Here is a 113,358-nt window from a genome sequence, read left to right as displayed (position 1 = left end):
TCCGCCATGCTGGCGAGGCCATGCATGGAGTAATTGTTCCCCGGGCCACCGAAAAAAGGCAGGCCGCCCGTCAGTGTGAGGGGGCGTTCATCGGTAAACGGATCGATGTTAAGGGCTTGCGTCGATGAAAAGACTGCGCACGGAAAGCATGAGTACAAATCAAAATAGCTCATGCCGCCGGACGTCTTGCCGGCCTGGTTCAGGGCCTGGCTGATCGCCTGCTGCATCGCCCAGGATCCATCGAGTTGCGGGCGCTCGGAAATGAGGTCGTCCGACGCTTCGCCGCCGCCATGCAGGTAGACGCGCTTGTCCCTGGAGACACCGAGCGCGTCGGCCTTTTCTTCCGACATGATCAGGATAGCGGCACCCTGGTTCACCGCATCCTGAGCGATATGCCACTTCAGGAATGGATCGGAAAACTCATAATTCTCCGGTGACGGCGTTTTCAGGAACTCGACTGAGTGCTCGACCGGGAATTGCGCATAGGGATTGTTGGCGGCTACTTCAGTGAATGGCTGGAACAGTTTCGCCATGGCCTCGCGCTGGCCCGAGCGCGTCCGGCCCTCCCGTGCAGCGATGGCGTTTTCGAACAAGGCGTAGAAAAAGGCGGGGGCGACGAGGCCGTGCTTGATCTCGTTGCGGCTGATCATCTGGCCGCCAAGCCCGCGATCCTCATAGTCCAGATCGCTGCTGTCGGCCCAGTCGATCTCGACATTGTTCCGGCGCGCGCCTTTCGAGGCCCTGTTGGCTTCAGAGCCGGCGACAAGCGCGACGTCAAACTCTCCGTCATGGATACGGTTTGCCATCTCGTTGGCAAGTGCCTGCGGGCTTTGTCCGCCGACATCGGAATAGATAAGTTTGCCTGGTGTCGCGCCGAGGTCGCGCGCCAGCGTGCCGGGCAAGTTGGTATTATGGCCGTGCGGGTGCGGAGCGCCTTTCACCGAATCCTCGAAGATACGGACAAAGGTCAGCGCATCGATTTCGGTCGCAGGGATACCCGCGTCCTTGAGTGCGGCTTCCGAGGCATCATGAGCGAGGCTTAGCGGGGAGGGCGCCCCTTCGGCGCCTTTCTTTCCGTCCCACTGGCTCATCGATTGTCCTACGCCGACGAGGACCGGCATCGCGCCTTTGGCCATGTTCATTCTCCCATGTTCATCAGCGCGCACTGTTAGGGCGTGGGCGCAGGCTTTCAATCCATGACGCTACGCGAATTGACGCGGGAACCGGCAGCTCTCGAATGCGGTTTGAGCAGCATGGCTTTTTCTCTCGCCCGCACCAATCTCGATCCGGCTGATGCCGGGCTCATCTATGTCTGCTCGTCAGAGCCTGGCTGGACGCGCAAGCCGCACGGGCGTGGGTTCACCTATCTGGACGAGAAAGGAGAGGTCTTGCGCGGGGCGAGACGTGAGCGTGCCGAAGCACTTGTCCTGCCCCCGGCGTGGGACGATGTCTGGATTTGCTGTGTGCCTGAAGGGCATCTTCAGGCTACCGGCGTTGATGAAGCCGGGCGGACCCAGTATCGCTACCATCCTGACTGGCGGGCCCATTGTGAGCAGGTGAAGTTCGCAGACATGCTGGCCTTCGGCGAGGCCTTGCCGCGTATCCGCAGGCGTGTGCGCGAGGTGCTGGAGCATCCGGAAGACCACGTCGATCTTGCCACTGCGGCCATTGTCCGGCTGCTCGACAAGGGCGCGATCCGTATCGGCTCGGAGCGCCATGCCCGCAACGGGGCGTTCGGGGCCGCAACGCTCTACAAACGCCATGTCCGTCAGACCGACGAGGACACTATCCGCCTGCGCTTCAAGGGGAAGGGCGGCAAACCACAGGAGGTCTCGATCTGCGACGAGACGCTCGCAAGTGCCGTCAGCGATCTGCAGTGCCTGCCGGGCCAGTCGCTCTTTCACACGCCTGACGGCCATGTTGGTTCGAGAGGCGTAAACCGCTTCCTTCGCGAGGCAGGCGACGGCGCGTTCACGGCGAAGGATTTCCGGACATGGGCCGGCTCCGTGGCTGCTGTGCAGGCGCTGCGTAAAGGCGCCGACAGCATCAAGGACATCTCCGAAGCGGCCGCCACCCGCCTCGGCAATACGCCAACAATCGCCCGCAATTCCTACATCCACCCGAAGCTCGTCGAGATGGCGCGTGAAGGCGAAGTGCCTGACCGCGAAGCCGGACCGACCCGTCTGAAGAAGGATGAGCGGCGCCTGTTTGCCGTGCTTGAGAATTGAAGCCAGTCGGGTTTTCAGTCAATCGGCTCGTTCAATTTAAGGTAATGGTAGCTTGGTGCGCTTAGGCTCTCCCAGCCGTCGCCGGAGAAAGCCATGCCGTCTTCCCGTCTTGCTGTAATCCTCGGTCTCGTCATTGCCGGTTGCGCAACGGCAACCATGTTGGGACAGCGGCCTGTCATGGCGCCTGAGCCCGAAACACTGGACATGCGCCTTCCGGATATAGGCGTGACACCCGCCAACCAGGCGGACGGGATGCGGCTTCGGAATATCGAAAGCGAAGATGCCCGGCCTCGTGAGCGGGCGGGCCTCCCTGATTGTGGCCTGCCCAGCCGCCCTATGAGCATCTTTCCGGAGCTCGGCGGAGATTCGGTGACATTCGGACAAGCCGGGAGCTTCTATGTCTACGACGTTGGCGACCAGACGGGAGGGCCGGATCTGGATGTCCATGACAAGCTTATCCTGCCGGGCCTCCCGACCGAACCGGAGATCATGGTGGGCGAAAACTCTGTCGCCTTCTGTTATGTCGAACGGGGCATCAGCATCGTTGTCTTCCGGCAGATGTGTGCCGGCCCGGACTGGAACAACAGTTTCGAGTCGATCACATTCGACGGCGGGGCGACCTTTGTTGATCCGGCTGTCCTTGCGCAACTTGCGCCCGGGGAACCCTATTTGTCGGCGGAGCGGCTGGAGCAGCTCGGGATCGACTGGCTGAGTGACGAGGCGAGGTCCGGCTGGCAGGTCATGCCCATGCCCGCTCTTCTCCGGCCGTCAGCGGCGGCCATCACACAATGTGAAACTGACACGATCCCGCTGCCGGACAACTGGAAGTCTGGTTCGCACGGATAAAAGAGGCGTCGGAAGGCAAGACCTACCAGGGTGACGCAGCGCTGATCGTCATTGTATCGCGCCGGTAATCGAACGGCCCCTCGCCGGCCCAGTCGCGTCCATTTGGATAGCGAACTTCGACGCCTTCCAGCTCCACAGGATCAAACAGGCGCATGTTCACACCTGTCAGGTCGGCACCTTCATTCTGCATCTTGAACGCGTTGGTCAGCTCGAAATGCGTCGTTGCCGAACAGGTCGGGCAGGCATGAACGGCAACGCCGGCATCCGGCTTGTCGGTCCGTACGAAGGACACGGTCTGGCCGGTCGCCGAGACGGATGCGGATGGGAAGTAGCCCCAGGCGCTGCCCGTCTTGCGGCACAGGCTGCAATTGCAGTCATGGATGAAGTCAGGCCGGTCATTGATCGTGACGCTGACCGCGCCGCAAAGACAATTGGCTGTCATGTAGATGTCTCCCGCTAGCCGTCAGGCCTTCTTCACGAACTCGGTTTTGAGGCCCATCTGGCCGACACCGTCAACCTTGCAGTCGATGTCGTGATCGCCCTCGACCAGCCGGATGTTCCTGACCTTGGTGCCGACCTTCACGACCGAGGAAGAGCCCTTGATCTTCAGATCCTTGATCACGGTGACTGTGTCGCCATCCTGGAGTTCATTGCCGTTTGCATCCCGCCAGACCTTCCGGTCCGGATCAAGCGACGCGTCGGGCGACCACTCGTGCCCGCATTCCGGACAGATCAGAAGCGCGCCGTCTTCATAGGTGAAAGCGCTGGCGCATGCCGGGCATGGCGGAAGCTCGCTCAATTGACGATCTTCGCGGCTGTTTTCTCGTAAATCTCGTCACGCGTCACATCCGGCGCGATTTCCTTGATTTCAAGCCCGCCCTCAACAACGTCGAAGACGCCGAGATCAGTGATGATCCGGTTGACGACGCCCTTGCCGGTAAGCGGCAGGGTGCACTCCTTGATCAGCTTGGGATCGCCGGATTTCGACGTGTGATCGGTAATCACAACGATCTTCTTCACACCGGCGACGAGGTCCATCGCCCCGCCCATGCCTTTCACGAGCTTGCCGGGGATCATCCAGTTGGCAAGATCGCCATTCTCGGCGACTTCCATCGCGCCGAGGATCGCCATGTTGATCTTGCCGCCACGGATCATCGCGAAGCTCATGGAGCTGTCGAAGAAAGCGGTATGCGGCAGTTCGGTAATGGTCTGCTTGCCGGCATTGATGAGGTCGGGGTCTTCTTCGCCCTCATAGGGGAAGGGGCCCATGCCCAGCATGCCGTTCTCCGACTGCAGCGTCACCGATACGCCGTCAGGGATATAGTTCGCGACCAGCGTCGGAATGCCGATGCCGAGATTGACATACATGCCATCCTCAAGCTCCTGTGCGGCGCGCTTTGCCATGTCGTCACGTGTCCAGGGCATCAGGCAGTCTCCTTCTTCCGGGTCGTGCGCTGCTCGATGCGCTTCTCGAACTCGCCCTGCACCAGCCGGTGCACGAAGACGCCGGGCAGGTGGATATGGTTGGGGTCGAGTTCGCCCGGCTCGACGATTTCCTCGACTTCCATGATGCAGACCTTGCCGCACATCGCCGCCGGTTCATTGAAGTTGCGGGCGGTCTTGCGGAAGACGGCATTGCCGGTTGTATCGGCCTTCCACGCCTTCACGATGGCGAGATCCGCGAAGATGCCCTCTTCGAGGATGTAGTGCTCCCCGTTGAAGACCTTCACTTCCTTGCCTTCGCCGATCTGGGTGCCATAGCCGGTCTTGGTGTAGAAGCCGGCGATCCCGGCACCGCCTGCGCGCATGCGCTCGGCCAGCGTGCCTTGCGGATTGAATTCGAGCTCCAGCTCACCGCCAAGATACTGGCGCATGAACTCCTTGTTCTCGCCAACATAGGACGAGCCCATCTTCTTCACCTGCCGGCTTTCCAGCAGCACGCCGAGGCCGAAGCCATCGACGCCGGCATTGTTTGAGTAGACGGTCAGGTCCTTGGTGCCCGCCTCGCGGATGGCAGCAATGGAAAGCTCCGGGATACCGCAGAGGCCAAAGCCGCCAGCGGCGATCGTCATGCCGTCGAATAGCACGCCATCGAGCGCGTCCGCGGCGGTTTTGTAGATCTTGCTCATGGCAGCGATCCTTACGCACGGTCAGTTGCGGATGCAACCCTCAACGCTTGTTGAAATCAGGATTCTTCGCCCTGCAGGAACTCGACGTCGATAAGCAGGTCGACCGTGTCTGAAACCGCGCCGATATAGCGGCTGATACCGAAGTCCGACCGTTTGATCGAGGTGCTCGCGGAAAAGCCGGTGACATAGGCGCCGCGTAGGGCGTCGCGCGCGCCCCCATTAAAAGTGACGTCCAGCGTGACGGGGCGGGTCTCGCCATGCAGGGTGAGATCGCCCGTAACTTTGCCGGTCGTCTCTCCCGTCACAGTCACGTTCGTGGAGCGGAAGACCGCTTGTGGCCAGGTATCCGCATCGAACCATTGCGATCCCATCAGTGTGGCGGCGAAGTCCTCGTCTGGCAGGCTGAGGCTTGTCATATCGATGATCGCTTCGAGGCGGGCGCTTTCCGGATTGTCGGCATCGAAATCAAGGCTTGCATCGAAACTGTCGAAACGGCCGACAAAATCGGAGAAGCCCATATGCCCGATCCGGAAAACAAGAGCAGCATGGGCCTGGTCGAGCTCATAGGCGCCGGCGCGAAGGGTTTCGGGCGTGGCCTTCACATCCGGGGTAAACAGGCTGGCGCATCCCGCCAGGCTAAAGGCCAGACCGGCAAATGCGGCTTTCATGGTGTGACTTGTCATGGGACGTTTCCTCGCTGTCGAGAGGCACCCTAGCCGACTGCCCGGCGAATTCACGAGAAAAAGAAAAAGGGCGGCGCCCGGAAGCGCCGCCCTCGATCTGATCGGATGGGATCAGGGGGGAGGGGTCTAGAAGCCCATTCCGCCCATGCCGCCCATTCCACCCATGCCGCCCATGTCGGGCATGCCGCCGCCTTCGCCTTCCTTCTTCGGGGCTTCGGCGATACCGGCTTCGGTGGTGATGAGCAGGCCAGCCACAGAGGCAGCGTTCTGCAGGGCAGAGCGCACGACCTTGGCCGGGTCGATGATACCCATCTTGTACATGTCGCCATACTCTTCGGTCTGGGCGTTGAAGCCGTAGCCGCGATCCTTTTCCTTGAGGATGTTGGCGACGACAACGGAGCCTTCCAGGCCAGCGTTCTGCGAGATCTGGCGAACCGGAGCTTCGAGCGCACGGCGGACAATGTCGATACCGGCTTGCTCGTCGGCATTCTCGCCCTTCACGTCGATGTTCTGGGCGGCCCGCAGCAGGGCAACGCCACCACCCGGAATGACGCCTTCTTCAACAGCGGCGCGGGTCGCGTTGAGCGCGTCGTCGACGCGGTCCTTGCGTTCCTTCACCTCGAACTCGGTAGCGCCGCCGACCTTGATCACGGCCACACCGCCAGCGAGCTTGGCAAGGCGCTCCTGGAGCTTTTCCTTGTCATAGTCGGAGCTGGTGTCCTCGATCTGCTTCTTGATCTGCGACACGCGGGCTTCGATGTCGTCCTTGGAGCCGGCACCGTCGACGATGGTCGTGTTGTCCTTGTCGATCTCGACTTTCTTGGCCGTGCCAAGCATGTCGATGGAGACGTTCTCCAGCTTGATGCCGATGTCTTCGGAGATGACCTGGCCGCCGGTCAGGACAGCGATGTCCTGCAGCATGGCCTTACGGCGGTCACCGAAGCCAGGCGCCTTGACGGCTGCGACCTTGAGGCCACCGCGCAGCTTGTTGACGACCAGGGTCGCCAGCGCTTCGCCATCGACGTCTTCGGCGATGATCAGAAGCGGGCGCTGCGATTGCACGACCTGCTCGAGGATCGGCAGCATCGGCTGCAGCGAGGAGAGCTTCTTCTCGTGCAGGAGGATGAACGGGTCTTCGAGTTCCGCATTCATCTTGTCCGGATTGGTCACGAAGTACGGGCTCAGATAGCCGCGGTCGAACTGCATGCCTTCGACGACGTCGAGTTCGGTCTCGAGCGACTTGGCTTCCTCGACGGTGATCACGCCTTCATTGCCGACCTTGTCCATGGCGCGGGCGATCATGTCGCCGATTTCCTTGTCGCCATTGGCGGAGATCGTGCCGATCTGGGTGATCTCGCTGTTCTCTTTCACCTTGCGCGAATGATGCGCGAGGTCGGAGACGACTTCGAGGGCAGCCTTGTCGATGCCGCGCTTGAGATCCATCGGGTTCATGCCGGCGGCAACGCGCTTCATGCCTTCGCGGACGATTGAGTGAGCGAGCACCGTGGCGGTCGTCGTGCCGTCACCGGCCACGTCGTTGGCCTTGGAGGCGACTTCGCGCAGCATTTGTGCGCCCATATTCTCGAACTTGTCTTCGAGCTCGATCTCTTTCGCGACGGTGACGCCGTCCTTCGTGGAGCGCGGCGCGCCGAAGGATTTCTCGATCACGACATTGCGGCCTTTCGGGCCGAGCGTGACTTTCACCGCATTGGCGAGGGTGTCGATACCCTTCATCATGCGCTCACGCGCGTCGGTGCTGAATTTGATGTGCTTGGCAGCCATACGTGTATTCCTTTTGAGATTACGTTCTGGTCTTCAGAGTCAGGGAAAGGGAGCGCGCCTTACTCGACGATGCCGAGAATGTCGCTTTCCTTCATGATGAGCAGGTCCTGGCCGTCGACCTTGACCTCGGTGCCGGACCACTTGCCGAAGAGGACGCGGTCACCGGCCTTCACTTCCAGCGGGATGACTTCGTTGTCATCACCGATGGCGCCCTTGCCGACAGCGACGACTTCGCCTTCCTGCGGCTTTTCCTTGGCGGTGTCCGGAATGATGATCCCGCCGGCCGTTTTTTCTTCTTCCTCGACGCGCTTCACGAGAACGCGGTCATGCAATGGACGGAATTTCATGAGCTTTCCTACCTTTGGATGTTACCTGTATCAGGCAATGAAAATCTGGATTAGCACTCGTTGATAGAGACTGCTAACGCCGTTCAGGTAGGGGCGGGGACTGGAAGCGTCAACAGCGCTTCAGCTAATTTTTTAAGACGCTGAAGAGCCAGGTAAACATGCGCCCGGATGGCGTGCTAGCAGCCTTTGCGGAGTGCTGCTAGTCCCCGGAAATATAACAATTAATTGACAGGCGCTGCGGCTGTGTCACAGTTTCGTTTCCCGATCAACTGCCGGGAAGGAGACCTGCATGCAGCATGACGATTTCAGGGATCAGCTTTCCGGGGGCCGGCTTCTGACGGCTGAAATCATTTATTACAGGCCAGACTTCCCAAAACTCCTGCAGAGTTTCGTCTGGCAGACCATCGACAGGGCGCCGAAATTTCCCAGGCTGGCGGAGTTTCTTGATCACTGGCGCCGGGAGATCGAGGCGGTCATCCACTCGATCAACATTTCGCATGCCGACATGCTCCGTCCGGCGCAGGTGCGCTGGGTGGATGAGGAAATGAAGATCCAGAAACTCAATTAGCGAGGGAGTGGCCAGCCCGGCGTGCGGACCGGGCCGGCCACGGATGTCCTAGCCCTTGAGCGACAGCCTTATGAAGGCGCCTCGTCCGGCGCCGGGCAGGCGGGCACCCAGCGCCACATCGCCAAACCCGTTGCGGTTATAGCCGGCGAGATGGTCGCGATAGACATGGTCGAGCAGGTTCTCGATCCCGGCCGACACCTGGACGCCATCCTTAACCTGCCAGTCGCCATACAGGTTAAACACGACATAGCCGGGCGTCGGGATCTCCTCATTCGCGGCAGAGACCTTGTCCTGCTCAGCAGCGGCCCGTGTCTCGAAGGTCGCCGACCAGGTATCGGCTTCACAGGTCAGGTCGACAGTGAGGCTGGCCGGCGCGATCCGGTAGAGATTGTCGTCGATATCGCGGCGCTCTCCCCGGACATAGCTCAGGACCCCATCGAGGCGCAGTGGTCCCTCGAAGTCATAGCCGCCATCCAGGTCAAAGCCGTAGAGCCGCGCATCGACATTGGCCCAGCGCAGTGGCGTCGGATCGCCATTCATGCTGGCGATCATCTCAACCGGCGTGTCGGCAACGCCAGGAGTCGAATCATAAGGCACGCCCTGGATGTAGTCGTCGATCTGGCGGGCATAGACGGTTGGCCGCGCATAGAAACGGGGCGTGGCATAGTCGAACCCGGCTTCGGCGATGAGGGCTGTTTCCGGGTCTGTCCCTAGGTCGCCGACATAGATGTTACCGTCGGCAAGGCCCCCGCTGGCACTGATCGGCAGCCAGCCAAAGCGCTGGATGTATCCCGGCATGGCCTGCTTGCGGGCGAGCGTGGCCCGCCATGACAGGCCGTTGCGTTCCGGCGTCCAGATCCGCGCGATCGCATCGACGGTCGTATCCTCCTTGCTGCGCTCGCTGGCATTGAACCCTGCGGCCAGTATCTGCGCAGGTGGCGGCAGCATGGCAGCCAGCGACGCGTCGCCGGCATCGTAGTCGTGCCAGTCGGCGCGCAGGCCCAGCTCGCTCTCGACCGGGCCGAGCCCGCCAGTCCATTGCGCGAATGCGCCGGTCCGGTCCATCGTCACATCCGGGAAGGGCGTCACGAAGAAGGCCGCCATGTTCGGGTTTGTGATGATCGCATCATGCTCGGTGCGGGCCGTGTCGGCGCCGACTTCCAGCTCGCCATTCAGCCAGTCGAAAGTGGCACTGAGATCTGCGCCGCGCGTCGTCGCTTCGGTGAAGGTGGCCCGGGTCAGCATCGGGGCGGGCGAGGGCCGGAGGCTGAAATTGTCCATCAGGTGCGCCACGTCGGTATAGTTGACCGATGCGTTCACCGTGCCGCCATCCAGCGCCGCCTTGTAGGAGAGCCGGGCGAAATCGGTGTCGACATACTGGATGTCCATCGGGAAGGGCGGGTTGCCTGACGGGCCCGCCTCATGCCGGCGAAGGTCAAGCCCGATTTCGCCAATACCGAGCCGCGCCCCGGCCGACACGCCATAGACGGACCGCTGGAAGGACGAGCCGCCAATCTTGCCATCGCCATAGTCGGTGTCACTTGCATCCTCATAGGCGCCGAGCAGGTTGAAGCGCCACTGGTCGGTCGAGGCACCGGCCATCCCACCGGTCGAGAGGCTGTCATTCACCGACCGTGCACTGGTCGTGAGGTCATAGCCGAAGTCGAGGTCTGCGCTGTCGGCAAAGTCCTGGCGCTTGTAGACCGCGTCCGCGCCGCCCGCCAGGCCCGGCCCTTCCGAGACGGGGCTGACACCCCGGTCGATGATCACCGCACTGATGAGCGGGGCGGGGGCGTAATGGAATACCGGGTCCATCAGGTTCGGACCGCCTGAGGCAAAACGCTGGCCGTCGACGCGCAGGTTCAGGCGTTCGCCCGAGAGCCCGCGGTAGGACATCTGGCCGGACAGTTCCCCATTGGAAAGCCGGGCGCCACCAGGCGTGCGCGCGGCAAGCCGGGTGATATCGGCCCCATCAAGCGGGCTGGCATCCGGAGCGATTCCGGTCTGCGTCGGGGTGTCGTATCTGGAGCCGGTGACGATGATGACGTCCTGTAGGGCAGGCGCCGATTCCTGGGCGGACGTGGCCTGAGCGGCTACGCCAAGCGCCAGCAGGCTTGCGCCTACGACGAGTTTGTAGGTCATGATATATCCCTGAAGGCCTGCACGGCGTGCAGGCTGTCTGTTCGTTGAATTGGAAAGCTGGAAACGATCAGACGGGGACGGGAGGACTTCGCGGCGGCATGGGCGGACGTGCCGAGTGGCGGACGGCCGGCCGGACATAGGGTTTTCCGCCAAGCATGGGCTGGCGCACGGCAACCATCTCCGGCAAGGCGGGTGCTGTCACCGCATCCACCAATGAGGACAGGGCGAAGGGGCACATGGCGCCCTCTGAGCCATGTTCCGGATTGTCGTCGGATGGGCCATCCATCATGCCGCTCGGGGCAGCTTCCCCGGATGGCATCGACGCACCGTGGCTGTGATGCTCATGCATCTGGTGACCGGCATTGGCGCCGGATACATGGGCCGTTGCTGGGCTGTGGTCATTCTCGTGCAGGCCGCCGCAGATGCGCAGGACGATCGCGCCGGTGTCCGGTGACCGGTCGATCATGTAGCCGTCAGGTACAAGCCCGCGCAGCGTGATCAATGCCACGAAGGCAAAGGTCAGCAGCTGGATTGCATGAAGACGAGCCGTGCAATTCATACTGGCTCTCTAGTATCTTGCATCGCCTCCATCCACTGGCCCCGGCAGCGCGAATTGCCACACATGCCGACGGCTTGCGGGCGCGGTGTCAGTCTATCGTAAAGGCCCGATAACGCGTAACACTTTCGCATGCAGGCCGCCCGCGCGGCGAAAAAGAAAACTGGAGGAAGATACCGTGGCCATTATTTCCCTGTCGCGCATTGTGGCGCATTGGGCCGCGATCCAGCCGGACCGCGTCGCAGTGGACCATGAGGGTGAGCAGCGCACCTGGCAGCAGCTCGAAACGCGGACAAACCGGCTGGCGCGGGCCTATGCCGAGCTGGGTGTGAAGGAGAATGACTTCGTCACGATTGCGCTGGCGAATGGCGTGGAGTTCTTCGAGGCCTGTTTTGCGACGTGGAAACTGGGCGCAACACCTCAGCCGGTCTCCGCGCGGCTGCCGAAATTCGAACGTGACCAGATCATCGAGCTGGGCAAGCCGGCCCTCGTCGTCGGCGTGTCAGACGGCGAATATGCGCCCATACCATCCATTCCGACCGGGTTCACGCCAGAGCCCAGCCTGTCCGACGCGCTGCTTCCGGAAAAGACCGCAACATCCTTCAAGGCCATGACATCCGGCGGCTCGACGGGACGGCCGAAACTGATTGTCTCGAGAATTCCCGCCGAATGGGACCCGGAGGTGCCGTTTCTCGAAATCCGCAATCAGGGGGCGATGCTCGTACCGGGGCCGCTCTATCACAATGGTCCGTTTCTCTGGGCCATGATCGCCTTGTTCAAGGGGGCGACGGTGGCGGTTACCACGCGCTTTGATGCGGAGCAGACGCTGGAACGCATCGAGACGCTGAAGATTGATACCGCGTACATGGTGCCGACCATGATGCGCCGGATCTGGGCCTTGCCCGAAGAGGTCCGCAATGCCCGTGATTTGTCCAGCCTGAAGGCGCTCTGGCACCTGGCAGCCCCCTGTCCGCCCTGGCTCAAGGAGGCGTTCATCGACTGGCTCGGCGCGGAAGTCATCTGGGAGCTTTATGGTGGTACAGAAGGGCAAGGGTCCACGACGATCCAGGGCACGGAATGGCTGACGCATCGAGGCTCTGTCGGCCGTCCGGTCGAAACCTGTGAGATGAAGATTGTCGGCGAGGATGGGGAGACAGTCCCGCCGGGCGAGGTGGGTGAAGTCTTCATGCGCCCGCTCGCGGGGCAGGGGACGAGCTACTATTATCTCGGAGCCGACATCCGCGAAATCGAGGGCGGCTGGGAAAGCCTTGGCGATATGGGCTGGATGGACGCGGAGGGCTATCTCTACCTGACGGACCGTCGCTCCGACATGATCGTTGTCGGCGGTGCCAACATCTATCCTGCCGAGGTCGAGGCCGCGATCGACTCCTTCCCGGGTGTCAGAAGCTCAGCCGTGATTGGCCTGCCAGACGAAGATATGGGCGCGACGCTGCATGCCATCGTCGATGTGCCCGAGGGTGCGCTGAATGAAGGTGCGCTGATGGCCCATCTCAACGAAAAGCTGGTTCGCTACAAGCTTCCCCGTACTATAGAGGTGGTCACGGAGCCCCTGCGCGATGATGCCGGCAAGTCCCGCCGCAAGGCTTTGCGAGAGGCGCGCCTGCCGGCGGGGGTCAGCTGACCTTCAGCGCGGGCCGTGAATGGCTTCGACGGTGCGGATGGCCTTCCACGCCAGGACCTTAACCAGCAGCTTGCCCTCGGCGTTCTTCCATTCGGCCTCGACATAACCAGTCGATTTCGAGCGGTTGATGACCCGCGCCTCAATCGAGATGTCGCCCTGCGAAACAGGCCGGAAGAGCTTGATCTGCAGGTCTTGCGTCGTAAACGCCTCCCCCTCCTTGAGTGCGGAGAACATGCAGATCGAAACGATGTGGTCCGACAACGCGCCGACCCAGCCGCCAAAGGTGCGGTTTGGCTGAATGTCGTGGCTGCCATCATTCGGCCAGACATAACGCACATGGCCGGGCTCAATATGCTTCAGCCAGTGCTCCGGCATGATGCCCAGCTTGGCGAGGCCCTTCGGCTTACCGGCGAAATCGCCGCTCATGATGCCTGACAGGAAGCCATGGAATTGCTGCGGGAACTGGTCGAGATCGACGGAAAGGCTCATGCGAGGCGGGCTCCATTGGGGACCGGGCTGTCGGGCGAGAAAAGGACGATGGCGCCATCGGTATCGGGAAAGCCAAGCGTCAGCACTTCAGACATGAACTTGCCGATCTGGCGGGGCGGGAAGTTCACGACGGCTGCCACCTGCCGCCCGACCAATTGTTCGGGGGTATAGTGATCGGTGATCTGCGCCGAGCTCTTCTTGTGGCCGACGCCTTCACCAAAATCGATGACCAGCCGAATGGATGGCTTGCGTGCTCCCTCAAGAGGGGCGGCTTCGAGCACCGTGCCGATACGGATATCGATCTGTCTGAACGTGTCGAAATCCGTCTCGGCTTCCGGCGGGTTTCCGGGAAGATCGGTCTTGTGCATGGCGGATCAGACGATGACGCTACCGCCGTCGACGACGATCATCTGGCCGGCCATGTACTTGCCGGCATCAGAGGCGAGAAAGATCGCGGCGCCGGCAATGTCTTCCGGGTCACCGATGCGGCGCATGGGCGTGCCTTTCTCGATGCGCTGGGCATTCTCCGGATTTTCCCAGAGGGCGCGGGCGAAGTCGGTCTTGATCAGACCCGGGGCGACGCAGTTGACGCGGATATTATGGGGCCCGAGCTCGATGGCGTAGTTCCGGGCGAGCTGGAAGTCGGCGGCTTTGGAGATATTGTAGGCACCGATGACGGGAGACCCTTTCAGGCCGCCAATGGAGGAAATGATGACGATGGCGCCGTCCTTGCGCTCCTTCATTTCCGGCGCGACCATCTGGATCAGCCAGTGGTTGGAGATGATATTGTTCTGCAGGATCTTCTCGAACTGTTCGTCGCCGATCTCTTCCATGGGGCCGTAATACGGGTTGGATGCGGCGTTGCAGACCAGCACGTCGATCTTGCCGAATGCCTTGCGGGTCTCTTCGATCAGTGTCTGCAGGTCGTCCTTGGAAGAAATATTGGCCGGCACCGAGATTGCCGTGCCGTCACCATGCTTCTTGTTGAGCTCTTCGGCGACGTCCTGGCAAGGCCCCGGCTTGCGCGAGGAGATGACGACTTTTGCGCCCTGTTCGGCCATCTGCTCGGCGATCGATTTGCCGATGCCGCGAGACGAGCCGGTGATGACAGCAACCTTGCCGCTCATGTCGAAAAGACTGGCCATGGTTTCCTCCATTTATTTCACATGTGCAGTATCGGCGCGCACCATATTCAATCCGCGCGCCTTGCCAATCCCTGTATTGGCCTATCGCGACCTCAGGCGCCCTTGAGCGCCGCCACTGCAAACAGCGCCCATCCCGCCAGCAGGGCAATTCCGCCAAGTGGTGTGATCGCCCCGAACCAGCGCGGGGCGCCGAGGGCCATGGCGTAGAGCGTCCCGGAGAAGATCACGGCGCCGGCGACCATCACCCAGCCACCGGTCGAGAAAAGCCCTGTCCGCGCGGAGACACCGGCTGCGAAGACGGCGACAGCATGGACAAGCAGGTAGAGCGTGGCGGTTTCCCACCAACCACGCGTCTCCGGCGTGAAGCGCGAGGCCATGCCATGCGCGCCAAACGCACCAAGCGCGACGCCGAGGAAACCGAGAAAAGAACCAGCAAGTGGAAGCGACATGAACCCTGCCTTTCTCCCCTTCTCCTAGCTCAGCCCGGTCTCCCCGCCAATCAGGCTGGGACGTCAGGCCGCATCGGCGGAGCGTTTGGTTACAGGCTGGCCTTGCTCGTCCTCATAGACGAAGACGTCGCTGTCGAGATTGATCTCGGGCAGGGCGTCCTTCTCGTGCCAGTAGTCCTGGGTATGCTGCCATTCCGACCGCGCGATCCGCTTCGGCATTTCATGCTCGCCGCGGGTCAGGTAGCCGGGATTGAAGTCCTCCGGATCCATCCAGCTCACCCGTGGCTCGCCGCGTTGGCCGGCCGGCAGTTCTGGCCGGATTTCGGCTGCGCCGAGGTCATCCATGTGCTGGAGCAGGCGGACCATGAAATCGCCCAGCAGGTCGACCCGCAGGGTCCAGCTGGCCCGGAAGTAGCCAAAGACGAACGTCATGTTCGGGACGCCCTCGACCATCATGCCGCGCCAGGTCAGCCTCTCGTTCCAGTCGACGGCTTCGCCATCGATCTCGAAGGGAATGTTGCCGAGGAATTTGAGATTGAAGCCGGTGGCCGTGATAATGACATCGGCCTCGAGCACGTCGCCGGACTTCAGCTTGATGCCTTCCGGCACGAAGCGATCAATATGATCGGTAACGACGCTTGCCTTGCCAGCAGCGATTCCCTGGAAGATGTCGCCGTCCGGCACGAAGGCGATGCGCTGGCTCCAAGGCCGGTAGGTCGGCGTGAAGTGGGACATGTCGAAGTCCTCACCGAGGAAGGCTTGCACGCCTTCCAGCAGCTCGGCTTTCACCGCTTCGGGTTCTTCCTTGGCCCGGGCGGTGAACTCATGCTGATCCACGAGCACCTTCTTGCGGATGATGGTGTGGATCCAGTCTTCGTCGATCTCGAGCCGGCGCAGCTCGTCGGCGAGCTCGTTTACATTGCGGCCCGGCACGAAATAGGTCGGCGAGCGCTGCAGCAGCGTGATGTGGTCGCACTGGTCGGCGATATTGGGGACAAGTGTCGCAGCCGTCGCGCCGGAGCCGATGCAGACGACTTTCTTGCCGGTCAGGTCAATATCGTCCGGCCAGTTTTGCGGATGGACGATCTCCCCCTTGAAGGAATCCATGCCTTCCCAGTCCGGGGTGTAGCCCTTGTCGAGGTCGTAATAGCCCTGGCACATCCAGAGGAAGTGCGTGCGCACGGTCTGCTCGCCGTCCGGCGTCTCATACGTGACGGTGTAGAGCTTGTCCGCCGAGGACCATGCCGCTTTGGTGATCTTGTGATTGTAGTGGATGAGGGGGGTGAGACCATTTTCCTCGATGAACTCACCCATATAGGTCAGGATCTCTTCGGCGGTCGCGATCGGCGGGCCGGTCCATGGCTTGTCGCGATACCCGAAGGTGTAAAGGTCACTGTCGGAGCGAATGCCTGGATAGGTATGGACTTTCCATGTGCCCCCAAACCCGTCGAGCGCTTCGAAGACGGCGATCTTCTTGTCCGGGCAGCGATCATTGAGGTGATAAGCTGCGCCAACACCGGATATTCCAGCGCCGACGATCAGGACGTCGAGAACGTCTGTGTTCGCCTGAGTAGTCATGGGTGTTCCTCCAGTCGACCTTGTCTTTTGAGGCAGACCCTAACGCAGGAATGCGGCGCGGATATAGGTAATCGACCGGATGCCGCGACGTTAATCCTTTGCCGGTATGGAATAGGTCACGATCGCATGGCTCGCGACTTTCTCGGATCCCTCGGCACGAATCTCCACCTCGGCGACGGCGAGCGTGCGGCCGAGTTTCATGAGCCGGGCCTCGGCGATCACGGCTTCGCCAATGCAGGGGCGCAGGAAGTTCATGTTGAGGTTGCTGGTCACCGTCATCGGCGTGATTCCGAGACGGGTGAAGATCGCCATATAGGTCACGCTGTCAGCCATGGACATCTGGGTCGGCCCGGAGATGTAGCCACCCGGACGCAAGTGCTCATTGCCGGCCTTGAGGCGCATGATGGCGTGGCCATCTTCCATCAGAATGACCTCTGACCGGTTTTGCGCGCCTTTGAATGCCTCGCCCAAAAAGGCGTTCGCTTCCTCCACTGAGACCTTTGATGTCATTGGCGTTTTCCTTTTCCCTCGCGTCAGTGATTGATCCGGCGATCTGCTTTGGCCACTGTAGAAGCCGGTTCGGACCCGCCAAGAGGTCACGCAAAGGGAGGTACTCCGCACATGCTCACCTGGGGTGACGAATACCCGATCCACCAGACGCCGGAACCCGTCTGGGTGGCCGGGTCGGATCGCAATTTTTACGACCGCTATTTCTACAACGGCTACTCGAAGGACGGTTCTGTCTTCTTCGGAGCGGCCTTTGGCGTCTATCCGCATCTCAACATCATGGATGGCGCTTTCTCTGTCCTGAAGGATGGGGTCCAGAAGTCGGTCCACCTGTCGCGTATCATGAATTTCGAACGCATGGACACCCGTGTAGGCCCGATGAGCATCGAGGTCTTGCAACCGCTCCACTCCGTGCGAATCAAGCTCGAGGATGCTGAGGGGATATCGGCGGATCTCACCTTCGAGGGCCGTCACTTCCCGGTCGAGGAACCGCGCTTCACACGCCGCAACGGGTCACGCATGATGATGGACGTGACCCGGATGACCCAGAATGGACGCTGGTCCGGCACGATTACAGTGGATGGCGAAACCATCGAGGTCGCCAGCGACAATTTCTGGGGCACCCGCGATCGGAGCTGGGGCTTGCGCCCGCTCGGCGCACAGGACCCGCAGCCCGTCGTTCCCGAGAAGCCCTTCCAGTTCTACTGGGTCTGGACACCCATGAATTTCGAGAACGCCGCGGTCTATTTCCATGTGAATGAGGACCAGCAGGGCGACCGCTGGAACACGCGCTCTGTCATGGGCATGGAAGGCGCAGATGCCGATGGGCTGATGCATCTCGCCAACCCGGTGTTCAAGCCGGAGTTCGAGGCCGGCACACGACGCGTGCGCTCCGCTGTGCTGACAGCGACCGATCCGCATGGCCGCGAGCACAAGATCACCTACGAACCGATCGGCACCTTCCAGATGAAAGGTATCGGTTACAGCCACCCGGAGTGGGGCCACGCGGCCTGGAAGGGCGAATACGCCATCGGGCGAGAAGACTTCAAACCGCTCGTCATGCCCTGGAACCAGCCGGATAACCTGCACATTCAGGCGATCGCCAAGGTCCGCCATGAGGGCCCCGATGGACAGGGCTCGGAAGGCATCGGGGCGCTGGAACAGCTCTTCATCGGCCCGCATGACGAGAGCGGCTGGAAGGATCTGCTGGATGCCTGACAAGGTCATCGATACGCCAGCTCTTGCCGAAAAGTTTGCCGCTTACGCCGAGGCGCATATGCCGGGCGTCAGCAATCTCCGCGTGATCGCCATGAACCGCATTCACGGTGGCGCAAGCCGGGAAACATTCTCGGTCGATATTGCCTATGAAGATGCAACCGGGCCGAAGACCAAGGGGCTCATCCTGCGCCGGGATCCGCCAGACAGCCTGATCGATACCGAACGCCGGATCGAATTTGCGGCTATCCGGAGCGCCTATGGCAAGGCTGGCATTCCGGCGCCCGAGGCGCTGTTTCTGGAGATCGATGAAGGGCCGCTCGGTGCGCCGTTCTTTGTGATGGGCCGGATTGAAGGCGGCACGCCGCTCAACCCGTTCCGGATCGAAGATGTCGAGCCGCACCGGGCTGATGTGGGGCGCGAATTCTTTCGCTATCTCGGCGCGATTGCCTCGCTGGATATCGAGGGTACGGCGATCTCCGAAGAGATCGACACGCCGTCACCGGACCAATGCTGGAAGCGTGAGCTCGACTACTGGGCTGGCGAGATCCGTTCCAATACGCGGGAGCCTCAGCCTGTCGCTGAAGCGGCGATCCGCTACCTGTCAGCGAATCCGCCGCCGCCCGCCCAGAAACTCTCGCTGGTCCATGGGGATTTTCGGACTGGCAACTTCCTGCATGACGGGGAGGGCCATATCAATGCCATTCTCGATTGGGAAATGGCGCATATTGGCGACCCATACGAGGATCTGGCCTGGGCGACCGACCTGCTATGGTGTGGCAACGACCAGGAACGCGCAGCCGGGTTTATCCCCTGGCCTGAAGCCATCGGCATCTGGCAGGAAGCCTCCGGCTGCAAATTCGATCCGGCGGCCTTCGAATGGTGGAGCCTGTTTGCTCACCTCAAGGGCCTGGGCATCTGGACATCATCGGCGCGCGCCTATGCAGACGCCAAGAACGACGATCCGATCCTCGCCTGGTCCGGCTGGTTCACCCATGCTGCGCACGAACTCATGCTGGCGAGCCGTCTCGCCCCGAAACATGGAGTCGATCTATGAGCGATGTCGGTATGATCCTGCAGCGCGTCGGGGCCACCCTGGTCAACGATGTCGCGCCGAAGCTCGAAGGAGACTATGCGGGCGGCAAGGCAGGGATGGGCGGCATGCTGGCCGTCATGGCCGGTGAGATGTGGGACAAGGAGGCTGACCTTCTGGTCGGAGAGATCACGCGGCTTAAAGCACTGCTGTCAGCCGCGGGCATCGGAGAGGCCGAACCACGGATCGAGTCCTTCAAGATTTCCGATCTGAAGACAATGCGCAACGAGCTCGCTAGCCAGCTGATTGAGTTGCAGGCGTCCCTCGAAGCTAAGGGTGACGAAGCGTCGATGGCGCTCAACAGGCAGATCTGGGGGCACCTCGTTGCAACGAGCGCTGCGCGCATGCCAAGCCCGCCAGAGTTTTCCGGGCCTGACGAGGACTAGGACCTAGCCCCAGAGCGCCGGACTGGGCGGGTGCACGAGACCGCCCTCATAGTGCAACCCGTTCTCCACGTCTTCCGCGAGCCAGAGCGGCCCGTCGAGATCGATGGCGTCAGCCAGCATCCCGAGCAGGACGGCGGGGGCCATGCTGATCGAGCCGGCGACCATGCAGCCGACCATGACACCGAGACCGGCCGCCCTCGCTTCCCGCGTGGCGGCAAGGGCCTCGGTCAGCCCGCCGGTCTTGTCGAGCTTGATGTTTACCGCGTCATACATTCGCGCGAGGTCCTGGATGTCGTCGCTTGTGTGCATGCTCTCATCCGCGCACACGGCGACCTCAGGCGGCCGTTTGAGAAGATAGTTGTCCTTGCCGGCAGGGAATGGCTGCTCGATGAGGACTACGCCAAGCGATGCGGCCTGCTTGGCGATGTCAGGGAACAGTCCGGCATCAAGGCCCTCGTTCGCATCGAGAATTAGCCGGGCATCAGGCCGGGCATCATGGACGGCGCGGACCCGGTCGAGGTCTTCCTTGCCACCGAGTTTCAGCTTCAGCAGCGCGCCTTGGGCATCGCGCGCGTCTGTAGCCATCTCGTCGGGCGAAGCCAGGACAATTGTGACAGCGGTCGGCAGCGGCGTGGGCTCCGGCAGGCCTGCCAGTTGCCAGACCGGCTTGCCGGCCTGCTTGGCTTCGAGATCCCAGAAAGCGCAATCGAGCGCGCAGCGGGCCGCGCCTGCGGGCAGGGCATCCTGAAGTGCGCTGCGGTCCAGACCGTTCTCGATGTCGGCACGCAAGGTTTCGATCTGGCTGGTTACAGACTCGATGGATTCACCATACCGGGGATAAGGCACGCATTCGCCCCGGCCGCGTTTTCCGTCTTTTTCCAGGGTAACGCGCAGGGTATCGGCACTGCTCTTCGATCCCCGTGAAATGGCGAAACTCTTGCGCAAGGGGGAGGACACGTATTCGACAAGAAGTGCTGTCATATGAAACCGGCGTGAGGAAAAAGCTTTTAATTTCACAGGCTGCCCTGCGGCATCCTTAAGTCTCGACTGTTAGGGTAAACAGGAAGTCAGCCACAAGCGAATTATGTCCGCTCCGCCTCGCTATACCCTCGACGTGACCAATGGTCAGGCCGTCCTCGATCTTGAGGGCGACTGGACCGTGCACACGCTCGGCAAGCTCCAGCCTGAGCTCTCGCGTCTGGATGTGCCGGACGAATCGAAGCTCGCCGTCGATCTTGCCGATGTCGGGCGCTTCGATACGGCGGCCGCACTTCTGCTCGACCGGATCGCCTGTACCAACGGGCAGGACGAGATCGAAGTCCTGGCTGGTACGGAGGGCATGCGCCATCTGATCGAACAGGCGCGAAGCCTTCGGCCCAAGCCCGAAGAAGAGATCGGGCCTGACGACACACACGGGTTTGTCGACCTGCTCGAGCGGACGGGCAGGACGGCCACAAGCTTCATCAACGAAGTCATCGACACGCTGGCCTTCTTCGGGGAGACGATTGTCTCCATGCTGGGCGCGCTCATCAGGCCCGCCCGTATGCGCTGGTCAGCGCTCGTCTCTGTCATGGAAGACAGCGGCATCGATGCAGTCCCGATTGTCGGCTTTCTTTCCTTCTTCGTCGGCATGGTTGTCGCCTTCATCGGCGCCACCACGCTGGCAGAATTTGGCGCCACGATCTTTACCGTCGAGCTGGTGGGCATTTCTGTCCTGCGCGAATTCGGGGTCATCCTGACGGCGATCATTCTCGCCGGACGCACGAATTCAGCTTTCACCGCGCAGATTGGCGCCATGCAAATGCGCCAGGAGGTCGATGCCATGGTGACGCTTGGCCTCGATCCGCTGGAGGTGCTGGTGGTGCCCCGCGCTCTGGCGATGTTGATCATGACGCCAATTCTGACCCTCGTCTCCATGCTGTTCGGGATTGGCGGCGGGGCTTTCGTCAGCTGGGTTGCGCTCGACATCAATCCCACAGTCTTTTTCAATCGGCTGCAGGATCTCGTTCCGCTTCAGCATTTCTGGGTTGGCATGTCCAAGGCGCCGGTCTTCGGCATGGTTGTGGCGCTGATCGGGTGCCGCCAGGGGCTTCTCGTTGGCGGCAGTGTTCAGTCTCTCGGCCACTCGACGACGAAGTCTGTCGTGCAGGCGCTGTTTTCGATCATCGTGATCGATGCCCTTTTTGCGGTCTTCTATATGGAGCTCGACATATGACGGGCCAGATCGCCATCCGCGTGCGGGATCTCAAGACCGCTTTCGGCCATCACGTCGTCCACGAGCACCTCGACGTCGACGTCTATGATGGCGAGATTCTGGGTGTGATCGGTCCGTCGGGGAGTGGCAAGTCTGTCCTGCTTCGGGCGATCGTCGGTCTGAAGAAACCTGCCCACGGCACAGTTGAAGTGTATGGCGATGACGTCTCGGGTCTCGAAGGTGATGCGCTGCGCAGCGTTCAGGACCGCTGGGGCATCATGTTCCAGGACGGCGCGCTGTTCTCGAACCTGACCGTTCGTGAGAACGTCATGGTGCCCATGCGTGAGCACACAAATCTGCCGGTACCGTTCATGCGCCAGCTTGCCGATCAGAAGATCAGGATGTCCGGCCTGGAAACGAAGGATGGCGACAAGTTCCCTTCGGACCTCTCCGGCGGGATGCGCAAGCGCGCCGCGCTGGCCCGTGCCCTGGCGCTTGATCCGCCCATCCTTTTCCTCGATGAGCCCACGGCGGGGCTCGACCCGATTACGGCCGGCGCTTTCGACAAGCTGGTGCGGGAGTTGCAGCGCGCCCTCTCGCTTACCGTATTTCTGGTGACCCATGACCTCGATACGCTGGCGGCGACCTGCGACCGGATCGTGGTACTCGGCGAGGGACATGTGATTGCCAGCGGGACCATGCAGGAATTGCAGCGTATGGATCACCCGTGGGTGCAGGAGTATTTCTGTGGTCCGCGCGGACGTGCAGCAACAGCTGGAGTGAAGTGATGGAAACACGTGCCAACTACGCCATGACCGGCGCTTTCGTGATCCTTGCGGCCCTGTCGGGCCTCGGCTTCGTGCTGTGGCTCGGCCAGTCCCAGTTCAATCAGGAATATGACGTTTACGACATCGTCTTCGAAGGCCCGATCAGCCTCGAGGAGGGCGCCTCCGTGCGTTATATCGGGATCAAGGTGGGTGAAGTCGAACGCATTGGCATCGACCGCGATGACGCCTCCAAGGTGCGCACGCGTATCCGTGTGGATTCAGAAACGCCGGTCAAAACGGATTCCACCGCCAGCATCGAGTTGGCCGGCATCACCGGCGTAACCTTTGTGCAGATCAATGCGGGGTCTCCGGACGCCAGACGCCTGACCGCCGAAGACGGCCAGGACGTGCCCGTCATCGAATCGATCTCAAGCCCCGTCTCCGAGCTGCTCTCCAGCGGTACAGAAGTCATGGGCCGCGCCACCGTCGCCCTGGAGCGGTTCGACGATTTGATGAGCGAAGAGAATGTCGACTCCGTCACAAACACGCTGCGGAATATCGAACGGCTGTCGGAAACATTGGCGGGCAACGAAGCTCTGGCGACCGACCTCACAGCGACCCTGACGGCAGTGCAGGACGCCGCGAACCAGGTTGATACCGCTGCACGCGTCGTTTCTGAGCTGGGTGGGGATGCTGGTGGCGAAGTCACACGTATTGGCGCAGAGATATCCTCCCTGATTGCCGAACTGGATGAGATGACCGCGTCGGCGCAGAAAAGCATCGATGCGAGCGAAAAAGCGATTACCTCTGCGGCCGATGTTATCGAGGGCCCCGCGACGGACGCCTTGTCCGATTTCCGGTTGATCGCACAGGATCTCAGGGTCCTTATCCGGCGTCTCGACCGGGTGACCCGCGAACTCGAACAGAACCCGCAGGGGCTGCTGCGCAGCGATCCTGTTCCTTATGAAGGAGGCCGAAATTGAGGCGTACACCTTTCAGCACGATACCGGTCATGCTCGCAGGCGCGGTCACGCTTTCGGCCTGTGTGTCGGTTCTTCCCGAACAGCCGAAGCCGGAGGCGGTGTACCGCTTTGCCGAACCGGACGCGCAGTTCGACCTTACCGGAACGCTCGTTATTCACGAGCCGGAGGCTCCGCGGCTCCTGGCCGGGCGTCAGATTGCCGTGGCGGCAAGTGATGACGGCTTGAAGATCATTCCGGGTGTCGCGTGGGCGGACCGTTCGACGCGGCTTTTCCAGGTCACCATGATCGATACGTTCAGCGAGAGCGGGGGCGGTTACGCCGTCGATGATGTTGCCGGGTTCAGCGGTGATTACGAGCTTTTCTGGCGAGTTTCCGAATTCAGCCTCAAGGGTGGGAGTGGTCACTGCACGCTACGCCTGACGCTCATGGATGGCGGTTCGCGTGACCCTGTTGCGCAGGAAACCGTCATGGCAAGCGTCCCGGCCTCTGGCACAGGTGCTCGCGCACGGGCGAAAGCCCTTTCGGAAGCCGGACGTGACTGTGTGGCAGACGGCGCGCGCCATCTGGCCAATACGATCAGGGAAAAAGAGGCTCGTGAATCCGGGGCGGAAGACTAGGCGACGTAGCGGTCGCTGCCTTGGTCGTCGGTGCTGACCGGCAGGTAGAAGCTGACCATCGTGCCCTTGCCAGGCTCGGAAGCGATGGTGAGCTTGCCGCCATGCATCTCTGCGAATGACTTCGTGAGGGCAAGACCAAGCCCTGTGCCGTCAAAGTTGCGTTCACGCGTCTCCTGGACCTGCTCGAAAGGCTTGGCGAGCCTTGGCAGATGTTCTTTCGGAATACCGATACCGGTGTCGCGAACAGCGACGCGGATGAAGTCGTCACGGCGCTGCACAGCGATCGTGATGCGGCCCCCGGCGTCAGTAAACTTGATGGCGTTCGACAGGAGATTGAGCACCATCTGACGGACGGCACGGTGATCAGCATCGATGTGCGGCAGGGACTCGTCTGCCTGCAGGCGGACTTCGACACCCTTGTCCTCGGCCTTGCGCCGGATCATACGCACTGCGGCATCGACCGGATCGACCAGGTCGATAGGCTTGGGATAGATCGTCATCTTGCCGGCCTCGATCTTCGCGATGTCGAGGATGTCATTGATCATGTCGAGCAGGTGTTCGCCCGATGTCAGGATATCGCGGACATAGTCCTTGTAGCGCTCGTCGCCGAGAGGGCCGTACATTTCGTTGACGAGAATTTCCGAGAAGCCGTTGATCGCGTTCAGGGGGGTGCGCAGCTCGTGGCTCATATTGGCGAGAAAGGCAGATTTTGAATCTGCCGAGCGTTCGGCCTTGGCCTTCTCCTCATTGTATTTCCGGGCCAGTTCCGACTTGTGCCCTTCGGAACGCTCGAGCTCCTGAACCAGCGCTTTAAGTTTCTTCTGGTGGCGCTGAAGCCGCTCTTCATTCAGCTGGTCATTCGTCACGTCGATGCCGAAGCTGATCAGGGTTCCGGTGTTCGTCGAGCGCTCGACCAGTTTGACCCATTCGCCGCTGCGCAGCCCCAGCAGCGTTGTTCCCGGGTCTTCGGGGCTTGTGCGTTCATGGATGACGTTACCGCTGCGCGCGAGCATCACCGTTTCATGGCTGACGCCGGCGCGCACGACGGAGCTGACATCGAACATGGTCTCGAACGTCTTGTTCCAGAAGACCAGGCGTTTCTTGCTGTCCCAGAGCGCGAACGGGCACGGGAACGTCTCGATGGCGCTGCGTAACCGGGCCTCCGATGATTTCTGTCTCTCGCGATAGCGGATCGTATCGGTAACATCGAAGACGACACCGCTTATAATGGCTGTACCACTGTCGGGATCATAGATCTGGCTCCCGCGAAGCTCCAGCCATGTTTCTCCGGCAGAGGCTGCGGATGGCACGGCAATACTGAAGGCCTGGCTCGGCCTTGCCTCGTCGATTGCATCTTTCAGCTTCTGACGATGAGACGCGTGAAAGCACTCGATGAACCCGGCGTCGCTCAAGTTGCCGCTTGCCTGGCGCCCAAGAAGCCGTGCGGTTTCCTCATTGATCCAGGCCTTGCCGCTTCCGGAGCGTACGTCCCAGAAGCCGACGCAGGCATTCGCCGCGGCGAGCTCCAGTTTGGCATTCTGCCCAAGCGGCTTGCTCTTCTGGATCACGGAAGACGGACGCTCGCGGCGTGACTGCTTGTAGAGGCCGATCACGGCCAGGGCAGGGGCTGCAACCAGCAACAGGTTGAGCAGCAGTGACAGCATTGCATCAAGTGTCAAGAGCGGACTCGAACGCGACAGGCAGAGCGAGAAAGCGGCCCCATGGATGTCGACACAGGCCGTGGCCGAGCGATTGGTTAGGCCCTCAAGGCGAAACCCGGTGCCGCGGGCCCGAATCTCGCGGGAAGGCGGCACGACAGAGGCATCGCCAATGGACAGGCTCGCATCGCCGTAGAGGATGAGGCGCGCCTTTTCGCCGGGCTCGGTCAGCCAGTCGCGGGCCGGGACCCGCGCCACCACTGTATTGCCGACGGTCGGAACATAGCCGAGCACAAGATCGCCATTATCGAGCAGCCCAAGCCTCTCCCCTTGTGAAGAGAGTTTCGCGGCCAGCTCGGCGGCGTCGGTATCCAGGGGATCTTCCGAGGAGAGCGCAGTATTCAAGCTATTCAGTGACGAAACACCAATGAAATCAGTGCTTATGGAGGACAGACGTGAGCCCGAGCGAAGTTCACTTTCAAGCCGGTCTGTGGCCCGGTCAGCCCTTCGGTTGAAGCGTTCACCGAGCAGGAGGGCATCGCGCTGAAGCAGCTTCAGGTCTTCGGCATTGCGGGCCTGATAGCTGTTCCAGATCATCAGGCCCAGCGCAGCCGTCAGGACCATGAGCGTCAGCACAAGAATAGCCTTCAGCGTGCCAGCTTGCTTCAGGCTTTGTGCCTTGTCTTCAGGCTTGCCTTTTGATTGGCCAAATCCTGCCAATGCTTCAGTCCTTGACGCAGTTTGCAAACACTACCGGGAATGCCCGCGAAATGCTTGCGCCTACGTTAATGAACGCGAGTCGGCAGTTAATCCAAAGCCCTTGCGACGATATCCATAGCATTTTGCGAGAGTCTGGCAGCGCGCAGATCCGTCAGGACTGTCTCTGCACTTGCGCGAGCCTTCGGTTCGAGCTTCTTCCATTGCTCGAAACTTGTCAGCAGCCGTGCGGCAAGTGCGGGATTGAGCTTGTCGATGCGTGCCACGATGTCACCGATCACGCGGTGACCGTCGCCGTCGGGCGCGTGGAAGGCCGCCAGGTTTGTCATGGCAAAGGCTGCCGCGACAGACCGCACGCGGTTCGGGTTGCTGAGATCGAAATCCGGATGCTGCGAAAGCCGGCGGGCATCGTCGGCCGTGCCCTGGCCGGCCTGCACGGCGAACCACTTGTCGATGACCAGCGGATTGTCTTTCCAGGTCTCGTAGAAGGTGGAAATCGCTTCATCGCGCGGCTTGCCCGGGATGGAGATGAGCGCCCGCAGGCAGGCGAGGCTCTCTGTCATGTTCGAAGCACCATCGAAAAGGGCCTTCAGACTGGAAGCGGCTTCCGGCGTTCCTTTCGCACCGGTCAGGCCGATCATTGCGGTTCGCATGGCACGTGTGCCTGCCTGATCCGGTGTCGGAGCGAAGGGCTCCGGCGACGGCTTGGCGAGGATCCGCTCGGCGTCGGACGCCATTTCTTCGGCCAACGCCTTGCGCAGCCGCTTGCGCGCGGCATCGAGGCCAGCGGGATCCGCAGGATCCCTTTCCTGGAAAAGTTCACCGATGTCCGGCAGGACCGTAAGCAGCGCTGCGAAAGCCGGATCCTGCTCATTCTGCCGGACCGCGTCAGCCAGAGCCGTTACCAGCGCTTCGTCAGGCGGCGATTGCGGCTCGTCCAGCAGTCTGAATATCTCGGCCTTGGCGAGTGACTGGAAGCTGTCCCAGATATTGAACGGATCGGTTTCGGCTGCCGCCAGCTCAAGCAGGGCTGCCTGATCGAGATCGCGCTTCAGACGGATCGGCGCGCTGAACTCGCGATTGATCGACAGAAGCGGGCGGGGCGATCCGTCGGGCACTTTTACCGTGACGGTCTTCTCGGCCTCTTCCAGCGCAATCACCGTTTCGCCATTCTCCCAGCCTTCAGCGGCGACATGCCCGCCCTTACCATCGAGCAGGGCGGTCCGAAGCGGGATCGGCACAGGCTTTTTTGTGTCCTGTTCCGGTGTCGCCGGAGTCGTCTGGCTCAGTTTGAGCGTCAGCGTGGCGTTGGTTTCATCCCACGCTTCCTCAACGGTTACTTCAGGCGTGCCGGCCTGGGCGTACCAGAGGCGGAACTGGCTCAGATCCTTGCCGGAAGCCTTCTCAAAGCAGGAGTAGAAGTCCTCGATAGTCGAAGCTGTTCCGTCAAACTCGTCGAAATAGATCTGCATGCCCTTGTTGAAGGCATCGTCGCCGATCAGCACCGTCAGCGCGCGGATCAGTTCGGCGCCCTTCACATACACGGTGGCCGTATAGAGGTTGTCGATCGAGCCATAGGCCTGCGGGCGCACCGGATGCGCGAGTGGGCCTGCATCTTCTGCGAACTGGCGGGCACGCAACGTCATCACATCCTTGATACGCTGGACCGGGCGGGAGCGCAGGTCTGACGAAAATTCCTGATCGCGGAAGACCGTCAGGCCTTCCTTGAGACAGAGCTGGAACCAGTCGCGGCAGGTGATCCGGTTGCCGGTCCAGTTATGGAAGTATTCGTGGCCGACAATGCTCTCGATGGCCTCGAAATCGGCATCGGTCGCGCTGTCCGGGCTGGCGAGCACATAGGCGGAGTTGAAGATGTTGAGGCCCTTGTTCTCCATGGCGCCGAAATTGAAGTCTCGCACGGCGACAATGTTGAAGACGCCGAGATCATAGGCGCGGCCAAAGCGCTCTTCGTCCCACTTCATCGATGCCTTCAGACTTTCCATCGCCCACTCGGCCCGCTTCGCCTGACCCTTGTCGACATAGACGCCGAGATCGACATGATCGCCGTTCATGGTGGTGAAGGTGTCGCGCCAGACATCGTAGTCACCGGCGCAGAGCGCGAAGAGATAGGATGGTTTGGGATGCGGGTCGTCCCATTCGGCAAAGTGGCGCCCGTCGGACAGGTCACCCGTCTTGCTGGGCGTGCCATTTGACAGAAGGATCGGATACTTCGCCTTGTCGGCATCCATACGGACATGGAAGCGGCTCATGACATCAGGACGGTCCGGCCAGTAGGTGATGCGGCGAAAGCCCGTCGCCTCGCATTGCGAACAAAACCGTCCGGCCGAGATATAGAGGCCGGACAGGGCGGTATTGGCTTTCGGATTGATCGTGACGTCGGTTTCGAGCTCGAACGTGTCCGGGACGCTCGCGATGGTGAGGGTTTCCTCATCCACCTTGTAGTCGCCGTCGCCCAGAGGCTGACCGTCGATGGATATGCCATTCAGTGTCAGGCCAACGCCGTCGAGAACCAACGCGCCCGGAGCGAGGCGTTTCACCATCATCTTCGTGCGCACGCGTGTGGCTTCGGGCTCAAGCGAGAAGTCTAGCTCTGCCTGCTCAATCGCGAAGGGGTAGGGCGTGTAGTTCTCGAGCTTGACCGAAACCGGGGTGTCCGTGCGCATCATTGTCCTCGTTCTAAATCAATTCGTGTGAATTCGGATTCAGAGATAGGACCTGGAAGGCACACTCACAATCGCAGGAAGCGGCCAGTTAGCAGCTATTCAGCGGCCTGACGGGGGGAATCGGTAATCTCGTAGACGTGACGTAGCACAAGCTGACATTCCTTGAGCGTCTTCTTCATGCCCGCGGGGAGTGAATCCGGATCCTGCGACACCAGCTCAGCCAGCTGCCGGCAGATTTTTAGCATCCGCGGCGAGTTCACGATCAGCCGCGCCTGATACTCGATCTTGTGCGGATCACGGTCATATTCCGAGCCCGGCACGCGCCAGCCGCCCCAGTCATTCTCGTCGGTCATGACGACAGGAAAAGTACCCGGATAGGGGTGCGCGGCTGTTTCGTCCGCTTCCTGCCAGCGGTTCTTGGCGCGCTGGATGCGCCAGTGCTCAAGGTCGAGGTCCTGATCGGCGCTATTACGGTCGCGTCCGTGCATGACGTCTTCGGACACGAGTTCTCCGGCCGTGAACTCACGGCCCAGGCCGACGTCGTAGGTCACCCGAAGCGGTTCCTCGACATCCTTCACCCAGTGAGGGTTCACTTTTTCGACAAGCGCCCAGGTGCCAACCGGTTTTACGAATACGCGCTGAGACTTGTGAAAGAGAGCTTTAGCCATGCCGAACCTCCGAACTTTCCGTCTTCTGTCACATCGAGTTTGAAGCTCGGTGAAGCGGGTCTGGAAAATTTGATCTATCGGCAGATTTACCTTCCCCTGCGAGACGGCTTTCCGTGTCCCGGCAGTGCGCTATTGTTGATGAAAGACACGATTGTAAAGGGAGACGGGGTCGTATGAATTTCGACTTTTCGGAAGACCAGAAATTTCTCGCGAACGAAGCGCGTAAATTCCTGAGCGCGCAGTGCACAACGGCGCATGTACGTGAGGTCCTCGATGACGCGCAGAAGTCTCATCATGAGGGTGTGTGGAAACAGGTCGTCGAGATGGGCTGGCTGGGCGCGGCCATACCGGAAGAATATGGCGGGCTTGGCCTTGGCATGCTTGAACTTTGCGTGATTGCAGAGGAGATGGGCCGCGCGCTGGCGCCGGTCCCGTTTGCCTCAAGCGTCTACTTTTTTGCCGAGGCCCTGAAGATTGCAGGGTCCGAAGACCAGAAAACCGAGTTGCTGCCGAAGGTCGCCTCTGGCGAGATCATCGGTTGCTATGCCGCCAGCGAAGGACCGGGCAATCCCGATCCGGCCAAGCTGTCGGTGACCTTTGATGGGTCAAAGGTTTCGGGCACGAAGATCCCGGTGACTGATGGAGACGTCGCAACTCATGCCATCGTGCTGGCCAAGGAAGGGTCCGGCGCAAGCCTCGTGCTCGTTGACCTGAACGGTGCAGGCGTCACCCGCACACCGGTCCAGACGCTCGAGCCAACCCGTAGCCATGCCGAGATCAAGTTTGACGGTGCGCCCGGTACGCGTATCGGCGCCGCGGGCGAGGCCGGTGATCTGAATGATGAAATCCTGAATCGCGCGGCTGTCCTGCTTGCCTTCGAGCAGCTGGGCGGCGCTGACCGCTGCCTCGAAATGGCAACGGAATATGCCAAGGAACGCTACGCCTTTGGCCGGCCGATTGGCGGCAATCAGGCGATCAAGCACAAGCTCGCCGAGATGTATGTGAAGAACCAGGTGGCCCGTTCCAACTGCTATTATGGCGCCTGGGCACTGTCGACGGATGCCTCCGAGCTTCCGGAAGCGGCGGCGGCCTCGCGCCTCGCGGCGTCCGAGGCCTACTGGTTTGCCTCGAAGGAAAACATCCAGGCCCATGGTGGCATGGGCTTCACCTGGGAGGTGGATTGCCACCTTTTCTACCGCCGGGCCAAGCTGCTCGCGGTTCAGGCTGGCGCGCCCAAGGTCTGGAAAGAGAAACTCGTCAGCGCACTTGAGCGCAAGAACGCAGCGTAAGGAGGTCACGAGATGGACTTCAACGATACCCCCGAAGAAGCAGAATTCCGCGCTGAAGCGCGCGCCTTTCTTGAAAAGCACCTGAAACCCAAGGATGGGAGTTCGCCACGCCGCGGTTCGGGCGAGGATTTTCTGAAGCGCGCCAAGGAATGGCAGAAGACCAAAGCCGAAGGCGGCTTTGCCCAGATCACATGGCCCAAGGAGTGGGGCGGACGCGGCGGCACGTCGATGCAGCAGGTCGTCTGGAACCAGGAAGAGGGCAAGTTCGACGCGCCTGTCGGTCCGTTCGCTATCGGTCTCGGCATGTGTGTGCCAACCGTCATCGCCTTCGGCTCCGACGAGCACAAGAAACGCTATGTCGAAAAGGCCCTGCGCGGCGAGGAAATCTGGTGCCAGCTTTTCTCCGAACCGGCTGCCGGGTCCGACGTTGCCGGTGTGAAGACACGCGCCATCAAGGATGGCGACGAGTGGGTCATCAATGGCCAGAAGGTCTGGACCACGGGCGCGCACTATTCCGACTATGGCATCCTGCTGACGCGGACTGATCCGAAAGCGCCGAAGCACAAGGGCCTCACCATGTTCATCGTGGACATGAAGCAGAAGGGCGTCGAAGCAAAACCGATCCACCAGGCCTCGGGCGGACGTGAATTCAACGAGGTCTACTTCACAGATGTCCGTATTCCGGACTCCGACCGTCTTGGTGATGTCGGCGCAGGCTGGAAAGTGGCCCTCGTCACGCTGATGAACGAGCGTCTGGCGGTTGGCGGCTCACCGGGGCCGGACTGGAAAGAGATCATGGACTATGCCCGCGGCACGGGCACGCTGACCGATCAGGCCTTCCGTGAGAAACTTGCTGACTGGTATGTTGCCGCACAAGGCTACAGCCTGACCAAGTTCCGTACGCAGACCGCGCTTTCACGCGGTGAAACGCCCGGTCCGGAGAACTCCATCGGCAAGATCATCACGGCCAACCAGCTGCAGGATATCTGCAACTCGGCGATCGAGATGCAGGACCATTACGGGATCATGAATGATACCGAAACGATGCCGGCCAATGCGCTCTTCCAGCAAAGCTTCATGTGGGCACCCGGCCTGCGGATTGCTGGGGGAACCGACGAGATTCTGAAGAACATCATTGCCGAACGCGTCCTTGGCCTGCCTCAGGATGTGCGCGTCGACAAGGATGTGCCTTTCGAGTCACTGAAACAGGGCTGAGCCACGTCTTCTTGTGCTGACCGGCCGGGAACGCTTAGTCTCGGCCGGAACGCACACGAGAAGGAGTGCTCCCTCATGAAATTTACAATTGCATCGCTTGGCGCGTGCGCCCTGCTTGCCGGTGCCATGCCGGCTACCGCGCAGGAGCCTGCTGAGCCAGCTCCGCAAGCGCCGGCTGCTTCATCCGAACAGGTCCCGTCCGCGATGGCGCAGGCGCTGGACGGTTTTCACGTCGCCATCCTTGAGGATTCGGACGGCGGTATGGCGTCTGTGCAAAACGATCAGGGGGAAAACGCGCTCGTCGTATTCCTCGAACCGGCGGCCGCAGAGGCCGCTCAACAGAATCCGGCCGTTGCCGACATGAGCGTCGCCCCAGTGCCGCTCATGCTGCTTCTTTCGGCATGGAACGGTCCGATTGCCTTTGAAGGCAGTCCGCAGGCGATTGAGCAGGCCAACGATTTGATGCCGGATATGCAAGGCAGTTTCGGCGCGCCCACCTTTTTCGTTCTGACGGATGGCAATGAGACCCAGATCGATAATGGGCAAGGCCCCATCACGCCAGTTCTGTTGAGCTATGCCGACGCCGACGAGATGGCGTCCAAGCTTCAGGAACAGGGTGTCGAGGAAAGCAGCATTTCCATCATGCCGATCGAATTCGGTAGCGTCCTTCAGGAACTCAATACCATGCCGCAGGACTTCGGCTACCGGGTTTTTACCCATCCCGGAACGGTCGAGTTGATCCAGGCGCAACAGCCCGGAGACACGGCCCAATGACATCTGATTTCCGTCACGTGGAGACAAATGGCGTGACGTTACGGGTCGCCGTAAAAGGCGAGGGGCCGCTTGTCCTGTTCGTCCACGGTTTTCCGGAGAGCTGGTATTCCTGGCGTCACCAGCTGGAGGCTGTCGCAGCAGCCGGCTTCACGGCAGCGGCCCTGGATGTGCGCGGCTATGGCGGCTCGGATCGACCCCAGGCGGTCGAAGCTTACGACATGGAGACGATCACAAGGGACATTGCCGGTGTCGCGGAAGCGCTTCAGCCGGACGCGCCCGCCATTGTGGTCGGACATGACTGGGGTGCACCGCTCGCCTGGAACTCGGCTCTGCTGTTTCCTGACCGCTTCAAGGCCGTCGCGGGGCTATCGGTTCCCTACATCCCACCGGGCGACAAGCCCGCCATCCAGGTCTTCCGCGAGTTCTTCACTGCGCGGGGGCTGTTCTTCTACCAGGTCTATTTCCAGGATCAGGGGCCCCCTGAAGCCGAGCTGGAGGCGGATCCGGCCGCCACCATTCGCAAGTTCTACTATGCCATATCCGGCGATGCGCCTGACGGGACATGGCCGGTGGACAAGAAGCATGGTGACACCTTGCTGCATCGCCTGCCGGAGCCGGACATGCCGCTGCCCTGGCTCAGTGAGGAAGATGTCGCCTATTACGCCTCGCAATTCGAGCATTCGGGCTTTCGCGGCCCGCTTAACCGCTATCGCAATCACGAGCGCGACCATGCTTTCCTGACACAGCTGGACGATCACAAGATCTATCAGCCGAGCCTCTTCATTGGCGGCACGCGGGATCTCGTGCTGAAGATGTTTCCCGGCGATCCGGTCGAGATGATGAAGCCCAATCTGCCAGGGCTGCGCGCGGCGCACCTGCTGGAAGGATGCGGCCACTGGACACAGCAGGAGCGCGCCGACGAGGTCAACGCGCTCCTTATAGACTGGCTCGCGACGCTCTAGCTCAGCCCTCGTCGAACATGGCCATGGCTGCGGCCGTCATGGCTTTTACGCCTGTGTCGAGCGTTGGCTCGGCATCCGGCGCAAAGAAGGGCGAGTGGAGCGACGGAAGCGAAACCTCGCCATTCTGTGACTTTTCATAGGTCTCCGGATCGATGGCGCCGAGCCAGAAGATCAGGCCGGGGACATCTTCCTGGGTGCGCCCGAACTGGGAAAAATCCTCGCCCCCCATGACCGCTGTGACTTCCTTCACATTGCTCTCACCGATCGCATCGCTGATGGCCGCCATCGCTTCGGCGGTCAGCTCCGGGTCATTGTAGGTCGAGGGCGTATAATCTGAATCCACGGAGATTTCCGGCTCGGGTGCCCCGAACGCTTCGGCCTGGGCCTTTGCAATCCGCTTGATGCCGTCCAGCAGCAGCTGCCGGGTGGCATCGTCATAGGAGCGCACGGTCAGCAACAATTCAGCGGAATCGGAAATGATGTTGTGCTTTGCGCCTGCCGTGAACTTGCCGACCGTCACAACAGCAGGCGTCTGCGGATCGACATTCCGGGCAACCAGCGTCTGTAGCGCCATCACGATGGCGGAACCGACAACCACCGGGTCCTTCGTTGTATGCGGATAGGCGCCATGGCCGCCGACGCCTTTCACGTGGATATCGACGCTGTCGACATTGGCGAGCGCATACCCTGAAGAGTAGGCAATCGTGCCGGCTGGTGCTGAGGCTGAGACGTGCAGGGCAAGATTGTAGTCCGGCAGCGGAAAGTCCTCATAGAGGCCATCCTCGATCATCGCCTTTGCGCCGAGGCCGAGCTCCTCAGCCGGCTGGGCGATCATGACCAGTGTGCCTGACCAGTCATCCTTGTTTGCGATCAGCTCGCGGGCCGTGCCGATCCAGCTGGTCATGTGGATGTCGTGGCCGCAGGCATGCATGACGGGGCTCTCGACACCCGTCCAGGTCACGCTCGTGACTTCGGAGGCATAATCCAGCCCGGTCTGTTCCGGCACCGGCAGGGCATCCATGTCAGCCCGGATCAGGACGGTCGGACCTTCGCCATTCTCATAGACACCCACGACACCATATCCGCCGACGCCTTCACGAACCGTCCCTTCGTCGCGTTGTGATTTTTCGCGCACCCAGGTGTCACCGATGCCGGTGGTGACGCTGAAGCCGAGGCTTTCGAGTTCAGCCGCCATAATCTCGGAAGACGTCGATTCCTTGAAGGAGAGTTCAGGGTTGCTGTGGAGCCAGTGGTAAACGTCCATCAGGCCGGTCTCCGGCGTCGGCTTGGATTGCTGGGCCATGGCGGCAGGAGAGGCGGCGAGCGCAAGGGCAGCGAGGGGCGCTGCGAGACGGCGGAGTTTCATTCTGACGTCCTTTCAAACAGTTAGGTTCGCACCACCCTATCAGATGGAGCCGCGACCGCTAGCCGTTTGCCGAACTCCCCTGAAAGGCTTTTGTCTTCGCGCCTGCGTCGGTTAGACTGGGAATTCGTCAAAGCGAGGGGCCATTATGAGCGATACGACACCGCCGGATTCGCCACCGCCACCACCCCCGTCGTCACCTCCGGAGAGCCCGCCAAAAGGACCGACCACGGCTGTCAGCCACTCGCCCGCAAAGGAGCCGAAGCCACGCAAGGGTGAGTTGCTTAATCGCAATGAACTCTCGCCGATGAAGGTCTTCACGCACTCGCCCATCCTCTACTGGTGGCCGATCTGGCTGCTCGGTTTCATCTCCTACCTGTTGCAGGTGACGGATATTGCCGGGCCGGGGACGCCGGAACGCATGCTGGGCCTGATCTTCGTTTTTACGCTGGCCTTCGTGATCTTTTCGACGACTGTACGCCTGCGTGGCGCGAATTCGGTGATCTTCGGCCTGATCCTGATCATCGGATTTATCCTGCTGACCTTCGCCAATCTCTCGGGCCCGATTGCCAGTTTTCTCGGTCAGCTCGACATTCGCATGAGCAACATGTTCTACCTCGCCACGGGGTCGATCGTGTTCATCATGTGGGCGTTGATGATTTTCGGCTTCGACAAGGTCCGCTACTGGGAGGTTGTCCCCGGGCAGCTGCATGAGCGGGTTTTCTGGGGCAGCGGAGACCGGGCCGAGAGCGGCGCGAATGCCCGCTGCCGCTACCGGTCAGACGATTTCCTTCGCCACCGCATTCTCGGGCTCGTCGTTACCGGTGACATCGAGGTGACCCTCGGCGATGGAGAAGTCTGGCATATGCACAATGTCATCTTCGCCAAGAGCAAGACGCGGAAGATCAATGCGCTGATTGTTACCCGGCCGGTGGACTGACGCTCGGGTGCAGTGCGGGGCGATAGCCGCCGCGCAGGGCCTCCAGCGACATTGCGGGTGTCAGGACAGCCACTGGCCCTTCCGGCAGCGCGCGGCAGGAGCCGTAGCCCTCGAATGACCAGCGATGTGCTGCTGCACCAAGCTTGAGCCAGGCTGTCTCGCCCTCGGAAAACATCGCACCATCCGGAAGGTCTGCGGCATCGCCAGTTGGTGGGGTGCGGCGCTCTTTGAGGCGTGCCTGCACTTCGCCCGCAATACCATCGTTGAGTTGGCCAACCAGCGGTGGCTCCGTGAAGACATCCCGCGCCATCAGCGCTTCGCGGAAGGCCTGTGCGTCAGCGCGCCGGCACTCGTAGCAGGGACGGTGTCCAGCCGCCAAAGCGGTGGCTTCGTCCAGAAAGAAAAGCTCCGTATAGAGGCCCGGCGCCATCAGCTCGCGCTTGCGGCCTTTGAATTCCAGGCGGCATGTTATCCATTGCCGGTTCGCCCAGTGTGTGGGCTTGAGCGTTCTGTCATCCCGATGAAAGCAGCCGCCCCGATTTCCCATGAACATGCCTCGGGCAGTGACCGCGTGGATATGTCCGAAAGGATCGACGCGGTTCTGCAGCGGCATGGCGACGATCCGTCAGCTCTCCCCGCCGAACCGTTCGGTCCATTCGGCGACCTGATCATCCTCGATCTTGCGGAATAGGACATCCGGCGGCGCGATGGCGTGTCCGTGAGGCAGCGCGTCGAGAAGGCCCGGAATGTCACTCAGGGCCGCAGGCGTCATGGTCCGGCGATCGGCCGGGACGCCAAGGGCATCGAGAACCATGCCGGCGGCTTCAGGAATGATGGGCTGTGCAATAATGCCAAACAGCGCCGCAAGGTTCAGCCCGGTGCGCACGCCAATTGCCGCCGCATCGACATCGCTTTTGTATTTCACCCAGGGCTCGGCCTTGGTGAGGTATTCATTGCCGGCAGCCCAGATGGCGCGCGTCTCCGCGGCGGCCTTGCGGAAGTCCATGTTCTCATAGTGCTGGACAAGCTGCGGCAGGCGTGTCTCCAGCTCCGAAACCATCCAGGCTTCTGCTTCGCCCGGTTCGCCAGTTGCCGGCACCTGACCGTCGAACTTCGACGCGCAGTATTTGGTGATCCGGTTCACGAAATTACCGAGCACATTGGCGAGATCTGAATTGACCGATGCCTGGAAGCCTTCCCACGTAAAGGCGGCATCCGAGCCTTCGGGCGCATTGGCAATCAGGTACCAGCGCCAATAATCGGCCGGCAGCAGGTCCAGCGCCTGATCCATGAAGACGCCGCGCTTGTTGGAGGTGGAGAACTTGCCGCCATACCAGGTGACCCAGTTGAAGGCTTTCAGCTGGTCAACAAGCTTCCACGGCTCATTTGAGCCCATGATCGTCACGGGAAAGCCGACCGTGTGGAAGGCGACATTATCCTTGCCCATGAACTGGACATACTGAACGTAATCGGCGCCCTCATCGGTGCGCCACCAGCTGCGCCAGCTGTCCGGCTCGCCCTTGGCTTTTGCCCATTCCTGCGTTGCCGCGATGTATTCGATCGGCGCGTCGAACCAGACATAGAAGACCTTGTCTTCAAAGCCTTCCCGGATCGAGCCGTCCGGATTGGTCACAGGGATGCCCCAGGAGAGGTCGCGTGTGATCGCGCGGTCGCGCAGGCCTTCATCAAGCCATTTCAGTGCGATGGAGCGCGCCAGTTGCGGCCAGTCGGTGGATGCCTCAACCCAGTCGCGGATCGTATCCTGCATCTTCGATTGTTGCAGGAAGAGATGACGGGTTTCGCGGATCTCGACATTCTTCGACCCTGAAACAGCCGAATAGGGGTCAATCAGGTCAACCGGGTCGAGCAGGCGCCCGCAATTGTCACACTGGTCGCCGCGCGCCTTTTCGAAATCACAGTGCGGGCAGGTGCCTTCGACATAGCGGTCTGGCAGGAAGCGGCCATCATCGATGGAGTAGACCTGCTCCATCACACGCTCTTCGATCAGGCCATTGGCCTCCAGGACGTTCGCGAAATGCTGTGTCAGCCGCGCATTCTCTTCGCCTGAGGAGCGGCCGAAATGATCGTAGGACAACTCGAAGCCGTCGCCGGCCTTTTTCTGGATCTCATGCTGTTCGTCGCAATACTGGCGCACGGACATGTCGGCGGCCTGCGCAGCCAGCTCGGCCGGCGTGCCGTGCTCATCCGTTGCACAGATATAGAGAACATCGTGTCCGCGAAGCCGCTGGAAGCGCGCATAGACGTCTGCCGGCAGCATCGAGCCGGCGAGATTGCCGAGATGCTTGACCCCGTTGATATAGGGCAGGGCAGAGGTGACGAGGATGCGGCGTTGGCCTGTGTCGGTCATGATTTCTTCCGTGCTTCAGCAAAAGCGGGCATACTGGCTCGCGCCGGGCTGGGCGCCACTCATAGCGCGGCATAACAAAAATGAAATGGGGTAAGGGAGGATGATGACATGCCGAGACTGGGCAATGTGAATTTACTGGGTGTGCTGCTCGCCGCCATCGCGATCTATTTTGTTGGCTTCCTGTGGTACGGGCTACTGTTTTCGGAAGCCTACATGAATGGCATCGGCGTCTTTTTCAACGACTCCGGCGACACGGCGCGCTGGCTTGAAGCGGATGGAATCAAGAGCCGCACCGGAATGGGTGAGGAGGGGGCCTGGATGATTGGCGGGTTTCTCATCCCGCTGGTGCTCGCCTTCGGGCTTGGCTGGTACATGAAAAAACTGCAGATCGCCTCGGTGGGCGCAGCAGCCGGATTCGGGCTTCTGCTGTCGCTCCTGATCGGTGTGCCACTCATGGCCTATGGGCTCGTTTATTCGCCCTGGCATGACTGGCCGGCCTTCTTCGTGGATGCCTCACACACCATGGTGAGCTTCGTTGCCGGTGCGGTTGTGCTCTCCTTCTTCAAATGACACGAAAACCCCGGCGCGGAGGGGCCGCGCCGGGGGTCGTTTCTTTGAATTCTCTGCTGCCGGTCTAGCCGACCTGTGCAGGTGTCGTCTCAAGCGTCAGGCCGACATTGCGGGCCATGATGGCTTCTTTTTCCGAGGCCGAGATATTGGTCTTGAGGTTCGTTTGCGCTGAGCGGATGCCATGAGCAGCGAGCGCCTTCATCACCTCGGCGCGGCGCGCATCGGCCAGCGTCAGCTTGTCGGCATCCGTATCGGCATCATTGGCCGTGGCCGTGCCATCAATGGACGTTACCGAGCAGCCGCTCAGCTGTTCACGGGTCTCCCGGATGGCATCGCGGGCAAAGGGGGTGAGGTCGGCTGTGCCGGGCTCGAAGTAGATCGTAAGGTTGACCTCTTCGCAGGCCTGGGTGGCCGGTGCATAGTACGGGGTCGTCGGCGGCGTGCGTGCGTCGTCGGCGAAAGCCGGAAGCGAGAATGCAGTGATCGCGGCGCAGGCAGTGATGATGGACTTGCTCATTGTATTGCTCCTTCTTGCGATACTGAAGGAACAACGCCGCGAGGGCGAAAAGGTGCCACGAACCGGTTCAAATGTGGCGGTGTGGTGATCTTACAAAGGAATCTTGCCCTGTCCGCCCTCGCGGCTTAAAGGGGCATCGTCGCCGGTATAGCTCAGCTGGTAGAGCACCTGATTTGTAATCAGGGGGTCGGGGGTTCAAGTCCCTCTGCCGGCACCATTTTCATGCGTGAAAACAAGGCATTAGAAATGCAAGCACTTAATCAGGTGTTCCGCGCCTCGATTCGCCTAGAGTCCTGAAAAGCCCCAATAAAAACAAGGTGCGACATATCCGAACAGTTGTCCCCAGAGAGACAAAAGAGAGACAACGGATTCGGGATCATGTGCTATTATGACTCAGAGATCGCAGATCTCTCCGCGCTGCTAATGGCGCACCATTTCTCTATGTCATTCCAATACATTCAACCAACCGAAGAGCAAAAAGAACTCATGCAAGAGTTCCGCGATAAGTTTGAGGTCTTGGCTGCAGAGTTGCACTCCAAAGTTCCATCATGCCGAGGACTTTCCCTGGCTCTGACGAAGCTTGAGGAGTCAGCATTCTGGTTAAACAAGGGTATTACAAAAAACGACTGATATCGTTTATCAATTCTCCGTCGCACACTTTCTAAGGAAACGAATTGCCCCTCGAACTCGCCATCGCCCAATTCATTGCCTACGTCACGCTGACGTTAACGGGCATAACCGTAGCGGTCGTATCGCTGCGGTTTTCTTATCGCCAGAACTTTGGGTGGAAGCCACTTGTTTTTGTCCCTGGCCACGGGATGAGGGGAGGGGGCGATACTCCTGAGCTTTATCACATCGTTTTGCCGGTCGAGTTCTGGAACAGGCGAACTTACCCCCTCGTGCTTCGATCGATCATGGTGGAGTTCTCCGACATGAAGTTCGAAACAAGTAAGGTTAGTCATTCACCTGATCGGCTCTGGTATATTCATACCCATGGCAAAGCCTCGTATAGAGGTGGCGACACCGTCGCTGGCAAAGAGCACCTTCAACTTGAATTGGACGCTCCATTCGCAAAACGATCACTGGACGATTTCGCAACAGAGATCAGCGTCAAAGCAATTTTCTACGATCCGCGCACTAACAAAACTGACACCGTTAAGACGTCATACTCAATGGATTTCCGATCATAGCCACCCATACTTTCTCGCCCAAAAAGAGAGACAAAAGAGAGACAAAAGAGAGACAAAAGTTCTCTAACCCACTGAAAATAAACGACTACCACAATGTTTGTAATCAGGGGGTCGGGGGTTCAAGTCCCTCTGCCGGCACCATTACCACTCCTGCTAGCACGCATGCTGGGGGTGTAGAGAGTGCGCCGTGCGCATCGCAATTCGTCCCATTGTCCAACGATTGAGCATTTTTAAGCGTTGCGCTCCGGTGTCATCATGCCTTTCCTCCAGGCAACAATAAATGAACCCGCAACCCGCCTTGAGACGCATCTTCAAGTTTGGTCTGTCCGCCATAGAGTGACACCATCTCATTGACGATCGCGAGCCCCAGTCCTGAACCTGATCGGGCTTCGTCCCAGCGCGCGCCCGGTTGAAGCACGACCTGGTGGGCCTCGATCGGCAGCCCCGGTCCGTCATCTTCCACTCGCAGGCTGATCATCTCGCCGTCTTCATCGAAGCGCGCGGAGACATGCACCGAACGACGGGCGTAGCGGTAAGCGTTTTCGACGAGATTACCGAGGATTTCACTGAAGTCCTGCGGATCGCAAGCGACATAAAGGTTCTCTGGGACGTCAAGCGTCAGCCTCACGGGGCTATTGGCATTTATACGACGCATTGCGGCAGCCAATGCCTGGACCGCTTCGGCGAGCGGCGTGCGCACGCCTGGCATTCTCGCAACTGCCGCGGCCCGCGCCCGCGCGATGTGGTGATCTATATGACGCTGCATGCGCCGCGTCTCTTCCAGGATTGTGCCGGAGGCTGTCTGGCAGGTTGGTGTTTCGGCGAGTTGGCCGGCCTCATCCGCGATCACGCTAAGCGACCCACGCAGCCCGTGGGCCAGATTTCCTGCCTGGACACGGGCCTGTTTGAGATTCTCCCGTCCGGTTTCCAGCAGGGCGTTGAGCTCATCGACAAGGGGGCGCACCTCACGCGGGAAATCGCCTTCAACCGACATTGTCTCCCCCGCGCGCAGCTGCCGCAGCGATTTTGCCAGACGGCCGAAGGGGGCAAGGCCAAGAGAGACAAGCCCGGCCGCCGCAGCCAGGAGCAGTATTCCCAGACCTGCGAGTGCCAGCATGAGGATCCGGTTGAAACTGCTCACCATCGCGTCGAGTTCGCGTTTGTCCGTCCCGACGATGAAGCGCAGGACTTCGCCATCGCCGGCACGCTCAAGCCGTTCGGCGACGAAGGCGGTCCCGGTTGGCCCCTCGACCCTGTGGCGATGAGGCAGGACGCCAACCTCCGGCCGGTCCTCCGGCATGATCAGGGCGGAATTGCCCAGCGATGGGCTGCGCAGGGCAACATCCTCGCCGCGCTGGATCTGCCAGTAATAGCCGGACCGGGGAACATCATAGCGTGGATCGCTGAACGGGCTGACCAGGCTGACGTCGCGATCCTCCCAGCTGGCCAGGCCCTGGAGCTCTTCAACGTGCACGTCCAGCTCGTGATAGAATTGTGTTTCCGCATGATAGCGAAATATCGAGGAGAGCAGGAAATAGGCGGCGACCATGCCTGCCGCGACCCAGATCAGGGCGGCCAGGATGAGACGTATCCGGAGCGAAGAAGAAGACTTCATGGCGTCATCCGAACCTGTATCCCAGCCCGCGGACCGTCTTGATCCGGTCTGCCCCGATCTTCCGGCGCAGGCGGCTGATATAGACCTCGATTGTGTTCGATCCACGCATGTCGTCCAGACTGTAGAGATGTTCGGTCAGTTCGCTCTGGGAAACGACGTGGCGCGGGCGGTGCATCAGATAACGCAGCATTCTGAACTCCAGTGCGGTCAGCTCGACCAGCGCTCCATCAAGATGCACTTCGCCGGTGCTCGGATTGAGGGTCAGCCCGTTATGCGACAGCAGGGCAGTCGCGGCACCTGCGCCCCGGCGCAGCAGCGCGTTCAGCCGGGCTGTGAGTTCCGGAAGGTGGAATGGCTTTGTCAGGTAATCGTCCGCCCCGAGGTTCAGTCCTTCGACCTTTTCGGCCCATGTCCCGCGGGCTGTCAGGATGAGAATGGGTGTGGAGAGCCCGCCGGTGCGCCATTTCGACAGCACGCTCAAGCCGTCTTCGCCGGGCAGGCCGAGATCCAGAATAATCGCATCATAGCTGGCATCGAGGCCCATTTCATAGCCATCGGGGCCGTCGCTGGCGTGTTCGACGACAAAACCTGCTTGTTGCAATCCGCGGGTCAGGCGGGCTGCAAGGTTTTCATCGTCCTCGACAAGCAGGAGCTTGATGGCCTCATCCTTTCTCTAAAGCATCGCCGGAGCCTTTACCGGACAAGGCTGAAATTCAGCTGAACGCATAGCCTGGCGCTGTATTTCACCGAATTCAGCTTCATTTCAGCTTCCATTCAATATCGGATCAGGTCGGCCTGCTAGGCGCACCGGTACACATTCGTGACTGGAAAGCCCGCCATGCCTTCACTCTTTCGCCGAACCCTGTTCATGGCCGCCCTGGCGGCGGCCGGGGCGAATGGTCCCTCCCTCGCCCAGACTGTCGCGCTTGACCCGATCCAGGTCGAGCGTCTCGGGATCCAGCTTGGGAAGGTCGAACCAGCCGAGACCGTGTCAGTGGCAAGCCTGGCTGCGACGGTAGTCCGCGCCCGGTCGGATACGTTTACCCTTACCACGCCATTTGCAGGGACGGTAACGAAACTGGGCGTGGCGCCGGGGCAGCACATCAAGGCAGGCGATCTCGTCGCAGTCATAGAAAGCCAGGACTTCAGCGAGACACGGGCGCGCCTCAGTGAAGCCCGCGCGCAAGCCCGGGCGGCTGAGCAGTCGCTGGTCCGGCAGCAGCAGCTGGTGGAAGCCGGCGTTGGCGCGCGTACAGACCTGGAAGCTGCCGAGGCGCGCGCAGCCAGTGCACAGGCCACCGTCCGCGATCTCGCCGCGCGCATGCCGGATAACATCCAGACCAGCTCGTCCGGCACCACGCAGATCAATGTGCGTACCTTTGCGGATGGCCGTGTCGACAGCGTACAGGCGGGTGTCGGCGAGACGGTGAACGCCTTGAGCCCGCTGGCCTTTCTTTCGGCAGAAGGCCGGCTCTGGGCCGAGATCCAGGTTCCGGCCCGGCTTCTGGGGAGCATCTCCGTGGGCGATACGGTTCGTTATGAATCGGGTGGGACCGGCGCAATCGTTGTGAACCCCGAAACAATCGATCCGATGACACGGTCAGCCTCGGCCTATGCGGAAATTCCGGCGGATTTCAATGCCTATCAAGGCGCCCTGATCCGGGTGCAGCTGGAGAAAACGTATGAGGAAGCCGGGGTGATGTCCGTGCCCTCGGCGGCCGTCGTGGCCATCGAAGACAAGACATATGTCTTCCGTGAGGATGAGGGCGGTTTCGATGCCGTCGAGGTCGAGGTTGCCAACCGTACTTCTGATGTCGCGCTCGTCTCGGGCGCACTCCGCGCCGGCGACCGTGTAGCCATTCGCGGTCTTAGTGAACTCAAGATGCTTGCCATCGAGGAGATCGGCTGATGTTGCGCGCGATTGTCCAGGGAGCGCTCACCCAGCGCCTGTTCGTACTTGCCACAACCCTCCTGCTGGTGCTGGCCGGGGCGCTGGCCTTCATGCGCCTGCCGATTGATGCCTTTCCCGACATCTCGACCACCCAGGTCAAGATTGTCATGAAGGCGCCGGGCATGACCCCGGAAGAGGTCGAGCAGCGGGTCATCCGTCCGCTTGAGATGGAGCTTCTCGGTATCCCGCGCCAGACTGTGCTGCGCTCGACAGCGAAGTACGCGATTGCCGACATCACGATCGATTTCGAGGACAGCGCGGACATCTACTGGGCCCGGCAGCAAGTGTCCGAGCGCCTGGGCTCGGTCATGGGTGATCTGCCCTCGACCGTGTCCGGCGGCCTGGCGCCGATTTCGACCCCGCTGTCGGACGTGTTCATGTTCACCATTGAAAGCGACAGCCTCTCGCTTGAGGAAAAACGGTCCTTGCTCGACTGGACCATACGACCGGCGCTGAGAACCTTGCCTGGCGTGGCGGATGTTAATGCGCTGGGCGGACGGGTGCGCACCTTCGAAGTGCGCCCTGATCCGGATCTTCTGGCGCAGCTCGGTCTTTCCTCGGGGGATCTGGCCGAAGCTATCCAGCTTGGTAACCGCAATGACGGGGCCGGCCGGGTGGATGTCGGGGATGAAGCCCTGATCGTGCGCTCGGTCGGGGCCATCGAAACGCTGGATGATCTTGAGCAACTCGCGATCGACAGCCGCGAGGGCCGTCTGGTGCGGATCGGCGATGTCGCTGATGTCCGCATCGGCAGTCTGACGCGCTATGGCGCGGTGACGATGGATGGCGAGGGGGAAGCGGTTCAGGGCATCGTCCTGTCGCTGCGCGGCGCGGACGCGAATGCGATCGTCCGGGATGTGCGTGCGACGCTGGATACATTGCAGCCCTCCTTTCCGGAAGGCGTGACCATCAAGCCCTTCTATGACCGCTCTGCACTGATTGATCGGGCCATCACGACTGTACGCAAGGCGCTCACAGAAGCCATTGTGCTCGTCCTCGTGCTGCTTCTGCTCTTTCTCGGGAATCTGCGCGCCGCCCTTGTCGTGGCGATTACATTGCCACTGGCAGCGCTCATGACCTTCCTGGCGATGCAGGGCTTTGGGCTGTCGGCCAACCTGATGAGTCTTGGCGGGCTGGCCATTGCCATCGGCCTGATTGTCGATGCGGCCGTTGTGGTCGTGGAGAACACCGTGGAGCATCTTGCAAGACGCACTGACCAGGGAACATCGGCGCCACGAATTCACACCGTGTTCCGGGCGACGGCTGAAGTGGCCGCGCCGGTTTTCTCCGGCGTGCTCATCATCTGTCTCGTCTTCCTGCCCTTGCTGTCGCTGGAGGGTCTTGAGGGCAAGCTGTTCCGGCCCGTGGCGGCGACGATCATCTTCGCGCTTGCCGCGTCGCTGATCCTGTCGCTGACCGTGATCCCGGTACTGGCCTCCTATCTGCTACCGGAGAAGCATGGGCGCGACCCGCTCCTGATGCGGCTGATTTCGCCGGTCTATGCGCGACTCCTGCGCTGGAGCCTCGCTTTCCCGCTGCCGGTCTATCTCATCGCTGGCGGTGGCATCGTTGCCGCTGTCCTGGCCTATCAGGGTGTCGGGAAGACCTTCATGCCGACCATGGATGAGGGCTCCGTCATCATGCAGACCGCCAAGCTGCCCTCGGTCAATCTCGGCCGAAGCGTTGAAGGCGATCTGCTGGTCCAGAAGGCACTGCTGGAAGACGTCCCCGAGATCGAGAGTGTCATCGGACGCGTCGGGTCTGATGAGCTGGGCCTCGACCCCATGGGGCTGAACGAAGCCGACATGTTCCTCGTGCTCAAGCCGAAAGAGGAGTGGCGTGAGCCGGACAAGGCCTGGCTGATCGGGGAAATGCGCAAGACCATGCAGACGGTGCCCGGCATGGCCCCGGCCTTTACCCAGCCGATCGAGATGCGGACATCGGAAATGCTGACGGGTGCACGGGGCGATCTGGCCATCAAGATTTTCGGCCCGGACCTCGATACGCTGGCCGACCTCGCAGGGCAGATTGAAACCTCGATTGCTGGCGTCGACGGCGCTGCCGAGGTCATGACCCTGTCGAATGACACGATCGACTTCATGCAATTGCGTCTCGACCGGATGCGCGCCGGTGCGGCGGGGCTTCCGCTTTCCGAGGCCGAAGACAGCCTGCGTGCCATGCTGGAGGGTATCGGTGCCGGTGTGGTCATTGAACCGGGACGGCGCACGCCCATCCTGATCCGCGGCCAGGAAGAGCTGCGCCAGTCGCCTGAGCAACTGTCCGACATGCCGATTGCCACACCGGACGGCGGCAGTGTGCGGGTCTCTGATCTTGCCCATATCGCGGTTGAGCCCGGCCCGGTGAAGATCGACCGGGAGAATGCCTCGCGCTTTGCTCTCGTACAGGCCTTCGTGGAGGGGCGTGACCTTGTCGGCTTTGTTGGGGATGCCCAGGCGGCCGTGGCCAGTGAGGTGGATCTTCCGCTCGGCTACCGGCTTGAATGGGGCGGGGAGTTCGAGAATCAGCGCCGCGCCGCCGCTCGTCTTGCCCTTGTTGTGCCGATGGCGCTGGGTCTGATCTTCATCGTGCTGTTCGCGACCTTGCGGTCCGTGCGCCAGGCGGCCCTGATCTTCGCCAACGTCCCCTTTGCGCTTGTCGGTGGCATGCTCGCCCTCTGGATGTCGGGGGAATATCTCTCCGTGCCAGCCTCGGTTGGTTTCATCGCCCTACTTGGTATTGCCGTGCTGAACGGGCTCGTCCTTGTCAGCTATTTCAACCAGCTCATCGCGAGCGGGCTTTCACTGCACGCAGCGGTCGAGACAGGTGCCCAGCGGCGTCTGCGCCCGGTGCTGATGACAGCCACCACGGCCGCTCTCGGCCTTGTGCCGCTGATGTTTGCCGAAGGCCCCGGCTCGGAAATCCAGAAGCCGCTCGCCATCGTCGTGATTGGCGGCCTCGTGTCGTCGACCCTGCTTACCCTGCTTCTCCTGCCTGTCCTGTTCCGCCGCTTCGGCGTGGGCAAGGGCGAGGCACGCCAGACGGAAAGGTCACTTGAATGGACACCGATCTCTGCCGCCTGACGCTGGTCTACCCGCCAGCCTCTGAGGATGCGATCACCGAGGCCCTGCTTGGCATGGAGCCAGCTCTGCCGGGCTTCACGACCTGGGCCGGTGCCGGGCATGGCTTCGGCTATGACGAGGCTAGCCATGTCGAGAAAGTGCGGGGCAATGTCAGCCGCCGCGTGCTGACGACGATTGCCCGGCGTGAACGCATCGACGCCGCCCTGGAGGCGGTGCGGACAAACGCTCCCATCCCGAAACTCATGTACTGGATCGAACCCGTGATCGCCGGAGGCCGCCTGCTGTGAAACCCCTTTTACTTGCCACCAGTCTCCTGATGTCTGCTCCTGTGGCCGTTGCCCAGGCCTTCCTGCCGCCAGCGCCCAGCGTGCAGGCGTCGATCGACGCTCACCCCACCCGCCAAGCCGCCCATGAGCAGCTTTCCGCAGCTCAAAGCGAAGCCCGCCGACAAGCGGCTGGCGAATATGAGTGGCGGCTGGAGGGAGGCTATTCCAGCCGTGATATTAGCCATGAGGGCCGGTTCGACGAGTTTGAAATAGGCGCTTCGCGTCCAATCCGAAGACCCGGCAAGGCGCTCCTCGATAAGGCTCTTGGCAAGGCCACTATCAATAGTGCTGCAAGCCAGTCCGTTCTTACGAGGCGTGCCCTGAAGCTCGAACTTGCCAATCTCTGGATGGACTGGCTGGCAGCTGAAGAATTGGCGCGGATCAGTGACGAGCAGGTCAAGACGTATGAGAGCGCCCTTGCAGCGGTAGGACGCCAGCAGGAGAGTGGACAGTCTGCTGAAGTGGATGTCGAACTGGCTGCGAGCGCACTGGCCGAAGCCGAAGGCGTTGCCCGCCGTCGGCAAGGGGAGGCCGATATTGCAGATGCCCGGCTCCAGTCCCGTTTCCCGGATCTCATAAAACCGGAAGGTTTGCTCACTGTAAGTGCGCCGGTTTCTGTCTCCACGAGTGGAAACTGGCAGGAGAGAATCGTCGCGGCCAGTCCGGACCTCGCGGTGGCGGAGGCGGAGATCCGCCGTCTTGAGGCGCGCTCGCGCCGGGCCAGAGCAAACCTTCGGCCCGATCCGGAAGTCGGCGTCCGGGCCTTTTCGGAGCGCGGCGGCGATGAATTGGGTATGGGCGTCTTCGTCGCCATTCCGCTTGGCGGGCCAGCGCGAAGCGCCGCTTCTGACCGAGACCTTTCCCTTGCACGAGCCATGAGGCTCGAGACCGCTGCCCTTCGCCGCCAGGTCGAAGCTGACGCCAGCCAGGCAGTCATCATGGCGGCAAGCGAATACGAGGCCTGGAGAGCCGCCGATAAGGCGCGGGCCAACAGCCAGACAGCCATCGAGCGCGTCAGGCGCGGCTTTGATCTTGGTGCCTATGACTTGCCGACACGTCTCATTGCCGAGCAGCGGCATGGACGGGTCGTCATGGCAGAGGCCGAAGCCCGGCTCCAGGCCCGCCGGGCAGATATCAATATGCGTATCAAGGCTGAAGACCTTTGGCCGGATTAAGCTTCAGCATCTTCCCAGCGAAACTTTAGTGCTGTCGACTGATGTCTCCTTCCGGGATGGATGGACTGTGGAAGACGACGTTGATGGCTTCAAACCGCCAGCTTGGGGGAGCGCACGGGTGCTTGTGCGCAGCGAGTGTAAGAAAAGCGTCATCACGCATGGGTATGACGCGCCTCGGTTCCGGACTGTATCGAGGTGTATGATGAAGCGCGTGTCGATCCTGCTCGCCCTGGGCGTGCTGGCTGCCTGTGGTGCCAGTCAGTCAGAAACGGAGCTGCCGCAGACGCCGAGCAGCATCTTCCCCGATGCCGAAGTGCCGGACGCGTTCAATCGCGCCTATAGCCTGACCGAATCGATGGATGGCAATGTTCGCGTCTTTGCGCGCGAGCATCGCGATGTCACGAAACTCTATGAAATGCGCAAGCAGTCCGATGGCAGCTGGTCGGAACCCGCAGAGCTCGATTTTCCGACGCGTAACAAGTTGACCACGCCGTCCTTCAGCTTTGCTGATGGCATGCTCTATTACGCATCTGACATCGACATTCTCGACCGCGGCCAGCGGGATGCCAATCTCTGGCGTGTTGCGCTGGACGGTGAAGGGTGGGGGACGCCGGAACATCTGCCCGCATCGATCAATGACGGTGCTGAGCAGCTCAATCCTGCCATGGACCGCGAGGGCCGCCTCTATTTCACCTCCAATGGCTATGACAGCGTTGGTGGTCATGACATTTTCGAGGCCCGGTTCGATGAGGCCAGCGGAGACTGGACGGTCTCGAAGATGCCGGATGGCTTCAACGATGCAAAAGCCGATGCCCATGTAGCGGTTACGCCCGATGGCGAGCGGCTTTTCTTCTATTCCCACCGTCAGCCGAAACTCGGTGTCGTCGATATCTGGACGGCCGAGCGCGATGAAACCGGCACCTGGGGCATCCCCTATAATCTGGGTGAACCAGTCAACACGGCGGGAATCGACTTTGGAGCAGGATTGTCTGCCGACGGATCAGTTCTTTTCTTCTCCCGCGATGGCGTGCTGATGGAGATAGCCCTGACCGCGGCGCTTGCTGGAAGTGACGTAACTGGCAGTCAGAAGTAGGCACAAGCTTCCGGCCTGACCCCTGTTCTTGAAACCTGAAGCCGGCCGTCCGCTTCCTCCCACAGTGTGGCTTTCGTGCCGCATGGCAGGAGCGCCTTGATTCCCCTGTGGATTAATTGGCTGCGCTTCGATGACACCGTCTATATCCGCATGCGGAGAAAACCCGGCTAGCTCTGTAACTCTCCTTCGCTTCAGCATCACGCCGTCTTCAATAGTTAATTTTATACGGGATTTATGCTTGGAGTGTCACGTAACTGTCAGAAAAGCGTATAAAAAATGCAATGATGTGAAGGTTTTGTGATGTCGCATTAGTTTCAATGAGCTGTGCCATAGGGCCCTGCGAGTTCGGGGAAGGCTGCGTCTTCTCCGCTCGAGTGATGGATCGAAAACCCTGAGGGGGCTCTCATGAACACGGCCAAAAGCCTGCGTCTCATTTTCCTTGCCAGTGCAGCTGCCCTGGCAATCGTTGGTTGTTCGGATACGGACATTTCTTCTCCCGGGGCGCCAACCCCCCCGACGTCTCCGCCGCCGCCACCGCCACCGCCGCCGCCGCCGGCCGCCTCAACGATTGACCTCATCCCGACTGCAGGTTGTCCGGCGGGTACGAGCGAAGCGACCTTCGATGCCATTGCGTCTGAAGGGTTCTCCAGCATCGATGTCTGCGCGATTGGCGATGCCGGCGCGTCGACCACGACGATCACAACCGATGTCGATATTCCGGCGAACACGACTGTCGCGATCCGCGGCGCTGTGTTCATCGGCGAAGATGGCGGCACGTCCGCGACACTGAGCATCGGTGAAGGTGCGGTCCTTTACGGCGCGGCTGCTGGCGGCACCGGCGACGGCTCTGACGACTATATCGTGATCAGCCGCGGGTCGCAGATCGATGTGAACGGCACGGCAACCAGCCCGGTCCGCATGACGGCGCGCGCTGCGATCAACGACGAGAACACCAACTCCTCCATCATCGAGGCCGGCACCAATGCTCAATGGGGCGGCCTGATCATCAACGGCTTTGCCCCGATCAATGCCTGTATCGACGCGACTGCGACCGGCGGGTCGGCTGGCTGTGAGAAGCAGGGGGAAGGCGCGTCCGGTCTCTTCGGCGGCGATCAGGCCGGCGACACTTCCGGTGAAATCTCTTACCTCACCGTCGAGTATGCCGGTGCACGCCTGACCAATGACGATGAGCTGAACGGCATTGCCTTCCAGGGTGTCGGCTCCGCGACCACCGTCGACCACGTTCAGGTGCACAACAATCTTGATGATGGGATCGAGTGGTTCGGCGGCACGGTTGATGCCAGCTATGTTGTCATCACCGGCGCCGGTGATGACTCGCTCGACTGGACCGATGGCTGGCAGGGCAACCTGCAATATGCTGTCGTCAATTCGACCGTCCCGACCTCCGGTGACCCGCGCGGCATCGAGGCCGATAACCGTGACGGCGACAATGACAAGACCCCGATCTCCTCGCCGAACGTGTCCAACTTCACGCTGATCGGCACCAGCGGTAACCAGCAGGGTGTCCTCCTGCGCCGCGGCACGTGGGGCACGGTCGTGAACGGCATCGTCTCCGGCGGCTATACGCCGGGTCTCGATATCGACAACGACTTTACCTACGCCAACCTTGCCGATGGCACGCTGACGGTCGCGTCGATGTTCATCGATGCTGCCCAGACACTGGCCAATGACCAGGATGACATCGACAATGATCTCGCCACCTATGCGGCGAACAACGACATTGTCGGCGGTAACAACTCCCTGACCGATCGTTATTTCCCCGGCCAGGAAGAGCTTGGTGTTCCGGTCTTTGACGTGACGGGTGTCGGCAATCTTGCGCCGACGACCTATATCGGTGCCTTCAGCGATACCGAAACCGAAGGCGCCAACTGGGCGACCTTTGCCCTGTCCGGCACGCTCTTCCCGCCGGTCGGCTGCCCGACGGGCACGACCGAGAGCGGCACGCTTGACGGCAAGACGCTCTGTCTCGTCCCGGGCGGCGAGCTTCAGTCGGACCTGACGCTCTCGAATGGCGACGAGCTGATCTACGAACTGGATGGTACCGTCGTTGTCGGCTCCGACCTGGGCCCCGATCCGGCTGCTCCGCTGGCGGGTGGCGCATCGGCGACGCTAACCATCGAACCCGGCGTGACTGTGGTTGCTGAAGGCAATGATGACTACCTTATCGTCGCCCGCGGATCGCAGCTCGTGACCAACGGCACCGCGACTGCACCTGTCGTCTTCACCGCCAAGGGCGTTGTCGACGGATCTGTGCCAGTGACCGAAAGCCTGAAGGGTGTCTGGGGCGGTATCGTGATCAACGGCCGCGCCCCGATCAACGCCTGTATCGACGCCACGGCGGCCGGCGGCACGACCGCTTGTGAAAAGCAGGGCGAAGGGTCCTCCGGTCTCTTCGGCGGCGCAACGCCGACCGATGACAGTGGCCGTCTGCGCTACACCCGCGTTCAGTATGCCGGTGTACGCCTCACCAATGACGACGAGCTGAACGGCATCGCCTTCCAGGGTGTCGGTTCCGGTACGGATGTCGACTTCGTCCAGGTTACCAATAACCTTGACGACGGCGTCGAGTGGTTCGGCGGCAACGTCTCGGTCAGCAACCTGATTGTCACCGGCGTCGGCGACGACAGCATCGACTGGACGGATGGCTGGCAGGGCTCCCTGCAATACGCCATCGCCTATCCGGGTGTTGCCGGTACTGACGGCGGCATGTCGGGCGACCCGCGCGGCATCGAGGCCGACAACCGTGACGGCGACAACGACAAGACGCCGTTCTCGGCACCGGACCTGTCCAACATCACCCTGATCAACTCGGGCGATGCGGCAACCCAGCAGGGTGTCCTGCTCCGCCGCGGTACACAGGGCACACTGGCCAACAGCATCATCGTCGACTGGTCGGTCGGCCTGGATGTCGATAACGACCAGACCTACACCAACTTCGACAATGGCGATCTCGTCATCCAGTCGCTGTTCCTCGACAATACCGAGAACTTCGCCACCGACGGCGACAACCCGAACGACGCTTCGCTCGGTGTCCCGGCGTTCGACGCGGCGGATAACATCGTCACAGGCACGAACTCCCTCTCCGGCTTCAGCTTCGTTAACGGCGCCACCGGCGTGGTGCCCGGCACGACGGAAGCCAATGTTCCGGTGTTCGATGTTGCGGGAATTGGCGACCTCCTTGCCACGACCTTTGTAGGCGCGGTCGAAGGGGCGAATGATGACTGGTTCCTCGGCTGGACGGTTGAGCTCGATGGTACCGAGACCACGACCAACTAACGACCGCTGACAATCCGGGGCAGGGCGGTCCGAAACGGTCGCTCTGCCCCATCGTATTCAGACATCTCACAGAGGAGGCAACTCCTCTCCTCCGAGGGAATAACCATGTTGAAACCTGCCACTTATTTTCGCCTGGCGCTGCTGACAGGGGCTTCGCTGGCCTGCATATCCGCTGTCTCTGCCCAGGAAGCTGAAGACCCGTCTGATGAGCTTCGCCAGCAGAGCGTTGTGGTCCGCGGACAGTTCATCCCGGACGAAAAGCGCTCCACGTCAGAAGTTTCCAGCCTCATCGACGCCAAGGATTTCCAGGTCTCCGGGGACGCCGACGCAGCCGCAGCCCTCTCACGCGTGGCAGGGATTTCGACGGCCGAAGACCGTTTCGTCTATGTGCGAGGCCTGAACGAACGCTATTCCAGTGCGACGCTCAACGGCTCGCCGCTGCCGAGCCCGGAACCGCTCCGCCGTGTCGCGCCACTCGACCTCTTCCCGACCTCGGTCCTGCGCAGCATTCTCGTGCAGAAGACCTATTCGCCGGACCTTCCGGGTGAATTTGCGGGCGGGCTTGTCGACATTCGCACGAAGACGGTTCCTGATGAGGCTTTCTTTGAAGTGTCGGCCACTGTTTCCGGCGACACGCAGACAACCTTCCAGGACGGTCTGCTTTATGATGGCGGCGACCTCGACTTCCTCGGTGTGTCAGACAATGTGCGCACACCGCCGACGCTCGGCCCGGACGGGCCCGATGCGAATTTCGCAAGGGAGCTGACGAACAACTCCTCCCTGCTGATTACCCAGGAAGGCACCGTCCCGGCCGATATCAGCCTGAGCGCAACCGGGGGTCAGCTCTTTGATCTGAGCCCGGATATCTCGATGGGGGTTCTGGCTGCGGTTGCCTATTCGAATGAATGGAGCACGAGGGAAGGCAAGCGCGGGTTTGGCGACAGCTCCGGTGATGGCCTGCAACAGCGCTTCGAGAACGACCTTTATGCCACCGAGAATTCCGTCGGTGTGAATGGCTTCGCAACAGTCGGTTTCGATCTCTATGACAATCACGAGATTCGCGGGACGGCGCTGATTACCCGGTCGACTTCGAAGGAAGCCCGCACCGAGCAGGGTATCGATTTCGATGACAACTTCGAACGTCAGGACAATATCGAGTGGTTCGAACGCCAGCTCTGGACAACCCAGCTTTCCGGGGAGCACTTCTTCCCATCGCTGATGGACCTGAAGGTCGACTGGCGGGCGTCCTATTCCGAAGCCCAGCGCAATGCGCCATACCAGTTCTCGATCCTCTACCAGGATTCAGGGCAGGGCCTTCAGACGCTCGCCAACTCTGAAGACACGACCTTCACCTTCAGCACGATTGACGATGACTCCACAGACCTCGGCATCGATCTCGAACTGCCAATCATGCGGGGCGCCGATTGCTATCTGTTCTGTGAAACGGACCTGAAAGCGGGTTACGCCTATCTCGAAAGCGACCGGCTTGCGACGTCGCGTATCTTCGCGATCGAGGGCCTGCCGCTCTCCAGCACGCGGATCGACTATCTGTTCTCGTCGCTGTTTGCCAATGGCGATCTCGATTCCAGTTCGATCGGCGGCGACCAGTTCCCGGAACAATATGTGGCAACGCTGGAAGTCGATGCCGCCTATGCCGGACTGGATACGCAGATCACACCGTATCTGCGTGGGGCGATCGGTGTTCGCTACGAGCGCGCCATCGAGGCGATCGATACGCGTGTCATCGGTGGCGATCCGTCCCAGAACTTCGTCGAGTCCTGCATCGACCGCGAACCGGACGGCAGTTGTGACTATGAGTATGACCTACTTCCGGCCGCAACCGTCACCTGGAACCCGTTCGATGATCTGCAGGTGCGGGCAGGCTATTCCGAAACCCTGACGCGTCCGCAGTTCCGCGAACTGGCGCCGACGGAATTCCTCAACACCGAAACGGATGTGGTCTTCCAGGGGAACCCGTTCCTGATCAACGCTTCGATCGAGAACTATGATATCCGGGCCGAATACTATTTCGGCCGCGAGCAGTTCGTGACCTTTGGTGTCTTCTACAAGGACATGGAACGCCCGATTGAGGAGATCAACAACCGGTCAGGCGATGAGCCGGTGACGACCTTCATCAACGTTCCGAGCGCAGAACTCTACGGCGTCGAGATGGAGTATGAGCAGGCCCTGCCGATGTTCGATACGTTCGGTCTCGACTTCTTCCGCGACCGGGACCTGACCGTGAAGGCGAACTATACCTGGTCGGACTCGGAAGTCTCGGCAGGCCGCAACCCGGCAGATCTGGGTCTGACGACACCGGAATTCTGTGCGCAGTTTTCGGAAGAGTGCGTCATCACCAATCAGAACCCGCTTAACCCCGAGCCTTTCCCGCTCCCGGGGGCTGGCCTGATCGAGGACGGACGCCGCCTGCAGGGGCAGTCTGAGCATCTGTTCAACCTGCAGCTCATCTACACCGATGAGATGTCGGGTACGGAAGCCAACATCCTCGTCAACTATGCGAGCGAGCGGATCCGGTCTGGTGAAGCGCTGGCCCTGAACATCCCGGCGATCATCGAAGAACCACCCCTGACGGTGGACTTCGTGCTCAATCAGGGGTTCGATTTCCGCGGAGGAGATTATGAGTTCAGCTTCAAGGTCAAGAACCTGCTTGGAGATGACTATGAAGCCTATCAGGAACGTGGCGGAGACCGGATTGATGTCGACGTGTACGATATCGGCACCTCGATCTCTCTCGGCCTGAAGCGCCGGTTCTAGAGCAGGGCCTGCGTCAGGCGTTCGCGCAATTGCCTGATCTGGCCTAATATGTACGGTTGAGGGCGGGCTCCCCGCCCTCAACCATTCTATCCCCAGAGGGGAAACGGGTAGACTTTAATGAGGGTGATGGACCCCAGACTTGTCGAAACGGCACGCATCGGCACGCAATTCGTGTTGCTGATCGCGGTCGCATATCTCGTCGCGCGCATCTGCTGGCTGCTTGTTGCCCCCGGCGATGCTGTGTCGACGCTGACCCCGCGGCCGCTGCCAACGCCGGTCGGGCAGAGGTCTGTCAGTGATGTGCGGGCGGATATCAGCCTGCTCCTGAAAGAGAACCCGTTCGAAGTGGGGGAGGGGGCTTCAGAAGCCGTTCCCGATGCTCCGGAGACCGATCTCAATCTCAAGCTCGTTGCCCTTTTCATGTCGACTGGCGACAGTGGCACGTCGTCGGCGACCATCATCACCCCCGACAACACGGCCACCCGCTATGAGCCAGGCGAGGAAATCCTGCCTGGGGTCATGCTCGACCGCGTGCTCTCAGACCGGGCAATCATCACCCGGGATGGCCGGGAAGAGACGATCATGCGCAGCGGCCGCGACGCGGGGCTGTCTGTCATCGGCGATCCAGCGACCGCGCGGAATGAAGCTGGCCGCGTGACCAGCGAAAGCCCGTCCCTGTTTGAACCGGGTCTGTCGGCGCGGACATTGCTTGCCGGCATCGATGCTGAGCCGCGGATGAGAAACGACGTGGTCTCCAGCCTGGTTTTGCGGCCAAAGGGAGATGGCAGTCTCATGCGTGCAGCTGGCCTTGAACCTGGAGACCAGCTTTTGAACGTAAACGGCGTGAGCGTATCAGAAACAGACCTGTCGGCCTTGTCCACAGAACTCGAGGCTGGCGGGGTGGCGACACTTGATCTCCAGCGGTCAGGCGAGACCCGCACCATCGAAATCCGCTTCGAGGAGGAGCGAGAGTAATGAAGCATTTTATGACCGCTCTGGCTGTCCTGGCGTTTGCTGCGCCGGCAACGCATGCGGAAATGCAGTCACCGCAATCGGCACGCCATGTGTTGAGCCTCGACGACGTCGAGATCACAGCGCTGATTGACGATGTCTCGATCATCACCGGTTATACCTTCATCCTGCATCCGGATGTGGCGCGCACGCGCGTGACGGTTCTGTCGCAGGCCCCGATGACGACTGACGAGGTCTTTCAGGTTTTCCTGTCGACGCTGCGGGTGCATGGCTTTGCGGCGATCCCTGCAGGGAAGGGTGTTTACCGCATCGTGCCAGAGCAGCTCGCGGTCGGTGAAGCCGGCGTTGCGAATACCGGTCCGAACACGTTCATCACCCAGGTCTTCAGGCTCGAAACGTTCGGGGCGGTCGAAGCGGCCCAGATGGTGAAGCCACTGGTCGATGCGCAGGGGCAGGTTGTCGCCAATTCGCGGTCCAATTCCGTGGTCGTCGTCGACTATGCGTCCAACATGCCGCGTATCCGCAACATCATCGCGGAACTTGATGAGGACGACAGCTCGGATGTGCGGTCGCTTGCGCTCAAGAGCGTCCCGTCGCGGGAAATGGCGCAGCTGCTGACCGACCTGCTGGGCACGCGTGACGGCAATCCCGTTCCGAATTTCGAAGTGTCCTCCTCGCCGACGAGCAATTCCATTGTCGTGCGCGGCGATAATGCGCTGGTGACCCGCGCCCTCAAGGTTGCCTCCGACCTCGATGCGGAAGAGCCGACACGCGACAATCTTCGCGTCATGCAGCTCAACAACGCCAAGGCAGAGGAAATCCTTCCGGTGCTTGAAAAGCTCGCCGCCACGATGGCCGAGCAGACCGGACCGGCCGAGACGACCGCACCGCGCGCGACGATCGCCCACCACGCGGAATCAAACTCCCTGATCATCAGCGCCCAGCCTGATACGCTGCTTGCCATGCAGCGCGTGGTCGATGCGCTGGACCAGCGCCGTGCGCAAGTGCTTGTCGAGGCGATCATTGTCGAGATGTCGGATGACACCGCGCGCGAACTCGGGGTCCAGTTCCTGCTCGCCGGGCAAGGCGATTCCACAACGCCGCTCGTCGGCACGAATTTTTCGCGGTCCGCGCCGAACCTCCTGGCGCTTGCTGGCGCCCTCATCAATGAAGATATCTTCGGTGACGGCGAGAGTGATGGCAGCAATCCCTTCCAGCAGGCGGCCATCAGCTCCCTGCTCGGGGTCAATGGCACACTGCTGGGAATCGGCGGCCAGAGCGGCGATACGCTGTTCGGTGCGGTCATCAACGCAGTTGAGGAAGACACCAATTCCCGCGTCCTGTCGAAACCGTTCAACATGACCCTCGACAATGGCACCTCTTCCCTCCTCGTCGGCCAGAATGTCCCGCTGACATCGGGTGAGGTTCTGGGATCGGACAATTCCAACCCTTTCCGAACCGTTCAGCGTGAAGAGGTCGGTGTGAAGCTCGAAGTCACACCGCGCATCTCCTCGGACGACACGATCCGCCTCGACATCTTCCAGGAAGTTTCCAGCGTGTTCGGCCAGGTTGGTAATGTTTCACCGGACCTGATCCTGAACACCCGGAACATCTCGACCAGCGTGCTTGCCGACGATGGCGAAATCATCGTGCTGGGCGGCCTGATTGAGCAGACGGAATCCAAGCAGAGTTCCAAAGTGCCGTTCCTGGGCGACATTCCGGTGGCCGGGAACCTGTTCAAGTCGGAAGGCCGGGGCGGCACGCGCACCAATCTGATGGTTTTCATCAAGCCGACCATCGTGCGCGACCGCGAGGATGCAGCGCGCGTGACGGCCCGTAGCTACAACTATATCCGCGCGCAGGAATTGTTGCGCGAAGACGAGGTGAACGTATCCTTGGACGAGTTCCTGGGGCAGGTGTTGAGCGAACCGCCTGTGCCGCAGGACCAGTAGGGCTTGCAGCCATGACTGCAGCGATGGTGGCATGAATGAGTGAGGCAGAGACAGGACGGACGCTGACCTATGCCTTTGCACGCGACAAGGGCCTGGTCGTGCTGTCGAGGGATGGCGAGACCGTCGAGCTCGGCGTCCGCGCGGGCGCCGACCCTGTCGCCATTCTCGAGGCGCGCCGCGCCATCGGTCGCCCGCTGAGCTTCCAGCCGCTCGATCCAGCCCGGTTTGAGCGGGAATTGTCCGAACACTATGCCCGCGCCGCGATTGATGGCGGTGAAACGGAAGCGGCCATGGATGGCGAGGGCGATCTCATGTCGCTCATTGATGACATCCCGCAGACCGCAGACCTGCTAGACGGTGATGATGATGCGCCGGTCGTTCGCCTGATCAATGGCCTCATCTATGAAGCTGTGAAGCGGCGCGCGTCGGATATTCATATTGAGCCGCATGAAGATACGCTGTCGGTACGCTACCGGATCGACGGCGTGCTGCAGGAAGTGCTGACGCCGTCTCGCCGTCTCGCCGCTCCGCTGACCAGCCGGGTGAAGGTGATGGCGCGGCTCGATATCGCGGAAAAACGCATCCCGCAGGACGGCCGGATTTCACTTTCCATTGGTGGACGATCCATTGATGTCCGCGTCTCCACGCTGCCATCGCGCTATGGCGAACGGGTCACCATGCGCCTGCTCGACACGCGCAATGCGCTGCTCGGGCTCGACGAACTTGGCATGGACGAAGAAACGCTCAGACGTTTCCGGTCGGTGCTCGCCCAGCCGAACGGGATCACGCTGGTGACTGGCCCCACCGGTTCGGGCAAGACCACGACGCTGTATTCGGCACTGTCTGTGCTCAACAATGGCCAGCGAAACGTCATGACGCTGGAAGACCCGATCGAATATGGCCTGGAAGGCATCAGCCAGACGCAGATGCACCACAAGGTCGGGCTGACCTTCGCCGCCACGCTGCGTGCGATTCTGCGACACGACCCGGACGTGGTTATGGTCGGCGAGATCCGCGACCTCGAAACCGCCAAGGTGGCCTTCGAGTTCTCATCGACCGGCCGCCCGGCACTCTCCACCGTGCATACCAATAGTGCCGCCGGGGCGATCCAGCGCCTGCGCGATATGGGGATCGAGCCCTATGTGCTCGCGGCGACCATGCGCGCTGTGCTCGCCCAGCGGCTCGTGCGAAAGCTCTGCGACCATTGCAAGGTGCCACACGAGGCAACGGCCGACGAGAAGGCGATGTTCGGCGTGCCGCTTGAAGAACACCATGAATTCTACCGCCCGCAAGGCTGCATGGCCTGCGCCCAGACCGGCTATGAGGGCCGCCTCGGCGTCTATGAGCTTCTGGTCGTCGACCAGGAGGTGCGCCAACTCATTCGTGAGGATGTGTCCGAGGACGACCTCGAAGCCCGCGCCTTCGCTGGACACGATACGCTGTTCCGCAATGCACGCCGCTATGTGGTCGCCGGCCAGACCAGCGTCGAGGAAGTCCTGCGAGTCTGCCGCAAGGATGAGAGCTAGCAATGGCCGTCTACGACTATCAGGCGCTGGCTGCTGACGGGAAACGCACCTCCGGTGTGATCACCGCCGATTCCCCGCGTGCGGCCCGCAAGGAACTGCGCCTGCGCCAGCTTTCTCCGCTTGATGTCAGCGAGAGCCGCAAGGGCCGGTCGGCAAGTGCGGTCAGCGGCCATGACCAGAAGCTGCCGGGGGGCGATCTCGTCGTGGCGACGCGCCAGCTGGCGCTACTCGTGAAAGCCGGCACGCCGGTTGAGGAAGCGATCGGATCGGTCGCCGCCGAAGCCGAGAAGCCCTCGACGCGCAAGGTCTTCATGGGCGTGCGCTCGTCGATCACCGACGGCTATTCGGTCTCTGAAGCGTTGAACAGCGCCCCGAAAGCCTTCCCGGCTTTTTATCGGGCGGTGGTTTCTGCTGGCCAGTCCTCCGGCCGTCTCGATGAAGTTCTGGAACGGCTCGCCACCCACCTCGAGAAATCGAGGAAGATGAAGAACAAGATTCTCTCCGCCCTGATCTATCCGATCGTGCTGAGTGTGATTGCGCTTCTCGTCGTGACGCTGCTGATGATCTTCGTCGTGCCGGCGATTGTCGAACAGTTCGATACGCTCGGCCAGGACCTGCCTTGGCTCACCGACGCGGTCATCGCTGTATCAACCTTCATCCGGCAATGGGGGGTGGTCCTCTTGATCGCGATCTTTGCCGCGGGGTGGGCGTTGCGCCGGCTGTTCCAGACCCCGGCCGCACGAGAAGCGCGTGACCGGTTCATCCTGTCATTGCCAGTCATCGGAAAGCTCTCGCGCGGCGTTGCAGCCGCGGCCTTCGCCCGCACTTTCGCGACGCTCTCGGCCAGTGGGGCCCCCGTGCCCGAATGCCTTGGCGCGGCCAGAAATTCCATGTCGAATGCCGTCTTCCGCAAGGCCGTGACGACTGTCCGCCGCAAGGTGGAGGAAGGGTCGACGCTTGCCCGTGCCATGCGCGCCGAAGCGGTTTTCCCGCCCATGCTGATGCACATGGTCGCCAGCGGTGAGCGCGGCGGAGACCTCGCCGGCATGATGGAGCGCGCCGCCAACTATCTTGAAGACGAATTCGACAATGCGGCGACCGTCGCGCTCGGCCTGCTGGAGCCGATCATGATCGTTGTCCTCGCCGGTATCGTGGCGCTGATTGTCCTGTCCATCATGCTGCCCATCCTGCAGATCAACACACTTGCCATCGGTTAGGAGGAAACCCCGATGAAGACACGCAAACCTGTCCCGACACGCTCAAAGGAAGCCGGGTTCACCCTGACGGAGATCATGGTGGTGATTTTCATTATCGGCCTTCTGTCGACCGTCGTGCTTTTCAACGTGCTCGGCGCACGTACCGATGCGCAGCTGAAGACCGCGCGCACCAACGTCTCCGCACTTACCAATGCGCTCGAGCAGTACAGCCTCGACATGTATGATTATCCGACCACGGAGCAGGGGCTCGATGCGCTGGTCACAAAGCCGGCTCGTGGAAATACGGCGGGCTCTTACCGGAAAGGCGGATATATCAACAAGGTGCCGCTCGACCCTTGGGGCCGTCCCTTCGTCTATCGCCGCCCGGCCGAGCGTTCCGACAAGGCGTATGATCTCTACTCGCTCGGGGCCGATGGGGAGCCCGGCGGCGAAGAAGAGAATGCCGATATCGGGAACTGGAACTAGGAACGGCATGACGCGGCACGCCTCTCTTTCAAGACAGGCCGGCATGACGCTGGTCGAGGTGATGATTGTCGTCTTCATCGTCGGTCTGGTTGCAGGCGTCGCCGTGATGACCATCCCGGAGCGGGAAAGCCCGCGCGAGAAGGCCGTGCGCGAACTGGGTCAGGCGGTCCGGGATATTCAGGACCAGGCCATCCTGACGGGCGACACCCTCGCACTCCGGGCGACTGATGGGGCGGTGACGCTGCTACGCTGGGACGGATATGAGTGGCAGGCCACCCGGCGTAACGTGCTCGAACTGCCGGATGGCGTTTCGGTGCAGCTGGTTCGTCCTGACGAGAGCCGTGCGCCAGAAGATCATGGAGGCCGCATGCTGGTCTTCGACCCGCTTGGCGTGACCGAACCGGCCAATCTGATCGTCTCCTATGGCGCCTTCCAGAAGACCCTGTTGATCAATCCCGGTGGTGAGGTGAGCCTTGGCCGGACGGGCTAGCCATACACGACACCGCGCCCAGGGCTTCAGCCTTGTGGAGACCGTCGCCGCGCTGGGTATCCTGGCGCTGGCTGCCGTGCCGCTGATGCAGCTCTCGTCTGATGCGCTGCAGAATACCGCCCGGCTGGAGTCACGATTGCTGGCCAGGACAACAGCTGAGAACGTCCTGTCGCGCGCGATGGCGGACAGCGACCCTGTGCAGGTAGGCCAGACGTCGGGCAGTGAAGCCCAGATGGGCCGGGCCTATGACTGGACGCTTACCGTCTTTCCGACCGAGCGCGACAGCCTGTTCCGGCTGGAAGTCCGTGTGAGCCAATCCGGACGCCAGCAGGAGCTCGCCCGGCTAACGACCCTGAAAGGCCAGACCTCATGAGCCGGGCGTGTGCCAACACTTGCCCGCAGAAGGGCTTCACGCTGGCCGAGATGCTGGTTGCGCTTTTCATCCTGTCCATTCTGGCGGTTGCCGGTGGAAACCTCCTGCTGCGGGGGACGGCCTCCGGCGAGCAGTTGAGGGAGCGGGAGGCGGTGATCCGCCAGCTCGACATCGCGCAGGCCTTCATCCGCAGTGATTTCGAGGCCGCCGTTACGCGCGGTGTGGAGCCGCCGGAAGGTTATGATGGCGCGATGACGCTGGTCGGGGGCGAAACCAACCGGACCGATGCGCTTTTCCAGCTTGTGCGCTCTGGCTGGATGAACCCTGGCGGCATGGCACCGCGCAGCGACCTCCAACCGGTTCGCTATGACCTGACACCCGAAGGTGAGCTTGTGCGCACGGCCTGGTTGCGTCCCGATGCAACGGTCTCGACGCCAACCGCGAAGCGGATATTGCTGACCGGCATAGCCGATATCGAGATGACCTTCTGGAAAGGCAATGAAACCTCGACCTATTGGGAAGGCACGCCGACGCCGCCAGACAATGTCCTGCCCGAATTGGTGGAAATGCAGATCCGTTTCGAGGACGACCGTGTCCTGGTGCTTGCATCCCAAACGGGGAGTGGCTCATGAGTGTCCCCACTTCCTGCCGCAACCAGGAGGGTGTTGCGCTCGTCACGGTGCTGATGATTGTCGCGGCCATGTCGGCTGTCGCGATCATGCTCTCCTCGGCAGTTCTCGCGAGCACCAACCGCGCCAAGGCGCTTGATGCGAGTGCGCAGGCCGACTGGTTCGCCAAAGGGGCAGGGGCATTTGCCCAGGTGACCGTCGACCAGCTTGTCTCGGAATCCGGCGCGAAGCTGTTTGCCGGCATGCCGATGCTGGCACAGCCTATGGCGTTCGAAATTGAGGGGGGTGTCCTCTCCCTCACTGGCCGTGAGGCGAGCAATTGCTTCAACATCAATTCACTCCGCCAGTCACCGTCCCCGGGGCGTGAGGACACCGGAGAGGAGCCGGCAGCGCGCAAGGACTTCATAGCATTGCTTGAAGCTGCAGACATCGACGGCGTCGACGCTGACGTTGCCACAGCGACGCTGGTGGACTGGATGGATGCTGACCTCTCCCCGGAACTGGGTGGAGCAGAAGACAGCTATTATAGCAGCCTGACGCCCCCTTACCGGACATCGGGCCAGCCGATCGAAAATCTGAGCGAGCTTTACGCCATACGGTATTTCGACCCGAGTCTCGTTGAGCAGCTGAGGCCCATTGTCTGCGCCTACCCGGACGAAGATCAGCAGGCCTTCAACATCAATACGCTGGGTGAGGCACAGGCGCCGCTTCTGTCGCTGGCGATGTCGGGCGCGCTGACGAGCGAAGCGGCCCGTGACGTGATCTTCCAGCGTCCACAAGGTGGGTGGGAGAGTGTCGAGGATATGATGGCCACTCCGGCCTTGGCGCAGATATCTCCAGAGCTGCGGCGCACCGACATGTTGTCGGTGACCTCCAGCCATATTGGTGTCAGAACCATCATCGAGTATCGCGGCCTGCGCAGGATCTACGATCAGCTCCTGGTCGTGGACGAGACCGGCGCGGTCAAACCTGTGCGGCGGGAACGGAAAGGATAAGGCTTGGCGGATCTGTTCATCCTCATCCCGGTTCGGGAAGACGACGGCGCGCTGTTCGCCTGGCGCTCCGGCGGGGACTGGGTCGTGGACACAGCGCCCCCGGCAGGCCGGTCCGGACGGGGCGATGATGCTGTCGCCTTTGTCCCCGGAACGGCGGCGACGGTTCACCATGCAGAGATCGCGGCGCGCAAGCCTGTTGAGGCCAGGCGCATCGCCCTGTTCGCGCTGGAGGATGACCTTGCTGAACCGGTCGAGCATCTGCATGCCGCCCTCGGTCCGGCCGGGGAGGCGGCTCAGCGTCAGGTCCAGGTCGTGTCCATGGAGGCCATGCGGCGCTGGGTTGAGCTGCTGACTGAATGGGGGCTGCCAGACGCAGACATCGTTGCCAGTCATGCCTGCCTGCCGGAGGGGCGCGTTGCGGTGGAAGGTGTGGGCGAGTGCCTGTTCCGGCGCGACCAGTCTGTCTTCGCGCTGGATGCAACGGCCCCGGACGATCTGATCCGCTCTCTCGCGCCCGAAGCGCCGGATTTTGTGCAAGGCCATCGACTGGCAAACCTGCTTGATAAAGAAGCTTCGGCAGAGGCGCCGGGCGGAGCGGCGGACTGGCTCGTCCAGCTCGCTGGCTGGTACAGGGACAAGCCAGCCGCAACCCTTGTATCGCTTCGTCAGGGTGACTTCAGCATTCGCCGCCCGATCCAGCTTGAGGGACTGTCACGCTGGCGGCCGGTTGGTGCCCTGGCGGCGTCCCTCGCGGTTCTTTGGCTGGGGTCTGTATGGCTGGAGACGCGCGCGCTGGACAATCAGGCCACTGAACTCCGTATGCAAACAAACGAGCTTGTCGCGGCTGTCGCGCCGGAGGCCAATGGCCGCTTGCCTGAGGCGATGGAGAGCCTGCGCCGGGAACAGAAGCTTGCCGCCTCTTCGCTGCGTCCGACGCTGGTGTCTGCCGCGCTTTACGATGCCATCGCGCCCGTCCCGAATGCGCAGGTCCGGTCCTTGCGCTATGATGCCGGTTCCGGCCGGCTGACGGCGATGGTCGTGTTCGACAGTTATGGTGACGCCGATGAGATTGGCGGACGACTGGAAGAAAAGGGGCTCGCTGTCCGGCTGGGTGAAGCCCGCCAGACCGGTAACCGCGTCATGGGCGAATTCGCGATCGAGGCAGGCTCATGAGCGGCTGGTGGCAATCCCTTTCCCTGCGCGAGAAAGCGCTGATCGCCTGCGCCGGCACGCTCGTTGGTGTCGTCATCCTCTGGTACGGCCTTATTGCGCCGTCGCTGGCTGCGCGCGCCGATGCCCGTATTGATCGCCAGCAGGCTGCCGACGACCTTGCGCAGCTTGAACGCCTCGTCGCAGCAGACCGGGCACGCTCGCCGGTTGCAACAGGCGTTGCCGTCTCGACCGGCGCAGCCCTCAATCCGGATGCCTTCAAGGCGGAAGTGACGCGCACCGCGCAGACCGCCGGCCTTGCAATCGCACGCCTGCAGGGTGGCCAGAGCGGGAGCTTCTCGCTTGTCTTCGAGCAGGCTGACCCGCGCCAGCTCTTCTACTGGCTGAATGAGGTCGAGAACCGCCTTGGCGGGCAGGTGGAGCGGATGAGCATCGACCAGGCTGGCGGCGGGCGCGTGCGCGCTACAGTCGAGATTTCGGGAGGGGCCGGCTGATGCGGTTCCTGATCATTCTGGTCGCCATCGTTGCGCTTGCCTGGTTCGCTGCCGCACAGATCCCGCTCGGCTATGCGCTGCGCAAGGTGCCGCTGAATGACATGGGCGTCCAATGGACACAGTCGGAGGGCACAGTCTGGGATGGCCGGATCATGGGTGTCTATCTCAACGGCCAGCCGGTCGGTGATGTCGATGTTGCGTTGAAGCCCATGTCGCTTGTCATGTTCAAGCCGTCTCTGGATGTGCAATGGGGCGGAGCAGGTGGCCGCGGGGCGGGTACGGTTACCCTGCTTGGGGGCGATGCTGTGCGGGCCAGCGATGTGCGTTTGCAGCAGAATGTCTCTGCCCTTGAGAGCCTCTCCACGGACCTGCGCTCGGTTGGCGGAACGTTCCGCCTGTCAGGCGGCGATGTACGAATCGATGGAGATGCCTGCACGCAGGCCAGCGGGGCTCTCCAGACCGATACACTCTCGATTGCGGCCCAGCAGTTCGGCCGCGAATTCTCTGACCTCACCGGTGCGCTTGGCTGCGAGAACGGCGCTTTCGATCTCACCATGACAGGGCAGGGGCCGGCCGGTGACACCATTGCCATTGATGCGAACGCCACGCTGCAGGGCGAGGCGACCATCAACGTCGTCATCGACACCCAGGACCGCGACATCCAGATGTTTCTGGCCAATGCCGGGTTCTCGCGCGAGGATGGCACCTGGACGTACCGTCGCGATGCAACAACGGGAGGCGCAGGCACGCCATGAGCCGACAAGCGATTCTCTTTCTCGCAGCAGGCCTTGTTCTCGCAGCGTGTTCCTCGCGGCCTGACCCGGCACCTGTCGAGCGCGCGCCGGTTAATCCCGAAGCGCTTGTGCCTGCGGTCAACGTGGTTCCCGAATCGGGTCTCGGGCCGCAGCAGCTGGCGAAGAATGAGTGTGGTCTGTTCCTCTGGAGCAAGACCGACCCGACCCAGCTCATCTTTTTCGAGCGCGCCCAGACGGGCCGCGCGACCGTGCAGATCGGGTCGAAGGCCGTTGAGGTCACCCAGACGATAAACCGCGGCGAGATTTTCGGTGAGTTCATGACCGAGCAGGGATTCGCCGCGCCGGATGGCGAGCAGATCCTGCTGACCATCGTCCCGGGGGAGCCGTTGCAGGCTGGTCAGCGCGTCGAGGCCGGAAAGCTCGAAATCTCAACGCCCGAAGGCTGGCGCACGCTCATTCCCGTGCTCGGCGTGCGTGCCTGCCAGCCCTGAAGCGGGCCCAGCTTACCTGTCGGCTTTCTGGGGGAAGTTCGCTGGCTCCGCGAGTAGGACTCGAACCTACGACCGGGCGATTAACAGTCGCCTGCTCTACCAACTGAGCTATCGCGGATCACCTGCGAGAGGGCTCCAATAGCAAACGAAGCGCCGGTGTCAAACGCCCGTTTGCAGGCAGCTGACAAAAAAACGGCGGGAGATGACTCTCCCGCCGAGGCGTTGGGTGATGGTGGGTGTCTCCAAAGAAGACAGTCTCATTTATCGGGGGGATTGGTTAACAGCAGGTAAACCAGTTTCGAGAACTTCTCGTACATCTCGCAACACTCCCGTCATGGCGGCATATCGCGTCTGCAGCAGGGAAAGGAAAGGTTTGCTCTGGAGGCCCCGCCCGGAATCGAACCGGGGTACACGGATTTGCAATCCGCTGCGTCACCACTCCGCCACAGGGCCCTCTCGGTGAGCGAGGCGGCTAGATAGCAGTCGCCCACTGCACTTGCAATCGCCTAAAGCGGCGTTTCTCACATCTGGTCACATTGCCAGCGGCGGTATGCTAGGATAATGGCGGTCAGACTAATCGAGACGAGCCGGAAAAGGGCAGGCTGAGATGGATTTCGCGAAGATGCGCCGGATCATGGTGGACTCACAGATCCGCCCGAATGATGTGACCGATCCGGAGATCGTGTCCGCTTTCCTGAACACGCCGCGCGAGGCGTTCGTGCCGAAGCCGGACCAGTCGATTGCCTATGCCGAATATGAGATCGAGACCAGCGATGGCCGCGCCCTGTGGACGCCGCGTGACCTCGGCAAGATGATCAAGGCGCTTGAGCCTGAGCCGTCCGACATTGCCCTCGTCATCGGGGCTGGCGCCGGCTATGAAACCGCATTGCTGGGGCGCATCGTCGAGACGGTGATTGCGCTCGAGGATGATGAAGCCCTGGTCGATGAAATGACCCGGCGTTTTGCCTCGCTCGGTGTTGACCGGGCCGTGGCCGTGCATGGCGATCTCAAGGAAGGCCTGCCGGATCAGGCGCCCTTCGACATCATCCTGGTGCCCGGCATGATCGAGCAGGCGCCGGAAACCTGGTTCAACCAGCTCGCCGAAGGCGGCCGCCTTGGCCTTGCCGTGCCCGTGGGCCGGGATCTCGGCCGTGGCCGCGTCTATACCCATTCCGGCGACATCACCTCCTACCGGGATGCCTTCGACGCCTGTCCGCCGAAGCTGCCGGGCTTCGACAAGAAGCCATCCTTCGTTTTCTGACCACGTCACCACGCCAGATCAATTGAACGTCTGTCGAAAAGTGAACGCTGTTCACTGCCTGTCTTCTTATGCTATGGAATGCGTGAAGGGAGAAGGGGATCGACATGAAGACACGCGATGCTTTGCGGGCGGTTCTGGTTTCGGGCCTTGTTGCTATTGGCGGCACAGCAGAGGCCGAAACGCTACAGGATGCGCTGACAGCGGCCTGGCTCAACAATCCCGGTCTCGAGCAGGAGCGTAGCGCCGCCGAAATTGCCGAAGAGCGAATCACGCAGGCAAAGGCGCGCCGGAAGCCGACCGTCGATCTCTTCTCCGGCTACGTCTACCAGTCGATTGATTCGAACCGGCCCTTTGCTTTCAATACCGGGGACTTCCCGGTCGCCTCCGCACAACTTGAGGCGCGGTTGCCTGTCTATTCGGGCGGGCGCCTCAGCGCTGGAATCCGTCAGGCGAAGGCGGGCGCGCTTGCCGCCGATGCCCAGCTCGACAGCGCCGGCCAGACGCTGCTGCTGGATACGGTTACCGCCTATGTCGATATCCTCCGCGCCCGGCAGGTCATTGATATCCGCCAGAGCAGCATCGACTTGCTCTCCGGCCAGCTCACCCAGTCGCAGGATCGCTTCGATGTCGGCGACATCACGCGCACCGATGTCGCGCTGTCGGAAGCCCGGCTGGAAGGCGGGCGAGCGCAACTCGCCGCCGCCGAGGCGCAGCTTGAGGGCAGCCTTGCCTTTTACGGTTTCCTGACCGGGCTCGAGGCCGGCACGCTTGCACCCGTGCCGCCAGCTCCGCCGCTGCCCGAAAGTTTCGAAGCCGCACTGGCTGTCGCGCTCAATGCCAATCCGGACCTTCGGGCTGCAAAGCATGCGGAACGGGCTGCCAGTGAAGGTGTCGACGTGGCACGTGGGGCGTTGCGGCCCGAAGTCTCGATCATCGGTCAGGCCGGCGTCGAGGAGTATCACACCGAAGGCTTTACCGACACGGCGGTCGTCGCAGGCGCCCAGGCGCGCATTCCCCTTTATGCCGGGGGAGGGAATACATCCGCCCTGCGCGAAGCGAGGCTGTCCCGAAATCAGGCATTCCTGCAGATAAGCCAGTTGCAGCGCGCGATCCGGACAAATGTCGCTCAGGCCTGGTATGCCCATCTGGCAGCCGACCGGGCTGTGGCAGCGTCTGAACGCCAGGTCGAGGCGGCCGAGATCGCCTATGAGGGCGCGCAGGAGGAGCTGAGCGTTGGCGTACGCACGACCCTTAACGTTCTCGACCAGGAGCAGCAGCTTCTGGAGGCTCGGCTTTCGCTGGCAACAGCCAAGCGCGACCGTTATGTCGCAGCCCATCAGTTGCTTGCCGCGATGGGGCAGTTGACGCCATCCACGCTAGGTCTTTCACTGCGCTGACAGGCTTTGGCGTGCACAGTTGCGGCGAATCCGTCATAACACGTCATTAACCGACGCGATGTAGCCCCATCGGGGAGACTGTTTTACCTTCGGGAGCTGGGAATGGCCGAAAAAGCGCAATCAGAACCGACGATGGAGGAAATCCTTGCCTCCATTCGGAAAATCATATCGGACGAGGGCGACAGCCCGCGTGCCGCGGCACCCAAAAAGGAGGAGCCGGCGGTATCGGTGAATGTTTCCGACGATGACGATTTTGAGGATCTCTCGCTGGATGATGTGATCGAGCAGACCGGCGGCAGTGCCGAGGCGCTTGGCCAGGACAGCGATGACAATATCGATCCCATTGGCATAAACGAGAGCAGTGATGAGCTGCTGACCGATGTCGATGAGTCGATGTTCGAGGATCTCGCCATGGAAGAGGCGACCCAGACCTCCGAGGTCGAGGGCACAGCGGATGAGGAGCTCGAGGACTTCGACCTGGATGTCGTCAATCTCGAGAATGAAGAGCCCGTCCTTGCGACGGAGAGCCACGAAAAGTCTTTCGACGATCCCGTTGAAGACTGGGACTCCGCTATGAATGAGCCCGAACCGGAACTGACGGCGCCCGCTCCCGAGCCGGAGCCTGTCGAACGCCCAGTCTTTGAGGATACGTCCATGCTGCGTGGCAAGATGGAATCGACTGCAAAACATGAGGCTGAAGGCCTCACCGACGAGCGCATTGCAGGCGCTGCCGCCAGCGCGCTTGGCAAGCTCATGGTCAAGCAGTCGGCTGATGAGGGCAATCCGAATACGCTCGACGGCCTGATGAAGGAACTGCTCCGCCCGATGATCAAGGAATGGCTCGACGCCAACCTTCCGGCCATCGTGGAACGGAAGGTCGAAGAGGAAGTACAGCGCATTGCCCGCATGGCGCGCTAGACCCTCGTTCCTACATTGATATAGAGACGAGGCGCGCCCTGACCGGCGCGCCTTTTGTTTGTGATTTTGATGGACTGACCCTGAAATGCTCGACCAACGCTTCGACCCCCAAGGCGCAGAACAGCGCATCTACCAGCGCTGGGAGGAGGAAGGGTGCTTCCGCCCCTCCGGTGATACGAGTGCCGAGGCCTATTCCATCGTCATTCCGCCGCCAAACGTCACCGGCGTCCTGCATATGGGCCATGCCCTGAACAATACGCTGCAGGACATCCTCGTCCGCTTTGAGCGCATGCGCGGCAAGAATGTCCGCTGGCAGCCGGGCACGGACCATGCCGGCATCGCCACGCAGATGGTGGTCGAACGCCAGCTCGCCCAGGATGGTGGGAATGAGAGCCGTGCCTCGCTCGGGCGCGAGAAATTCGTCGACCGCGTCTGGGAATGGAAAGAGCAGTCCGGCGGCCAGATCATCAACCAGCTGAAACGTCTCGGGGCGTCATGCGACTGGGAGAATGAGCGCTTCACCATGGGCGACCGGTCCGACCCGGACGACCAGATGCAAGAAGCCGTGCGGAAGGTCTTCGTCGATCTCTACAATGAAGGCCTCATCTACCGCGACAAGCGGCTGGTGAACTGGGACCCGCATTTCCAGACCGCTATTTCCGATCTCGAAGTCGAGCAGAAGGAAGTGCCCGGCGCCTATTGGCACCTGCGCTATCCGCTCGCCGATGGCGTCACCTATGAGCACCCGATCAAGGATGAGGACGGCAACGTTGTCGAGACCGAGACGCGGGACTTCATTGTCGTAGCGACAACCCGCCCGGAAACCATGCTCGGCGATACGGGCGTGGCCGTCCATCCCGAGGATGAGCGCTATGCGCCGCTGGTGGGCAAGTTTGTCGAGCTTCCCATCGTGGGCCGCCGTATCCCAATCGTCGCCGACGAGCATGCTGACCCGGAGAAGGGCTCGGGCGCGGTGAAGATCACGCCCGCGCATGACTTCAATGACTTTCAGGTCGGCGAACGGGCAGGGTTGCCACGGCTGAATATCCTGACCGAGACCGCTGCCATCGTGGACGGTGCCGAGGCCGATGCGGCTGGCGTGCCAGACGCCTATCGCGGGCTCGACCGCTATGACGCGCGCAAGAAGATCGAAGAAGACTTCGAGGCCCTCGGCTTGCTCGCGGAAATCGAGAAGACCAAGATCGAACAGCCCTTCGGTGACCGCTCCGGCGTTGTCATCGAGCCGTGGCTGACCGACCAGTGGTATGTAAACGCCGAGGAACTGGCGAAGCCCGCCATCAAGGCCGTGCGCTCCGGCGACACGAAGTTCGTGCCGGAAAACTGGACCAAGACCTATTACAACTGGATGGACAACATCCAGCCCTGGTGCATCTCCCGCCAGCTCTGGTGGGGCCATCGGATACCGGTCTGGTATGGGCCGACATTGAAGTCGGACCAAGTAGCGTCAGGCAAAACACCAGCTTACGACCGGCTCGCCAACGAACACCATGCGATGAAAGTATTTTGCGCAGAGACAGAAGTAGAAGCGATTCAGCAGGCGGAAGCTTACTATGGTGTAGAGTTTCGGGTCTTTTCTGATCCAAGCAAGCCTCGCGGGTATTCATATTCACACGTGGCGGGAACAAAAGAACACTGGGTAAATATCTTTCAGGACGAAGACGTCCTCGACACCTGGTTCTCCTCCGCCCTCTGGCCGTTCTCGACGCAAGGATGGCCAGAGAAGACCGAGGCGCTGAAGCAATACTACCCCACCAGCGTGCTGATCACCGCGCATGACATCATCTTCTTCTGGGTTGCGCGGATGATGATGATGGGCATCCACTTCATGGACGAGATCCCGTTCCACGACGTCTACATCCACGCCCTCGTCCTCGACGAGAAGGGCCAGAAGATGTCGAAGTCCAAGGGCAACGCCATGGACCCGCTGGAACTGGTCGACGAATACGGCGCCGACGCGCTGCGCTTCACCTTCGCGCGCCTTGCCGCGCAGGGCCGCAATATCCGCCTCGCCAAACAGTCGGTCGAGGGCTTCCGCAACTTTACGACCAAGCTCTGGAACGCGACCCGCTTTGCGGAGATGAACCAGTGCGAATTCGGTCACGAGCTGAAGCCCGGCGACCTGAAACTCCCGCTCAACCGCTGGATCGCGGCTGAGCTGGCCAAGGTCGAACAGGCCGTGACCGCAAGCCTTGAAGCCTACAAGTTCAATGAGGCCGCCGACGCGCTCTACCAGTTCATCTGGAACGTGCTCTGCGACTGGTATATCGAGCTCATCAAGCCGGTCATGAATGGCGAGGACGAGGCGGCAAAGGCCGAGACCCGCAAGGCCTGCGGCTGGGTCATCGACCAGACGCTGAAACTGCTTCACCCGTTCACGCCCTTCGTCACCGAAGCCCTCTGGGAGCAGACCGAGGATGAGAGCCGCAAGCGCTCGGACTTCCTGATGCTGCAGGACTGGCCGGACTTTGGTGATCGCTGGGCCGATGCAGACGCTGAAGCTGAAATGGCCTGGGTGCTCGATACGGTTTCGGAAATCCGCTCCACGCGGTCCGTCCTCAATGTTCCCGCTGGCGCACAGATCGCGGCCTCCCTGATCGGCGCGTCCGACACGGTGAAAGCCTGGGCAACGGAGAATGAGACGCCGATCAAGCAGCTCGCGCGCCTCGGCAGCTTCACTGTCGCTGACGACAAACCGGCCCGCGCCGTCACTATCGCCTCCGGCGACGAGACAATTGCGCTCGAAGTCGAGGAGTTCATCACGGCGTCCGACGAGATCGCCCGCCTCGACAAGGAAATCGGCAAGCTCCAGAAGGACATTACCGGCACCGAGAAGAAGCTCTCGAACGAGAATTTCGTCTCCAAGGCACCGCCTGAGATTGTCGAGGAGAACCGCGAACGCATCCGTGAATGGACCGCCACCCTTGCCAAGCTCACCTCCGCACGTGAACAATTGGAGGCGATCAGCTGATTTCACGGGAGGCTCTCTTTGACGCGCATTCTGGCCGGACTATTTCTCGCCCTCATCATTTCCGCCTGCGGAAAGGAAACGATCGCGCAACCGGACACGCCCATGGCTGACGCCGAGCAGCCGGACTGGCGGATCGTGATTCACGGCGGGGCCGGCGTCATCCTGCGCGAGAACCTCTCCGACGAGCAGGAAGCCGCCTATCGCGCGGCGCTCGAGGTCGCGCTCGATGCGGGGGCTGAAGTGCTGAAACAGGGCGGCACCTCCGTCGATGCTGTCCAGGCCGCCGTGCTCACCATGGAAAACAATGAGCTGTTCAATGCCGGCAAGGGCGCTGTCCTCACCGCCGCCCACGAGCATGAGCTCGATGCGTCCATCATGGACGGTCGTGACCGTGATGCCGGCTCCGTGGCCGGCGTCAAGCATGTGAAGAACCCGATCCTCGCCGCCCGCGCTGTCATGGACCAGTCGGAACATGTTATGTTCTCTGGTGCCGGTGCGGATGCTTTTGCCGAGTCGGTCGGCCTCGAGACGGTCGATAATAGCTACTTCACGACCGAACGTCGCGAGAAAGCGCTTGAGCGTGTGCTCGATACCCGTGAGCGGACCGACGCAGACCGTCACGGAACTGTCGGCGCTGTGGCTATCGACCGGGACGGTAATCTGGCGGCCGCCACGACAACAGGCGGCATGACCGCCAAGGCCACCGGCCGGGTCGGTGACTCGCCGCTTATCGGTGCCGCGACCTATGCGCAGAACGGTGTCTGCGCGGTGTCTGCCACTGGCCATGGCGAATATTTCATCCGGGTCGGTGTCGCAAAGACCATCTGTGCCCGCGTCGAACTCGCTGGCGACAGCATCGACGCCGCCGCAGAAAACGCGCTTGGCCAGGTCGCAGACCTTGGCGGCGATGGCGGCGTCATCGTCATGGGCGGTGAAGGCCAGTATGCCTATGTCTTCAATTCCAAGGGCATGTATCGCGGCATGATGGATTCCACGGGCGCCATCGAGACAGCGATCTTCGAGGCGAAGGAATAAAGCGTTACTCGACGCCGAAACGGCGTTTCAGTGTCGCCTGGCCCTGGTCCATAGCGGCGGCCACGGTCGATACGGCCGGTTCGCCTAATTCGAAAGACTTGTCCTCACAGACCACCTGGAACAGGGACGCTTCCATGCTGTCGGGTGTGATTGGACCCATCTCGCGGGCCTCCCCTCCGCTGCCATAGAAGGACCCGTCTGGCTTCACGCCTACGATTTCCGAGGTTGCCGCCTCGCGCGTGGCACAGTTCATACCCTGCACCGTCCAGGCGGCATAACTGCCGATGCTTTCGGGAATCACCTGTAGCGCCCAGAACCAGACCGTGCTGCCTTCCGTCGCGAGCGATCCATGCTCGATATACATGGCATACTTTTCGTTCAGGCCCTCCATGCGCAGGTCAAGGTCGCCTGATGGCAGGCTGTCGAACTGGGCGAAAGCGGGCTGTGCGGCCGCGATAGATGCGGCGACGAGTGCACATCCAATGGTGCGTCGCATGGCGTCCCCTCCGTGTGTCGCTCACAGCAAACTAGCAAAGCGCGCCACGATCACAAACCCTCCGCTATTGAGCCTGTCCCGGCGGGCACCTATGAAGACCGTATGAGCACCTCATCCCCTTCAAGGGTATCTCTCGGGCGTACGGGCGGCGAGATTGCGCCGCTGGTCTTGGGCGGCAATGTGTTTGGCTGGACCGCAGACGAGCCGACGAGCTTCCGGCTGCTCGATACGTTCCTCGATCGCGGTTTCAACGCCGTCGACACGGCCAACATCTACACCCGCTTCATTCCCGGCAATGAGGGCGGGGAGTCGGAGACCGTGATCGGCAACTGGCTGGAGCAGGGCAAACGCCGCGACGCGCTCTTCCTGATCACCAAGGTTGGCGGCGACATGGGCGAAGGCAAGAAGGGCCTGACCGCAGACCAGATCGTTGCGCGCTGCGAGGAGTCGCTCAAGCGCCTGAAGACCGACCATATCGATCTCTACTTTTCGCATTTCCCGGACCCGGAAACCCCCATCGAAGAAACGCTGGAAGGCCATTACCAGCTGGTGAAGGCCGGCAAGGTCCGCTTTGTCGGTGGATCGAACTATGATGCAGCCGGCTTGAAGGCAGCGTTAGAGGCAGGTGAGGCCGACGGGCGAGCCTCTTATGATGTGCTTCAGCCGCACTACAATTTGCTGACGCGTGACCAGTATGAGGGCCCACTCGAAAACCTCTGCCTTGATCATGATCTCGGCGTGATCCCGTATTTCGCGCTCGCCATGGGCTTCCTGACCGGCAAGTACCGGAGCAAGGACGATCTCGACAAGAGTCCGCGCGGACGGCGCATGGCGGACTGGTTCACCGATCGCAACATGACGCTTCTCGAGCTGATGAAGGAGGTCGCCCATGCGCATGACGCGACCATGGCGCAGGTCGCGCTTGCCTGGCTGATGGCGCGCCCAAGCGTGACGGCTCCAATCGCCAGCGCGACGAAGATGGAGCAGCTCGAAGACATAATGGGCGCGAGCGATCTGCGCCTGTCGGCCGAGGAGATCAACAAGCTCAATGCCTGCTGAAACCGATACGTCAGCCATCCATGTCCGCGATGCGACACGCGACGACCTGGATGCGCTCGTCGCGCTTTCGCAGAAAACCTTCACCGACAAATTCGGCCACCTCTACAAGCCAGAAGACCTGCAGGCCTTTCTGGACACTGAGCATAGTCTCAGCACCTACCGGACCGCGCTGGCGGCGCCGCGAACACTGGTCCGCGTTGCCGAGACGCCTGAAGGTAGCCTTGGGGCCTATCTCGTATGTGGACCGCTTACCTTGCCGGCCGAAGAGGCAGCAGAAGGGGCCGTCGAACTGAAGCGGATCTATGTTGACGCCTCGCTTCAGGGCAGGGGGCTGGGCAGGCACTTCATTGACGAGGCCTTTGCCTGGGCACGCCGCCAGGAAGCACCGGAAATGTATCTGAGCGTCTTCTCCGAGAATGACGGTGCCCGGCGGCTCTATGAGCGCGTCGGCTTCGAGAAGATTGGTGAGTTCCTGTTCCCGGTCGGCGAACACCGCGATCTCGAATTCCTGATGCGGCGCCGATTGGAATAATATTCCAAGAATTTGGGTCCGAATTCGAAAGTGGGCTGGAATTGGACTGTTTTCGGACTCCGTTTTTGGGGTTCAGGGGCAGGATATTTCTCAAGCTGTCCCGAGGAAAATTGCCGCAACCGGGTAGCGTCGCCAGCCCGCGCGTCTTATGGAAAGCACGTCGAAACAAGCTTTGTGAGAGTGCTGAAAGATGAGCAAGACCTGGGACAAGTCGCGGCTGCCGTCACGCCATGTGACCGAAGGCCCCGCGCGCGCGCCGCACCGTAGCTATTATTACGCAATGGGGCTGTCGACCAAGGACATCCAGAAGCCTTTCGTCGGCGTCGCCTCCTGCTGGAATGAAGCCGCTCCCTGCAACACCACCCTGATGCGCCAGGCCCACGCGGTTTCCGAGGGCGTAAAGGAGGCTGATGGCACCCCGCGCGAGTTCTGCACCATCACGGTTACGGACGGCATCGCCATGGGCCATGAGGGCATGCGGTCCTCACTGGTGTCCCGCGAAATCATCGCGGACTCCGTCGAGCTGACGATGCGCGGCCATTCCTATGATGCGCTTGTCGGCGTTGCAGGTTGTGACAAGTCCCTGCCGGGCATGATGATGTCCATGCTGCGCCTGAACGTCCCCTCCGTTTTCCTCTATGGCGGGTCGATCCTTCCGGGCCGTTTCGAGGGCAAGGATGTCACCGTTCTCGACATCTTCGAAGCGGTTGGGGCGCATGCCGCCGGCGACAACAACATGACCGAGGAAAAGCTGCACGCACTGGAAAAGCTGGCCTGCCCGGGTGACGGCGCCTGTGGTGGACAATTTACAGCAAATACAATGGCTTGCGTCTCCGAAGCGATCGGCCTTGCCTTGCCGCTTTCCTCGGCCTTGCCCGCGCCTTATGCCAATCGCGACGAGTATGCGGTCGAGTCCGGCAAGGCTGTGATGCGCCTCATCGAGACCAATCTCCGCCCGCGCGACATCTGTACGCGCGAAGCCTTTGAAAACGCGGCAATTGTTGTTGCCGCGACGGGCGGCTCGACGAATGCTGCCCTGCATCTGCCGGCGATGGCGAATGAGTGCGGTGTGCAGTTCGAGCTCAAAGATGTCGCCGAGATCTTCCAGAAAACGCCTTACATTGCCTCGCTCAAGCCAGGCGGTGAATATGTTGCCAAGGATTTCGGAGAAGCCGGTGGCGTTCCGATGCTCATGAAAACCCTTCATGAAGAAGGGCTTATCCACGGCGACTGCATGACGGTCACCGGCAAGACGTGGGCAGAGAATCTCGAAGACGTTCGCTGGAATCCGGATCAGAAGGTCATTTATCTGGCCTCCAAACCGATCACCAAGACGGGTGGCGTCGTAGGCCTGTGGGGCTCTCTGGCGCCTGAAGGCGGCATTGTGAAAGTCGCGGGGCTGCATAGCCTCCAGTTCCGCGGTCCTGCCCGTGTGTTTGACGGCGAGGCAGCCTGCTTCGAGGCTGTCGCGAACCGTGACTACAATGAAGGCGACGTCCTGATCATCCGCTATGAGGGCGCCAAGGGCGGCCCTGGCATGCGCGAGATGCTATCGACAACGGCGGCCATCTACGGACAGGGCATGGGCGACAAGGTGGCTCTCATCACCGATGGCCGCTTTTCCGGCGCTACACGTGGCTTCTGCATTGGCCATGTCGGGCCGGAAGCGCAGGAAGGCGGGCCGATCGGACTGGTTCAGGACGGTGACATGATCTCTATCGACGCAGAGACCGGTCGCATCGATCTTGAGGTCGATGAGGCGGAACTGGAGCAGCGGCGCAAGGCCTGGACCCCCAAGGAGACACGCTACGCTTCCGGCGCGCTTGCAAAGTTCGCGAAACTGGTCGGGCCAGCCTGTAAAGGGGCAGTGACGCACGAAGGCTATGCAGCCGAGCGTCATGTCTATGCCGACATCTGAACCGGGATTGAGGTGATCGCAGAACGGCCCGATGATGGCCAGACTATGGTCACCTTGTTCAGCAAGGCTTCACGCATGTTTGGCTAATAGGTAGGCATGATGAAATCTGTAACCGTTACTGCACTTCTGTCATTATCTGCTGTGGCTTTTTCGGCCCCGGCTGCGTTTGCAAATGCGAGCTGCCATTCACAGGCCAAGGCCATCAAGGCGGGCCAGAAGGCGGCGAATGCCCTGAAGGCCGAACGCGATGCCCTGCTCGAAGAGGTCGAAGTCGCTGGTGATGAATGGGAAGCGGCTGAAGACACGCGGCTATTCGGCGCTGAGGAAGCCTCAAAGGCCGATGCCGCCAAGCGGGACTATGACGCGCTGAAAGCCGAACTGGTCTCGGTTGAGGAGGATCTGCAAGGGCGCGTTTCGGACCTGAATGCCGATGTTGCCGCATACAACAAGCGATGCGCGACGAAGAAGTAGGCTGTCAGTCAGCCAACTCGGCAATCACGGGCACATGATCGGACGGCTTTTCCATCTCACGGGCCTTCTTGAAAATCTCTACCTTTTCAAGCCGGTCGGCTGCTTGCGGTGACAGGAGCAGGTGATCGATCCGGATGCCGTGCCCTTTCTGCCAGGCGCCGCCCTGATAATCCCAGAACGAGTATTCGTGCGCCCGGCCGTCGGTGGCCTCATAGGCTTCCGTCAAGCCAAGCCATTTCAGTTTCCGGAATGCAGCCCGGGTCTCAGGCAAGGCCAACGCGTCGTCGCGCCAGACCGCAATGTCCCAACAATCCTCATCGCGCGGAATGACATTGTAATCGCCTGCGAGCACAAAGGGCTCTTCGAGTTTCAACTGCGCCTCGGCATGGGTGAGCAGGCGATTCATCCAGGACAGCTTGTAGTCATACTTGTCGCCCGGGGCCGGATTGCCGTTCGGCAAATAGAGCGCGCCGACACGAACTGGCCGGTCCGCAAGGACCAGCGCTTCGACATAGCGTGCCTGATCGTCTCCTTCGTTCTCGGGCAGGCCTTTGACGATGTCCTCGAGAGGATGGCGAGAGAGCAGGGCGACACCGTTATAGGTCTTCTGCCCGTGCACGGCACAATTATAGCCGAGCTCTTCGATCTCCATGTAGGGGAAGGCATCGGTCTCGCACTTAATCTCCTGCAGGCAGACCACGTCGCAATCGATGGTCTTGAGCACCTCCAGCACCATGGGGAGGCGTGCCTTTATGGAGTTTACGTTCCAAGTCGCAATCTTCATGGTGTTCCTATAGGCAGGATTCCCCGCTCAGACCATCGTCGTGTTGTAAAATCGCAGCAGACGCATAGTTCCCGTAGGGCCTGAGGGTGACGTGGCTTCCCTGAATCCGCTATCTCCTGAGTTAATTGTCTGAGAGAGGATTCGATGAAGCGTCTTGCCGGCCTGATAAGCTGTTTTGCACTGCTTGTTACAGCGTGCGGGCCGACCCCTCAGCCTCGTCAGCCTGACCTCTCGGAACTCTACACGATGGCACCGCGCGGGCCGCTCCCGGAAGGGGTGAAGCCGACGGCTTACGAGCTCGATCTCCGGATCGACCCGCGTGAGTCACGCTTTGGCGGCAAAGTTACGATTGATCTCGACCTCGATCGTGCTGCTACGGGCGTATGGTTGCATGGGCAGGGGCTTGAGATCAGAGAGGTGACAATCTCGACGCCCAACATGGAGCCAGAAGACGGTATATGGCGGGACGTGTTGAAATCTGGCGTGGCATGGATCGGATTTCCGCGGCGCCTGGGGCCAGGTCCTGTAACGGTCGCTATCGATTATGCAGCGCCTTTCGACGTCAATCTGTCGGGGCTTTTCCGGGTGGATGAGCAGGGTAATGCTTACGCGCTGGCCAAGTCTGAAAGCATTCAGGCCCGGCGCTTCATGCCGGGTTTCGACGAGCCGAGATTCAAGGCGCCGTTCGACATTATCCTGACCATCCCGGAGAGCGATACCGCGATCACGAATACACCGGAAGCATCCCGAAACGTAGTCGAAGACGGGAAGGTGCGGATTGAGTTCGACCGCACCAGACCGCTTCCGACCTATCTTCTGTCGCTTGCAGTGGGCACGTTCGAGAAAGTCGAGGCACCAGCGCTTGTGCCAAATGAGGTGCGCGATGTCTCAATCCCGCTGACGGGCTATACGCGAGCCGGAAAGGGCGATGACCTGTCCTATGCGCTGCTCATGACAGAGCCCATGATTGAATTCTTCGAGACGTCGCTTGGCGTGCCCTATCCGTACAAAAAGCTTGATATTGTCGCGGCGCCTCAATGGCCGAGCGGAGCGACGGAGCTGGCCGCAGCGATCACCTACCGTGAGAGCCGTATCCTCTATGGTGAGAATAGCGGCCCGGCCGCCCGCCGGGCGCTGTTGAGTATTCATAGCCATGAGCTGGCGCACATGTGGTTCGGTGATCTGGTGACGCCGCCCTGGTGGGATGATCTCTGGCTCAAGGAAGCTTTCTCCAGCTGGGCTACGGGAATCGTACTGTCAGAAATTGAACCAGAGGGGGGCTATGAACTTGATTCCGTTGCTGATGCGATTGATGCGATGAACCTCGACAGCCTGGCGAGCGCGCGAGCAGTTCGCGAACCCATCACCCTCAATGAGGATATCCGGAACGCCTATGACTCGATCACCTATGACAAAGGGCTGGCGGTGATCGCGATGGTCGATTCCTATTTTGGAGCCGAGACATTCCGGCCCGCTCTCGGTCGCTATATTCAACGCTTCGAAGACGGTGTTGCGGATAGCCCCGATTTCTTTGACGTGATCGGACAGGAGACCGATGAACCTGACCTGACGAAGGCCTTTCGGAGCTTCGTTGAGCGGTCGGGTTTGCCCGTGATCACGGCAGATCTGTCCTGTCCGGAAAGCGGTTCGCCGTCCGTGGCGTTGTCTCAGCATCGTTACAAGCCACTTGGCAGCCCGATCTCTGAAGCGCGCCAGTGGACTATCCCCTTTTGCCTGACTGCAGGCCGCGAGGAGGAAACAGCGCGATACTGCAAGATGATCAACGGTCGGAATACGACCCTTTCATTAGGCCAAGAGGCAAGCTGTCCGGCGTGGATCATGCCGAACGCAGGCGGTAAGGGCTATTGGCGTTTCTCGCTGGAAGATCCCCAGTGGGCGACCTTGGCGGTAAATTTCCCACTGCTCGATGGCGGCGAGGCTCTGACAGCTGTCGACAGTGCCATGGCCAGTTATGAGGCTGGGGAGATTACGCTGGCTTCCCTCATGGCCATCATTGAAGCAGGCGCCCGCCGGCCCGAAAACCAGGTCGTGACAGAGGCAATGAAAGCCTATCGCACGCTCGTGCCGCTTGCTCATGGCGATACCGACGCCAAGGCGGGGCTTGAAGCCGAGATTGCGAGGGTCTTTCGTCCCCGGCTTGAAGCGCTTGCCGCATCTGACGATGAGAATGATCGTATTCTTCGCCAGCGCCTCGAGGCTTTTCTGGCGAGGCAGGGAAACGATGCAACCTTGCGTGAGGAGTTTTCGAATGCTGCGCGAGACTATGTGGGGCTCGAAACCTCAGGGGCTTCCAGAGTCCTGACAAGTGATGATTTTTCGACCGCTCTGGCCATCGGTATGCAGGAGGATAGTGCGAACTTTCTGCCGGCGTTGCTTCACAGCATGGAAGTTATTGATGACCCAAATTTTGAGCAGGCTGCTGCCTATGCCATCGGGCAGAACAAGGACCCGGCCCTGCTGGATGAGATTCTGAATCTGACAATGTCCGGCCGGCTCGGAACCCGTGAGAATTACAGAATTATTTCTGGTCAGATGGACGAAGCTGAAACGCGAGAAAGCACGTGGGACTGGCTGCAGATGAACTTTGCAGAGTTCCTGAAGGTCATTCCGGGCCAGCGGCCTCGCTCCACACCTCGTTTGGCTTCAGACCTCTGCTCAACAAAAGGCCGGGAAGAGCTGGAGACCCTTTTCGAGCTTTACGGGACGCTCGCACCCGGGCATGAGCGCGCGCTGTCGGAGGCGACCGAGCGCATCGACCTCTGCATAGCGTTTCGCCAGGCAAAGGCCGGTGAGGTTCAAACCTATTTCGCCCGGTTTGCTCCGGAGGAACGGGACCCGGCAATAAATGAAGCTCAGGCGGAAGCCGAGCCTTCCGAGACGACGCCGTCTTCCAGCAACTGAGCGACGTCGCGTTCGCTACGCCCAAGCGAAGCCAGGACTTCGCGCGTATGCTCGCCGAAACGCGGTGCCGGTCCTTTGGGACCATCATCAGCCCCAGGAAAGCGCACGGGGGAGGCGGGTGAAGCAAAGGTCGAGCCGTCGCCGGCTGAAGACGGCACATCCACGATCCCGCCCGCCGCTTTTACCTGCTCGTCCTCGGCGGCTTCTGCAAGCGTCTGGACAGGCGACCAGGCGATGGAGTGTTTATCCAGCCGGGCGGCAGCTTCTTCACGGGTCAACTTTCCGAAGCCGTCATCCAGGATGTCGACGCAGGCTTTCGAGTTTTTGCGCCGCGCCTTCGCCGAGTTGAAGCGCTCGTCATCGATCAGGTCTTCCCGGCCGATGACACGGCATATGGGCGCCCAGTCCGATTCCCCCTGACGGGCGACGATGCAGAGCCAGTGTTCGTCCTTGGTCATGAAGAAGTTCATGATGGGGACGGTCTGTTCATGACGGGCTTTCGTTGAGCCGAGACGTCCGAAGAAAAGCTGGATGGCGAAATCGGAGCCAATCGTGAAAAGGGCCGTTCTCAGAAGGGATGCTTCGACAAGCCGTCCCTTTCCGGTCTTTCCCGCCTCGACCAGCGCCGCGCAGATGCCCGCTGCAGCGGCAATGCTCGTCGTGTGATCGCCAAAAGCGGTTCGGCAGGGAAAGGGTTCGCCGCCTTTGGGAATGGTTGCTCTCGCGACGCCAGAGCGTGCCCAGAAGCTCGCGACATCGAAGCCGGGTTTATCGGCGTCAGGTCCGTCGAGGCCGTAGCCGGTGAGGCTACAATAGACGAGCTTGGGGTTTACGGATTTGAGTTGTTCATAGCCCAGTCCGGAGCGCTCAAGCCCGCCCGGACGTACATTTGTGAGAAACACGTCGGCGCTTTCGGCCAGTTCTCGCAGGATTGCCTTGCCCTCGTCGGTACTGGTGTCGAGGGCAACGGACTTCTTGCCGCGATTGTCAAAATCGAAGACGGGGTTGTCCTGGATGTCCGTGCCTAGCGTGCGGAAGAACTTGCGGATTGGGTCGCCGCCCGGAGGTTCGATCTTGATGACGTCGGCGCCCCAGTCGCTGAGTATGCTGCCGGCCCCGGGTGCGGCCATGTATGTTGCGTATTCTATAACCCTGATGCCTTCCAGCATTCCGTCGCCCTCACGCTGTTTTCGGGCTGTAAGCGCCCCATTGGTAAACCGGAAATTAACCGGCAGTTTGCAATTCTTGCAAAATAGATTCTGGCACAAGAGAGGCCCTTTCCCCATGGGTATAGCAACAATGCGTCCGCATCTCTCTGAAGGTGACATCGAACGCCTGATGCGGGGCGAAACCTCTGAAGAGCGCGCTGGCATAGCGCATCGTCTTTGCCGGCGCATCGCAGCCGACCCGTTAACGGATGCCGAACGCCTGCATGCTGAGGAGATCATCAAGATTCTCGCTGAGGACGCTGCCGACCTCGTGCGCAGGACCCTTTCGGTGACTCTTAAGAACTCACCCCGTTTGCCAAGGGATGTGGCGCTTCGCCTTGCTCAGGATATCGAGGCAGTTGCCCTGCCAGTGCTGGAGTTCTCCCCGGCCTTCACGGACGACGACCTGATCGAGCTAGTACTTGCCGTTACCCCACCGAAACAGGCCGCTATTGCCGGGCGGGAAACCGTAAATCCAGAGCTTACATCGCTCATCGCCGAACATGGCGCCGCCGAGGCCGTGAGTGTTTTGTCCCGTAACCGTGGGGCTTCATGGACAAACGCGGCATACGAGCATTCCCTTCGTCGATTTGCGGATAATGAAGATATCAAGGAAGGTCTGATCAGCCGCGAACAAATCCCGGTTCATATCGCTGAGAAGCTGGTCTCGCTGGTCTCGGGACAGACCTTTGACCTGCTGGTCAATAAACACGAACTGCCGGCGCAGGTGGCGATTGATCTGGCCGCTGGTGCCCGTGAGCGTGCAACAATCGACCTCGTCGAGCAGGCGGATCGCACGCATGACATGGAGCAATTTGTCCACCAGCTCGATCTGAATGGCCGGCTCACTTATTCGCTTATCATGCGAGCGCTTTGCGTTGGTCATATGAAATTTGTCGAGCACGCTCTGGCAGTGCTGTCCGGCGTACCTCACAATCGTGTCTGGATGATGGTCCATGATGCTGGGCCGCGGGGCCTTGCCGCCGTTTTCGATCGTGCCGGCTTGCCGCGCAAGCTGCTACCGGCCTTCAAGGCTGCCGTAACCGTCTTCCATGAGACGGAGCTGGATGGTGGTGCGAATGACAAGGCACGGTTCCGTTCGCGTATGATCGAACGCGTGCTGACGCAGTTCCAGGCCATCCCGAAGGACGACCTCGACTATCTTCTTGAGAAACTCGATATCTATTCAGAGCAGGCTGACGCACAGGAAGAGGCGGCAGAGGAACCCGGGCGCTACATCAGCAACGGCTAGGCGTCCGACGTCGGGCGCAGGGCCAGTTCAACGCCGATTTCAGCCAGCTCATACCCGTCACGGTAGCGAGCTCTTTCTGCAATTACGGACATGCCGCAGGCGACAGCTGCCTCAACCCGCTTCATCAGGTCGTCTTCACGGAAGAGGTTTCGGGCATCGACGCGGACGGTATCCAGCATCAGGCGTAGCGCGGTATCCAGCGGCGTATTCCAGGATCGTGTGGCGATGACCCCGAGACGGAAGCCGCGGCGGCGCAGCGCTTCGATGCTGCGGGTCACGTCCCGTTTTGACTGGGCGAGGGAAGCATCGCTTACCTCGATGCAGATCTCTTGCGGAAGCAGGCGCGAGCGCGCTGCAGCCGCCTCGCAAGCCGCTGGTGTGTCTGGATGCATCATGGCGGCAACGGGCGCTTCGATGTGGATCGGGCGAACATCCATGTCAGTCACGCGGGCGCGTACGGCCAGATCCTCGATCGTGTTGGCGAGCCACTTGGCCGGGCTCTCGGCCTCGGAAACAAGTCCCGACGGTCCAAACGCCGCGAATTCTTCGAAACGCCTGGACGACTCGGCAGTGGCGCAAACCACATCGCCTTTGACAAGATGGACCACCGGCTCAAACCGCAGGAGGCGTGTGGCCTCTGTGATCGTTCCGGTCGATTGAACGCGCATTCTGGCGTGTTGCATGTCTCACCTGTCTCTGTGATTGTCGGGAAAAGAAAACCTACTGGAACAAGGTTGAAATCAGGCGCACGATGAACGCCAGATTTTCTTCAAATTTTCCAGAAGTTTGGGAGGAATGATTTGAGCCAGAACGCTGCGGAGCCGAAGCTGTCCGCGACAATACTGCTGCTTCGGGATGCGCCAGACCTTCAGGTCCTGATGGTCAAGCGCCACTACGAGATCGATTTCGCAGCCGGAGCCCTGGTGTTCCCGGGTGGAAAAACACATGAAGAAGATGCCGTCGAAGACTGGAACGAGCTTACCGACGGAGACTTCGAGGGGGCTGAACTTGCTGCACGCGTGGCCGCAATCCGTGAAGCATTTGAGGAATCCGGCGTGCTCCTCGCTCGTCCCAAATCGAAGCGCGGTGAAGGCCAGGCGCTGGTTGGTGCTGACATTGCCCAGAAGCTGGAACCTCATCGAGGTCCAATTGATCGGCGTGAAGCAAGCTTTGTCGAACTCCTTCGGGACAACGGGCTCGTCCTGGCGCTGGATACGCTCGTACACTTCGGTCACTGGATCACGCCCGACATGATGCCAAAGCGCTTCGATACGCATTTCTATCTGGCGCCGACACCACCGGAGCAGCTTGCGAGCCATGATGGCCGCGAAACCACGGAGACGGCGTGGCTCTCGCCACAGCTGGCGTTGGACATGGCCGATGCCGGAGAGGCCACCATTATCTTTCCGACCCGTATGAACCTGGGAAAACTTGCCGAGTGCCAGAGCGTTCCGACAGCGATTAACCGGTTCAAATCTGAGGGTGTGGTCACGGTCCTTCCGTTGGTGGGAAAGGATGAAAGGGGCAACCCGTGTCTGCACATACCTGCCGAAGCAGGGTACATGCAAACAACGGAACCACTCGAACGCGTGGCCAACGTTGCCAAGCGCTAGCTACAGGATGCCTAGCGCTTGAAGCCCATCGGCCGCTCGCTCTCATCGAGTGACAGATACCGGTCACGAAGCTTTGTTTGCCGGCTTTCAAGCGATTGTTCGACGCCATTGACATAGACGTGCGTCGGCGCGCTCATGACTTCGAGGGGATCTCCGTCCCAGATCACCAGATCGCCCACGCTTCCGGTCTCCAGCGTTCCTATGTCATCGAGCCCGTAGATAGTGGCAGGGGCAGATGTAATCGCGCGCATAGCGTCTTCGTGAGACACGCCATTGGCAACAGCATTTCCCGCAGCCTGCAGAACCAGACGGGCCTGGTGACTGTCATCGTCGAAATAGGCAATAGCCACATTCACACCAGCCTCGATGAGGCGTTCGGCGTTCTTTTGTGTTGAGCCGAGCGCTTCGAATCGGCTGGGCAGGTTCGCATAAGGGTCGAGAATGACTGGAATGCCGGCCTCTGCGAGGTCTTCGGCGATCATCCAGCCCTCACGAGCACTCACCAGAGCAATGTTGAGAGCCTGGTTGTCATTTTTGAGATCGATAACCTTCCGGATGTCACTAGCGCGGTCAACGGCGACAAGAATGAGCTGGTCGCCGCGGGCAGCCGGAGCGAGGGCCTGAGCATCCAGACGGCCAAGCGCATCGCCTTCATCGGAAGCAATATAGCGGGCAGGGAATGTACGCGCGTCAGCGAGGGCAGCTCGCAAGGTCGCCCAGGCGGCAGCGCGTGATCCTCCGGTGAGGCCGGCACCGCCTTCACCGAGATTGATGAATGTGAAGGCCTTTTCTTCGGTAATGGAATCCGGTTCGCCTGACGTATCGGCGATAAAACCCTGCCCAGCGAACATGGATGAGCCGAATCCCGGAGCGACCGCTATCCGCGTAACGCCTTCAGTCCGCGTGACCGGAACGGTCGTGGCCAAGGGATTGAATGCATCGGAAAGCTGCAGGGCCGGCCCAAAGGTCGACATTGGAGCGGCCGTGTCATTGGTGGTGTCCTCAGCACCGACTTCAACGATGCCTACACGACTGAACGCCGAAAAGATGCCGGGCGTGACCCAGGCGCCTTCAGCATCTATAGCCTCGACACCCGAGGGTACTGAGGCCTCGTCGCCTGCAGCCGTCACCTTTCCATCACGGATGACGACAGTGGCCCCCTCGACAAGTTCTTCCCCGGTCCACAGCTTCGCATTGGTAACTGCGACTGTCTGAGCTTCAGCCATAACGGCGATGCAGGCGGTGGCGACACAGGCAGATAGAAAGGTCCTGATCATTTCATGTCTCCTTCACCAGGCTGGCCAAGTTCGAAGTCGGTAACGGGATTGAAGTCCGGATTGTCACGGTCGAACATCAACGCGCCGTCGACATAGACCTTTTCGGCTTGCGAATAGACGCTGAATGGATCGCCAGACCAGACGACAACATCAGCATCCTTGCCCGCCTCCAATGAGCCGGTTTGGTCAAAGATGCCCAGCGATTTTGCTGGATTGGCAGATAACCAGGTCCAGGCGTCAGCTTTTGAAATGTCGATCCCGACCCTCCTGCCGTCGGCAAGAGCCTTCGCAGCTTCTTGGTTCAGGCGCTGGATCCCGATATCGCTGTCGGAGTGGACAATGGCGCAGGCGCCGGCCTGATGCACGAGCGGAATATTCTCCCGAATGCCGTCATAAGCTTCCATTTTGAAGCCCCACCAGTCTGCCCACATGGAAGAACAGATTTCTTCCTCAGCCAGCTTGTCGGCAATCTTGTAGCTTTCGACTGCGTGATGAAATGCGGTGATCTTGTAGCCGAACTCTTTCGACATATCGATGATCTGGGCCATTTCGTCGGCACGGTAGCAGTGCATATGGACAAGGATATCGCCATCGAGAACACCCTTCAGGGTGTCCAGCTCAAGGTCGCGGGTTGGCATGTCGCCGCCCTCGTCTTCCCACTTGTCCCATTTGCGCTTGTATTCCTGCGCCTGGATCCAGGAAGAGCGGTATCCAGCCAGGTTACCCATACGGGAATAGGGGGAACCGCCCGGAAAGCGGCCGCCACCATAGCCATAGACCCTTTTAGGATTCTCGCCGCACGCCATCTTCAATGTGTAGGGCGCGTCAGGAAACTTCATGCCCTGGACCGTTCGGGAAAGGACGTTCTTCACAATGACGCCCCGTCCGCCGAAAAGGTTGGCGGAGCCAGGCAAAATCTGCAGCGAGGTGACGCCACCAGCCAGTGCCCGGGTAAAGCCGGGGTCCTGGGGCCAGGCGCCATGCTCGGCCCAGACCTCTGCTGTAACGGGCGCAGAGATCTCGTTGCCGTCCTGCAGAGAGCTGACACTCGGAGAGGGATAGACGCCGAGATGGGAGTGATTGTCGATGATGCCCGGTGTCACGACCTTGTCTGAAGCATCGATCACTTCGACATCGTCGCTAACCTCGAGGTTCTCGCCGAGTTCGGCGATGTTTCCATCCCGCAGCAGCACATCGTAATGCTCAAAAACACTGCCAAGGCCATCATAGACGGTAGCGTCTTGAAGCAAGATCGGATTGGAAGGATACGGCTCGTAAGTTGACGGGTAAGGGTCCTTGTTGAAGGCCGCTTCCTGGTTTTGGTTGCTTTTGTCGTTTTCAGAATCGTTTCCACCGCACGCGGCTGCGCTCATTAGCAACACCGCAGCGCCAGCGATCCGCAAGGCATGTTTCATTGAGGCCCCTCTGCCAGCAATACTTGCCGGAATAGTGCGCGGTTCGCGACTAGTTTCAATGGCGGGCTGGCAGATTCTCAGCAGAATTGTTCTGGTTGACTTTCTTGGGAAGAGAACGGGCCAGAACAGCATACCCAAACTGCCGCAACCGGGAGACAGCGCCAAATTCGCTAACCGCGATCTGATCTATACGCCGCTTCAGGCGGCCAGTGGCGGAGTTGTCGGCATCAGCGCCAACAAGTTGCCAGACACGTCTGTTCAGCTTCTGTCGCAGCGCCCCGATCCCCTTACCGGTGGCCCAGGCGGGCTGAACGGGCCGGTCAGCATTCGAGAAGTATTTCTTGTAGTGATCGTGGCCATTCGCGAGGTCGTAGGTTTCAAGGCCCATGTCCTGCATTGTCTCAAGCACACTCATCAGCAGGAGATTGCCAGGAGAAAAATGACGGAATGCTGGATTGAACGCGGCAATCCATGGATGGAACGATGTCGCAACCCGAATGCCGAAATGACCGCTGATGAGGGTGTCGCCGAGCCACAATGCAGTGTGGAACGCGTAGGGGCTGAGTGCGACGGCATCCAGCATTTGACGGGACTGGGTTGCCGAAGTGAGATCGACAAGACCGGTTTGCCTGAACTGCGCCCGCTTGTATTCAAGCAGCGTTGCGAGGGTGGCAGTGTCGGGAGCGCCCCAGTCAAAGCGTAGCGTTCCAGCCTCGCGTTCGAGCTGATTACGTAGCCGGCGGAAATTCTTGAAACGCTTCGAGTGCTTTGACCTTTGCTCCTCTATCAGGTCCTGAGGATTTGAAGTATCGACTCGGATGACGTGACTGTCAGTCTTGCCACTTGGTTCGACTGGGCCCTCCATGAGTCCCCAAGGGTCCGGCATGGCATTGGTCGAGAAGGCTGCGATTCCGGCCGCGGCGAGCATATCCGAAAGGGAGAGTTCACAGTCGACAGTGCGGACCGGCCCCGTATAATCCGCAAACGGCGTCCCCAAAGGTCTTGCGAGTCCGTCCGGTCTAAGGTGAATGGGGAGCACTGCTTTGATAGCATCGCCCTTACGCACCAGTACGACGCGGACATCCTGGCGGATGCCGGCAATGACATAAGTAAATTCGGGGGTGAGAAGGGCGCTGTCGTAATCAGCATGCTGGCGGCAGAGGCTCCGCCACGCATCGAGATCTGTCGCTGACAGGTCTTCGTACTTGAATGCGATAGCTGACCATTCGTTTACATGGGAAGGTGCCGGCTTTGTCATCAAAGGGCCGGCTCCTTGATCGGTCTCGTGCAGTTCTCCGCACTCAGGTCCACCACGAAGCTTGGAGCAGTGGGTGCTTTTTTAACCTGCTTTTTTTCGGTTGTTTTGAGGAGCCGGGCAAACAGAGCTTTGCCGAAGACCTGTGCGCCGAGTTTGTCTGGGCGCTCTGGACGCGCACCGAAATCACGACGCAAACGACCATTCGCATAAAAGGCATTTGCCCTGAGGAGAGCAGGAACGGTCATGAATTCACACGACAGCGATACGTTCAACATGCTTCCGTTTTGTACGCGGTGCGGCGCGGCTTGGGGCCAGGTGAGGGCCATACCGGGCTTGAGCTGGATTTCTACTGCCTCGCTCTCGAATTCGTTACGGAAGGGCAGCCCCTCTTCCTGCTGTCGCAGCGCAATTGATTCTACTTTTTCACTGGGGGCGAACTGTTCCGACGCGGGATAGATCCAAACGGTTTTTTCACCGCGGATCTGCAGCAGGGCAACCATTGGAATGTCTAGATGATAGTGGACGTTAACACCGGGTGAGGAAATCAGAACGCCCATATCGCGCTTGAAGACCTTGTGCCCGCCTGCGTCCTGCAGCGTATCGAAGATCTGCTCGCCAATCGCGGCATAATTTTCGACCCGCTGGTTTGTAGCGCGCAGATTCAGCCAAATACGTCCGTCGCGAACAGCTGCCAGAAGTTCTTCCCCGGACAGGTCGGGAGCAACGCCCCGGATTGGCGCTTCATCGCCCTCGCCGTGCTTTGCGAACGTCCAGATGCCGAGCTGGTCGCGCGGATACGCATCGAGCAATGCTGCTAGGGAGGCATCGCAGAACGCTGGAGACTTGTGGAGGGTGTGGTTTGCCTGATGGATGGCGTTACCAAATGTCTTGCGGATATCGTTTTGCCAGTCGACCGCCATGATATGTCCCGTCCTGAAACGCTTTCCTTGCATTCGCCCATTCTATGGGGCGAAAGTTGAAGGTTCGCGTGTCAGGCGCGCAAATTCCGGACCGTGTCCTGCGGAAGCGGTTATCTAGATATCGAGATCGTCCGCGAAGTGAGCATTTTCCTGGATGAAGCGGAACCGGTGTTCGGCCTTTTTTCCCATCAAGGTATCGATGAGTTCTGCTGGCCGCAGCTCTGTTAGCTCATCCATCGAGTCCGGCAGGGTGATCCGCGCCAGTGTGCGTGTTTTGGGATCCATCGTGGTCTCTTTCAGGTGAGCTGGGTTCATCTCGCCAAGACCTTTGAACCGTCCAACCTCGACCTTCTGGTTAGGCTTGAACTCTTTTTGCATGAGCTCAGCCTTGCTCTGGTCATCCATGGCGTAGACGGACTTGCCCTTGTAGCTCAGACGGTAGAGCGGTGGCATGGCGAGATAGAGCCGTCCGCTTTCGATTAGTCCCGGCGTCATTTGATAGAAGAAAGTAATAAGCAGCGATGCGATGTGGGCCCCATCGACGTCGGCATCTGTCATGATAATGACGCGCTCATAGCGCAGGTCGTCTATGCTGAAGCGCGTCTTCAGGCCAGTGCCGAGCGCCAGCATCAGGTCTGAGAGCTCCTGATTCTTTTCAAGTTTATCGTCGGAGGCAGAGGCAACGTTCAGGATTTTGCCACGCAGCGGCAGGATGGCCTGGGTCTTCCGGTCGCGCGCCTGCTTGGCGGAGCCACCAGCCGAGTCGCCCTCAACGATAAAGAGTTCTGTGCTTTCCGGACCATTTGCTGAACAATCGGCGAGCTTGCCCGGAAGGCGAAGCTTCTTGGTGGCGGACTTGCGCTGAACATCCTTCGCCTTGCGCCGACGGGCACGTTCCTCAGCGCGTTCCATGGCCCAGTTTAGCAGTTTGTCGGATTCTTTCGGGCTGGCTGCCAGCCAATGGTCAAAACGGTCGCGAACGGCATTCTCGACAAGACGGAAAGCCGCAGTCGTGGAGAGCTTGTCCTTCGTCTGGCCGACGAATTCCGGGTTGCCAATGAACACCGAAAGAAGAATGCCAGCATACGACATGACATCGTCAGCGGTAACGGTTGAAGCTTTTTTCTGACCGGTCAGCTCACCGTAATTGCGAAGCCCCTTGGTGATCGCCGAGCGAAGACCGGCTTCGTGGGTCCCGCCGTCCGGCGTCGGGATGGTGTTGCAGTATGAACGTGAGAAACCATCGGCCTCCCCAAAGCCTGAAGCGGTCCATGCAATCGCCCACTCGACCTTGCCTTCTTCGGTTTCCACGAGACCGGAAAAGGATTCTGCCGTAATCGTGTCTTTGCCCTTGAAGACTTCATCCAGCTGGTCAGCGAGTCCATTCGGGTAAGTGAGAACCGCTTCATCGGGGATCTTCGAGTCTTCCGGAAGTAGTTCCGGGGCGCAGCTCCAGCGAACTTCCACGCCACGATAAAGGTAGGCCTTGGATCGTGCCATCTGGAAAAGACGGGCTGGACGGAAGCGCAGTTTTTCGCCAAAGATTTCCACATCTGGCTTGAAGCGAACTGATGTGCCTCGACGATTGGGCGCCGCGCCGGCAAGCTCGACCGGGCCGGTTACCTTGCCGCGTTCAAAAGATTGGACGTAAAGCTTTTTATCGCGCGCCACCTCGACATCCACACGTTCCGACAGCGCATTCACGACAGAAATGCCAACGCCATGCAGGCCACCTGCTGTTGCGTAGGCCTTGTTTGAAAATTTGCCCCCGGAGTGGAGCGTCGTCATGATGACTTCTAGTGCTGACTTGTTCGGAAATTTTGGGTGCGGATCAACGGGAATGCCCCGGCCGTTATCGACAACGGTGAGATAACCATCCTCTGCAAGGTGCACTTCGATGCGGTTGGCATGGCCCGCCACCGCTTCGTCCATGGCATTGTCGAGAATCTCTGCGAACAGGTGATGATAGGCGCGCTCATCCGTGCCGCCAATATACATGCCGGGGCGTTTGCGGACGGGCTCCAGGCCCTCGAGGACCTCGATGTCCTTTGCAGAATATCCGGATTGGTCTGGGGTCATGTTGTCGAACAGTTGCGCTTGGTTGTGGGCTGCCATCGAAGGGACTCCGTCTAGACCGACTCACCGGATTGATACGAGCCTCAATGACATGTGGAAGCTATTAATGGCGCGTTAACCCTCTCGGAAACTCACAAGAGTCTCGGTTTCAGGCAATGATATCTTTCGCGCGAGCGAAAACGGTTTCGAACATTTCAGTTGTCAGGCGACCGGTATTCGTATTGTAGCGCGAGCAGTGATAACTTGAGAGCAGGATCAGGCCATCTTGCACCGTGTATTCGCTGCCGTGACCGAATGGGTGGTCTTTCAATTTCAGACCGAGTCCCCGGACCGTTGAGTCATGGGCAATCTTTCCCAGGCACAGCAGCACCTTCAGGCGGGGCAGTGCCTTAATCCGCGACACAAGGAATGGTCTGCATTCATTGATTTCAGCCCCCACAGGTTTGTTAGCAGGAGGTACACAGCGCACGGCATTCGTGATCATTGCCCGCTTGAGGCGAAGCCCGTCATCGGGATGCGCCTGGTACGTACCTTCCGAAAAGCCGAATTTCTGTAATGTCGCGTACAGCAAATCTCCTGCCCAGTCGCCGGTAAATGGGCGTCCGGTCTTGTTCGCACCGGTTACGCCGGGCGCCAGCCCGATAACGAGAAGTTTTGCCGTTTCATCGCCAAAAGAAGGCACGGCCCCATTGAACCAATCGGGATGCTTCTCGTCATTCTCTTTTCGATAGGCGACCAGTCGCGGACAAAGAGGGCAATTTACAGGCGCTTCGGGCGGCTTGAGCCGGGCCTCAGTCATAGTCGTCCTCTTGGTTGTTGTCTGAGCTTTCAACATCGCGGCGTGGGCGTGCAATGAGTTGCGCCATGTCCGCAAGATCGATGAACACATCCGCTTCGCGCCGAAGCTCATCGGACATTGTCTGGCTTTGGCCCTTTATGGAAGAAACCACTGTGACACGAGCGCCTTTGGCTTTGGCGGCTTCGACAGCCTGCCGGAAATCTCCTTCGCCCGCGAAGAGAACAATATGATCAACATGTTCGGCGGTTTGCAGTAGGTCGATTGCGAGTTCGACGTTCATGTTGCCACGGACACGTCGACGTCCTTCGCGGTCAGTGAACTCGCGCGCGGGCTTCTTGATCACGTTGAAGCCGTTATAGGCGAGCCAGTCGACCAGCGGCCGGATGGGACTGTATTCGTCGCTCTCGACAATCGTGGTGTAGTAGTTCGCGCGCAAAAGTCTTCCGCGATCCCTGAACTCACTCAACAGCTTGCGAAAATCGATCTCCAGATTCAGTGCTCGTGCCGTTGCGTAAAGGCCTGCGCCGTCAATGAAAAGCGCAATGCGCTCGTCTTTGTAAAAAACCATCAAATATATCCGTCATCAAAATCGATCTCTGAATACATGTAAGCCTATGAGCGAACTGCGTTTCAGGCAACAAGCCGGGTTGTATTGCTGTGGTGCAGCGCATATAAAAATCGGCTACAGGAGATTTCCCCTATGGCACGCGTTACTGTTGAAGACTGCATTGAGCAGGTTCCGAACCGGTTTGACCTCATTCTCGTGGCCGCGCAGCGCGCCCGTATGATCCGTGAAGGCTCCCCGCTGACTGTGGATCGTGACAACGACAAGGACCCTGTCGTTGCCCTTCGTGAGATTGCGGAGCGTTCCGTTTCGCTTGATGTCGTCCGCGAGGGTTTGATCGCCAACCTTCAGGAAGTTCGCCCGGGCGAGGAAGAAGAGCGCGAGGCTGACAAGGCGGCTCTCGAGGCAGCTCCGGCTGCCAGCGAGGAAGACGTTATGCGTGCTTACCAGGCCGAGCTCGAATCGGGGCGTGACGACAGGTTCTAGGCTGGCATGGCAAGTGCGACCGTAGCTACTTCTGACCGGTCGCCCGCAAATATGGAGCGGCGCGAAAGTGGCGCTCCGCCTGACGTTCCGACCGCAGACGATCTGATCAACGCCGTCAAGGCATACCATCCGGATGTGGATAGTGTACGCCTTGCGGGCGCATATGCTTTCGCGAAAGAAAAACACGGCGAGCAACTGCGTCAGTCCGGCGATCCCTATTATACCCATCCCGTCCAGGTCGCCATGCTACTTGCGGTCATCCGTCTGGATGAGTGCACCATCATGGCTGGCTTGCTCCACGATACGGTTGAAGACTGCGACGTATCGCTGGCTGAGATTGACGAGCGCTTTGGTACCGATGTGGCTGAGCTTGTTGATGGTGTCACGAAGCTCGGAAAACTCGATTACAAGTCTGAAAAATCCAAGCAGGCCGAGAACTTCCAGAAATTCATTCTCGCAACGGTTCAGGATGTTCGCGTCTTGCTCGTTAAACTGGCAGACCGGCTGCACAATATGCGGACGTTGCATTTTGTGCCCAAGGAAAGCTCGCGCCTGCGGATCGCAGGCGAAACGATGGAGATTTACGCGCCTCTTGCCAGACGGGTTGGCCTTTACGCCGTCGCTTCGGAGCTTGAGGATCTGGCCTTCCATCATGTTAATCCCGCAGCTCGTGACAGTATCGTCAAGAAGCTGGAGGAACTCACGTCCGAGAACGCAGACGACCTTGAGCGGATCCGGTTTGCGATCAAACAGATCGTTGCTGAAAGGGGGATAGAGGCGCGCGTAAAGGGGCGGCGCAAGCAGCCGTATTCCATCTGGCGGAAGCTGGAGAAAAAATCGATCTCCTTCCGGGACGTCGCTGATATTTTTGCTTTTCGGATTATCGTTTCAGACGTTGAAGAATGCTACCGGCTGCTCGGCGCGTTCCATACGGTTTGGGCCTGTCTTCCGGACCGGTTTCGCGACTTCATCTCGGTTCCTAAGCCGAATGGTTATGCCTCACTGCACACCACTGTGCGGGCATCAGGCAACCGTCTGGTCGAACTTCAGATACGCACCGAAGCGATGGACGAAACGGCCGAGCGCGGCGTTGCGGCACACTGGACCTATAAGAATAGCGAATACGGGTTTGACCTGGAATCATCCAAGGCGGCAGGTCTGGACCCCGGGGCGAACTTGCGTGCCTTCGGTGAATTGCTTGCAGACGGTGCTGAGCCCGATGAATTTCTCGAGCATGCCAAGCTCGAAATGTATCGTGAGCACGTTTTTGCGTTTACCCCCAAAGGCCGGCTGATCATTCTGCCGGGTGGAGCAATGCCGTTAGATTTTGCGTATGCGGTTCATACAGCCGTAGGGGACACATGTGATGGGGCCAAGATTAATGGCGTTATACGCACGCTTCGCACGCCTCTTAAGAACGGCGATGTAGTCGAGATCCTTCGGCGCGAGGAAGCCCGCCCCGTCGTGGGCTGGGAAGCGTTGACGATTACGGGCCGGGCACGCTCGGCCATTCGCAGGCTAATCCGTGACCGTGAGCAGGCTGAATTCGTTAAGCTCGGGCGCACGCTCATCGACCGTGACCTGCGCAGGGCTGGGCTTGATCCCTTCGAGGTGGATCTGCCGCGTGTTGCGCGTCGCGCAGATTTCGAGACCGCCGAGGCGCTTGCTGAAGCGATCGGACGGGGTCGGTATGACACTGCGGATTTCATCCGCACAGTCTTTCCGGGCTATGAGCCGGTGCAATCCATTCCGGCAGACCGCACCGTGCTTGATGACAGCCATGCTAGCCGCATGATTGCAGGTGAAGACCTGACGCCAGGCGTGACGCTTCATCTCGGTGAGTGCTGCCATCCAATCCCTGGGGACCGCATCATTGGCTTGCGAGAGCCGGAAAAGGGGCTGGTCATTCATACGATCTACTGCCGACAGGTCGCCGAATATGAGGATCGGCCGGACCTCTGGGTCGATCTGCGCTGGAATGATGTTGCCCGGCAGGGGGTCGTGGCGGTCGGCCGCATCAATGTGCGTGCAGTTAACAAGCGCGGTGTCATGGCAAGCCAGTGCTCAGCCATTGCGCAGGCGGGCGGAAATATCACGCGTGTAGAAACCGGCGAGCGGACCCAGGATTTTCTTCAGCTCGTCTTCGATATCGAGGTTGAGGACCTGCGCCATCTGGAGCAGATAAAGGCGGCATTGCGCGCGCTCGCTGTCGTGGAGAGCGTTGATCGGATTGAGGAGGCTGCCAATTGACCAGCGATGAGGTGCTAGAAGTTTTTCGCGAAGCAGGCGCACTTCTTGAGGGTCATTTCATCCTGTCATCAGGCCGTCGCAGCCCCGTTTTTCTGCAAAAGGCTCTGGTCTTTTCGCAACCGGAATTGTCAGCAAAGCTTTGTGCTGCGCTAGCGGAAAGAGTCAAAGAAACGTTCGGCGATATCGACGTTGTTGCCGGACCGGCGGTTGGCGGCATCATTCCCGGATATGAGCTTGCCCGCCAGCTTGGGTGCCGATCGATATTCGCGGAGCGTGTCGATGGACAGCTAACGTTCCGGCGCGGGTTCTCAATATACGAAGGTGACCGCGTCCTGATCGCCGAAGACATCGTGACTACCGGCTTGTCATTCCGCGAAACTGTTGAAGCCCTGAACGATTTGCCTGGGACCGTAGTCGGCGGCTCCTGCGTTATCGACCGGTCAAACGGCAAAGCAGATGTTGGTTGCAAGCTGGTTTCTCTGGCCAGGGTCGATTTTCCCGACTACGCGCCGACGGATTTGCCGCCGGAGCTCGAAGCGATACCGGCCACCAAGCCTGGCAGTCGCGGGCTCGCCTAGCGCAAGGATAATTCCATGATCATCGGCATGGGAAACGACATGTGCAATATCGAGCGCATCGAACGCTCGATTGTCCGTTTTGGAGAGCGCTTCAAGCAGCGCTGCTTTACGGAAACGGAGATCGCCCTTGCTGAGCGGCGTCGGCGGAGCGCCGAAACGTATGCCAAGCGGTTCGCTGCCAAGGAAGCCTGCGCAAAGGCACTTGGTACTGGCGTGCCGCGGCGCGGAGTGCACTGGAAGCATATGGGTGTGGTCAACCTGCCTACAGGTAAGCCAACTATGGCGCTGACCCACGGTGCCGCCGAAAGACTGTCGGCGATGATGCCGGAAGGACATGAAGCCATCATTCATCTGACGATTACGGATGATCATCCGTGGGCGTCAGCGGTTGTCATCATCGAAGCGATGCCGATAAAGACCGCTCCATGAAGAGAAGTCGTCCTAAACGTACCCGTCTACGCGCGTCCGGTAAGGCTGCGCGTAGACGCCGTCCTGAGCTTGATAATGAGCAGCGAGCCGACATCGAGGCCCGCATTGGTCATGTATTCAAGGACGTTGACTGGCTCAACCGCGCGCTCACCCATCCCAGTCTAATCGACAATTATGATGGCGACGCACAGTTCTCGAACCAGCGTCTGGAATTCCTGGGAGACCGCATTCTTGGCCTAGTTATGGCAGAGATGCTGATCGCGAAATTCCCAGCAGAGAGGGAAGGGTATCTCACAAAAATCTTCCACCAGCTCGTCAGCGGGGAAGCGTGTGCCGAAGTGGGCGAAGCTCTTGGTCTCCGGCCCTTCCTTTTCCTCGATTCGTCAATGGAGAAGAACAAGCGCGGTAGTTACGATAAGAGCGTGGCTGATGCCGTCGAGGCGATCATCGCGGCCATTTACAGGGATGGCGGGCTTGATGCGGCCCGTGGTTTCATAAGCCGGAACTGGGTGTTGGACCTTGTTGATCGCGAGGTTTCACAGCAGAACCCGAAGACACGGCTCAGTGACTGGTGTGGTGCCAATCGCGCGCCGTATGCCGTTTATGATATTGTTGACAGAGCCGGGCCGGACCACGAACCCGTTTTCAAGGTTCGAGCACGTGTCGACGGAATCGGCGAAGCGATTGAAACGGGTCGGTCGCGGCAGGAGGCAGAAATGGCTGCCGCAGACAGATTGTTGAGAGAACTCCAGCGAAATGACTGACATGGAAGACGAGATCAGACGGGCGGGATTTGCCGCTATCATAGGAGCTCCGAACGCTGGCAAGTCGACGCTCACCAATGCAATGGTCGGTACGAAGGTCGCCATCGTGACGCACAAGGTTCAGACGACGCGATTCCCCGTAAGAGGCATCGCGCACGCAGACGGCGCGCAGATTGTGATCGTTGACACGCCGGGCATCTTCGGCGCCAAGAAGCGCCTCGACCGTGCGATGGTGCGCGCGGCCTGGTCGGGGGCTGATGATGCGGACGCGGTTGTCCATCTGATTGATGCGGCGGCATGGATCGCTGTTCAGGAAGAGAAGGCAACCGCTGCACAAAAGAAGTCCGTCGAAGATGACCGCGCGGTCATTGAAACGCTGAAGCATACAGGCCGCAAGGTGATGCTCGCGCTAAACAAGATCGACCTCTTCGCGCACGACCAGATTCTGCCGTTGATGGCGGAATTCAATGAGAGTGGTGTCTACGCCGAGATATTCATGATTTCGGCCGAAAACGGTGATGGCGTTGCACAACTCATGTCCGCGATCGCGGCAGCAATGCCAGAGGGCGGGCCGCTCTATCCACCTGAGCAGTCCGCAGATATCCCGATGCAATTGCTTGCAGCCGAGATTACCCGTGAAAAGCTAATGCTACGCCTCCATGAAGAATTGCCTTACCAGCTGACCGTCGAGGCTGAGGTCTGGGAGAATTTCAAGAACGGTGACGTGAAGATCCAGCAGGCGGTGATCGTTGGACGCGAGTCTCACAAATCGATGGTGCTCGGGAAGAATGGGCAGACAATCAAGGCGGTCAGCAAGGCTGCGCGCAAGGAATTGAGCGAGCTACTGGATCGGCGTGTTCATCTTTTCCTGTTCGTGAAAGTCGACGAAAAATGGCAAGAGCGCCGCGAGTCCTACGCAACACTGGGGCTGGAGTTTGACGCCTGATGCAATGGCGCGATGAGGGTCTGATCCTCGGCGGGCGCAAATTTGGAGAGAGCGGCCTGATCCTGGATGTGCTGACACGCACAAGGGGCAGGCGATCAGGCCTTGTCTATGGGGGCGCGTCCCGGCGAAAGCGCGGACAGTTCGAGCCAGGTAACTCTGTCGAGCTGTCATGGTCGGGCCGGCTTGAAGAGCAGCTTGGGCGTTTTGACGTTGCCGAGGCCACCAAACAGCGCGCGTCACGCTTGCTCGACCTGCCTGATGCGTTGGCTGCGGTCGCCGCGACTTGTGCCATTCTACGAGGGGCGCTCAATGAAGGCGATGAAGCGGGTTCTGCGCTTTACGATGCGACACTCCTGCTTCTGGATAGCCTGGAGGAAGATGATCTCTGGCCTGCGCTCTATGTGCGCTGGGAGCTGGGCCTCCTGTCCGCGCTTGGCTTTGGGTTGGACCTTGAGGCGTGTGCAATCAGCGGCTGGAATGATGGGCTAACCCACGTATCTCCGCGCACTGGGCGGGCCGTGCGCGGTTCGGAAGCCGAGGACTATGTTGATCGGCTCTTCACTTTACCTTCCTTCCTTATCGATCCTGCGGGGGAGGCGAGCCAGCACGATATTGTGGCAGGGTTGGAGCTGACAGGTTTTTTTGTGGAGCGCAGGCTCTTCCATGCGGTCAACAAGGATCTACCCGAATCTCGCCGCCGGCTGATGACAAGGTTTCTGCGCCGCGGCTAACGACAGAGGGTGCCACCGCCCATGTCGAAGTGAAAGTGATCGGCGTGGGCGGCGTTGTAGTCCGGGCTCAGAACGACCGAAAATACCTTGCAGGCGCCATCATGAACGGCCTCGAGAAATTCGCCACGCTCGCTATCTTCCCGCCAGTGAGCTCTTACATCGATTTCGCGCCCGTCCTGCAGACGAAAGCCTCGAATGTCTATGGCATTCGCCCGTGCATGCTCACTCGGCCGGTTTGTCCCGGCAACATTGCGGCAGGAGAAGCTGCCATAGGTCAGCACCTCCTCGACAGGAGACCCGAGTATTTTATCGGCCAGTGCGCCGACAACATCGTGCTCCCAGATGTAAAGCGCAGACGTGGTCGCGCAGCTCATCCGCAAGGGCGCGACCGAGTAGGGGTAGTTTGACTGGTTCAGCACGAGCGCTTCACTCAACGGACAGCGATCTGTCCCAGCATCGTCCTCAAGGGGAGAGTAGGCAATGCTGGCCTTGTCGAGAAGCGAGTAGCAGAGGTCTGCATCGCCTTTGATGCGTTCAAGCTTGAAATGGGTAGCCACGCCGATCGGGTCATCAAGGTCGATCGGCCGAAGCGGATTGTGTTGCGGTGGTAGATAACGGTTCAGGATCAGGATCGCCAGAATGACGGTAGCGACAACGCCCAGCTGCTTTATCGTGCGTCTCAGCGTGTTGTTCATTCCTTAACCAATCGGGCCTTTCTGTTAACGTAATTCTGCGCGCTGTGATTCTGTTCAGCCGCCCGCATCGATCCGATCTAAGGAGCCGACATGTCCGACGTTCTGGACCACGAAGATGGCAATATTATCAACGAACCGTTGAGCGAAGCGCTGACCAAGCGTTATCTCGCCTACGCGCTTTCGACGATTACCTCTCGTGCCTTGCCTGATGTGCGCGACGGGTTGAAGCCTGTCCAGCGTCGTATCCTGTACGGTATGCGGGAACTGAAGCTGGATCCCGATGCCGGTTATCGCAAGTGCGCCAAGATTGTCGGCGACGTTATGGGTAACTACCACCCGCACGGCGACAGCGCGATTTATGACACGCTCGTGCGTCTCGCGCAGAACTTCTCTGTCCGCTATCCGCTGGTGGATGGGCAGGGGAACTTCGGCAACATCGATGGCGATAGCGCGGCAGCGTACCGCTATACGGAAGCCCGTATGACAGAAGCTGCCAAGCTGATGCTTGAGGGCCTCAACGAGGACGCGGTCGACTTCAAGGACAACTATTCCGAAACGGATACCGAACCTGTTGTCCTGCCGGCGGGTTATCCGAACCTGCTGGCCAATGGCGCAACCGGTATCGCTGTCGGTATGGCAACATCCATACCCCCTCACAACGTCGCCGAAGTCATCGATGCAGCCCTCCTGCTGATTGATAATAAGGATACGCCGCTAACGGAGCTCATGAATGTCATGCCGGGACCAGACTTCCCGACCGGTGGGGTGATTGTCGAGCCGCGTAGCGCGATCCGAGAAGCTTATGAGACAGGCAGGGGCGGGTTCAGGGTTCGCGCCCGATGGCACACCGAGGACCTCGGACGCGGGACCTGGCAGATCGTAGTCACGGAGATCCCCTTCCAGGTTCAGAAATCTCGTCTCATCGAAAAGCTTGCCGAACTGATTGAGACCAAAAAGGCGCCGCTGCTCAGCGACGTGAAGGACGAGAGCGCCGACGATATCCGTATCGTGCTGGAACCGCGAGCCAAGACGGTCGAGCCCGATGTGTTGATGGAGAGCCTGTTCAAAAGCTGCGATCTGGAATCGCGTTTCCCGATGAACATGAATGTTCTTCATAGGGGCGCCCCGCGCGTAATGGGCCTGAGAGATGTGCTTCAGGCCTATCTCGACCACCGCCGGGAAGTGGTTGTTCGCCGGGCAGAGTTCCGCCTCGACAAGATCGAGAAGCGCCTTCACCTGCTGGATGGATATCTGATCGCCTATCTCAACATTGATGAAGTGATCCGGATCATCCGTGAAGAGGATGAACCGAAACAGGTGATGATGGAGCGCTTTGGCATCACGGATATCCAGGCCGAAGCCATTCTCAATCTCCGGCTGCGTGCCCTTCGCAAGCTCGAAGAGATGGAAATCAAGCGCGAGCATGACAACCTCTCGAAAGAGCGCGAGGATATCCAGGCACTTATTGGTTCGACGCGGCGGCAGTGGACAAAGGTCGCCAAGGAATTGAAGGAAGCCCGCAAGTCGTTCGACCCGGATTCCGAGTTGGGCCGTCGCAGAGCCGCATTTGAGGATGCACCGGAGATTGATCTCTCTGCCGCCCTGGAAGCATCGACGCCGAGGGAGCCATTGACGGTCGTCCTTTCTTCCATGGGCTGGATTCGAGGCATGAAGGGGCACGGGCTCGACCTTGAAGCGACAAAGTTCAAGGACGGAGACTCGCTGTACAAGAGCGAGGAAGTCTACACGACAGACAAGATCGTGCTCCTCGCAAGTGATGGCCGTGCATTCACGCTAAACTGTGACAAGCTTCCCAGTGGGCGCGGCCATGGTGAGCCAATCCGGTTGTCGATTGATCTTGAAGACAATGTCGACATCGTTGCGATGTTCAAGCTTGAGCCAGAACGCAAGCGGCTCGTTGCTTCCGATATTGGCTATGGCTTTATCGTGCCGGAAAAAGAGCTGGAATCTAACCGCAAGGCGGGAAAATCCGCGGTGAATACCGGCGGTGGGGCTCTCGTGGTCTGTGAAGTTGTTTCCGGCGACCACATTGCCGTCATTGGCAGCAACAAGAAAATGCTTGTCTTCCCACTGGACGAGTTGCCGGAAATGCCGCGCGGCAAGGGCGTCAAGCTTCAGACCTATCGCGGCAAGGATCAGCTGGCTGACGCGATGACTTTCTTCCGGGAAGACGGGCTGTTCGTGCGGGACGCGGCTGGCCGATCACGTGGATTCCCGGAATGGGAAGACTGGCTCGGCAAGCGCGCGCAAGCGGGCAAGGTTGCTCCCAAAGGCTTCCCTAAGTCAGGACGGTTCAACGGATAACTTGCCACAGGTTCAGGCTGGGGCTAGTCAGGATTCAGGACGAATAATGAGGGTGGAGGTCCTTGAATGACGGTACTTTATATCCTGCTCGGGGCACTCGCCATCGTCGCAGTCTTCCTGATCGGGATTTACAATGCTCTCGTCTCGAAGAAGCAGCGCTGTAATCAGGCGTTCGCCGACATCGATGTGCAGCTGAAGCAGCGTCAGAACCTGATCCCGAACCTGGTCGAGACCGTCAAGGGCTATGCGTCTCACGAACGCGAGACGCTGCAGGAAGTCATCGATGCGCGAAATTCAGCCGTAGCAGCCGAGTCCCCAGGCGACATGGCGCAGGCAGAAGGTATGCTGACAAGTGCGCTCGGCAAGCTTTTCGCGCTTTCTGAGGCCTATCCAGACTTGAAGGCGAACGAGAACTTCAAGGACTTGCAAGATGAGCTGTCAGTGATTGAGGACAAGCTTGCTGCGGCCCGTCGTTTCTACAATGCTGCCGTGCAGGACTACAACACTTCGCGCGAACAGTTCCCGAATTCCATCGTGGCTGGGATGTTCAACTTCCCGCCAAGGGAATTCTTTGATCTGGGCGGCGACCGGACGGCGCTATCCACTCCGCCGGAAGTGAAGTTCTAAACGCGCGTCTCAAACCAGTTTTTCAGGCGCTTTATCGCTTCGCGCGTCTCGTCCTGCGAAACCGCGAAGCTTATCCGAATATATCGGTGGCCGTTGGCAGGATCGAAGTCGATACCGGGCGCGAGGACGACTCCTGTGTCCCTGAGCACATCCTTACAGAGTGACATGCTATCATCGCTGAATCGCTCGACATTGGTATAAATATAGAATGCGCCATCCGGGGGCGCGATTTCGTCCAGACCCATCTTTGGCAGGGCGTCCAGAAGGAGATCACGGTTCCTGCGGTATGTGTCGAGATGGGCTTCCAGCTCTTCTCTCTCGTCCAAGGCGATGAGAGCCGCATGCTGCGCAAGTGAGGGTGCCGTCAGGAAAAGGATCCCAGTGTAGGCGGCGGCCTTTTCAGCGTAGCTTTCCGGGGAAAGCAACCAGCCCAGGCGCCAGCCGGCCATGCTGAAATACTTCGAGAAGCTGTTGATTACGAAAGCTTCGGGCTCGAATTCCAGGATCGAATGCGTCGGGCGCGTGTAGCTCAGGCCGTGATAGATTTCATCGGAGATGATCGTTATGTCTCGTTCGCGGCAGACCAGCGCAATGGCTTCAAGTTCCTCGGCGGACATGATCGTGCCCGTAGGGTTGGCCGGACTGGCCAGGATCAGTCCTTGCGGTGCTGGAGCCAGTGCCGCGATACGATCGGCTGTTAGCGAAAACCTCGTATCGGCTCCACAATCCAATTCGAGAGCGGTCATGCCCAGCGCCTTGACCGTGTTGCGATAGGAAACATAGCCTGGCCGCGCCATGGCAATGGTGTCACCGGCGGAAAAGCGGCAGGTCAGCGCTGATACCAGCGCAGCCGAAGCACCAGCCGTGATGGCAATACGTCCCGGACGCACAGTGACACCATATGTTTCGTCATAATGCTGGCAGAGGCGCTTTTTCAGCGGGAGGCTTTCCCAGTAGCCCAATGCATTCGACGCGAGAACATTTTTGGCTTTTTCCAGCGCGCGGGCTGGTGCGCCAGTGGAGGGTTGTCCGAATTCCATATGAATGATCGAGCGGCCCTGATCTTTCAGCTCATGCGCAAGTCTGCTGATGGATATGGCATGAAACGGATCAATCTCGACGCCCATCTGGACTGCGCACTCCTATTTAGCCGCGACTGAGGGAAGCCAGGTGGCGAGCCACGGCATGCTGGCGACGAGCAGTATGATGATGAGTTGAAGACCGATAAAGGGCACGGCGCCATGCCAGATTTCGGACGTTTTCACACCTTCGGGGGCAGCGCCGCGCAGATAAAACAAGGCGAATCCGAAGGGTGGTGTGAGAAAGCTCGTCTGGAGATTCAGGGCCATCAATATGGCTAGCCACACCGGATCAAACCCCATCACGATCAGCGGCGGAGTTACGAGCGGTACCACAACGAAAATGATCTCGATGAAGTCGAGGAAAAAGCCGAGGACGAACATGACCAGCATCGCCCCGACCAGTGCCCCCCATTTTCCGCCTGGGATGCTGTGAAGCAGGCCGGCGACAATCTCATCGCCCCCGAACCCGCGGAAAACCAGCGAAAACAGTGATGCTCCTATCAGGATCAGGAACACCATGGATGTGATATGGACGCCGCTTTTCAATGCTGGCGAAAGCTGTTGCTTGCGATTGAGTATAGCCATGCCAGCAAGAAGTCCGGCGAAGAATATTATCGTAGCTATCAATGAAATGCCGACGCCGACATAGGCGAGCGCTCCAGCATCGGCGACGCCCAGCCTCAGATCGACAACGTTCCGGGTGAAGATGATCACAGCAAGGCTTGCGAACGCGGCAAGAACGAGCGCTGAGAGGAATGCATCATCATCGTCGGAGAGGCGCAGGCCTGCAAGCAGAATAGCGCCAGCGACACCAATTGCAGCTGCTTCGGTTGGTGTTGCGATACCTGAGAGGATAGCCCCCAGAACAGCAAAGATCAGAAGCAGCGGCGCGCCGAGGCCGAAGAGGACTTCCTTCCGAGTGAGCGGGTCAGATGTGTCATCCACCACCGGTGGACAGTGGTGCGGACGAAACCAGGCATTAATGGCGATCCAGATCAGATAGAGTCCCACAAGAATGAAGCCGGGGATCAAGGCGCCGGCGAACAGGTCGCCAACAGAGACAACGAAGGCACCAATACCCATCTGCGAAGCCGCTTGACTGGCAGCATTGGATACCGCGTCGGCCAGAAGGATGAGTACAATGCTAGGGGGAATGATCTGTCCGAGCGTGCCAGACGCGGCGATGGCGCCAGTGGCGAGCCGCGTATCGTATTTCTGTTGCAACATGGAGGGCAGGGCAATCAGTGTCATGGTGATCACGGTCGCCCCGACAATTCCGGTCGATGCGGCAAGCAACGCGCCGACCAGAACGACGGCGTACCCAAGCCCACCATTGATCCGTCCAAGCAGGCGGCTGGCGATGTGGAGCAGGTCTTCAGCGACCTTTGAACGCTCGAGAATGACCCCCATCAGGATGAACAGGGGAACGGCAACGAGCGTTTCATTCTGCATGATCGCTCCGCCTTGAACGCGACTCGGCAGGTTGCTGAGAAGCGACTCCGGAAACACACCAAGGGCCAGGCCGAGCAGAGCAAAAATCAGTGCGATACCGCCTAGCGTTAGCGCGACGGAGTATCCCGCCAGCAGGGCGATGATCGCTGCGGCGAACATGCCAAGTGCGAGGACGACCTCAAGCTCCATAGTGGCCACTCATTGTGGGGTGAGCTTCGTCGTCACTTGGCGTGCCGCCGGTCAGCCTGATTGCGGCCTTCAGGGCGACGGACAGACCGGCAGCCAGCATGAGAATCGCGAACACCGGGAGGAGTGTCTTGAAGACGAAGAGGATTGGGAGCCCATCGCTCTCGCGTGAGCCTTCCAAGAGCAACCAGGACCGCGCCAGCCCCTGTTCCCCTGTCATTAGAAGTCGGAACATAATGGGAAAGAGGAAGAAGTAGGTGCCGCCGAGTTCGATCCAGTTACGCACGGTTTCGCCAAAGCGCGGGCGAAGGATATCCACTCGTACATGCGCGTCATCCTTCAAGGCAGACGCGGCGCCCAGCATGAAGACAGCGGCAAATGCGTAAATGACCGCCTCTGACAGCCATGTCCAGGACAGGGCGAACCCGAAACTCGCGATGACGACGGCAAGCTGGACGAGAACAAGTGCTGCAGCGCACACGACTGCAGCCCTTAACGCCCAGCCTGTCGCGCGGTCGATCTGCTTGTACAGGATCCGCGAGGCTGACGTGAAGCCCCCGGGCAGGACGAGTGTCAGCAAAGGCAAGAGGAAGACCGGGATCAGGACAATACCGATCCACTTCAGGAAAGCGCCAATTCGCAGGAACAGTTCTGCATCCATGGCCGTCTAACCTTGCGGCTCACGGCCCAGTTCACGGGCGGCATAGTAAGGCCCATCGGAAACTGCAGCCCAGTCGGCCATGGTCTTGAGGCCTTTTTCGAAGCTCTCATAAATGCGCTTCTCGATCCCATCGCGGCCCGAGGTGGCGCGAACATCCCGCGCGGCTTCTGCCATGGCCTTGACGACATCATCAGGAAAAGAGCGAAGTTTGACACCATGTTCGCGGGTCAGAATGTCCAGATACACGGCGTTCTGGTAGGTGAATTCGCCGAGAGATGTATGGTTGGTGCTTTCGCAGGCCGCCTTGATGATGGCTTGCTCGCCAGGATTAAAGCTGTCCCAGAGTTTGCGGTTGATGCCCACAGCAAGGCTGGCACCAGGTTCATGGAAGCCGGGACCATAATAGTAGGGCGCTTCTCGGTAGAAGCCGAGCGAATAGTCGTTCCATGGCCCGACCCACTCCGTCGCGTCGATGTTACCCGTCTGAAGGGCTTGATAGATTTCACCGCCAGGAAGGGCCTTGGCAGATCCGCCGAGTGCGCGGAGAACGTCGCCGCCCTGTCCCGGGATGCGCATCTGAAGGCCGACGAGATCGTCCAGACCCCTGATTTCCTTGCGAAACCATCCTCCCATCTGGTGCCCGGTATTGGCCCCTTGAAAGGATTTGATGCCGAAGTCTGCAGAAAGCTCGTCCCACAGCTCCTGGCCGCCACCGAAGTCGATCCATCCCATGATCTCCTGCGCGGTCATGCCAAATGGCACGGCGGTAAAGAAAGGATAGGCAGGTGACTTCGCGGTCCAGTAGTACTCAGCGCCGTGATACATATCAGCAGAGCCATTCGCGACGGCGTCGAAGCTTTCAAAGGCCGGTACGAGCTCCCCGGCCGCATAGACCTTCACCTCGATAAGGCCATCAGACATGGCGCCGATTCGAGCTGCGACACGTTCTGCGGCCTCGCCGAGTCCCGGCAGGCCTTTAGGCCAGGTCGTCACCATGTTGAGCTGGCGCCGGTTCCGGCTGATGGACGGGCCCGAGGAGGGCGCGCTTCCGCTCTGCTGAGGATTGCTGAAAGACGCGGCCGCGCCGCCGAGACCTAGCAGTCCCGCGCCTAGCAGGTTGCGTCTGCGTATCATTTCCTCCCCCAAACCTTTCGGAATATTTCTGCCTGCTCTTGGTTCGGCAGGCTTCTATTCGTCCTCTTCAAGCCGACGCCAGACCGCGCCGTCAAGGACTTCCAGCGGCTGGAAGCGCTTCTTGTAGGCCATCTTGGGGCTCTGCTTGATCCAGTAGCCGAGGTAGACATGCGGCAGACCGTAAGAATCCGCATTGAGAATATGGTCCAGCACCATGAATGTGCCGAGGCTGCGTTTGGGCTGGCGAGTGTCGAAGAACGTGTAGACCATCGAGAACCCGTCCCGCAGAACATCGGTCAGCGAGACGGCGACGAGAGGGGCATCTTCTTCCGGGCCTTCGCGATATTCGAAGATCACGGTCTGTACCGGCGTTTCATTCACCATCCCGGCATACTCGCGGAAGCCCATTTCCGACATGCCGCCGCCCTCATGGCGGCTGACGAGATAGTGCTTCAGCAGCCGGTATTGCTCACGCGTTGCGCGGGGCTCTGCTGGCCGGCGTACCAGGTCGGCATTCTTCTTTATGACACGCGCCTGGTTCCGGCTTGGACGAAAACGTGAAGCGTCTACGCGGACACTGCGACATGCATTGCAGCTCGGGCAGGCAGGACGATAGGCAACAGACTGACTGCGCCGGAACCCGGCTTCGCTCAGCTGATGATGCAGGGCATCGGGGGCTGCCTGGCTCAAATGTGTGAAGGCTTTTCGCTCATACTGGTCTGACAGATACGGGCAGGGTGTCGGTCCCGTCACATAGAAGCGCAGGCCACGGCGTACTCCCGGTACGGTAAAGAGCGATTCATCAAGCTTCATCGTTATTGATTAACACACTCAAAGGTCAAAACGCCAAGGGGCCAGGAAGGTGAACGCGGCCCAGATTACTAACATTAATGGACCACCGAACTTTACGAAATCCGAAAATTTGTAATGTCCAGGGGCCATTACAAGCATATTCGTCTGATAGGCGACTGGCGAAGCAAAACTGCAATTCGATGCGTAGATGACAGCAAGGATGAAGGGAAGGGGGGCAGCATCCGTGGCGTGAGCCGCCTCCAGGGCGATCGGAGCGAACAGCACGGCGGCCGCGGCATTGCTCAGGATATTGGTAAGGATTGCCACGCAGAGGAACACGGCGCTCAGCACCGCAAGCGGTCCGTAAGGCGAAGCAGCATCGACAACCAGTCCGGCGATAAGTGTAGCAGCACCAGTTTGCTCAAGCGCGGTGCCCATGGTCAAAGCAGCGCCGATGACCAGAAATATTCTTAGATCCAGCGCTCGGCTGGCCTGTCTGACATTGAGGCAACGGAATAAGAGCATTGCCATGGCGGCTAGAACGGAAGCGATAAGGATGGTCGTTATGCCGAGAGCGGCCAGGAGCACCATTCCGACGGCGATAATGCGCGCAGCATAACCGTAGGCTGTCATAGGAATTTCGCTCTGCGACCACTCCAGAAGGATTAGATCACGACTGTTGCGCAACCCCTGGAAGGCTTCCGTTGGCCCACAGAGCAAAAGTGTATCGCCAGCCTCAAGCCGGATTTGCCCCAGCTTCGCCCGGATCATTCGGGACCGTCGCTGGATGCCCAGGACCACGGCAGACGTGAGCCGGCGAAAACCTATCAGCTCGACCGTCCGGCCAGCCATACGTGAGCCCGGTGCTATAACGGCCTCGACCAGACTCAGAGCGGGCACATCCTCATCCACTGATTCTGTGGCGGCCCCGCCATTCCAGAGCTGTTGAAGCATGCCGGGTCGCGAGGCGAGCAAATCTGTCAGAGCTTTTCGGGTCGCAGCGACAATGACAAGGTCGCCATTCATCAGTTCGACATCCTCGAAAGGTGGCAGAATGGCGCGTTCGCCGCGCTGGATCATTCTCACTGTCATATCCTTGAGGTCCGGAAACATTCCAGCGATGGGCTTTTTGCCTAGAAGAAAATGTCCCGGAGTGACCTCAAACTGAGCGACGAACTGCTTGCCGGAGGGCACAATCTCGTCAGTAAAGTTGCCGCGATCAGGCAGGAGAATCCTGGCCGTAAGGGCGATGTAGGCAAGACCCACCGCCGCGAGCATCAGCCCCATCGAGGTTTGCTCAAAGAAATCAAGGCGGATCCCGTCGATGCGACGAAGGGCGTCAGCTGCAAGAAGGTTAGTCGAAGTACCGATCAAAGTGGTCATCCCAGCCAGGATGGACACAAAGCTGAGCGGCATCATGAGGCGGGATGTGCTGGTCTTCATGCGCATGGCGATGGCGCTCATGACCGGAAGAAACATGACGACGACCGGCGTATTGTTTGTGAAGGCACTGATTGCGAAAACCGCAAAGAAGGTGGACAGAAGCGTTATGACCGGACGTTTGCCATAAAGGCCGACGAGCGCTTTTGTCGGTCCTTCGATTGCTCCTGTCTGGAACAAGCCTTGCCCCACAACCAGCAGCGCCATGATGGTAATAAGAGCTGGATTTCCGAAACCGGCGAGCAAATCAACCGAAGTTATAGGTTCGTTATCTACGCCCACGGCCCCGGGAAGCGAAAAAATCACAAGGAATGCGACAATCACACCGAGTGAGACCGCCTCCATTGACCAGCGGTCCAGTACGTAAAAGATAATGGTAACAGTGACCGTCAGTAGGCTGGCCCACATGGGCCAATTGGACATCAACTCGCCGGTCATCCGGCCTCCTCGCCTGAAGGAGCGGCCAATCCGTCAAGGACGCTCGTCTATATGGACGACTATGCTCAAGCGACG

104 protein-coding genes and 3 tRNA genes (2 of these 107 running past the window's edge) are annotated in these 113,358 nt (G+C 60.3%); 60 read left to right on the top strand and 47 right to left on the bottom strand.

All coding sequences use genetic code 11. The features are described from left to right. A protein-coding gene (locus Q1K29_RS08450) for an acetyl-CoA acetyltransferase (RefSeq protein WP_300393272.1) crosses the window boundary here: on the bottom strand, positions 1-1,136 show its 5' portion. Its footprint begins 373 nt before the window's first position; 1,136 of the gene's 1,509 nt are visible here — the first part of the coding sequence; it begins with the start codon at positions 1,134-1,136; its stop codon lies beyond the left edge, outside the window. A gap of 117 nt (positions 1,137-1,253) precedes the next feature. Between Q1K29_RS08450 and Q1K29_RS08445 the strand changes: the two genes are divergently transcribed. Beyond that, a complete protein-coding gene (locus Q1K29_RS08445; protein ID WP_300393269.1) occupies positions 1,254-2,228 on the top strand; it encodes a hypothetical protein in 975 nt (324 codons plus the stop codon). A gap of 93 nt (positions 2,229-2,321) precedes the next feature. Continuing rightward, entirely contained in the window at positions 2,322-3,074 is a 753-nt protein-coding gene (locus Q1K29_RS08440; protein WP_300393266.1) for a hypothetical protein, read from the top strand. A gap of 22 nt (positions 3,075-3,096) precedes the next feature. Here Q1K29_RS08440 and Q1K29_RS08435 read toward each other — a convergent pair whose 3' ends face one another. The 7 genes from Q1K29_RS08435 to groES form a co-directional block, all read right to left on the bottom strand. Further along, a complete protein-coding gene (locus tag Q1K29_RS08435) occupies positions 3,097-3,516 on the bottom strand; it encodes a hypothetical protein (RefSeq protein ID WP_300393263.1) in 420 nt (139 codons plus the stop codon). 21 nt (positions 3,517-3,537) lie between these two features. Next, positions 3,538-3,873 (bottom strand): zinc ribbon domain-containing protein YjdM, encoded by a 336-nt coding sequence (locus tag Q1K29_RS08430; RefSeq protein WP_300393260.1) that lies wholly within the window; start codon positions 3,871-3,873, stop codon positions 3,538-3,540. After that, a complete protein-coding gene (locus tag Q1K29_RS08425; RefSeq protein ID WP_300393258.1) occupies positions 3,870-4,499 on the bottom strand; it encodes a CoA transferase subunit B in 630 nt (209 codons plus the stop codon). The genes Q1K29_RS08430 and Q1K29_RS08425 overlap by 4 nt, the downstream gene beginning before the upstream one ends. After that, entirely contained in the window at positions 4,499-5,203 is a 705-nt protein-coding gene (locus Q1K29_RS08420) for a CoA transferase subunit A (RefSeq protein ID WP_300393256.1), read from the bottom strand. Before Q1K29_RS08420 ends, Q1K29_RS08425 begins: the two co-directional genes overlap by 1 nt. Before the next feature lie 56 nt (positions 5,204-5,259). After that, positions 5,260-5,886 (bottom strand): YceI family protein, encoded by a 627-nt coding sequence (locus Q1K29_RS08415; RefSeq protein WP_300393253.1) that lies wholly within the window; start codon positions 5,884-5,886, stop codon positions 5,260-5,262. A gap of 126 nt (positions 5,887-6,012) precedes the next feature. After that, the gene (gene groL, locus Q1K29_RS08410; RefSeq protein ID WP_300393250.1) at positions 6,013-7,668 is read right to left on the bottom strand and encodes a chaperonin GroEL; all 1,656 of its coding nucleotides are present in this window, start codon (positions 7,666-7,668) and stop codon (positions 6,013-6,015) included. A gap of 59 nt (positions 7,669-7,727) precedes the next feature. Further along, on the bottom strand, positions 7,728-8,015 hold the full coding sequence (groES, locus tag Q1K29_RS08405) for a co-chaperone GroES (protein ID WP_300393248.1): 288 nt from the start codon (positions 8,013-8,015) through the stop codon (positions 7,728-7,730). A 289-nt stretch (positions 8,016-8,304) separates the two neighbouring features. Here groES and Q1K29_RS08400 point away from each other — a divergent pair, with 289 nt between their 5' ends. Next, positions 8,305-8,583, top strand: coding sequence for an aspartate-semialdehyde dehydrogenase (locus Q1K29_RS08400; protein WP_300393245.1), 279 nt, complete (start codon positions 8,305-8,307; stop codon positions 8,581-8,583). A 48-nt stretch (positions 8,584-8,631) separates the two neighbouring features. Here the strand turns inward: Q1K29_RS08400 and Q1K29_RS08395 are convergent, their stop codons facing one another. Continuing rightward, positions 8,632-10,725 carry a TonB-dependent receptor gene (locus tag Q1K29_RS08395; protein ID WP_300393243.1) on the bottom strand — a complete coding sequence of 698 codons (2,094 nt, stop codon included), beginning with the start codon at positions 10,723-10,725 and terminating at the stop codon, positions 8,632-8,634. 67 nt (positions 10,726-10,792) lie between these two features. Continuing rightward, on the bottom strand, positions 10,793-11,284 hold the full coding sequence (locus Q1K29_RS08390) for a hypothetical protein (protein ID WP_300393240.1): 492 nt from the start codon (positions 11,282-11,284) through the stop codon (positions 10,793-10,795). Between the two features lie 175 nt (positions 11,285-11,459). Between Q1K29_RS08390 and Q1K29_RS08385 the strand changes: the two genes are divergently transcribed. Then, positions 11,460-12,923 (top strand): AMP-binding protein, encoded by a 1,464-nt coding sequence (locus tag Q1K29_RS08385; protein WP_300393238.1) that lies wholly within the window; start codon positions 11,460-11,462, stop codon positions 12,921-12,923. Positions 12,924-12,926: 3 nt separating this feature from the next. Here the strand turns inward: Q1K29_RS08385 and Q1K29_RS08380 are convergent, their stop codons facing one another. The 6 genes from Q1K29_RS08380 to Q1K29_RS08355 form a co-directional block, all read right to left on the bottom strand. Beyond that, positions 12,927-13,412 carry a PaaI family thioesterase gene (locus tag Q1K29_RS08380; RefSeq protein ID WP_300393236.1) on the bottom strand — a complete coding sequence of 162 codons (486 nt, stop codon included), beginning with the start codon at positions 13,410-13,412 and terminating at the stop codon, positions 12,927-12,929. Next, on the bottom strand, positions 13,409-13,780 hold the full coding sequence (locus Q1K29_RS08375; RefSeq protein ID WP_300393234.1) for a tRNA-binding protein: 372 nt from the start codon (positions 13,778-13,780) through the stop codon (positions 13,409-13,411). Before Q1K29_RS08375 ends, Q1K29_RS08380 begins: the two co-directional genes overlap by 4 nt. Positions 13,781-13,786: 6 nt before the next feature. Next, positions 13,787-14,557, bottom strand: coding sequence for an SDR family oxidoreductase (locus Q1K29_RS08370; RefSeq protein ID WP_300393231.1), 771 nt, complete (start codon positions 14,555-14,557; stop codon positions 13,787-13,789). A gap of 92 nt (positions 14,558-14,649) precedes the next feature. After that, a complete protein-coding gene (locus Q1K29_RS08365) occupies positions 14,650-15,006 on the bottom strand; it encodes a DUF423 domain-containing protein (RefSeq protein WP_300393229.1) in 357 nt (118 codons plus the stop codon). A gap of 63 nt (positions 15,007-15,069) precedes the next feature. Beyond that, a complete protein-coding gene (locus Q1K29_RS08360) occupies positions 15,070-16,584 on the bottom strand; it encodes an NAD(P)/FAD-dependent oxidoreductase (protein ID WP_300393226.1) in 1,515 nt (504 codons plus the stop codon). Between the two features lie 90 nt (positions 16,585-16,674). Then, complete coding sequence (locus tag Q1K29_RS08355; RefSeq protein WP_300393223.1) at positions 16,675-17,094, bottom strand: PaaI family thioesterase; 420 nt, start codon at positions 17,092-17,094, stop codon at positions 16,675-16,677. Between the two features lie 111 nt (positions 17,095-17,205). Here Q1K29_RS08355 and Q1K29_RS08350 point away from each other — a divergent pair, with 111 nt between their 5' ends. The 3 genes from Q1K29_RS08350 to Q1K29_RS08340 are packed head-to-tail and all read left to right on the top strand — an operon-like array spanning position 17,206 to position 19,785. Next, on the top strand, positions 17,206-18,309 hold the full coding sequence (locus Q1K29_RS08350; RefSeq protein WP_300393222.1) for a hypothetical protein: 1,104 nt from the start codon (positions 17,206-17,208) through the stop codon (positions 18,307-18,309). Beyond that, complete coding sequence (locus tag Q1K29_RS08345; protein WP_300393219.1) at positions 18,302-19,363, top strand: phosphotransferase family protein; 1,062 nt, start codon at positions 18,302-18,304, stop codon at positions 19,361-19,363. Before Q1K29_RS08350 ends, Q1K29_RS08345 begins: the two co-directional genes overlap by 8 nt. Beyond that, positions 19,360-19,785, top strand: a complete 426-nt coding sequence (locus Q1K29_RS08340; RefSeq protein ID WP_300393216.1) for a hypothetical protein — start codon at positions 19,360-19,362, stop codon at positions 19,783-19,785. The genes Q1K29_RS08345 and Q1K29_RS08340 overlap by 4 nt, the downstream gene beginning before the upstream one ends. A gap of 3 nt (positions 19,786-19,788) precedes the next feature. Here Q1K29_RS08340 and dgcA read toward each other — a convergent pair whose 3' ends face one another. Further along, entirely contained in the window at positions 19,789-20,766 is a 978-nt protein-coding gene (gene dgcA, locus Q1K29_RS08335; RefSeq protein WP_300393214.1) for an N-acetyl-D-Glu racemase DgcA, read from the bottom strand. 103 nt (positions 20,767-20,869) lie between these two features. Here dgcA and Q1K29_RS08330 point away from each other — a divergent pair, with 103 nt between their 5' ends. Genes Q1K29_RS08330 through Q1K29_RS08315 form a run of 4 tightly spaced genes read left to right on the top strand, consistent with a single transcriptional unit; the run spans position 20,870 to position 24,346 of the window. Continuing rightward, positions 20,870-22,000: an ABC transporter permease gene (locus tag Q1K29_RS08330; RefSeq protein ID WP_300393211.1), complete on the top strand. Its 1,131-nt coding sequence runs from the start codon at positions 20,870-20,872 to the stop codon at positions 21,998-22,000. After that, positions 21,997-22,767 carry an ATP-binding cassette domain-containing protein gene (locus Q1K29_RS08325; RefSeq protein WP_300393209.1) on the top strand — a complete coding sequence of 257 codons (771 nt, stop codon included), beginning with the start codon at positions 21,997-21,999 and terminating at the stop codon, positions 22,765-22,767. Before Q1K29_RS08330 ends, Q1K29_RS08325 begins: the two co-directional genes overlap by 4 nt. Further along, positions 22,767-23,729, top strand: coding sequence for an MlaD family protein (locus Q1K29_RS08320; protein WP_300393206.1), 963 nt, complete (start codon positions 22,767-22,769; stop codon positions 23,727-23,729). Before Q1K29_RS08325 ends, Q1K29_RS08320 begins: the two co-directional genes overlap by 1 nt. Next, on the top strand, positions 23,726-24,346 hold the full coding sequence (locus Q1K29_RS08315) for an ABC-type transport auxiliary lipoprotein family protein (protein WP_300393203.1): 621 nt from the start codon (positions 23,726-23,728) through the stop codon (positions 24,344-24,346). Before Q1K29_RS08320 ends, Q1K29_RS08315 begins: the two co-directional genes overlap by 4 nt. Here the strand turns inward: Q1K29_RS08315 and Q1K29_RS08310 are convergent. The 3 genes from Q1K29_RS08310 to Q1K29_RS08300 form a co-directional block, all read right to left on the bottom strand. Continuing rightward, on the bottom strand, positions 24,343-26,724 hold the full coding sequence (locus Q1K29_RS08310) for a PAS domain-containing sensor histidine kinase (RefSeq protein ID WP_300393200.1): 2,382 nt from the start codon (positions 26,722-26,724) through the stop codon (positions 24,343-24,345). The genes Q1K29_RS08315 and Q1K29_RS08310 overlap by 4 nt on opposite strands. Positions 26,725-26,810: 86 nt before the next feature. Further along, a complete protein-coding gene (pepN, locus tag Q1K29_RS08305; RefSeq protein WP_300393198.1) occupies positions 26,811-29,408 on the bottom strand; it encodes an aminopeptidase N in 2,598 nt (865 codons plus the stop codon). Between the two features lie 92 nt (positions 29,409-29,500). Then, the gene (locus Q1K29_RS08300; RefSeq protein WP_300393196.1) at positions 29,501-30,073 is read right to left on the bottom strand and encodes a hypothetical protein; all 573 of its coding nucleotides are present in this window, start codon (positions 30,071-30,073) and stop codon (positions 29,501-29,503) included. A gap of 173 nt (positions 30,074-30,246) precedes the next feature. Here Q1K29_RS08300 and Q1K29_RS08295 point away from each other — a divergent pair, with 173 nt between their 5' ends. From Q1K29_RS08295 to Q1K29_RS08280, 4 genes are all read left to right on the top strand, one after another. Beyond that, on the top strand, positions 30,247-31,362 hold the full coding sequence (locus tag Q1K29_RS08295; protein ID WP_300393193.1) for an acyl-CoA dehydrogenase family protein: 1,116 nt from the start codon (positions 30,247-30,249) through the stop codon (positions 31,360-31,362). A gap of 12 nt (positions 31,363-31,374) precedes the next feature. Continuing rightward, positions 31,375-32,577, top strand: a complete 1,203-nt coding sequence (locus Q1K29_RS08290) for an acyl-CoA dehydrogenase family protein (RefSeq protein ID WP_300393190.1) — start codon at positions 31,375-31,377, stop codon at positions 32,575-32,577. A gap of 75 nt (positions 32,578-32,652) precedes the next feature. Then, on the top strand, positions 32,653-33,351 hold the full coding sequence (locus tag Q1K29_RS08285) for a hypothetical protein (protein WP_300393187.1): 699 nt from the start codon (positions 32,653-32,655) through the stop codon (positions 33,349-33,351). Further along, the gene (locus Q1K29_RS08280) at positions 33,348-34,313 is read left to right on the top strand and encodes an alpha/beta hydrolase (RefSeq protein ID WP_300393184.1); all 966 of its coding nucleotides are present in this window, start codon (positions 33,348-33,350) and stop codon (positions 34,311-34,313) included. Before Q1K29_RS08285 ends, Q1K29_RS08280 begins: the two co-directional genes overlap by 4 nt. A 1-nt stretch (position 34,314) precedes the next feature. On the opposite strand, the gene Q1K29_RS08275 is transcribed toward Q1K29_RS08280, so the two are convergent. After that, on the bottom strand, positions 34,315-35,679 hold the full coding sequence (locus Q1K29_RS08275; RefSeq protein WP_300393181.1) for an amidohydrolase: 1,365 nt from the start codon (positions 35,677-35,679) through the stop codon (positions 34,315-34,317). Between the two features lie 145 nt (positions 35,680-35,824). Between Q1K29_RS08275 and Q1K29_RS08270 the strand changes: the two genes are divergently transcribed. Next, entirely contained in the window at positions 35,825-36,616 is a 792-nt protein-coding gene (locus Q1K29_RS08270; RefSeq protein ID WP_300393179.1) for a hypothetical protein, read from the top strand. On the opposite strand, the gene Q1K29_RS08265 is transcribed toward Q1K29_RS08270, so the two are convergent. Both Q1K29_RS08265 and metG read right to left on the bottom strand, forming a co-directional pair. Then, positions 36,597-37,229, bottom strand: coding sequence for a hypothetical protein (locus tag Q1K29_RS08265; RefSeq protein ID WP_300393176.1), 633 nt, complete (start codon positions 37,227-37,229; stop codon positions 36,597-36,599). The two genes, Q1K29_RS08270 and Q1K29_RS08265, sit on opposite strands and share 20 nt — an antisense overlap. 12 nt (positions 37,230-37,241) lie before the next feature. Further along, on the bottom strand, positions 37,242-38,984 hold the full coding sequence (gene metG, locus Q1K29_RS08260) for a methionine--tRNA ligase (RefSeq protein WP_300393173.1): 1,743 nt from the start codon (positions 38,982-38,984) through the stop codon (positions 37,242-37,244). Positions 38,985-39,092: 108 nt separating this feature from the next. Here metG and Q1K29_RS08255 point away from each other — a divergent pair, with 108 nt between their 5' ends. Further along, on the top strand, positions 39,093-39,554 hold the full coding sequence (locus tag Q1K29_RS08255; RefSeq protein ID WP_300393170.1) for a DUF1761 domain-containing protein: 462 nt from the start codon (positions 39,093-39,095) through the stop codon (positions 39,552-39,554). A gap of 64 nt (positions 39,555-39,618) precedes the next feature. Here Q1K29_RS08255 and Q1K29_RS08250 read toward each other — a convergent pair whose 3' ends face one another. Further along, the gene (locus Q1K29_RS08250; protein WP_300393167.1) at positions 39,619-40,071 is read right to left on the bottom strand and encodes a hypothetical protein; all 453 of its coding nucleotides are present in this window, start codon (positions 40,069-40,071) and stop codon (positions 39,619-39,621) included. A gap of 141 nt (positions 40,072-40,212) precedes the next feature. Here Q1K29_RS08250 and Q1K29_RS08245 point away from each other — a divergent pair. Both Q1K29_RS08245 and Q1K29_RS08240 read left to right on the top strand, forming a co-directional pair. Beyond that, positions 40,213-40,288 (top strand) — tRNA-Thr (locus Q1K29_RS08245). A 457-nt stretch (positions 40,289-40,745) separates the two neighbouring features. Further along, positions 40,746-41,261, top strand: a complete 516-nt coding sequence (locus Q1K29_RS08240) for a hypothetical protein (protein ID WP_300393165.1) — start codon at positions 40,746-40,748, stop codon at positions 41,259-41,261. A 253-nt stretch (positions 41,262-41,514) separates the two neighbouring features. Here the strand turns inward: Q1K29_RS08240 and Q1K29_RS08235 are convergent, their stop codons facing one another. Next, positions 41,515-42,876, bottom strand: a complete 1,362-nt coding sequence (locus Q1K29_RS08235) for a HAMP domain-containing sensor histidine kinase (RefSeq protein WP_300393162.1) — start codon at positions 42,874-42,876, stop codon at positions 41,515-41,517. Between the two features lie 4 nt (positions 42,877-42,880). Beyond that, a complete protein-coding gene (locus Q1K29_RS08230; protein WP_300394056.1) occupies positions 42,881-43,525 on the bottom strand; it encodes a response regulator transcription factor in 645 nt (214 codons plus the stop codon). 189 nt (positions 43,526-43,714) lie between these two features. On the opposite strand from Q1K29_RS08230, the gene Q1K29_RS08225 reads away from it, so the two are divergent. The 20 genes from Q1K29_RS08225 to Q1K29_RS08130 all read left to right on the top strand — a co-directional run bounded on the left by Q1K29_RS08225 (position 43,715) and on the right by Q1K29_RS08130 (position 68,102). Beyond that, positions 43,715-44,785, top strand: a complete 1,071-nt coding sequence (locus Q1K29_RS08225) for an efflux RND transporter periplasmic adaptor subunit (protein WP_300393159.1) — start codon at positions 43,715-43,717, stop codon at positions 44,783-44,785. Beyond that, positions 44,785-47,907 (top strand): CusA/CzcA family heavy metal efflux RND transporter, encoded by a 3,123-nt coding sequence (locus Q1K29_RS08220; protein ID WP_300393156.1) that lies wholly within the window; start codon positions 44,785-44,787, stop codon positions 47,905-47,907. The genes Q1K29_RS08225 and Q1K29_RS08220 overlap by 1 nt, the downstream gene beginning before the upstream one ends. Continuing rightward, a complete protein-coding gene (locus Q1K29_RS08215; protein WP_300393153.1) occupies positions 47,883-48,194 on the top strand; it encodes a DUF3240 family protein in 312 nt (103 codons plus the stop codon). The genes Q1K29_RS08220 and Q1K29_RS08215 overlap by 25 nt, the downstream gene beginning before the upstream one ends. Continuing rightward, complete coding sequence (locus Q1K29_RS08210; protein WP_300393150.1) at positions 48,191-49,408, top strand: TolC family protein; 1,218 nt, start codon at positions 48,191-48,193, stop codon at positions 49,406-49,408. The genes Q1K29_RS08215 and Q1K29_RS08210 overlap by 4 nt, the downstream gene beginning before the upstream one ends. Before the next feature lie 199 nt (positions 49,409-49,607). Then, complete coding sequence (locus Q1K29_RS08205; RefSeq protein WP_300393147.1) at positions 49,608-50,501, top strand: hypothetical protein; 894 nt, start codon at positions 49,608-49,610, stop codon at positions 50,499-50,501. Between the two features lie 405 nt (positions 50,502-50,906). Beyond that, positions 50,907-53,798, top strand: a complete 2,892-nt coding sequence (locus Q1K29_RS08200; protein WP_300393144.1) for a hypothetical protein — start codon at positions 50,907-50,909, stop codon at positions 53,796-53,798. Positions 53,799-53,903: 105 nt separating this feature from the next. Next, positions 53,904-56,573, top strand: a complete 2,670-nt coding sequence (locus Q1K29_RS08195; RefSeq protein WP_300393141.1) for a TonB-dependent receptor — start codon at positions 53,904-53,906, stop codon at positions 56,571-56,573. A gap of 126 nt (positions 56,574-56,699) precedes the next feature. Beyond that, entirely contained in the window at positions 56,700-57,548 is an 849-nt protein-coding gene (locus tag Q1K29_RS08190; RefSeq protein WP_300393138.1) for a type II secretion system protein N, read from the top strand. After that, a complete protein-coding gene (gene gspD, locus Q1K29_RS08185; RefSeq protein ID WP_300393135.1) occupies positions 57,548-59,497 on the top strand; it encodes a type II secretion system secretin GspD in 1,950 nt (649 codons plus the stop codon). Before Q1K29_RS08190 ends, gspD begins: the two co-directional genes overlap by 1 nt. Positions 59,498-59,532: 35 nt before the next feature. Beyond that, positions 59,533-61,023, top strand: a complete 1,491-nt coding sequence (gene gspE / locus Q1K29_RS08180; protein WP_300393132.1) for a type II secretion system ATPase GspE — start codon at positions 59,533-59,535, stop codon at positions 61,021-61,023. Positions 61,024-61,025: 2 nt separating this feature from the next. Further along, complete coding sequence (gene gspF, locus Q1K29_RS08175) at positions 61,026-62,240, top strand: type II secretion system inner membrane protein GspF (RefSeq protein ID WP_300393129.1); 1,215 nt, start codon at positions 61,026-61,028, stop codon at positions 62,238-62,240. 12 nt (positions 62,241-62,252) lie between these two features. Next, complete coding sequence (gene gspG / locus Q1K29_RS08170; RefSeq protein ID WP_300393127.1) at positions 62,253-62,705, top strand: type II secretion system major pseudopilin GspG; 453 nt, start codon at positions 62,253-62,255, stop codon at positions 62,703-62,705. Positions 62,706-62,712: 7 nt separating this feature from the next. Beyond that, positions 62,713-63,195 carry a GspH/FimT family pseudopilin gene (locus Q1K29_RS08165; protein ID WP_300393124.1) on the top strand — a complete coding sequence of 161 codons (483 nt, stop codon included), beginning with the start codon at positions 62,713-62,715 and terminating at the stop codon, positions 63,193-63,195. After that, on the top strand, positions 63,179-63,568 hold the full coding sequence (gene gspI / locus Q1K29_RS08160; RefSeq protein WP_300393121.1) for a type II secretion system minor pseudopilin GspI: 390 nt from the start codon (positions 63,179-63,181) through the stop codon (positions 63,566-63,568). The genes Q1K29_RS08165 and gspI overlap by 17 nt, the downstream gene beginning before the upstream one ends. Next, positions 63,565-64,200, top strand: a complete 636-nt coding sequence (gene gspJ, locus Q1K29_RS08155; RefSeq protein ID WP_300393118.1) for a type II secretion system minor pseudopilin GspJ — start codon at positions 63,565-63,567, stop codon at positions 64,198-64,200. Before gspI ends, gspJ begins: the two co-directional genes overlap by 4 nt. Continuing rightward, a complete protein-coding gene (gene gspK, locus Q1K29_RS08150) occupies positions 64,197-65,192 on the top strand; it encodes a type II secretion system minor pseudopilin GspK (RefSeq protein WP_300393115.1) in 996 nt (331 codons plus the stop codon). The genes gspJ and gspK overlap by 4 nt, the downstream gene beginning before the upstream one ends. Positions 65,193-65,195: 3 nt before the next feature. After that, positions 65,196-66,365, top strand: a complete 1,170-nt coding sequence (gspL, locus tag Q1K29_RS08145; RefSeq protein WP_300393112.1) for a type II secretion system protein GspL — start codon at positions 65,196-65,198, stop codon at positions 66,363-66,365. Further along, positions 66,362-66,856: a type II secretion system protein GspM gene (gene gspM / locus Q1K29_RS08140; protein ID WP_300393109.1), complete on the top strand. Its 495-nt coding sequence runs from the start codon at positions 66,362-66,364 to the stop codon at positions 66,854-66,856. Before gspL ends, gspM begins: the two co-directional genes overlap by 4 nt. Continuing rightward, complete coding sequence (gene gspN / locus Q1K29_RS08135) at positions 66,856-67,611, top strand: type II secretion system protein N (protein WP_300393106.1); 756 nt, start codon at positions 66,856-66,858, stop codon at positions 67,609-67,611. The genes gspM and gspN overlap by 1 nt, the downstream gene beginning before the upstream one ends. After that, positions 67,608-68,102 (top strand): hypothetical protein, encoded by a 495-nt coding sequence (locus Q1K29_RS08130; RefSeq protein ID WP_300393103.1) that lies wholly within the window; start codon positions 67,608-67,610, stop codon positions 68,100-68,102. Before gspN ends, Q1K29_RS08130 begins: the two co-directional genes overlap by 4 nt. A gap of 42 nt (positions 68,103-68,144) precedes the next feature. On the opposite strand, the gene Q1K29_RS08125 is transcribed toward Q1K29_RS08130, so the two are convergent. Continuing rightward, positions 68,145-68,220: transfer RNA gene (locus Q1K29_RS08125), tRNA-Asn, on the bottom strand. Positions 68,221-68,481: 261 nt separating this feature from the next. Then, a tRNA-Cys gene (locus Q1K29_RS08120) sits at positions 68,482-68,555 on the bottom strand. Positions 68,556-68,709: 154 nt separating this feature from the next. On the opposite strand from Q1K29_RS08120, the gene Q1K29_RS08115 reads away from it, so the two are divergent. The 5 genes from Q1K29_RS08115 to Q1K29_RS08095 all read left to right on the top strand — a co-directional run bounded on the left by Q1K29_RS08115 (position 68,710) and on the right by Q1K29_RS08095 (position 75,702). Then, positions 68,710-69,363 (top strand): protein-L-isoaspartate O-methyltransferase, encoded by a 654-nt coding sequence (locus Q1K29_RS08115; RefSeq protein ID WP_300393100.1) that lies wholly within the window; start codon positions 68,710-68,712, stop codon positions 69,361-69,363. Positions 69,364-69,467: 104 nt separating this feature from the next. Continuing rightward, positions 69,468-70,760 carry a TolC family outer membrane protein gene (locus Q1K29_RS08110; RefSeq protein ID WP_300393097.1) on the top strand — a complete coding sequence of 431 codons (1,293 nt, stop codon included), beginning with the start codon at positions 69,468-69,470 and terminating at the stop codon, positions 70,758-70,760. Between the two features lie 102 nt (positions 70,761-70,862). Beyond that, on the top strand, positions 70,863-71,678 hold the full coding sequence (locus Q1K29_RS08105; protein ID WP_300393094.1) for a DUF2497 domain-containing protein: 816 nt from the start codon (positions 70,863-70,865) through the stop codon (positions 71,676-71,678). A gap of 85 nt (positions 71,679-71,763) precedes the next feature. Continuing rightward, a complete protein-coding gene (locus Q1K29_RS08100; RefSeq protein WP_300393091.1) occupies positions 71,764-74,667 on the top strand; it encodes a valine--tRNA ligase in 2,904 nt (967 codons plus the stop codon). Between the two features lie 18 nt (positions 74,668-74,685). After that, positions 74,686-75,702 carry an isoaspartyl peptidase/L-asparaginase family protein gene (locus tag Q1K29_RS08095; protein ID WP_300393088.1) on the top strand — a complete coding sequence of 339 codons (1,017 nt, stop codon included), beginning with the start codon at positions 74,686-74,688 and terminating at the stop codon, positions 75,700-75,702. A gap of 4 nt (positions 75,703-75,706) precedes the next feature. Here the strand turns inward: Q1K29_RS08095 and Q1K29_RS08090 are convergent, their stop codons facing one another. Next, entirely contained in the window at positions 75,707-76,198 is a 492-nt protein-coding gene (locus tag Q1K29_RS08090) for a hypothetical protein (protein ID WP_300393085.1), read from the bottom strand. A gap of 102 nt (positions 76,199-76,300) precedes the next feature. Here Q1K29_RS08090 and Q1K29_RS08085 point away from each other — a divergent pair, with 102 nt between their 5' ends. From Q1K29_RS08085 to Q1K29_RS08070, 4 genes are all read left to right on the top strand, one after another. Next, the gene (locus tag Q1K29_RS08085) at positions 76,301-77,257 is read left to right on the top strand and encodes an aldo/keto reductase (RefSeq protein ID WP_300393082.1); all 957 of its coding nucleotides are present in this window, start codon (positions 76,301-76,303) and stop codon (positions 77,255-77,257) included. Next, a complete protein-coding gene (locus tag Q1K29_RS08080) occupies positions 77,247-77,789 on the top strand; it encodes an N-acetyltransferase (protein WP_300393079.1) in 543 nt (180 codons plus the stop codon). The genes Q1K29_RS08085 and Q1K29_RS08080 overlap by 11 nt, the downstream gene beginning before the upstream one ends. A gap of 190 nt (positions 77,790-77,979) precedes the next feature. Continuing rightward, positions 77,980-79,707 (top strand): dihydroxy-acid dehydratase, encoded by a 1,728-nt coding sequence (gene ilvD / locus Q1K29_RS08075; protein ID WP_300393076.1) that lies wholly within the window; start codon positions 77,980-77,982, stop codon positions 79,705-79,707. Between the two features lie 96 nt (positions 79,708-79,803). Beyond that, positions 79,804-80,178, top strand: a complete 375-nt coding sequence (locus tag Q1K29_RS08070) for a hypothetical protein (RefSeq protein WP_300393074.1) — start codon at positions 79,804-79,806, stop codon at positions 80,176-80,178. Between the two features lie 4 nt (positions 80,179-80,182). Here Q1K29_RS08070 and xth read toward each other — a convergent pair whose 3' ends face one another. Beyond that, on the bottom strand, positions 80,183-80,962 hold the full coding sequence (xth, locus tag Q1K29_RS08065) for an exodeoxyribonuclease III (RefSeq protein WP_300393072.1): 780 nt from the start codon (positions 80,960-80,962) through the stop codon (positions 80,183-80,185). Positions 80,963-81,106: 144 nt separating this feature from the next. Here xth and Q1K29_RS08060 point away from each other — a divergent pair, with 144 nt between their 5' ends. Continuing rightward, a complete protein-coding gene (locus Q1K29_RS08060; RefSeq protein ID WP_300393069.1) occupies positions 81,107-83,884 on the top strand; it encodes a M1 family metallopeptidase in 2,778 nt (925 codons plus the stop codon). On the opposite strand, the gene Q1K29_RS08055 is transcribed toward Q1K29_RS08060, so the two are convergent. Next, positions 83,836-85,053, bottom strand: a complete 1,218-nt coding sequence (locus Q1K29_RS08055; RefSeq protein WP_300393066.1) for a CaiB/BaiF CoA-transferase family protein — start codon at positions 85,051-85,053, stop codon at positions 83,836-83,838. The two genes, Q1K29_RS08060 and Q1K29_RS08055, sit on opposite strands and share 49 nt — an antisense overlap. A 115-nt stretch (positions 85,054-85,168) precedes the next feature. Between Q1K29_RS08055 and Q1K29_RS08050 the strand changes: the two genes are divergently transcribed. Continuing rightward, on the top strand, positions 85,169-86,344 hold the full coding sequence (locus tag Q1K29_RS08050; protein ID WP_300393063.1) for a DUF2336 domain-containing protein: 1,176 nt from the start codon (positions 85,169-85,171) through the stop codon (positions 86,342-86,344). Here Q1K29_RS08050 and Q1K29_RS08045 read toward each other — a convergent pair. After that, positions 86,341-87,027 (bottom strand): EAL domain-containing protein, encoded by a 687-nt coding sequence (locus tag Q1K29_RS08045; protein WP_300393061.1) that lies wholly within the window; start codon positions 87,025-87,027, stop codon positions 86,341-86,343. The two genes, Q1K29_RS08050 and Q1K29_RS08045, sit on opposite strands and share 4 nt — an antisense overlap. Positions 87,028-87,144: 117 nt before the next feature. On the opposite strand from Q1K29_RS08045, the gene Q1K29_RS08040 reads away from it, so the two are divergent. Next, positions 87,145-87,957: an NUDIX hydrolase gene (locus Q1K29_RS08040; RefSeq protein WP_300393058.1), complete on the top strand. Its 813-nt coding sequence runs from the start codon at positions 87,145-87,147 to the stop codon at positions 87,955-87,957. Positions 87,958-87,968: 11 nt separating this feature from the next. Here the strand turns inward: Q1K29_RS08040 and Q1K29_RS08035 are convergent, their stop codons facing one another. The 7 genes from Q1K29_RS08035 to Q1K29_RS08005 all read right to left on the bottom strand — a co-directional run bounded on the left by Q1K29_RS08035 (position 87,969) and on the right by Q1K29_RS08005 (position 96,270). Then, positions 87,969-89,234, bottom strand: a complete 1,266-nt coding sequence (locus Q1K29_RS08035; protein ID WP_300393055.1) for an amidohydrolase family protein — start codon at positions 89,232-89,234, stop codon at positions 87,969-87,971. Beyond that, complete coding sequence (locus Q1K29_RS08030; RefSeq protein ID WP_300393053.1) at positions 89,231-90,649, bottom strand: amidohydrolase; 1,419 nt, start codon at positions 90,647-90,649, stop codon at positions 89,231-89,233. The genes Q1K29_RS08035 and Q1K29_RS08030 overlap by 4 nt, the downstream gene beginning before the upstream one ends. Positions 90,650-90,704: 55 nt before the next feature. Next, positions 90,705-91,907: a GNAT family N-acetyltransferase gene (locus tag Q1K29_RS08025; RefSeq protein WP_300393050.1), complete on the bottom strand. Its 1,203-nt coding sequence runs from the start codon at positions 91,905-91,907 to the stop codon at positions 90,705-90,707. Next, positions 91,907-92,827 carry a hypothetical protein gene (locus Q1K29_RS08020; protein ID WP_300393047.1) on the bottom strand — a complete coding sequence of 307 codons (921 nt, stop codon included), beginning with the start codon at positions 92,825-92,827 and terminating at the stop codon, positions 91,907-91,909. The genes Q1K29_RS08025 and Q1K29_RS08020 overlap by 1 nt, the downstream gene beginning before the upstream one ends. Before the next feature lie 114 nt (positions 92,828-92,941). Next, positions 92,942-94,942 carry a DNA topoisomerase IV subunit B gene (gene parE / locus Q1K29_RS08015; protein WP_300393044.1) on the bottom strand — a complete coding sequence of 667 codons (2,001 nt, stop codon included), beginning with the start codon at positions 94,940-94,942 and terminating at the stop codon, positions 92,942-92,944. 109 nt (positions 94,943-95,051) lie between these two features. Continuing rightward, positions 95,052-95,702 carry a uracil-DNA glycosylase gene (locus Q1K29_RS08010; RefSeq protein ID WP_300393042.1) on the bottom strand — a complete coding sequence of 217 codons (651 nt, stop codon included), beginning with the start codon at positions 95,700-95,702 and terminating at the stop codon, positions 95,052-95,054. Beyond that, complete coding sequence (locus Q1K29_RS08005) at positions 95,695-96,270, bottom strand: NYN domain-containing protein (RefSeq protein WP_300393039.1); 576 nt, start codon at positions 96,268-96,270, stop codon at positions 95,695-95,697. The genes Q1K29_RS08010 and Q1K29_RS08005 overlap by 8 nt, the downstream gene beginning before the upstream one ends. Positions 96,271-96,402: 132 nt before the next feature. On the opposite strand from Q1K29_RS08005, the gene rpoZ reads away from it, so the two are divergent. The 7 genes from rpoZ to recO are packed head-to-tail and all read left to right on the top strand — an operon-like array spanning position 96,403 to position 102,451. Next, a complete protein-coding gene (gene rpoZ, locus Q1K29_RS08000) occupies positions 96,403-96,753 on the top strand; it encodes a DNA-directed RNA polymerase subunit omega (protein ID WP_300393036.1) in 351 nt (116 codons plus the stop codon). Positions 96,754-96,759: 6 nt separating this feature from the next. After that, a complete protein-coding gene (locus Q1K29_RS07995; RefSeq protein ID WP_300393033.1) occupies positions 96,760-99,003 on the top strand; it encodes a bifunctional (p)ppGpp synthetase/guanosine-3',5'-bis(diphosphate) 3'-pyrophosphohydrolase in 2,244 nt (747 codons plus the stop codon). Further along, entirely contained in the window at positions 99,000-99,581 is a 582-nt protein-coding gene (gene pyrE, locus Q1K29_RS07990; RefSeq protein WP_300393030.1) for an orotate phosphoribosyltransferase, read from the top strand. The genes Q1K29_RS07995 and pyrE overlap by 4 nt, the downstream gene beginning before the upstream one ends. 15 nt (positions 99,582-99,596) lie before the next feature. Beyond that, positions 99,597-100,010: a holo-ACP synthase gene (gene acpS / locus Q1K29_RS07985; RefSeq protein ID WP_300393028.1), complete on the top strand. Its 414-nt coding sequence runs from the start codon at positions 99,597-99,599 to the stop codon at positions 100,008-100,010. After that, positions 99,956-100,774, top strand: a complete 819-nt coding sequence (gene rnc / locus Q1K29_RS07980; protein WP_300393025.1) for a ribonuclease III — start codon at positions 99,956-99,958, stop codon at positions 100,772-100,774. Before acpS ends, rnc begins: the two co-directional genes overlap by 55 nt. Beyond that, entirely contained in the window at positions 100,767-101,720 is a 954-nt protein-coding gene (gene era / locus Q1K29_RS07975; protein WP_300393023.1) for a GTPase Era, read from the top strand. The genes rnc and era overlap by 8 nt, the downstream gene beginning before the upstream one ends. Then, a complete protein-coding gene (gene recO, locus Q1K29_RS07970; protein ID WP_300393020.1) occupies positions 101,720-102,451 on the top strand; it encodes a DNA repair protein RecO in 732 nt (243 codons plus the stop codon). The genes era and recO overlap by 1 nt, the downstream gene beginning before the upstream one ends. Here the strand turns inward: recO and Q1K29_RS07965 are convergent. Then, positions 102,448-103,146: an extensin family protein gene (locus tag Q1K29_RS07965; protein ID WP_300393017.1), complete on the bottom strand. Its 699-nt coding sequence runs from the start codon at positions 103,144-103,146 to the stop codon at positions 102,448-102,450. The two genes, recO and Q1K29_RS07965, sit on opposite strands and share 4 nt — an antisense overlap. Positions 103,147-103,236: 90 nt before the next feature. On the opposite strand from Q1K29_RS07965, the gene parC reads away from it, so the two are divergent. Together parC and Q1K29_RS07955 are read left to right on the top strand one after the other, a co-directional pair. Continuing rightward, positions 103,237-105,471, top strand: coding sequence for a DNA topoisomerase IV subunit A (gene parC, locus Q1K29_RS07960; RefSeq protein WP_300393014.1), 2,235 nt, complete (start codon positions 103,237-103,239; stop codon positions 105,469-105,471). A gap of 66 nt (positions 105,472-105,537) precedes the next feature. Beyond that, a complete protein-coding gene (locus tag Q1K29_RS07955) occupies positions 105,538-106,098 on the top strand; it encodes a LemA family protein (protein WP_300393011.1) in 561 nt (186 codons plus the stop codon). On the opposite strand, the gene Q1K29_RS07950 is transcribed toward Q1K29_RS07955, so the two are convergent. The 7 genes in view from Q1K29_RS07950 to Q1K29_RS07920 are tightly spaced (at most 54 nt apart) and all read right to left on the bottom strand, a layout consistent with a single transcriptional unit that may run on beyond the window. Continuing rightward, a complete protein-coding gene (locus tag Q1K29_RS07950; protein WP_300393008.1) occupies positions 106,095-107,225 on the bottom strand; it encodes an aminotransferase class I/II-fold pyridoxal phosphate-dependent enzyme in 1,131 nt (376 codons plus the stop codon). The genes Q1K29_RS07955 and Q1K29_RS07950 overlap by 4 nt on opposite strands. A 15-nt stretch (positions 107,226-107,240) precedes the next feature. Beyond that, positions 107,241-108,821 carry a TRAP transporter large permease subunit gene (locus tag Q1K29_RS07945; RefSeq protein WP_300393006.1) on the bottom strand — a complete coding sequence of 527 codons (1,581 nt, stop codon included), beginning with the start codon at positions 108,819-108,821 and terminating at the stop codon, positions 107,241-107,243. Then, entirely contained in the window at positions 108,811-109,479 is a 669-nt protein-coding gene (locus Q1K29_RS07940; protein ID WP_300393003.1) for a TRAP transporter small permease subunit, read from the bottom strand. The genes Q1K29_RS07945 and Q1K29_RS07940 overlap by 11 nt, the downstream gene beginning before the upstream one ends. 6 nt (positions 109,480-109,485) lie before the next feature. Next, the gene (locus Q1K29_RS07935; RefSeq protein ID WP_300393000.1) at positions 109,486-110,613 is read right to left on the bottom strand and encodes a TRAP transporter substrate-binding protein; all 1,128 of its coding nucleotides are present in this window, start codon (positions 110,611-110,613) and stop codon (positions 109,486-109,488) included. 54 nt (positions 110,614-110,667) lie between these two features. After that, positions 110,668-111,426: an arginyltransferase gene (locus tag Q1K29_RS07930; protein ID WP_300392997.1), complete on the bottom strand. Its 759-nt coding sequence runs from the start codon at positions 111,424-111,426 to the stop codon at positions 110,668-110,670. Between the two features lie 18 nt (positions 111,427-111,444). Then, a complete protein-coding gene (locus Q1K29_RS07925; RefSeq protein ID WP_300392995.1) occupies positions 111,445-113,283 on the bottom strand; it encodes an SLC13 family permease in 1,839 nt (612 codons plus the stop codon). Between the two features lie 33 nt (positions 113,284-113,316). Further along, positions 113,317-113,358, bottom strand: the final stretch of a protein-coding gene (locus tag Q1K29_RS07920; protein ID WP_300392992.1) for an OmpA family protein. It continues 639 nt past the right edge of the window; only the last 42 of its 681 coding nucleotides appear in the window; its start codon lies beyond the right edge, outside the window; the stop codon is at positions 113,317-113,319.

Source organism: Henriciella sp. (assembly GCF_029937755.1).
Taxonomy (GTDB): Bacteria; Pseudomonadota; Alphaproteobacteria; order Caulobacterales; family Hyphomonadaceae; genus Henriciella.
The sequence above is the reverse complement of the archived record's forward strand: the minus strand, read 5'-3'. Positions and strand labels throughout refer to the sequence as shown.

Excerpts from the sequence above, each read along its gene's own strand:
- Q1K29_RS08445 (WP_300393269.1), top strand. The coding sequence starts at position 1,254 with ATGGCTTTTTCTCTCGCCCGCACCAATCTCGATCCGGCTGATGCCGGG.
- Q1K29_RS08440 (WP_300393266.1), top strand. The coding sequence starts at position 2,322 with ATGCCGTCTTCCCGTCTTGCTGTAATCCTCGGTCTCGTCATTGCCGGT.
- Q1K29_RS08435 (WP_300393263.1), bottom strand. The coding sequence starts at position 3,516 with ATGACAGCCAATTGTCTTTGCGGCGCGGTCAGCGTCACGATCAATGAC.
- Q1K29_RS08425 (WP_300393258.1), bottom strand. The coding sequence starts at position 4,499 with ATGCCCTGGACACGTGACGACATGGCAAAGCGCGCCGCACAGGAGCTT.
- Q1K29_RS08420 (WP_300393256.1), bottom strand. The coding sequence starts at position 5,203 with ATGAGCAAGATCTACAAAACCGCCGCGGACGCGCTCGATGGCGTGCTA.
- Q1K29_RS08415 (WP_300393253.1), bottom strand. The coding sequence starts at position 5,886 with ATGACAAGTCACACCATGAAAGCCGCATTTGCCGGTCTGGCCTTTAGC.
- groL (WP_300393250.1), bottom strand. The coding sequence starts at position 7,668 with ATGGCTGCCAAGCACATCAAATTCAGCACCGACGCGCGTGAGCGCATG.
- groES (WP_300393248.1), bottom strand. The coding sequence starts at position 8,015 with ATGAAATTCCGTCCATTGCATGACCGCGTTCTCGTGAAGCGCGTCGAG.
- Q1K29_RS08400 (WP_300393245.1), top strand. The coding sequence starts at position 8,305 with ATGCAGCATGACGATTTCAGGGATCAGCTTTCCGGGGGCCGGCTTCTG.
- Q1K29_RS08395 (WP_300393243.1), bottom strand. The coding sequence starts at position 10,725 with ATGACCTACAAACTCGTCGTAGGCGCAAGCCTGCTGGCGCTTGGCGTA.
- Q1K29_RS08390 (WP_300393240.1), bottom strand. The coding sequence starts at position 11,284 with ATGAATTGCACGGCTCGTCTTCATGCAATCCAGCTGCTGACCTTTGCC.
- Q1K29_RS08380 (WP_300393236.1), bottom strand. The coding sequence starts at position 13,412 with ATGAGCCTTTCCGTCGATCTCGACCAGTTCCCGCAGCAATTCCATGGC.
- Q1K29_RS08375 (WP_300393234.1), bottom strand. The coding sequence starts at position 13,780 with ATGCACAAGACCGATCTTCCCGGAAACCCGCCGGAAGCCGAGACGGAT.
- Q1K29_RS08370 (WP_300393231.1), bottom strand. The coding sequence starts at position 14,557 with ATGGCCAGTCTTTTCGACATGAGCGGCAAGGTTGCTGTCATCACCGGC.
- Q1K29_RS08365 (WP_300393229.1), bottom strand. The coding sequence starts at position 15,006 with ATGTCGCTTCCACTTGCTGGTTCTTTTCTCGGTTTCCTCGGCGTCGCG.
- Q1K29_RS08360 (WP_300393226.1), bottom strand. The coding sequence starts at position 16,584 with ATGACTACTCAGGCGAACACAGACGTTCTCGACGTCCTGATCGTCGGC.
- Q1K29_RS08355 (WP_300393223.1), bottom strand. The coding sequence starts at position 17,094 with ATGACATCAAAGGTCTCAGTGGAGGAAGCGAACGCCTTTTTGGGCGAG.
- Q1K29_RS08350 (WP_300393222.1), top strand. The coding sequence starts at position 17,206 with ATGCTCACCTGGGGTGACGAATACCCGATCCACCAGACGCCGGAACCC.
- Q1K29_RS08345 (WP_300393219.1), top strand. The coding sequence starts at position 18,302 with ATGCCTGACAAGGTCATCGATACGCCAGCTCTTGCCGAAAAGTTTGCC.
- Q1K29_RS08340 (WP_300393216.1), top strand. The coding sequence starts at position 19,360 with ATGAGCGATGTCGGTATGATCCTGCAGCGCGTCGGGGCCACCCTGGTC.
- dgcA (WP_300393214.1), bottom strand. The coding sequence starts at position 20,766 with ATGACAGCACTTCTTGTCGAATACGTGTCCTCCCCCTTGCGCAAGAGT.
- Q1K29_RS08330 (WP_300393211.1), top strand. The coding sequence starts at position 20,870 with ATGTCCGCTCCGCCTCGCTATACCCTCGACGTGACCAATGGTCAGGCC.
- Q1K29_RS08325 (WP_300393209.1), top strand. The coding sequence starts at position 21,997 with ATGACGGGCCAGATCGCCATCCGCGTGCGGGATCTCAAGACCGCTTTC.
- Q1K29_RS08320 (WP_300393206.1), top strand. The coding sequence starts at position 22,767 with ATGGAAACACGTGCCAACTACGCCATGACCGGCGCTTTCGTGATCCTT.
- pepN (WP_300393198.1), bottom strand. The coding sequence starts at position 29,408 with ATGATGCGCACGGACACCCCGGTTTCGGTCAAGCTCGAGAACTACACG.
- Q1K29_RS08300 (WP_300393196.1), bottom strand. The coding sequence starts at position 30,073 with ATGGCTAAAGCTCTCTTTCACAAGTCTCAGCGCGTATTCGTAAAACCG.
- Q1K29_RS08295 (WP_300393193.1), top strand. The coding sequence starts at position 30,247 with ATGAATTTCGACTTTTCGGAAGACCAGAAATTTCTCGCGAACGAAGCG.
- Q1K29_RS08290 (WP_300393190.1), top strand. The coding sequence starts at position 31,375 with ATGGACTTCAACGATACCCCCGAAGAAGCAGAATTCCGCGCTGAAGCG.
- Q1K29_RS08285 (WP_300393187.1), top strand. The coding sequence starts at position 32,653 with ATGAAATTTACAATTGCATCGCTTGGCGCGTGCGCCCTGCTTGCCGGT.
- Q1K29_RS08280 (WP_300393184.1), top strand. The coding sequence starts at position 33,348 with ATGACATCTGATTTCCGTCACGTGGAGACAAATGGCGTGACGTTACGG.
- Q1K29_RS08275 (WP_300393181.1), bottom strand. The coding sequence starts at position 35,679 with ATGAAACTCCGCCGTCTCGCAGCGCCCCTCGCTGCCCTTGCGCTCGCC.
- Q1K29_RS08270 (WP_300393179.1), top strand. The coding sequence starts at position 35,825 with ATGAGCGATACGACACCGCCGGATTCGCCACCGCCACCACCCCCGTCG.
- Q1K29_RS08265 (WP_300393176.1), bottom strand. The coding sequence starts at position 37,229 with ATGCCGCTGCAGAACCGCGTCGATCCTTTCGGACATATCCACGCGGTC.
- metG (WP_300393173.1), bottom strand. The coding sequence starts at position 38,984 with ATGACCGACACAGGCCAACGCCGCATCCTCGTCACCTCTGCCCTGCCC.
- Q1K29_RS08255 (WP_300393170.1), top strand. The coding sequence starts at position 39,093 with ATGCCGAGACTGGGCAATGTGAATTTACTGGGTGTGCTGCTCGCCGCC.
- Q1K29_RS08250 (WP_300393167.1), bottom strand. The coding sequence starts at position 40,071 with ATGAGCAAGTCCATCATCACTGCCTGCGCCGCGATCACTGCATTCTCG.
- Q1K29_RS08235 (WP_300393162.1), bottom strand. The coding sequence starts at position 42,876 with ATGAAGTCTTCTTCTTCGCTCCGGATACGTCTCATCCTGGCCGCCCTG.
- Q1K29_RS08225 (WP_300393159.1), top strand. The coding sequence starts at position 43,715 with ATGCCTTCACTCTTTCGCCGAACCCTGTTCATGGCCGCCCTGGCGGCG.
- Q1K29_RS08220 (WP_300393156.1), top strand. The coding sequence starts at position 44,785 with ATGTTGCGCGCGATTGTCCAGGGAGCGCTCACCCAGCGCCTGTTCGTA.
- Q1K29_RS08215 (WP_300393153.1), top strand. The coding sequence starts at position 47,883 with ATGGACACCGATCTCTGCCGCCTGACGCTGGTCTACCCGCCAGCCTCT.
- Q1K29_RS08205 (WP_300393147.1), top strand. The coding sequence starts at position 49,608 with ATGATGAAGCGCGTGTCGATCCTGCTCGCCCTGGGCGTGCTGGCTGCC.
- Q1K29_RS08200 (WP_300393144.1), top strand. The coding sequence starts at position 50,907 with ATGAACACGGCCAAAAGCCTGCGTCTCATTTTCCTTGCCAGTGCAGCT.
- Q1K29_RS08195 (WP_300393141.1), top strand. The coding sequence starts at position 53,904 with ATGTTGAAACCTGCCACTTATTTTCGCCTGGCGCTGCTGACAGGGGCT.
- Q1K29_RS08190 (WP_300393138.1), top strand. The coding sequence starts at position 56,700 with ATGGACCCCAGACTTGTCGAAACGGCACGCATCGGCACGCAATTCGTG.
- gspD (WP_300393135.1), top strand. The coding sequence starts at position 57,548 with ATGAAGCATTTTATGACCGCTCTGGCTGTCCTGGCGTTTGCTGCGCCG.
- gspE (WP_300393132.1), top strand. The coding sequence starts at position 59,533 with ATGAGTGAGGCAGAGACAGGACGGACGCTGACCTATGCCTTTGCACGC.
- gspF (WP_300393129.1), top strand. The coding sequence starts at position 61,026 with ATGGCCGTCTACGACTATCAGGCGCTGGCTGCTGACGGGAAACGCACC.
- gspG (WP_300393127.1), top strand. The coding sequence starts at position 62,253 with ATGAAGACACGCAAACCTGTCCCGACACGCTCAAAGGAAGCCGGGTTC.
- Q1K29_RS08165 (WP_300393124.1), top strand. The coding sequence starts at position 62,713 with ATGACGCGGCACGCCTCTCTTTCAAGACAGGCCGGCATGACGCTGGTC.
- gspJ (WP_300393118.1), top strand. The coding sequence starts at position 63,565 with ATGAGCCGGGCGTGTGCCAACACTTGCCCGCAGAAGGGCTTCACGCTG.
- gspK (WP_300393115.1), top strand. The coding sequence starts at position 64,197 with ATGAGTGTCCCCACTTCCTGCCGCAACCAGGAGGGTGTTGCGCTCGTC.
- gspM (WP_300393109.1), top strand. The coding sequence starts at position 66,362 with ATGAGCGGCTGGTGGCAATCCCTTTCCCTGCGCGAGAAAGCGCTGATC.
- gspN (WP_300393106.1), top strand. The coding sequence starts at position 66,856 with ATGCGGTTCCTGATCATTCTGGTCGCCATCGTTGCGCTTGCCTGGTTC.
- Q1K29_RS08130 (WP_300393103.1), top strand. The coding sequence starts at position 67,608 with ATGAGCCGACAAGCGATTCTCTTTCTCGCAGCAGGCCTTGTTCTCGCA.
- Q1K29_RS08115 (WP_300393100.1), top strand. The coding sequence starts at position 68,710 with ATGGATTTCGCGAAGATGCGCCGGATCATGGTGGACTCACAGATCCGC.
- Q1K29_RS08110 (WP_300393097.1), top strand. The coding sequence starts at position 69,468 with ATGAAGACACGCGATGCTTTGCGGGCGGTTCTGGTTTCGGGCCTTGTT.
- Q1K29_RS08105 (WP_300393094.1), top strand. The coding sequence starts at position 70,863 with ATGGCCGAAAAAGCGCAATCAGAACCGACGATGGAGGAAATCCTTGCC.
- Q1K29_RS08100 (WP_300393091.1), top strand. The coding sequence starts at position 71,764 with ATGCTCGACCAACGCTTCGACCCCCAAGGCGCAGAACAGCGCATCTAC.
- Q1K29_RS08090 (WP_300393085.1), bottom strand. The coding sequence starts at position 76,198 with ATGCGACGCACCATTGGATGTGCACTCGTCGCCGCATCTATCGCGGCC.
- Q1K29_RS08085 (WP_300393082.1), top strand. The coding sequence starts at position 76,301 with ATGAGCACCTCATCCCCTTCAAGGGTATCTCTCGGGCGTACGGGCGGC.
- Q1K29_RS08080 (WP_300393079.1), top strand. The coding sequence starts at position 77,247 with ATGCCTGCTGAAACCGATACGTCAGCCATCCATGTCCGCGATGCGACA.
- ilvD (WP_300393076.1), top strand. The coding sequence starts at position 77,980 with ATGAGCAAGACCTGGGACAAGTCGCGGCTGCCGTCACGCCATGTGACC.
- Q1K29_RS08070 (WP_300393074.1), top strand. The coding sequence starts at position 79,804 with ATGATGAAATCTGTAACCGTTACTGCACTTCTGTCATTATCTGCTGTG.
- xth (WP_300393072.1), bottom strand. The coding sequence starts at position 80,962 with ATGAAGATTGCGACTTGGAACGTAAACTCCATAAAGGCACGCCTCCCC.
- Q1K29_RS08060 (WP_300393069.1), top strand. The coding sequence starts at position 81,107 with ATGAAGCGTCTTGCCGGCCTGATAAGCTGTTTTGCACTGCTTGTTACA.
- Q1K29_RS08055 (WP_300393066.1), bottom strand. The coding sequence starts at position 85,053 with ATGCTGGAAGGCATCAGGGTTATAGAATACGCAACATACATGGCCGCA.
- Q1K29_RS08050 (WP_300393063.1), top strand. The coding sequence starts at position 85,169 with ATGGGTATAGCAACAATGCGTCCGCATCTCTCTGAAGGTGACATCGAA.
- Q1K29_RS08045 (WP_300393061.1), bottom strand. The coding sequence starts at position 87,027 with ATGCAACACGCCAGAATGCGCGTTCAATCGACCGGAACGATCACAGAG.
- Q1K29_RS08035 (WP_300393055.1), bottom strand. The coding sequence starts at position 89,234 with ATGATCAGGACCTTTCTATCTGCCTGTGTCGCCACCGCCTGCATCGCC.
- Q1K29_RS08030 (WP_300393053.1), bottom strand. The coding sequence starts at position 90,649 with ATGAAACATGCCTTGCGGATCGCTGGCGCTGCGGTGTTGCTAATGAGC.
- Q1K29_RS08025 (WP_300393050.1), bottom strand. The coding sequence starts at position 91,907 with ATGACAAAGCCGGCACCTTCCCATGTAAACGAATGGTCAGCTATCGCA.
- Q1K29_RS08020 (WP_300393047.1), bottom strand. The coding sequence starts at position 92,827 with ATGGCGGTCGACTGGCAAAACGATATCCGCAAGACATTTGGTAACGCC.
- parE (WP_300393044.1), bottom strand. The coding sequence starts at position 94,942 with ATGGCAGCCCACAACCAAGCGCAACTGTTCGACAACATGACCCCAGAC.
- Q1K29_RS08010 (WP_300393042.1), bottom strand. The coding sequence starts at position 95,702 with ATGACTGAGGCCCGGCTCAAGCCGCCCGAAGCGCCTGTAAATTGCCCT.
- Q1K29_RS08005 (WP_300393039.1), bottom strand. The coding sequence starts at position 96,270 with ATGGTTTTTTACAAAGACGAGCGCATTGCGCTTTTCATTGACGGCGCA.
- rpoZ (WP_300393036.1), top strand. The coding sequence starts at position 96,403 with ATGGCACGCGTTACTGTTGAAGACTGCATTGAGCAGGTTCCGAACCGG.
- Q1K29_RS07995 (WP_300393033.1), top strand. The coding sequence starts at position 96,760 with ATGGCAAGTGCGACCGTAGCTACTTCTGACCGGTCGCCCGCAAATATG.
- acpS (WP_300393028.1), top strand. The coding sequence starts at position 99,597 with ATGATCATCGGCATGGGAAACGACATGTGCAATATCGAGCGCATCGAA.
- era (WP_300393023.1), top strand. The coding sequence starts at position 100,767 with ATGACTGACATGGAAGACGAGATCAGACGGGCGGGATTTGCCGCTATC.
- recO (WP_300393020.1), top strand. The coding sequence starts at position 101,720 with ATGCAATGGCGCGATGAGGGTCTGATCCTCGGCGGGCGCAAATTTGGA.
- Q1K29_RS07965 (WP_300393017.1), bottom strand. The coding sequence starts at position 103,146 with ATGAACAACACGCTGAGACGCACGATAAAGCAGCTGGGCGTTGTCGCT.
- parC (WP_300393014.1), top strand. The coding sequence starts at position 103,237 with ATGTCCGACGTTCTGGACCACGAAGATGGCAATATTATCAACGAACCG.
- Q1K29_RS07955 (WP_300393011.1), top strand. The coding sequence starts at position 105,538 with ATGACGGTACTTTATATCCTGCTCGGGGCACTCGCCATCGTCGCAGTC.
- Q1K29_RS07950 (WP_300393008.1), bottom strand. The coding sequence starts at position 107,225 with ATGGGCGTCGAGATTGATCCGTTTCATGCCATATCCATCAGCAGACTT.
- Q1K29_RS07945 (WP_300393006.1), bottom strand. The coding sequence starts at position 108,821 with ATGGAGCTTGAGGTCGTCCTCGCACTTGGCATGTTCGCCGCAGCGATC.
- Q1K29_RS07940 (WP_300393003.1), bottom strand. The coding sequence starts at position 109,479 with ATGGATGCAGAACTGTTCCTGCGAATTGGCGCTTTCCTGAAGTGGATC.
- Q1K29_RS07935 (WP_300393000.1), bottom strand. The coding sequence starts at position 110,613 with ATGATACGCAGACGCAACCTGCTAGGCGCGGGACTGCTAGGTCTCGGC.
- Q1K29_RS07930 (WP_300392997.1), bottom strand. The coding sequence starts at position 111,426 with ATGAAGCTTGATGAATCGCTCTTTACCGTACCGGGAGTACGCCGTGGC.
- Q1K29_RS07925 (WP_300392995.1), bottom strand. The coding sequence starts at position 113,283 with ATGACCGGCGAGTTGATGTCCAATTGGCCCATGTGGGCCAGCCTACTG.